Source organism: Sphingosinicella sp. CPCC 101087 (assembly GCF_004151485.1).
Classification (GTDB): Bacteria; Pseudomonadota; Alphaproteobacteria; order Sphingomonadales; family Sphingomonadaceae; genus Allosphingosinicella.
Map to the genome: position 1 here is coordinate 402 of NZ_SBFF01000013.1, position 113,020 is coordinate 113,421.

Here is a 113,020-nt window from a genome sequence, read left to right on the forward strand (position 1 = left end):
GTTGGCCGAGATGATGCCGACCTGGGCGATCTCGTTCGAATCGGCGACTTCCTTGGAGCGGGTCTTGAGGTCCTCGACGACCTTGCTGACGGCGATGTCGATGCCGCGCTTGAGGTCCATCGGGTTCATGCCGGCCGCGACCGACTTCATGCCTTCACGGACGATCGACTGAGCCAGCACCGTGGCGGTGGTGGTGCCGTCGCCGGCCAGGTCGTTGGTCTTGGAGGCGACCTCGCGCAGCATCTGCGCGCCCATATTCTCGAACTTGTCCTTCAGCTCGATCTCCTTGGCGACGGTGACGCCGTCCTTGGTGATGCGAGGCGCGCCGAAGCTCTTGTCGAGGACGACGTTGCGGCCCTTGGGGCCCAGCGTCACCTTGACCGCGTCGGCGAGGATGTCGACGCCGCGCAGAATGCGTTCGCGGGCGTCACGGGCAAAGCGTACGTCTTTCGCTGCCATGTTCAGTTTCCCTTTCTCTTTCCGTCACTCCCGCGAAAGCGGGAGTCCATGCTCGGTCCGTCCGGATCCCCGCCCTTCGACTTGGCTCGGGACGGGAATGACGGCGATTTGATTGATTGAGCCTCAGGCCGCCTTGCGGGCCTCGGCGGTGCCTTCGACGATTCCGAGGATGTCGCTCTCCTTCATGATCAGGAGATCCTCGCCGTTGAGCCGCACTTCGGTGCCCGACCACTTGCCGAACAGGATGCGGTCGCCTTCCTTGACGTCGAGCGGCACCAGCTTGCCGGCCTCGTCGCGCGTGCCGGCGCCGACGGCGAGCACCTCGCCCTCCTGCGGCTTTTCCTTGGCGGTGTCGGGGATGATGATGCCGCCGGCCGTCTTCTCTTCGGCCTCTACGCGGCGAACAAGCACGCGGTCGTGCAACGGACGAAAGTTCATGCGTTCACCTTTCCTCATTTGCGCGGCAGCCCCCCTTCTGCCCGGGAAGTCCGCGTCTGGTTGAGCCTTGTTAGCACTCGAGCGGGCCGAGTGCCAATGGCCGCGATTTAGGTGTTGTTCATGCTGCGTCAAGGGGCGGGATCGCCAACGGCCGATGAAGGGCGACGAAAGTGCGGCAACCCGGCGCCTCAGGCCCCGTTTACACTCCGCCGGGGCTCGTCTAGCCCGAATCGACGCAAGGAGACGCAGCTGAGATGAAGTTCGCAGGCAAGGTCTGGAAGCTGCTCGTCGGAGTCAAGGACGCCCTCGTCCTCATTTTCATGCTGCTCTTTTTCGGCGCCCTCTACGGCGCCCTCTCGATCAGCCCGTACCGGGACAGCGCGCGGGAAGGCGCGCTCAAGCTCAATCTAGCCGGCGCGATCGTCGAGCAGCCGGCGCCGCAGGACCCCCTCGACTTGCTCGGAGGGGGCTCGGCCACCCGTGAATTCCGACTGAGCGAAGTGATTCACGCGATCGACACCGCCGCCGGCGACGATCGGATCAAGGCGGTCGCGCTCGATCTGGACATCTTCACCGGCGGGGGTCAGTCGGCGATCGCCAATGTCGGCGAAGCGCTCGACCGGCTGCGGCGCTCGGGCAAGCGCGTCGTGGCTTACGCCAACGGTTATGGCGACGACGGCTATCAGCTCGCCGCCCATGCCGACGAAATCTGGCTGGACCCGCTCGGTGCCGTCGTCATCGCCGGACCGGGCGGCACGAACCTCTATTACGCCGGACTGATGGAGCGGCTCGGCATCACGGCCAACGTCTATCGCGTGGGCACGTTCAAGTCCGCAGTGGAGCCCTATACGCGCAACGACATGTCGCCCGAAGCAAGGGCGGCCAACCAGGCGGTCGCCAATGCCCTGTGGGAGACCTGGCAGCAGGATGTCGCGCGCGCACGGCCGCGGGCGCAGCTTGCCGCTTATGTGCAGGACCCGGCCCGCTTCATCCAGGCCGCCAATGGCGACATGGCGCGCGCCGCCCTCCAGGCCGGATTGGTCGACCGTATCGGCGACCGTACCGATTTCGGGCGCCGGATGGCGGAGCTCGCCGGTGCGGGCAACGAGAAGATCCCGGGAAGCTATCAGGCTGTCCATCTCGACGCTTGGATCGACGAGCATCCGGCAAGCAATGCCAATGGCGAGATCGGAATTCTCACCGTCGCGGGTTTGATCGTCGACGGCGAGGCCGCGCTGGGTACGGCCGGGGCTGAGACCATCGTCAAGAATATCGAGCGCGCGCTCACGGGAAACCGCCTTCGCGCGCTGGTGGTGCGCGTCGACTCCCCGGGCGGTTCGGTGATGGCGTCCGAGCGGATCCGGCGCGCCCTGTTGGAGGTGCGACAGCGCGACATTCCGGTGGTCGTCTCCTTCGGCTCGGTGGCGGCGAGCGGCGGCTACTGGATCGCGACCGCCGGCGACACGATCTTCGCCGAGCCGTCGACCATGACCGGTTCGATCGGCGTGTTCGGCGTGCTGCCCAGCTTCGAAGGAACGCTGGAACGGCTCGGTGTCGGCGCGGACGGAGTCCGTACGACGCCGCTGTCCGGCGAGCCCGATCTGCTGCGCGGCCCCTCCCCCGCCGCCGACCAGCTCCTGCAGCTCGGCGTGGAGAGCACCTATCGGCGCTTCATCGGCCTGGTGGCCCGCGCCCGCAAACTGCCCCCGACGCGCGTGAACGAGATCGCGCAGGGGCGTGTGTGGGACGGCGGGACCGCCCGCCAGCTCGGCCTGGTCGACCGCTTCGGCTCGCTCGACGACGCGGTCGCCGAGGCGGCACGGCGCGCGGGCATCGATCCGGCACAGGCGCGTCCGGTATTTCTGGAGCCGGAGCCCGGCTTCCTCGCCTGGATGCTGAGCGGCGCCAGTTCGAGCGAGTCGACGGCGGCACGCGATCCGTTCGCCGGGCTCGCCGAACAGCCCGAAGCGCTGATCGCCCGTGCGCTCCACGACGTACGGACGCTGCTGCGCGGCCCCGCAATCCAGGCGCGCTGCCTTGAATGCCCGATGCCGGCGCCGGTCCCGCCGGTGCGGGGGCATGAATCATGGCTGGCCCGGCTGTTCGCGATGGTGTCGGGACGGTGAAGATCAGGCTTGCCGCCGCCGGGGACGCGGCGGCGATTGCCTCGATCTACGCACCCTACGTCACCGGCAGCACCGTCTCCTTTGAAAGCGACCCGCCGACGCAGGGAGACGTGAGAGGTCGCATCGAGGGCGGGGGCGAGCTCTACCCGTGGCTGGTGGCCGTCGACGACGGTGAGCGCATCTTGGGCTATGCTTACGCCTGTGCGTTCCGTACCCGCCCGGCCTATCGCTTCGCGGTCGAGACCAGCGTCTATGTCGACGCCGCGGCGCAGCGGCGCGGCGTCGGCAATCGTCTCTATGCGGCGCTGCTGCCGCTGCTGGAAGCGCAGGGCTTCACCCAGGCAATCGCCGCCATCACCTTACCGAACGCGCCGAGCGTCCGGCTCCACGAGGCGCACGGATTCGGGCGGGCCGGCGAGTATCGGGACGTGGGCTACAAGCTCGGCCAGTGGCTGAGCGTGGGCCTGTGGCAGCGCCCGCTCGCCCGGCCGACACCCCGGCCCCAAGAGCCGAGGCCGGTCGCCGCGGTCTGGGACGGTCCCTGATCAGGCCATCAGGCCGAGGATCGTCCCGAACAGGGTGAATTGCAGGACGTGATAGCCGCCGTTGATCAGCCACAAACTCAGCGGCCGCCGTTCGAACAGATAATTGATCCCGAAAGCCGCCGCGACCCAGAACAGCCCGGCCGCCACGCCGGCGGCGATCGACGGTCCGAGCCCCATTTCGGTGCCCAGGAAGAGAGCGAAGACATAAGCGGCGGCGAGGCTGAGCAGGAAGGCGCCGCCCATGATCATCGCGATATTGCTGCCGGCGATCGCCTCGTCGCTGAGGCCGGCATGACGCTGCCAGGCCCGGCCGAGAAGCGGCGGGGCATACCAGAGGGCGCCGAGGAGCATCGAGCTCACGCCGCACAGGAAGACCGCGATCAGGTTGACTTCGGGCATCGTCATTCTCCCTCTTCAGCTTGTTCACGCGACATCCGGCTCCAGTCGACCGGACCTTCGTCGAAGCGCTGGCGCAGCCGCTCCAGGCTGATCCGATTGCCTTCGCGGAAGAAGCCGAGCAGCTCGCGCCCCGCCTCGTCGTCGGGATAGCCGGCGCCGGTGAGCCGCACGCGGGTGCGGCCCTGGCCGTCCGGCCCCAGTTCGAACAGGCCGGTGGTCCGCCGGAACGTCTCGAAATGCGGGAAGCCGTCCGGCGCCTTGATCGTCCGGAAGGCGATCAGTCGCTCGGGAATGCTGACGAGAATCTGCTGGCGTATCGTCTCCGGCCCGCCCGCCCGCGCCGCCGGCGCATAGCTGGTCTCGATAATGTCGGGTTCCGGCGCCCAGGCGACCGGGACGGCCCAGGTCCGCCAACCCTCGGCGGTAGCGATGGCGGACCAGACCTCGGCCGGCGGCGCTCCGATCACCGTCTCATGGATGAGAATGTGACTGCCGTCGGGCGCGCGCGTCTCCGAAATGGCGATATCGGGAGCCAACCGACGGTAGCGCACGGTTCGGTTCATCGACGGCGCGTCGCTCGAGACGGTGACCGCCTCATAGGCATCGTCGCCGAGGCGGCGCCAGTGGGTCGAAAAGGTGATGCGCCGGCCGTCCGGGCCGACATAGGCTTCGTCGCCGAACTCGAGCCGGTCGCCGGACGGGCGCATGTTTCCGCGGCTCACCCCGCCTTGCGAATTCCAGTAGGTGAAGGCGACCCGGCCGCTGCTGTCCGCACTGTAGAGCGTCTCGCCACGATAGGCTTGGCTGCCGCCCAGCACCTCGTGCCGGTCGCGGACGTGCTGGCCCTCATAGACCGGCTCGAAGCAATGCGTGTCCCTTTCACCCGTGTCCGGGAACTCGCCTTGCCAGCAATGTCCCACCAGGAAGGCCAAGGGCTCGAGGCCCGGGCGCAGCGCAGGCGCTTGCGCGGCCAGCGCGACGGCGATCGCCAACGACATCATGGTCATCCATCCCTCCCTGCCAGCAGTCGTTCGAAATATCGGCGAAGCTCGGAAACGGCCCGGTCGAAATAAGCGACGTCGCGATGGGTGCGCGCCTGCATCACCGCTCCCTCCATCACCGTCAGGACGAATTCGGCGATGGATCGGACGTCGCTGTCCGGAGGCAGCCGCGCCTGGGCCTGCTCGAGGCAGTTGCGGATCGCGCCGGTCCAGCGGTCGAAATTCTCCGCCATCCGCTCGCGCACGACCGGGTCCGGCTCGTGCAGTTCCAGCGCGAGGCTGCCGATCGGGCAACCATAGCTGCAGTCGGTCTCGACGATCAGCTGCCGATATCGGGCGAGCAAGGCGAAGATTCGGTCGATAGGATCCTCGATGCCGTCCCAGGCCGGCTCGAGCAGCATCGGCCCGATCCCGTCGCGATAGGTTTCGAGCACCGCGACGAGCAGGTCCTGCTTGCCCGGAAAGAAGTGGTAGAGGCTTCCGCTGTTGATCCCGGCGCGGTGGAGAATGTCCGCGATCGAGGTCGAGCCGTAGCCCTTGGCCCAGAACAGCTCCATCGCCGCCTCGACGATCCGTCGGCGCGTGTCGCGACTCGCTGCTGGTGCCGGCGCGGACATCCCATTGTTGTTGATTGAACGCTCAACCAAGTCAAGCGCCCGGCAGAACGGGCTTCAACAGGTCAGCGGCGGTAGACGGGGAGGGACCAGCCGCGGGCAATGGCGCCGCCGCGAAGGACGAACCCGGCGCAGGCGGCGACAAGGCCGGCGACGCCGCCGGGTGTGCCGGCGATGACGAGGCCGACGAGCAGCGCGGACGACAGAGCGACGGCGGTGACGTAAAGCTCCGGCCGCATCAGGATCGATGGCTCGCCGGCGAGAACGTCGCGGATGATGCCGCCGGCACAGCCGGTGAGGACTCCCATCACGAAGGCAGGGAGCGGGGCGAGGCCGAAGGCGAGGCTCTTGGCCGCCCCGAACGACCCGTAGGCGGCGAGCCCGGCGGCGTCGCACCATAAGAGGGCGTTGCTCTTGATCAGCCTGGCCGGGAGCAGCCAGGCGGCGACCGCCGCCCCCAGGCAGATCAGGATGATCGCATTCTCATGCACCCAGAAGACGGGTGCGCCGATCAGCAGGTCGCGGATCGTCCCGCCGCCCACGCCCGTTATCGTGGCGAAGAAGGCGAAGGTGACGAGCGTCTGCTTGCGCTCGGCCGCCGCCAGCGCGCCCGACAGGGCGAAGACGGCTATTCCGGCAAGGTCGAGCCATTCCAGGACGGGGCCGAGAGCAGGCGGAATCGAAGGATCGGTCATGGCATCTGAGTAGCACAGCTCCCGCGCCGTGCCCTGCGCCAATCGACGAGCCCGTCATGCGGGGGCGCCCGCGGCCCGGTTCGAGGGACGATGCAGATCGCGCGAAGCCGGGGGAGGACCTCCCGGCATCGGGCCGGCTGCCGACCGTTGAGACTCGAGGCGGGGGCCCCGTCGCCTGGAGCTGCGATCTCCGGCCGGGGCGCGACTATCCCTCTCGCGGGTTCGGCGGGCGAGACGTTCAGATGTGGATCGGCTTGCCCGACACGGCCATCGCCGCTTCCTTGATGGCTTCGCTGTGGGTCGGGTGGGCGTGGCAGGTATAAGCGATATCCTCGGATGTCGCACCGAACTCCATCGCCTGCGCCGCCTGCGCAATCATCGTCCCCGCGACCGACGCGATGATATGGACGCCCAGGACTCGGTCGGTGCGGGCGTCGGCAACGACCTTGACGAAGCCGTCGGTATCTCGGTTGGTCTTGGCGCGGCTGTTCGCGAGCATCGGGAACTTGCCGACCTTCACCTCGAAGCCGTCGGCCTTCGCTTCCTCCTCGCTGCGGCCGACCGCGGCGATCTCGGGATAGGTGTAGACGACGCTCGGTATCACCTCGTGATTGACGATGCCGATCTGCCCGGCGAGGATCTCGGCGACCGCAATCCCCTCGTCCTCCGCCTTGTGCGCGAGCATCGGCCCCGGAGTCACGTCGCCGATCGCATAGACGCCCTCGACCCCGGTGCGGAATTCGTGATCGACCTCGATCTGGCCGCGCTTGTTGATCGCGACTCCGGCCTTGTCGAGATCGAGGCCCTCGGTGTTCGGGCGGCGCCCGATCGACACGAGGACGACATCCGCCTCGATCGTCTCGGCCGCGCCGCCGGCCGCCGGCTCGACGGTGAGGATCACGCCATCGCCCTTGCGCTCGGCCCCCGTGACCTTGGTCGAGGTGCGGATCTCGAAACCCTGCTTCCTGAAGATCTTGTTGGCTTCCTTGCGGATCTCGCCGTCCATGCCCGGCAGGATCTGGTCGAGAAACTCGACGACGACCACCTCGGCGCCGAGCCGGCGCCAGACCGAGCCCAGTTCGAGGCCGATCACGCCCCCGCCGATGACGACGAGCCGCTTTGGAACCTGCGGGAGCTCCAGAGCGCCGGTCGAATCGACGATCCGCTCCTGATCAATCTCGACCCCCGGCAATGGCGTGACCGAGGAGCCGGTGGCGATGACGAAATTCTTCGCGCGGTAGGCCGTCCCGGCCACGTCGATCGAATCCTTGGCGGTGAAGCGGGCATGGCCCTTGAGCCAGGTCACCTTGTTCTTCTTGAACAGGAACTCGACCCCGCCGGTCAGCCCCTTCACCGCCTCGCGGCGGCCGCCATGCATCGCCTCGAGGTCGAGCTCGACATGGCCGACCTTCACGCCCCACTTGGCGAGCGTGCCATGATTGGCCTCCTCGAACAGTTCGGAGGCGTGGAGCAGCGCCTTGGAGGGAATGCAGCCGACGTTGAGGCAAGTCCCGCCGAGCGTCTCGCGGCTCTCGACGCAGGCCGTCTTCAGCCCGAGCTGGGCCGCGCGGATCGCCGCCACATAGCCGCCGGGCCCGGCGCCGATCACGATCACGTCGAAGTCAGTGTCAGCCATTCGTCTTTCCCTCGATCGTCAGGCCAGCGGAGGCTGGCATCCACGCCGGTCTCGGCATGGGCCCCAGCCTTGGCCGGGGTGACGGTTTGTTTCTACAAGTCGATCAGCAGCCGCACCGGGTCCTCGAGCGCTTCCTTCATGCGCACGAGGAAGGTGACCGCCTCGCGGCCGTCGATGAGGCGGTGGTCGTAGGACAGAGCCAGGTACATCATCGGCTTGGCGACGATCTGGCCATCCTTCACCACCGGCCGCTCCTCGATCCGATGCATGCCGAGCACCGCCGACTGGGGCGGGTTGATGATCGGCGTCGACAGCAAGGATCCGAAGACGCCGCCATTGGAGATGGTGAAGGTGCCGCCCTGCATCTCCTCGATCTTGAGCGTGCCGTCCTTCGCGCGCTTGCCGAAATCGGCGATGGCGAGTTCGATGTCGGCGAAGCTCAAGGCGTGGGCGTTGCGGATCACCGGCACGACCAGGCCCTGCGGCGCCGACACGGCGACCGAGACGTCGACATAGTCGCGATAGACGATCTCATCGAGATCGATCGACGCGTTGACCGACGGAATGTCCTTGAGCGCCAGCACGGCCGCCTTCACGAAGAAGCTCATGAAGCCGAGGCGGATGCCGTGCTTCTTCTCGAACAGGTCCTTGTAGCGGCTTCGGGCCGCCATCACGGCCGTCATGTCCACATCGTTGAAGGTGGTGAGGATCGCCGCTGTATCCTGCGCCTCCTTGAGGCGGCGGGCGACGGTCTGGCGCAGGCGCGTCATCCGCACCCTTTCCTCGCGCCGCTCGCCCGCGGGCGCCGACGGCCGGGCCGCCGCGGGTGCGGCCCCGGAGGCGGGCGCAGTGGAGGGCGCGGAGGCGGCGGGTGCGGGCGCGGGCGCCTCGGCGCTCTGGATCCTCGCAGCGGCGAGCACGTCGTCCTTGGTGAGCCGGCCGTCCTTGCCGGTGCCCTTGATCTTCGACGGATCGAGATGATGTTCGAGCACGACCCGCCGCACCGCCGGCGACAGGGTCAGATGCGGCGCCTCGTCCTCGCCTTCCTCCCGGGACGGCTCGCGCGCCTCGATATTCTCGCCCGCGCCTGCCGGATTCACCGGCGTTTCGACGGAAGCCGGAGCCGGAGCCGGAGCCGCGGCCGCGCCGCTACCGGCGTCGATCCGGGCGATCACCGCGCCGACTTCGACATTGTCGCCCTCGGCGACGAGCTGCTCGCCCATCACCCCCTCGACCGGCGAGGGCACCTCGACGGCAACCTTGTCGGTTTCGAGGCTGGCGATCGGCTCGTCCGCCTTCACCGGTTCGCCGGGCTTCTTGAGCCACTGGCCCAAAGTGGCTTCGGTGATCGACTCACCCAGCGTGGGGACTTTGACCTCGGTCGCCATTCTCGTTTCCAAACCTCCGTCTGACACGCATTCGTCGGGGGGCGGCGCACGTCGCCGCCAAGCATATTAGCTGGCCTTGCGATGAACCTCGGGCGCCGCGCCATGGCCGAGCGCGTCGGCGATGAGAGCCGCCTGCTCCGTCGCATGCCGCTTGGCAAGGCCGGTCGCCGGCGAAGCCGAAGCGGCACGGCCGGCATAGCGGGGACGGCGCGGGCCGACCCCGGCTTCCTCCAGGCACTTTTCGAGGCGCCACTCGAGGAAGTTCCAATAGCCCTGATTCTTCGGCTCTTCCTGGGCCCAGATCACCTCCTGGAGGTTGGTCATCCGCCCGAGGCGGGCGACGAGCGGCTCGGCGGGGAAAGGATAGAGCTGCTCGATCCGGACCACCGACGTGTTCCGGTCCCCGGCCTTGTCGCGCGCCTCCATCAGCTCGTAGGCGAGCTTGCCGGTGCACAGGACGAGCCGCTTCACCTCCTCGTCCTTCGGAGGGTTGAGGTCCGAGAGGATCCGGCGGAAGTGGCTGTCGCCCACGAAATCGTCGAGGCTGGAAACCGCCAGCTTGTGGCGCAGCAGCGACTTGGGCGTCATGATCACCAGCGGCTTGCGGAAGTCGCGATGCATCTGGCGCCGGAGGATGTGGAAATAATTGGCCGGACTGGTGCAGTTGGCCACCTGCATGTTGTCCTCGGCGCACAGCTGCAGGAAGCGCTCCGGACGCGCCGAGCTATGCTCGGGGCCCTGGCCTTCATAGCCGTGCGGCAGGAGCATGACGAGGCCGCTGGCGCGCAGCCACTTGGCCTCGCCCGCGGCGATGAACTGGTCGATGATCACCTGCGCGCCGTTGACGAAGTCGCCGAACTGGGCCTCCCAGAGCACCAGGGTGCGCGGATCGGCCAGCGAATAGCCATATTCGAAACCGAGCACGCCGAATTCCGAAAGCGGGCTGTCGCGCACCTCGAAGCGGCCGGGGCCGATCTGGGTGAGCGGGATATATTTCCGGCCCTGCTCCTGGCAGGTCCAGACCGCGTGACGCTGGCTGAAGGTGCCGCGGCCCGAATCCTGGCCCGACAGCCGAACCTGCGAGCCTTCGCGCAGCAGGGTGGCGAAGGCGAGCGCCTCGGCGGTCGACCAGTCGAAGCCCTGGCCGCTCTCGAACATCTGCCGACGCGCGTCGATCACCCGCTGCAGGGTCTTGTGAAGGGCGATGTCGCCGGGAACGGTGGTGAGAATGCCGCCGATCTCGCGCACCGTCGCCTCGTCGACGCTGGTGCCGACGTTGCGCCGCTCGTCCTCGGGCGTGGAGGGCTTGTTGAGGCCGCTCCAGCGGCCCTCGAACCAGTCCGCCTTGTTGGGCAGGTAGGATTTGGCCGCTTCGAACTCGTCCTCGAACAGGCTGTTGAACGACTCGGCCTGCCGGGCGGCCCATTCCCCGTCGATCACGCCCTCCTCGATCAGGCGGGCGCCGTACACCTCCGAGATGTGCTTATGCTTGCGGATCGCCGCATACATGAGCGGCTGGGTGAAGCTCGGCTCGTCGCCCTCATTGTGGCCGAAGCGGCGATAGCACCACATGTCGATGACGATGTCGCGGTTGAAGCGCTGGCGATATTCGATCGCCAGCTTGCAGGCGAAGGTTACCGCCTCGGGATCGTCGCCATTGACGTGCAGGATCGGCGCCTGGACCGCCTTGGCGATGTCCGACGGGTAAGGCGAGGAGCGGGCGAACTGGGGCGAGGTGGTGAAGCCCACCTGGTTGTTGATGACGAAATGGATCGCGCCGCCGGTCGCGTAGCCGGGAATCCCCGAGAATCCGAAACATTCCGCGACGATCCCCTGCCCGGCGAAGGCGGCGTCGCCGTGGAGCAGGACGGGAAGCACCAGATCCCCTTCCGCGTCGTCGCGGGCGACCTGCTGGGCCTTGCACTTGCCGAGCACGACCGGATCGACCGCCTCGAGATGGCTGGGATTGGGAACCAGCGAGAGATGCACCCTGACGCCGTCAAACTCGCGGTCGGAGGAGGTGCCGAGATGATATTTGACGTCGCCCGATCCGCCCACATCCTCCGGATTGGCGGCGCCCCCGGCGAATTCGGAGAAGATCGCGCGATAGGGCTTGCCCATGACGTTGGCGAGGACGTTGAGGCGGCCGCGGTGGGCCATGCCGATGACGATGTCCTCGACGCCGTAGGCGCCGCCATATTTGATCACCGCCTCGAGCGCGGGGATCATCGATTCGCCGCCGTCCAGCCCGAAGCGCTTGGTCCCGACATATTTGCGGGCCAGGAACTTCTCCCACTGCTCGGCCTGAATGACCTTGGCGAGGATCGCCTGCTTGCCCTCGGGCGTGAAGCGGATCTCCGCCTCGCGGCCCTCCATCCGCTCCTGGAGGAAGCGCCGCTCCTCCAGGTCGTTGATGTGCATATATTCGAGGCCGACCGTGCCGCAATAATTGCTGCGGAGGACCTCGACGATCTCCCGCACCGTCGCCCGCTCGAAGCCGAGCGTCCCGCCGAGGAAGATCGGCCGATCGAGGTCGGCGCCGCTGAAGCCGTGGAACTCGGGGGTGAGGTCGGCGGGGATCTCGCTCTTGTGCAGCCGCAGCGGATCGAGATCGGCGGCAAGGTGGCCGCGGACCCGATAGGTCCGGATCAGCATCATGGCGCGGATCGAATCCTGCGCCGCCTGCTCCACTTCCGCGTCCGATCGCCCGGCCGACGCCGCGTCCTTGCGAGCCGCCGCGGCGACCCGTTCAATGGTCATCCTCGTCGGATCGAGACCGGCATTGACCTCATCGAGCTCGACCAGCGGCCAATTGTCACGCGCCCAACTCGGGCCCGGCTCGCGTTCGCCGAAATTCTCCACCTGTCCTTCGCCTTCCATCTGCCCGCTCGAACCCTCGTGACCTGGCCGAGTCACGATTGCTCTACGCTCCCTTCGTTCGGAGCGATCTCCAACTCGCCGGACCTCGCGGTCCGGCTCGAAATCGCCCCAGGACAAGCGCGCCGGCCCCTTAGACCAACTCGGGCCCGCCTGGAAACTACGCAGGAGCCGCTAATTCGGCTCCGTGAATATTTTCCTGCGATCAGCCCTTGAGGAGCTCGGCGAGCGTGCGCCCAAGCTCAGATGGGCTCGGGGACACCCGAATTCCAGCCGCCTCCATCGCGGCGATCTTGTCTTCGGCGCCGCCCTGCCCGCCCGAGACGATCGCGCCGGCATGGCCCATGCGCCGTCCCGGCGGCGCGGTGCGGCCGGCGATGAAGCCGACGGTGGGCTTGGAACGGCCCTTCTTTGCCTCGTCGGCGAGAAACTGGGCCGCCTCCTCCTCCGCGCTGCCGCCGATCTCCCCGATCATGATGATCGACGTGGTCTCGTCGTCGGCGAGGAACATCTCCAGCATGTCGATGAACTCGGTGCCCTTGACCGGATCGCCGCCGATTCCGACCGCCGTGGTCTGGCCGAGGCCCTCGTTGGTCGTCTGGAACACCGCCTCGTAGGTGAGCGTGCCCGAGCGGCTGACGATCCCGACCGAGCCCTTGCGGAAGATGTTGCCGGGCATGATTCCGATCTTGCATTCGCCCGGAGTGAGCACGCCCGGGCAGTTCGGCCCGATCAGGCGCGACTTCGACCCGTCGAGCGCGCGCTTCACCCGGACCATGTCGAGCACCGGAATGCCCTCGGTGATGCAGACGATCAGCGGCACCTCGGCGTCGATCGCCTCGAGGATCGAGTCGGCGGCGAAGGGCGGCGGCACGTAGATCACGCTGGCGTCGGCGCCGGTCTCCCGCTTCGCCTGCTCGACCGTGTCGTAGACGGGAAGGCCGAGATGGGTCTGGCCGCCTTTGCCGGGCGTCACGCCGGCGACCATCTTCGTGCCGTAGGCGAGCGCCTGCTCGGTGTGGAAGGTGCCGGTCTCACCCGTCATGCCCTGGGTGATGACCTTGGTCGACGCGTTGACGAGTATGCTCATTGGGATTCCGTTTTCGGAGCGGTGAAGGTGAGGACGAGGTGCCTTGGCCCGTTGAATTGTGCGATGGCGAGGATTGCGACGAAGGAGCTCATGCTTGTTCCTGTTTCGTCATGCCAGCGAAGGCTGGCATCCATGCCGAGTCAGCATGGACCCCAGCCTTCGCTGGGGTGACGATTTGGTTTTTCACGCCAGACTCGAGTCGATGCCCTTGCAGGCGTCGAGCAGCTCCTTCACCGCGTCGACCGAGACCTGGAAATTGGCCTTGGCCTCGTCCGACAGCTGGATCTCGACGATCTTCTCGACGCCGCCGGCGCCGATCACGACGGGGACGCCGACATAGAGGTTGTCGACGCCATATTGGCCGGAGAGATGAGCGGCGCAGGGCAGGACGCGCTTCTTGTCCTTGAGATAGGCCTCGGCCATCTCGATGCCGCTGGTCGCCGGGGCGTAATAAGCCGAGCCGGTCTTGAGCAAGGCGACGATCTCGCCGCCGCCCGAGCGGGTGCGCTGGACGATCGAATCGATCCGCTCCTTGGTCGACCAGCCCATCGCAATGAGGTCGGGGATCGGGATGCCGGCGACGGTGGAATATTCGACCACCGGCACCATCGTGTCGCCATGGCCGCCGAGCACGAAGGCGGTGACGTCCTGGACCGAGACCTTGAACTCGTCGGCGAGGAAGTGGCGGAAGCGGGCGCTGTCGAGGACTCCGGCCATGCCGACGACCATGTGGTGCGGAAGTCCGGAAAATTCGCGAAGCGCCCAGACCATCGCGTCGAGCGGGTTGGTGATGCAGATGACGAAGGCGTCGGGCGCATTGTCGCGAATGCCCTCGCCGACCGCCTTCATGACCTTGAGGTTGATGCCGAGCAGGTCGTCGCGGCTCATTCCCGGCTTGCGGGCGACTCCGGCGGTGACGATGATGACGTCGGCGCCCTTGATGTCGGCATAATCGTTCGAGCCCTTGAGGGCGGCGTCGAAGCCCTCGACCGGGCCGCACTGGGCGAGGTCGAGCGCCTTGCCCTGGGGCACGCCTTCGACGACGTCGAACAGGACGACGTCGCCCAGCTCCTTCGAGGCCGCCAGATGGGCGAGCGTTCCGCCGATATTGCCGGCACCGATAAGCGCGATTTTCTTACGAGCCATAGGGCCCTCCCACTCTTTGCGGTTCAAAGCGAGGAGGCTGCGGGGAGGCAGCCGAGACGTGGCGACCGCTTAGACGCGTGCCGGGCGACGGGCAACAGGGAGATTGTGGGGTGGGGCGAGTCCTTTGATACGGGCCTTCGACAAGCTCAGTCCCTACTCAGGATGAGCGGAACTTCGATACGGGCCTTCGCCAAGCTCAGTCCCTACTCAGGATGAGCGGACCTTCGATACGGGCCTTCGCCAAGCTCAGTCCCTACTCAGGATGAGCGGATGAAGGTGGAACGCCCTCTCTCCCGTCGCCTCTCTTCCCCTCTCGATTTGGGGAGAGGCGCTTTCATTCCTCGCCGTGGCCCGCGGCGAGATAGGCCTGGCTTTGAATTTCCATGAGGCGCGAGGCGGTGCGCTGGAATTCGAAGGCGCCGTCGCCGGCCGGGTAGAGGCGGTCGGGCGGGGCGTCGGCGGCGGCGAGGAGCTTGACCTTGTGCTCGTAGAGGGCGTCGATCAGGGTGACGAAGCGGGCCGCCTCGTTGCGGTTCTCCGGGCCCATGACGGGCACGCCGACGACGATGACGGTGTGGAAGTGGCGAGCGATCGTGAGATAGTCGGCGGCGCCGCGCGGCTGACCGCACAGGCGCTTGAACGAGAAGACGGCGACGCCCTTGAGGCTCTTGGGCACGTGCAGCGTGCGCCCGCCGGGGATGGAGAGCTCCTCGCTCGGCACATGGGCGCTGTCCTCGACCGGATAATCGGTGAGGCGGAAGAAGGCGTCGCGAAGCGCGGCGGTCGCGGACGGGCCGTTGGGGACGTACCAGGTCGGCATGCCGCCGAGGCGCTCGAGCCGATAATCGACCGGGCCGTTCAGCGGCACGACCTTCAGCCGGCGTTCGACCAGGTCGATGAAGGGCAGGAAGAGTTCGCGGTTGAGGCCGCCGAGATAGAGATCGCGGGGCGGCCGGTTCGAGGTGGTGATGACGGTGACGCCTGCCTCCAGCAGCCGGGAGAAGAGGCGCGACAGGATCATCGCATCGGCGCTGTTGTTGATCACCATCTCGTCGAAGGCGAGCAGGCGCGCCTCCGCCGCGATCGCCTCGGCGACGGCGGGGATGGGATCGCCTTCCTCCTTCGCGCGCTCGGCGCGCAGCCGATCATGCACCTCGAGCATGAATTCGTGGAAATGGACCCGGCGCTTGGGGTGATGATCGATGCAGGAAAAAGCGAGATCCATGAGCATCGACTTGCCGCGGCCGACCCCGCCCCAGAGATAGACACCGGCCGGCGGATCGGTGCGGCGCCCGGCCAGGCGCCAGATCAGGCTGCCCTTGCGCGGCAGGTCGCGAAGCTCGGCTGCCAGCGTATCGAGCACCGCCACGGCGCGCGACTGGTCGGCGTCGGGCTTGAGCTCGCCCGCGGCCAGGAGCGTCCGGTAGCGCTCGGCGATGGTGGGCCCCGAGCTCATGCCGGGTCCGGATCCGTGGCGCCCCTGCGGGTCCGCTCCGCGGATCGGGGGGCGTGGGTCGCCTTGCGCAGCGCGCCGGAGAAAGCGGCGACGATCCCGTCCCCCTGCTTCACCTTGCCAGCGAAGAAAGCGAGCCGCTTCGTTTCGCGCAGCAGCTCGACCTCGGCGTCGAGCGGGACGCCGAGCCGCCCGGCGGAAAGGAAGCGAACGCTGCAATCCAACGTCACCGCGCGCATGACATCGGCGCCGGCGAGGCGGCCGCCGGCGAAGAAGGCCATGTCGACGAAGGTGAGGATGGCGCCGCCATGGACCATGTCGCCGAGGTTGGAATGACGCCGATCCGGGAACATCCGGCAGGTGGCGCGTCCGGGGCCGTCGGCGCGGACCAGCAGCTTGCCGATGGTGACGTTGAAGCGATCGTCCTCGACCACGTCCCACGTCATCCAGCCGGGATGATCGGGATCGGGTTCGTGGCGGATGAAGGGATGGACGTCCATGCGCCGAGGAGTGGCGGCAAAGGCGGGGGCTGGCAAGGGAGCGCGGCCGCCCCGCGGGCCGGAGAGAGTCTGGCGGCGGAGGACGGACATTCGGGCCCGATCCATCGTCACCCGGCCGGCGCGAGGGAGCGGCGCTTCGGGGCGAAAGCCGACAGGGGCTAGGACTCGTCGCGATGAACGTAGACGAAGGCCTCGCGTCCCGAGGCCAGAGTGACCGCGATCCGGACATAGTCCGACACTTCGTAGCCGTCGGCCCTGGCGAGATCGTCGTCGGACATGGCGAGCGCGGAACCGCTCACCGCCTCCCCTGCGCCGGCGCGCCGCAGGACCGGATGGCTGTCCGACCCGCTGAGGGCGATCACCGCCTCGTCGGTGATTCGAAGCCTTTCGACCCGGAAGCCGGGCAGGACATCCTCCACGCGCTCCAGCTCGCGCCCGAACAGCTCGCGCTGGACCTCGCCCTGACGCAAGGTCCCGTAGGAAAACAGCCAGTGCTTCGCGATCATCCGCCGACCCCTTCCACAAACCGGAGCCTAAAGCCAGGCGACGAGGCAGGCGCCGAGGATCGCCGCGCCCATGACCCGATTGAACAGCCTTTCCGCGGAGGCCGACATGGCCAGCCTGCCGAACGTCATGCCCAGACATAGCCAGGCGAGATCGACGACCAGGATGACGGCGATGCACAATCCCCATTTCAGCGCACCGTCCGCGAAGGCGGACCCGGCGGGCAGCAGGGTGAACGAGCCGAACAGAGAGGCGAAGGCGAGATAGGCCTTGGGATTGGCGATGCCGAGGAAGAAGGCGCCCTTGCCGGTCATCGGGCCGCCAGCGCTTCCGTCGATGGACGCGGCGCCCACCGGCGCGAAGGCGATCTTCCATGCCAGCCAGAGGAGATAGAGCGTCGCCGCAAGCATCAGGACGGTCCGGAGCGCGGCGAAGGTCTGGATCAGGCCGACCAGCCCCAGGACGCTGAGGGCCGCCGCGATCGCCAGGCCGAGCTGAAGCGCGGCGTAGAAGCGAAAGGCCGAAACCCGGTCCAGGCTCCGGCCGACGGCGACCAGGGCAGCGATTCCCGGCCCCGGCGTGCCCAGCATCGCCGTGGCCGCGAGAAGAAAAGGGATCACCTGGTCCGGCATGGTTGCGACTCACATATAAAGATATGTTTATGTCTTTATATTTGGTGTTCCGCGCTGGCAAGTGGCGGCCGGCGCAGCGCCGCGACCGGGCCGGATTGGTCCGGGCGGGGAGGAGCGAGCGAAGCGGGCGCGACGAGGGTAGCGGGGCCCATCCCTCCCCTTTCCCGGCGCGCGCATTGGAGGCATGATCGGCCGGACCCCTGTTCCGGAGGCCGCCATGCGCGTGATGCTTCTTCGGCACCTCGTCCTCATCCTGTGGCTGACGGCCGCTGCTCCGGGCCTGGCGATGCCGGCCGCTTCCGCCGGGGCCGAGGCCGAGGCGCTGAAGCAGGCGGCGATCGCGCTGGCCGATGCGGTCGCCCGATCGGACGAAGCGGCGATCCAGACCGTGCTGGCGCCGGACTTCGTCGCGATCGGCACGCGCGGCGGGATTGCGGCGCGGGCGGCCTTCCTGTCGGACGTGCGCGCCAGCCGGCAGTTCGCCAATCTCGAGGGCCTGCGCCGCGAGTGGCGCGACGTGCGCGCGCAGGCGAACGGAACGAGCGGGCTGTTCGTCGGGCGCGCCACCTGGGTGGCGGAGGATCCCGCCTCGCCGCGGCGGCCGACCTATTCGATGCTCTACGTCCAGCACTGGCGCCTGGCGGACGGGCGCTGGCAGATCGCCAGCCAGCAGGCGAGCCGGATGGGCCCACCGCCCGAAATACTTAGCTTCCGCCGGGGCGAGGTGACGCTGAAGGGCATGCTGTTCCGCCCGCCCGGCGAGGGGCCGTTCCCGGTGATCGTCTATGCCCATGGCAACGAGCCCGATCCATCCGACCTGTTCGAGACGGTGGCGCCGCCGCTGGTCGCGCGCGGCTATGTCGTCTGGGGCCCGCACCGGCACGGCAGCGGGCTTTCGGCCGAGGCGGCGCCGAACCTGCTCCGGACGCTGACCGAGATCGAGCGGCGCGAAGGCACCGCCGCCCGATCGCGCGCGGCGATCGCGGCGCTGGAGGGGCCGCATCTCGACGACATGGCCGCCGCGGTCGAGTTCGCCAAGGCGCTGCCCTTCGCCGATCCGGACCGGGTGTACATGATCGGCAATTCGTTCGGCGGCGTGCTCGTTCTGCTCGCCGCCGAGCGGGGGCTGGGGCTTCGGGCGGCGGCCGACTTCGCCGGATCGGCGCTCAACTGGGAGCGATCGGAGGAATTCCGAACCCGGCTGACCGAGGCGGCGCGCAATGCCCGGATCCCGCTCTTCCTCGGCCAGGCGGAGAATGATTTCAGCACGGCGCCGACGCGCGAGCTGGGCCGAGTGCTCGCCGCCGCCGGAAAGCCGCACCGAGCGATCGTCTTCCCGCCGTTCGGAGTCACCACCCGCGAAGGCCACGGGCTCGGCGTGGACGGGGTGGAAGTGTGGGCGGACGAGCTGTTCGGATTCTTCGAGGAAGCGGGGCGCCTGGAGGAACGGTGATCCGGCCGGACCGGACGGCGCGCACCGGCCCTTCCCGCTTGGGCGGAGGCGGTGAAATTGACGAAATTGACACTTGCCACGCGTGCGCGGGCACGTGCGCGAGGCGGCGTCCGCGACCGAGCGGGGGCGCGGGGACATGATCAGAGACCCGCGGGCGCTTCGGGGGCGGCGGGATAGAGCGGCCTTGCCGGCCCCTGCCCTTCCTCCTGCGCCTCCTCGCGGCCTTCGATCGCCATGAGGAAGCCGGAGCGAAGGGCGCGATCGGCCTGCTCGTCGGTCCAGTGGGCCATGTCGGCGGGATCGAGATCGGAGATGTCGATCTCCTCGGGCAGGCCGACGCCATATTTGCGGTAGGTTTCGGCGCGGCCGAGGACGCGCGGCTCCTGATGCCCTTCCGGGCCGAGATCGAGGCGGGTTTCGACGAATTCGGCCGCGCCTGCGCCGCCGGCGCAGACGATGTCGAGGAAGCGATCGAATTCCTCGGCGGCGTAGCGGACCGGGCCGCCGAGGGGATCACTGGCGGCGGCCAGGTGATCGAGCCGGGCGAGCACGGCCATGGAGAGGCGGTTGTCGTAGCGGTGCCGCTCCGTCACCACGCCTTCGCGGATATAGACCTCGACGCAGCCGTGGACGGCGCGCGACAGGACGTCGTCCGACAGGCGCTGACGCGCGAGCAGCTCGGCGGCGCGCCAGGCGAGATCGAAGGCGCGGCCGCGGGCGCTGTTGCGGAAGGCGTAGGCGCCCTGCCGAGTCTTGCCGGCGGCGCGGGCGGCCTCCGCGACGACGCCGCATCCGGCGAGCCGGGTGAGGAAGAGGCGCATGGATTCGGCGTTCCAGCCGTCCCGCCGCCCGGCGCGGTCGGGCGGCGGATCGTCCGCCACCGCGGCGGCGGCCGCCGCCTGGGCGAGCAATTGATCCAGATGGTCGCCGAGCCGGCTTTCGCGGCAGCGCGGCCGATCGGTTGCGGGAGGGGCCGGCTCATCGGTCGCGGCCCGGGGCAGAGCGTTCGTGGTTTGTTTCATCTGCCCGGCGTGACAGGTGAAACCCTACTTTACAAGATTATTGTTACAGTGTTGTAGAGCGTGGCCAAACGCCATCAAGGCGCCCCGAATGTCCGCGATGGTGGAAGACGGACGTTGAACACAGTGCTGCCGAGAGTATGTTGAAGGCATGCCCCCGCGAGGAATTGCCTTGTCAACTTTGGTGGCGACAGCAGTTGTTGCTTGCTCGGCAGAGAGCGCCGCACCTGACTGCAGTACACCGCGCGCGGATTGGATTAGATACAAGGGACATCTATCTTCGCCTGAGCGCGCTGGCGCCAACATCCTCACCATGGATGAACGGGGCCTTCTGAGCTGGAACGGAAGGCCCATCGCGCAGGAGACTCTCCGTAGCTTTCTGAGACAAGTCAGTGGGCTCCACCCACCGCCCGTTACCATCTTTCGACCTGCCGTGTCTGCGCCATGCACCTCCAAACAGGCCGTTCGCTCCATGATGTCGGAATTGTTGCCGTGCACCGAAGGCAGCTGCGGCGAAGGCGCGGCATGGGCTGACATTACTAAGCCTAGAAGCCCTCATTGGTAGCAACAGCTTGCATCGCCCTCAGACTGCTAGCAGCCCGAAATGTACGCTGTGGGTGGAAAGCGGACACGCGCCTGATACGTTGGGGCATGCCACCAAAGAACTCGTTCCGAGCGTTCCGCTCCCCGAAGCCGCCAATCGAGGGCATCTCGCTTCACGTTGTTGAGCGGCCGAGCCTCCGACTCTTCCCCGCACCGGGACCCGAAATCGAGAAGTTGGAGATAGGCGCGACTGGACCCGGCGAGCTACAATTCGTCCTCATTTCAGCCCGCCGCAGGCGACTGTGAACCTCAGCGCCGACCAAGCCCGCTGGCTCGCGGGCGCTTTAAACCACTGGGCCGACAGCAGCGACACCATTCCACTGCACTGACCGGCGCACGGTCCGCAATGGGTCGAATTCTGCCGTCCAGCCGCACCGCCTCTCGTGGTTTGCTCCCCGACTATTCGGCCGGACTCGGCGAAGTGCGCGGCCTGAACCAAGGCTCGGCCGTGCGCTCGATCGCCATGAGTTCGTCAGGAAAGCAGCGAACCTGGAAGGCGCGCACGTCGTCGAGTGAGCCGTGCAGCCATGAGTCGTAGTCCTCCTCGTGGAGCAACACAGGCATGCGATTGTGCACCGGTCGGACGAAATCGTTGCAGTCGGTCATCAGGCGGAATAGACCGCACCCCACTCGTCCGACTGCTTCCACAAGCCCGCCCAGGCGAAGACCTCCGTATCCTTGAAGTTGAACCAGGTGCGCGTCTTCGAGCCCTTCTCGCCCTCGGCCTCACAGAAGCCGGTCAGCGGAATGAGCCAGCGATGTTCGGGCTTCGCGGCGATGAACTTCCACGGAAATTTGCCGACGTCAGCGATGTTGTTGACCGGCTTCGGCTTCGAAGCCGGCTTCATGAACTTGAGCCGCATCGGAAAGCCCTAGGTCATGGCCTCGACAATGCGCTCGCCGCCGTCGTCGCGCACGACGATGCCGCGGCCGCCTGGGTAGACTTCCCCTGGGCCGGCGTTGAAATTGGCAGGGAGCTGCGCGCGGAATAGGTCGGCGATCACCGCCGGCGACTTCTTCTGGGTATAAAGATTGCACATGACGGTTATGTCATGTGCCAGAGGCGCCGAAGTCAACGCCGGCGCCGCAACTCGCGTTTCCACTCGATGTCTGGCGGCATGGGGAGGCCCGTTTCGGTCGGCTCGTCATGCACCAGCTCGAGCTGCGGACCTCGCACGGTTTGCCCGCGGTCGCGCCAGCACGGCAGGCAGATGCACTTCCGTCGGACTTCATCGAAGCGGTCGCGCCAGCCCCGGCGCCGGAAGTACCACCACAAAGCGGCCGATTCGAACACGGCGACATGGCCGCAGGTGGGGCAAGTCAGCTTGACCCGCCGCTGGCGAACTGCGGCGTCGAACATGTCCCGCAGCGGATAGGCCGAGGGGAGCTCGGTCACGTCAACGCTCTTCTGGGGAGTCGTTGATTCGATCCGCGAAGATGTTGCCCGGGTCCGGGCGCGTCACCGTCCAACCGAGGGTCGCGAAACGATCCGCCAGATAGGCCGCGAGGTCGCGCTGCGGATCGGGCGCCTTCTCCGGATCGTGGCGCTTCTCCGCCCTGGCGCGCTCATATTCGGCATCGCGCTGCCAGATCCAGCGCGGCGAGCCGCGGATCCAGAGGCGGAGGGCCATGCACAATTCGTCGGGCTCGACAGGAAAATGCGACTCGGACATGCGGAACATATAAGGAACATTGTGCGGCGGACAAATCCGCGTTGGCACCGCTTCGTCGCCAAGTGGGATCCCGCCTGGTATAAGCCTTGTCTATCAGGGGGTGAGCCCAATGAGAAAGCTGTTTGTCGTTCCGCTGCTCGGCATGGCATTCGCGCCAATCGCAGCAGCCGAGGCGCAGTGTCGATGGGTGTGGGATTGTAGCTCGGGCCAATGCCGACAGGTTTCTGTGTGCTCGTCGACACACGATATTCCACCACCACGACCACCAGAGATTCGGCCTATCGCGCCTCCATCCATTCGGCCGATCCAGACTCCCGCGCTTCCACCAATAGGTGCTCGACAGTGCCAGCAGCGTTATCTCTGCAGCAGCGCCGGGCAATGCGCTTGGCAGCAAGTCTGCCAGTGAATTCATTTGTGTTGCAGTCAGCTCGCCTGGATGAGTCGGCGCCGTATGGAAGACGCTCGTTGCGACGAGAGTCACGATCTTTGCGCTCTCAAAGACGCCCCGCGCGGCACAAAGATTATCGCGTTAACCACCTGATATAATGAAAGCGGCTAGAACATCTGCATGATCGACAGGGGGTTCCAATGTCAATTTGCAAGGTCATTGTTCCGTTCGCCATAGCCATAGCACCTGCCGTTGCACCGGCAGCGACCCTTAATCTCGTCTGCTTTGGGGAAGGCGCGGCCAATCGGGTTAATGCTACGCAGGGTTATGCCACCAACTCGTACGGAGAGAGTGCGACCGCGACGATATACTCTCGCAGCAGCGAGGGTTTCGCTGACCAAATTAATGTTGAACTCCGTGAAGGTGAGGGGCGTATACGCATTCCAAGGACCATGCTGCCGTTGCTTCATGGAGGTGAAGATGGATGGATGCGTCTGACTAACATTGAGGAGACGCCTAATGAGATTACGGCGAAGGCCTACCTGAATTTCATGAATCGCCCCAACATTCGGATTGATCGCCTGACAGGGACGATATCAATTTCAGGAAAGGCAGGCCGATTTGCTGGGCAATGTGAGGCGTACGACCCGGAGACTGTGCAGCGGCGGTTCTAAGCTTGATTGCGAGGCCAGGCGCTCGGCTAACGCCGCCCATGACCTTCATGCCCCCGCATCGGTGCCAGCGCTTGCCGCATCCCAAAGCTAGTTTCGGTTTGTCGGAGGCGGCGGAGATTGGCAATTCTCCAATAAGTCTTGGCTACGCTCCTACGGCTGAGCACCTGGCCCGATACGCGTCGGCGCATCGCGAATCTGGCAGTCTGCGGCTGGACAAAGGATAACCTGTCGATAAGTTTCCATCGCGCTTGCCTCCGCCCGCTCCGACGGCGCGAACCTTCCCAAAAATCTCAACAACCGAGTTCACGGTCGAGTGATCGCAGGTTGCGGCGTGAGAGACGCGGAAACAAGCGTAGTCCCGTCCGACTTTCCACGTCCTCGAGTGAAACTCGCGACCAGCAATATGGCGCTGATCTGGTCGTGGTCTGATTCATGATGAAGGCCGAGGCACGATAATTTTCCATGACAAGGACCTTCCAGTAGCCCGACGGCACACGGTGCGGCTCATCAGCACGCGGCATCGCACGCATGTCCTGCTCAAATAGCGGGCCAGTTAGCACGTAGAGCGTGGCGCCGCTCTCGATAACTAGGTCCCGCTCGGCATCTTCAAGCCGCAGCCAAGGTCCTTGGTTGAGGTCGGTAGATTGGGGGGTGATGTTCGACAGGATATTTGTGTCTCTCCAAAACACCGTTCCCGTAAAGGCCGCGAGCGGCGCCTGGTGACCACGATCGATGCCAAGAGCCGAGGGCGCTCCATTATAGTCACTGGGTTCGAGGGTTTCGTCAGGGTCAAGCCACGGATCTGCCCTCCACGACCGATTGCGAGTGGGACCGATAGTTTCAGGCGTGACCCGGTAGGCCACCCAATCGGCGAAGCGCGTGAGATCGTTGGAGGAAAGAGTATAAATCTCACGAACGACGAGATCGTTGGTTTCAGGCGAGCCTACCGGGCAGCCATGGAGACAATGAAAAGTATGAATCTCCGCATCTTGCGCCGAAGAATGGGAAAAGGACCACGTCGCGAAAACCAAGCCTGCCAATAGGCGACCCCAATGCCTAACATCCATTCTCGCCCCCCACATCGGCAAAGTCGGCTAAAATTCGAGCATGCCAAGGAAGGCAATCACATCGTCTACCTCCTGATCAGAGAGGCTTGCTGGAAGCGGCTCGACTGCGGAGACGCCAAGCCTTCGGTACTCCTCCAGCCGCTCCGGTCCGGTCATTTGAGATGGGTCCATGTAGCGTAGTGGATCAAAATGGTAGACAATTGCGCGACGCAGGTCAGCCACCGAGCCGGAGTGCGAATAAGGTGCCGTTCGCGTGACGTTGTACAGCGGGGGAGTCCTAAACCGGTAGCGGTCCTCCGGCGCGAAGGTCACGTTGTAGCGGCCCTGGTCGACACCAAACCCGTTCTTGCCGAATCCAGCTTGCGGGAAAGGGACCGCATGGAAATCGAAGTCGGTGAAGTAGGGACCGGCATGGCAGGATGAACAGCGGCCTTTGCCGTAGAAGATGATCCCGCCCCGAAGCTCGGCCTGCCTGATCGGGCCATCGTCAAAGACGAAACGGTGCAACTTGGTGGGCTGCACGCGGAAGCGGTGGCGAATAAATTCGGCGATTGCCACCGCCACATGTCGAAAATGGATCTCAGAAACCCGGATCCTGAACGCGCCTGCGACGGCCGGCCCGAGCTCGACGTCGTTGCGGACGCGCCGAGCCAATTCTTCAAAGACACGCTCCGCAGCGTCCACTTCTTCAGTCGCGAGCGTTTGTCGAATCTCATCAGTGTCGAGGATCATCTCTCGAAGCTCGACGAACGGCAGATGGGCGGCGAGAGTGAGCGGATCGCTCGATGGCGGGCGATCGCCGAACTGGCTGACGATGCCCGTCTCGGTCAGCTGCACCTTGCCGTCCCAGAATAATGTGTCGAACCCGCGGCTTCCCCTGCCCCACAACGGAAGTACGTTGCGTGGCACGATGAGCCCACCGCTTCGAAGACGCTCATGCCCTTCGCCAACACCCCCTACGCCGATGCCGTTTGGAAGGCCGTCCGCCGAGCCGAATCGATCTAGGTGACAGGATTGACAGGAGATCTCGCCGTTAAGGCTGAGCAGCTCGGAAGCAAACAGCTTCTCGCCCACCGCCTGCCGTGTTGGCTGGCCCGCAATCTCCAGTTCAGATGGTCGCACTAAGCCGTAGCGCAATGCAGCACTGCGCAGGACCTGATGGCGGAGCGTATCGCTGGACAATGCGTCGGCGGCAGCCGGCGCGCCTCCTTCGCTCGAATCGCAGGCTGATAGCCCGAAAAGCGCGAGAAATAGTAGCGCAGAGCGTAACGGCTCAGTAGCGGATTTCATGCGTCTCCACCACTTCGAATAAGTCGCTCGCCTTCGCCTCAATTGCCTCGAGACGCATACGCTGAAGTTCCGGCTCGCGAAGTCCCCATTGCATCAGCCACTTTTGGTAGATGTCGTAATCTTGACAGTCGAGGAGCGCGATCTCGGCAGAATGGAGAGCCAGGCCCGCCTGAAGCGAAGGACGCGCCGATGCCTCCTGTCGGGCCGTAAAATGCTCCCGCATCGCGAAATCGCACTGGTAAACGAGTGCGCCATAGCGGTCTTGGTGCCATGCCATGATAGCCTCGCGCCATAGCGGCATGGCCGGCCAGGCGACGGCTAGTCCGAGCGCAAATGCGCCGAGGTGAGAGGCTTTATTGCGCCAAGATCCGAAGCGCATTGAGGACCTCTGGAGTGATGGTGCCGGTAACTTTGAGGCTATAATCGGTCTGATAGCGCACTATCGCGGCGCGGGTTTGTGGCCCCGATATTCCGTCGATTGTACCCGTATAGTAGCCGAGCGCTTGGAGGGCGAGTTGCACCTGCCGAACGATGCTCTGGACCGAAGTGGCCTCGCGCGAGGGCGCTATGGCTGGCGAGGACGGAAGTACACTGGAAGGGGGTGTGCTGCGCTGGTTGCGCGACGGCGCGGGTGTCGAAGGCCGCGGCGCGCGCGGCGTCGTCCTGGGCGCCGAGGGCGTGCGCACCCGCCCGGAAGCGCCCGAGCGGTGGCTACCATGGGAGGCATGACTCGAATGTGAGCGGTGCTGGGCAAGCGAGATAGCGTGATCCAGCCGGAACCGATGAAAGAGACCGTCTCGGTTCAACCCGTCTCCGCCCGAACCACTCGTAGCCTGCACGAACGCGGCTTCGGCGGGGATCGATTGGGTAAAGCCCGCTACCGCGAGGCTCGGTATGATGAAGGTCCTTTTGCTCATATCGGCACTACCTTCTCCAACAACTCTTGCGGATGCCATTCGAAGAAGCCTGAGCAGTCGGATCGCTCAGCGCATGAGCAGCAGTCGGGTGCAAACTTCTGCTTCCAGTCCGAGATCGAGGCGATGGCGAACTTCCGGTAAGGTTGGGGTACACTGCATCGTGGAAAGTTGAACAGGGCCGGTCGGACACCGAACAGGAGCGCCCGATCGATAGCTTGCGCAAGCGGGCCGAACTCAGCTGACGGGTCGACATAAAGCGCGCTCCATCGTCCTCGTGCAAAGCCGATGTTCTCGAGCTGCATGATCGACCATTGTTCGACGAAGCGCAGGTAAGTGGTGACGTGACATGCAAGCGCATCAAGGGCAGTCCAGTTAGGTTGCAGCACAACCGTGCGCAGTTCCACCCGTGCCCCGGCCATGATGAGGTGCCGCAGGCTGCGCTCGAGCCGGAGGAAGGCGCCCGATTTGGCAACGATCTGATCGTGAAGCGAAGGCTCGGCGGCATAAAGGGGTATGCCCCAGACGACGTTGCGAAATCGCCGGTCAGCGAGGCGGTCGATCTCGGCTTCCTCAAAATGCTGGCCGTTGGTGAGAACATGGAAGGAAAGATCGGGCCGACGTTCGATCACGTACTCGAGAAAAGCCAAGAGCCGCTCCTTGTAGAGAGTCGGCTCGCCGCCTGAGAGCCCAATCGTTTCCCCATGGGCCGCCAGCAGACAGGCTCGTTCGAAATATGCGAAGCGGTCTTGATGTGTCTTTTTCGGCGGCTGTGAGCACATGATGCACAGTTGATCGCAGCGCTCGGTGACCATGAGCGTGTTATGACGGGAGCCTGCACGTAGCAGGCGGTGGGCGCTCTCGGCACCTGGATCTACCAGAACGACGTCGCCATCGAGAGCCGCACTCGGTTGTCCGACAATTTCGATGAGGCCCTGATCGCCGGCAAAAAGGAGGGTGTCGTTTGCTTCGGCCTGCAGTCGGCTTACGTCGACGCCACCCGCTTGCGAACAGGAAAGGCGCGTCACAAATGGTGCCGGGGCATCAGAGCGAGCCTGAAGTGTAAGCGGGATCATCGCGACACTGCCAAGTCTGGAAGGTCGCCGCCGAGGTCCAACCAGCGAGCGAGCGAGTAGCGCGTGGCAGGATCATCAGAATAGATTAGCCGGAACGCGAAATCGAACACATGGAGGTGCCGCCGGCAGAATTCAGTCTCCCGGCGTGGCACGTCAATTCGGCCGTAGCGAGCCAGATCGTCAACAAGGTCGCGCCCGCAAAAGGGTTGATAGGTGCACCGCTGACAGTCCGGATCGAATTGGTTGGTTGACGCGCAGTCCAGGACAGCTCGCTGCTCAGTATCCCAGCCGGATGCGACATGGCCAATGGCCAGATCGACGACACCCGAACGGGCAAGCATTCGGGCCTCGTCCGTAGGATAGACGACCCCGTCATGGTCGATCACGATATAGTCACGCCCGACCGGATTAGGATTGCGCAGGTCGACATGACGGTCGTGTCCTGGTTGGAAAATTCGGCGGAGGCACAAGGAGAGGTAGGTCTCCTCAAGGACGATCGAAGGATCGCTCCAGTTGCGCGCGATGATGGCCTGAACGAAGCTTTCGTAATATTCGCGCCAACGATCATCTTGCGCTCGGCTGTCGGGGTGGCGCTTTCGCGCAAATCCCTGGTAGTTGATCGGCCGCAAGTAGATGCTGGGAAGCCGGCGGGAAGCAAAGGCCTCTACCAGCGTTTCGACTTGTGGCGGATTGAGAGGATCGAGCGTGGGGAGCGCCGAAACCTTGTCTGGTCCGTATCTGTCCAGAACGAACTCCAAGTTGGCAAAGAAAGTCCGCGTCTTTTCTGCTGTGGCGGTGCGGTTCTGTTGGTGGGTGAATTCACTCCCGTCCAGGGACGTGCTGATGAGGACGTCTGGTCGGTCAAAGATCCTCATCACATCTTCGTCGAGGCACGAGAGGTTGGTGCAGATGACGAAGGACTTATCTGCAAAGCGCTCGCACCGTTCGATCACGGAGGCGATGAGGTCGGGCCGAAGCGTGGGCTCTCCGCCTTGAAACTCCAACTTCACCGCCCCCGCATCGAGCCGATCGATTAAAGTGAGGACCGCGGCAAGCGTCTCGTCGCTCCAATCATATCCTCGACTCTCAAGGCTGGCACGCGACACCTGGCAGTAGGAGCAAGCGAGATTGCAGCGCAGGGTCGGGACCAGAATCAGGTAATCGAGGGTAGTGGGCGAGGTGATGCGGCGAGCACAGCCATGAAGGTGTGAAGCAAATCCGAGCGAATCGATATCATCGAACGCCTGCCCTCGCTCGCTGAGGAATGAGATGTCCTCCGCCGTCAGTTCATCGAAAGCATAGCGGCGAAGGAAGGCTCTGTCGCCCTGGAAGAATTGTCCGGCATCGTTCGCAAAGAGGAGACTCTCCTTGCCCGACGGACGGACCCGTAGCGGCAACACTATCATCGACCGAACAACTGTTCGTGCACGAGCGTCCGGAAGCCGCGAGATCGCTCGAAAATATGCTCACCTAAGAGAAGAGCATCCCAAGCTAATAAGAGACGACAAGAATCGTAGCCAGCAGAATCGAGGAGGACCGAATCCTCATCAATTTGCCAATCAATTCCCGGAAACGTGTCAGCAAGACGCACGAGCGCATCTTCGATGCGCGCACACCCTGGCGAAACAAGCGCAAGCCTAAGCTCGGACGCCTGCTCCCTTGGCCTCTTCCCCCTGCTGAGCAAAGCACTCCCCCATGCCACTACTATAACCGAAAGTCTTTGGGTATGGCAACAGAAGCATGGCCTCCCAACATTGTCGCAGAAGCGCACGCCGCAATCGACGGTCGCGAGAAGCTGAAGAAATAGCGGAGGTGTTCGGCTGGACACTCGGGGGAAGGATCATGATCCCTCGAGCTACTCTTATTCCGTCGCAGCCGGCCAGCCATCCCGCCACCGAGCTTATAATCGGCGTCTCCTCGCGTAGAAAGGAATGCGGCGACAATGCACCCACTGGAATGTTGCGTGGCGCCAATAACGCTCAAGCTCACGCGCAAGTACCAACGGTTAGGACACCGTGCGCAAGTGCTGAGATATTGCCCGAACGGCTCCAGGCGTCGAGCTCGTGAAAGACGAGCACGGCCGGCAACCAGCGTAGGCATGCATGTTGCTCACCACGATGAAGACGCTAGAGTCCTCCAAAGGGAGATTGGAGGACTATCATGCCGCAATGGCCGTTCATTCCAGGCCGACTTTACAGCCGCCGGAATGACATTCACGCAAGGTATGGTGGGCAGGAGCAGGGAGGGATTTCGACACCCCAGAGTGTGGGAGCGGTTTTCGCGTTTACGGGCGAAAGTGGCTTGAAGCACGGCTATGCTGACGGCTGGCAACCGGATGGCTCGTTCAGCTACTGCGGGGAGGGACGCACCGGCGACATGGTATTGAAAAGAGGCAACCGAGCAATCGCCTCTCATGCGTCTCTCAGCCGCGATATCCTTCTTTTCGAGACCACAGGAAAAGGCAGGCCAGTCCGCTTCACTGGCCAGTTCATGTGCGCCGGTTGGACGGACCAACAGCTCCCGGACACCAATGGGTTCCTGCGGAAGGCAATAGTCTTTCGTTTGGTGCCTTTGAACCTCGCGGCAGACCCGATTGTCGAAGCACTGCCGGAAGTTCCTAGGACCACTGAGGAATTCAACCAGTTGCGCGCGCGAGCCTACGCTGCGGCAAAGGCGCCAGAGGGTGTCCAGGCCAAAGATGCTGTGGTTGCATCATACGTGCGCAGCAAGACGGTCCGCGACTACGCTCTGGCGCGAGCCAATGGTCGCTGCGAGTCTTGCAATGAAGGTGCGCCATTCGAAACACCGGCAGGGCTTCCATTCCTGGAGGTCCACCACATTAAGCGACTCACAGATGGCGGGCCAGATTCACCTGGGTCCGTGGCCGCGATTTGCCCTAACTGTCATCGTGAAGCACACTACGGCGCTTCGGCCGTCGCCATTAACGACCGGCTTCTGGCCCTAGTCCAAGCCGTGGAACGGGTGACGATCGCCGACTTGCCCCTCATCGCTAAGAGATCGATTCACTAACAGAAGAAGCCGGCCCCTTCCGTAATAGCTCCGACGGATACCGTAGTTGGGCGTGGATTTGAATGGCCGTCCTGATTGGTGCGTCCTTCTGACCCCACTCTTCAACGTGCTCGGCACTTTGCTGGGATGGCGATGAGTGTTCGACACGCCGAGAACAGCGACCTTTACAGGTCATCGAGGCTAAGCGTGGGCCGCAGAGCGACTTTCGCAATCATCGGGGGCGGCCCCGCGCGAAGAGCCGCCCCCCAAGTACATAGACCAGTGGTTAGTTGTTTCGGTTCTTCTGGTTCAGCACCTGTCGCGAGACAGCCTGGCCCAGCGCCGTCGAGGCGCTCTGCGCGGTGCACTCGTTATTCTGCTCGCGGATCGCGAGCACGCTGATCCCGCACACATTGGCGGCGACGCCGATCGGAACCTGCACGTTCACCGGCACCGCAATTGCGACATTGTTGTCGTTGAGCGAGTTCTTGATGATCTCGAGATCCGTGATGTTGACGTTCACGAGACCCTGCTGCGTCTGGGCGGCGGCCGGGGCGGCGGCCAGTGTTGCGGCAGCGGCCGCAGCCATCATGATCCTGTACATAACTGATACTCCTCGGAAAGTTACTCGATCCGCATCCAACGCCTCGCCCCGCGGGAAGTGGATGAACGGCCATTCAGTTACGCCGGCCTGCCTTTCAGACGCGACGAAGCCCCTGCTTCGAGCGGGCGGATTGGTCATGGCGGACCCGTGCCGGGCGGCAGCCCTGAGGCGCTTCGGCCGGTGATCGCCCCGGTCGTGGTGCGCGGCAGCGGGCCTTGCGCCACGGGACAGCCGCTCGGGTCGGCGATCATGGCGATCGCTTCAGGGTGACCGCCGCGCTTCCATGCTGCTAGGAGAAAGCATGGCCCCGAACGCATACCCGTCGCTCGACGCGCTGGACAGCATGCTGCCGCATCCGCTGGGAGAGCGGCTGAGGCCGCATGCGCGGATCGTGCAGCGGCCGGCCGGCCATATCGTCATGGGCCATGGCGAGCGCAGCAGCGACCTCTACCTGATCATCGAGGGCCAGGCGCGGGCCGAGCTGCACTCCCCGAGCGGTCGCGAGGTCATCTTGGGCGACCTCGGCCCGGGCGAGCTGATCGGCGAGTTCGCCGCTTTGGACGACCAGCCGCGCACGGCGACGGTCGAGGTGGTTTCGCCCTGCACGCTCGCCGCCTTTCCCGGCCCGATCTTCCGCGCGGCGGTGTTCGCCGATCCGGCAAGCGCCGAATGGATCGCGCGGCGGTTCGTCGGCCATATCAGGCTGCTGACGGAGAAGCTGTTCGAGCTGAACGCGCTCGCCGTGCGCAACCGGCTGCATTGCGAGCTGCTGCGGCTCGGGATCACGGCGGGGATCGCCGACAACCAGGCGGTGATCGCGCCGGCGCCGACCCACGTCCATCTCGCCGGCCGGATCGGCAGCCATCGCGAGGCGGTAACCCGCGAGCTCCAATATCTCCAGCGCGAAGGGATCGTGGCGCAGCAGGGACGCAGGCTGGCGATCCTGGACGTCGCCCGGCTGGCCGAGATCGTCCGGGCGGCGGCCGGCGACGTCGAGATGGTCGAGCGCGCCGCGCCGGCCGCCGTGGGGCCGGCGGCGGTTGGACAGTTATCGGCTTAGACCGAAGCCACGTCAGTCCGAATGCCCTCCCTTTCGAGGGTGGAACGCGCATGCCGGCGCCAGTGCGAGCCCCTAGTCTTCACACACCTGATAGAGAGTGTAGTTAATTAGATCTCAACGGAGTTTGGTTTATATGCCATAGCTGATCGGGAGGGGAGGTCACACCTATGATTGAGCTGAAGTTCCACGTAAATTATATGGATGGCAGGCGGCGGTTCGACGGCTTGGACCATTACTATGGCGCACAGTCCCTACTTGGCTTGTCTCAGATGCTTCTCATATCATTGCACGCGTTTTTTAACCGTGACATCATCACACAAGCACCGTCAGCCAAGGGATTTCGAATTGTGATGGGCACAAGCCGGCGGGGAGGCTGGGATCAGGTCCTTCATCTATTAATCACCAATCCCGAGATTATCGCCACGTTCAACGACATCGGTAAAAATGCGCTGTACGATCTCTTGAAATGGGCGCTTGTCAGCGGCGCCGGCGTCCCATTTGCCTTGAAATACCGGAAGTCCACACGAATAGCCCGTGATCTAGAGCAAAAAAATGATGATCTCCAAGAGCGGTTGGACGAAGCACTCAAGAGAGTACATGCACCCGTAAAACACCAAGGTCTAACCGTGCATGTAATGACTGGCAGGACGAACCTGGCTACGTTTAATGAATCCACGCTTCGGTACATCGAAACGGAGCTAGTAGAGGATAAGAAGATACAAATCTCCTCGGCTGTGAGCAGATTCAATGCCCGCACTGGGACAGGTAGATTAATTGGTAATATGGATGCGGTATCAGTACCATTCTATCCTGAAGCCTCACTTTCCAAACCCGCAATCATGTGCCTGGCAGACAGCTTGGCCGCCCTCGCCCGTGACCGATTTGAACCCGTGAATTTGAGCGTGTCCCGCGTCACGTCGGCAGACGGACATTTAAAGTCCTACAGAGTCCACACAGCATGGCGATAGAGCTGATCAATTAAGAGTGAGCGCCTCGTTACCGAGACGCCCATTCCCACTAAGCAGCCCTACAAGGCTGAGCGCCAACCGAACGAAGCCCACCGGCGAGATCCCTAAAAGCCGGGCGGAAGGTGGCTCCGCACGACTGGCTGGCTTCGATGGCGACGATGAGCTTCGTCAGCATCCTTTCCAATCGTGTGCCGGCCTCTTGATGAGCCGAACACCGCACATAATCAGGTCCAGGTCGTCGCCAATGTCGACCACATCCATCCTGCGGTCGCCGAGCCGAGTGCGGCCGCGGCCGTGCATGTCGGCGGGATCACTTGGCCGCTCCGGCCGGATCGGCAGCCATTGCGAGGCGGTGACCCGCGAGCTCCAATATCTCCAGCTCGAGGGAATCGTGGCGCAGCAGGGACGCAGGCTGGCGATCCTGGACGTCGCGCGGCTGGCCGAGATCGTCCGGGCGGCGGCCGTCGACGTCGAGATGGTCGAGCGCGCCGCGCCGGCCGCCATGGGGGCGACCGCAGCGGCCTAGGCCGTGCCGCGCCGGGCTTCGAGCCTCTCGTCGTAGCGGCGGCGGCCGGTTTCCAGGCCGGGCCCCGGAGTCCTTCGCGAGGACTGGACCCAGGCCTTCAGCCGCAGGCTGAAGTTTATCCTGAGCGCCTGCCTTGCAGGCAGCCGAAGGGCCGGGGTGACGATTTCCGGGGAGCGGGAGCGCCGGGCCCTCGCTTGGGGGGAGTACGCGAACAAGCCTTGAGTTTCGGTCCGAGCGCCGCGGCGACGTGGTAAAAATCACATTCAGCCTGTGGCCTGTGCCACCGACGACCCGCCGCCCATCGGCGACAAAGGCGGCGTCACGCAAGGTGAGGTGAAAGGCAATGCCGTCATGATCAGGAGACGCTCGACCGCTTCTTCCGCCGCTTTGATGCAGGTCCTGGTCGCCCTGTTGGCGCTGGGATCGGTCGCGGCGGGCTCGACGGCGGCGATCGCCTCGGGCTGGAACGAAGCCGGCATCCGGGCGGACTGATCGGGCAGCCGCGGTCGTGGCCCCGGCCGCGGCGCGAGGAGGAGACGGGGGCGAGAGGTCTCCTCCTCGCTTGCCGCGGAGCCGTAGCCGGATCGGGTCGGGCCGACGTCGTCCCGCCCTTTTCCGCGCCGAACGTCACTCGGGCATCGGCTCGGCAAGCCAGCAGACGTAGACGTCGACCTCCTCGACCAGAGCTTCCCCGTCGCAGGGCGGCTTCCCCGACGCGATCGTCCGAAAATATTCGAGCGTGCGAGGCTGGCAGGCCGGCGACAGGAGATTTGCCGCCTTGGTCAGATAACCGGCCGACGACTCGCTCCGCCCCGGAATCCGGCTGCCGACGCGCGCCAGATGGAAGTTGAGCCAGGCGAGGGACAGCCGCTCCCGATCTCCCGGACGTTCCCGGGATTGTCGTTCGCCTGCCCCACGCGAAAGGCGCGCCGCGCTCGCCTCGGCCGACCGGCCCAGGCGATCGAAGGCGGTTTCCAGTCCTTCCCCACCCTCGAACAGCTGCGCATAGAGACCGGCGAGGCCAGGCAGCTCGGCAACGGGCGCCAGGAACGGTTCGGTCTCCCGCAAAGGCCCGCCAACGGCGATTTCCCGCATGGCATCGGAATCGCGTTCCCGAAGCGCCTGGTGGAACCTCAGGACCGGATCGAGCGGCGAACGACGGCCGAGCACTGCCTGATATTCACCGCGTGACGAGCCCAGCGCCCGCCAATTCCCGGTGAGAACGTAGAATTTCGGCAGCTCGAAAGACGACAAGGTGTGGAAGGTGTTCAGCGGAAACATCAGCGGATCGGACGAGAGCGTCGAGTCATACGCGCCCTCGATATTGCGACGGAGGTCCGTGACCCGCGGAAGATCGTAAAACGGGCATGTATAGGTAATCCGCTCAGGAGGCGGGTGCCGAGGCGGGGCGCTGTCCTGAGCCGGAAGTTGCGGACTCGAAACGAAGGTCGCGATCAGACCCAGAGCCGAGACTGCAGGACGAGTCTTCATAGGCGCCAACGCAAAGCTGCCTCATCACCGAGCCGCCTTGTCGTCGCACCGGAATTGCGTCCCGGCAAGGGCCATCCAGGAAACGGTCCCCGAACAAGGAATCGAGGCCGCGAGCGGGGCCATTCGTGGACGCTCGATCAGATCCGCCGTAAACGTTCGCCCGCCCGAGCCGAGAGGAGACGCAGCATGGATCGTGTCACCGGCGGTTGCCTGTGCGGCAACGTCCGGATCGTGGCGTCGGGGCGCCCGTACCGGGTCGGCCTTTGCCACTGCCTCGACTGCCGCAAGCATCACGGCGCGCTGTTCCACGCTTCGGCGATATTCCCCGAGGATGCGGTGACGATCGAGGGCGAGACGCGCGACTATGAAGGGCGGTTCTTCTGTCCCCGCTGCGGATCGTCCGTCTTCGGGCGCAGCGCGGACGAGATCGAAGTGAATCTGGGCGCGCTGGATGCCCCCGATCTGCTGACGCCGACCTACGAAAGCTGGATCGTCCGCCGCGAATCCTGGCTGCCGCCTTTCCCGCTCACGAGACGCCATGAGCGCGATCGGGACCCAGCGAGCCGCTTCGAGCCGTAGGTCGCGGGAAGGCTGCGGCCGGCCTCAGGATCGCCTCCGGAAGCCAGCAGACATAGACATCGACCTCTTCGGCCAGATCTCCGCCTTCGCAAGGCGACTGCCCCCGCGCGATCGAGCGGAAATATTCGAGCATGCGAGGCTGGCATGGCGCCGACAGGAGGCTTGCGCCCTGAGCCAGGTAGCCGGCCGACGAGCCGCCCCGTCCCGGCACCTGGGCGGCGATGCGGGCGAGATGGAAATAGAGCCAGGCCAGCGAGATCCGCTCGCGGTCGCCGCGCCTCTGCTCGCGCTGGCGGTCGTCCGGCGCCCGGGCAAGAGCCGCCGCCCTTGCCGCGGCCGTCCGGCTCAAGCGGTCCAGGGCCGCTTCCAACCCGTCGCCTTGGTCGAACAGCGCCGCGTAGAGCGCGGCCAGCTCGGGCAACTCGGCGATCGGCGCCAGGATCGGCTGGCTCTCGCGCTGCGGCCCGCCCGCCGCGATTTCCCGCATGGCGTCCGCATCGCGGCCACGAAGCGCCCGGTGGAAGCTGAAGACCCCATGATCGGGCGGAAGACGGCGAAGCAGCTTCTGGTCCACCAGCGACCCGTCGAAGGCCTTCCAATTGCCGGTGAGGAGATGAAGTTGCGGCAGGTGGAAGGACAGCAACGCGTGAAAGCTACTCAGTGCAAAGGGCAACGGATCGGAGGAGATCGTCCCATCATACGTATGCTGGATCGCTTCACGAAGATCCACGACGCGTGGAAGATCGTAGAACGGACATTGGCTGATGATCATAACAGGGTCCGTTTCCGACGGGACGATGCCTTCCCGGGCCTGCAGCTGCGAAGGCGCGACGGAGGAGAGGATCAGGCCCAGGGCCGCCGCTGAAGCGCGAATGTTCATAAGCCCGTATAACGCGTCAGGTCATCGAACGGCGGTGTCGTTTCGCGGAAAGCGGGCCATGTGAGCGGGCCCTCACGCGAACGCCCGAGGATGATGGCGAGGCCGTCCGGACCGCGGCTTTTCCCGGCCCGGCGAACCGGAGATCAACCGGCCGGCTTTCTTCGGCTCGCCCGGCCGGAGCCGTCATCCAGAATCGCCTCGGGAAGCCAGCAGAGATAGACGTCGACCCGTTCGTCCAGATCGTTCCCGTCGCAAGGGGACTGCCGCGACGCCAGCGTACGGAAGTACAGGCGCGTCCGAGGCTGGCACCGCGGCGACACGAGGTCGGCGGCCCGTGCCAGATGGCCGGCCGCCGACGCGCTTCGCCCCGGCCTTCGGCTGGCGATACGGGCGAGATGGAAATCGAGCCAGGCGAGGGACAGCCGCTCGCGGTCGCCGGACCTTTCCTCCGTCTGTCGATCGTCCGCCTCGGCCGCGAGGCTCGCCGCCCGAGCTGCCGCCGTGCGGTCCAGGCGATCGAAGGCCGCATCCAGCCCGTCCCCACCCTCGAACAGCTCCGCATAGAGCGCCGCAAGCTCGGGCAGCTCGGCAACGGGCGCCAGGAACGGTTCGGCCCCGGATGGCGAAGCGAGCGCCGCGACTTCCCGCATCGCACCGGAGTCGCGCTCAAACAGCGCCGCGTGGAACCTGAGTGTGACGTCGAATTGGGGGCTGCGACCAAGCACCACCCGATATTCCTGCCGCAGCGAGTGCAAATCGTACCAGTTCCCCGTCAGTATGTAGAGTTTCGGCAGTTCATGGGACGCCAACCGCATCAGGTCGGTGAGCGGGAATGGCCGCGGGTCCGACGAAATCGTCCCTTCATACACCTCCCGGATCTCGCGCCGGAGATCCGGGACGGACCGGATGTCGAAGAACGGGCACATGAAAGTCACCTGGTTCGCCGGCGACAAGTCCGAAGGAAGGCTCTCCTGTGCGCGCAGCTTCGAATCCGGAACAAGAGCGGCAGAGATCATGGCGAAAGCCGAGATGATCGCTCCGCTCTTCATCGCTCGAACCACGCTGCCACTCGCCGCATGATCCTGTGATTCCATGCGGATCCTGCCGGCGCAAGGATCCGGTCCAGCCGCAGGGCCGGACGGGCGCGTTCGGGGGAGATTCAACGCCGGTGCGAGTGATCAGCCAGTCTGGACCCAGGCCTGCGCCGGGGTGACGATCGGGGCAGCGCCGGCCGGCACGGTTCCAGCCGGGCAGCCGGCGCGGAACAGGCAAAGAACCGCCGCGCCGGGGGGGCGGCGCGGCGGAGGGTCCGGGGGGAGCCGGGATCAGTGGCCGCCGGTCTGCGCGTCGACCTGCGCGGCCCAGTTCGGGGCTTCGCTCGTGCCGTCCAGGAAGGGCAGCACGGTGCGCGCCATTTCGGGCGCGAGGCCGACTTCGTAATGGGTGAGGCCGGGGAGGATGGCGAGGCGGTTGCGGGACATGTGCTCGCGCTGCCAGCCGGCGTCCCTGAGGCCGCCGCCCAGGCGCTGGTAGATGTCGACGATATGTTCGGGGCGGATCATGTCGCTGTCGCCGTAGACGAGCATGACGGGCATGCCGAGCCGCCCGACATCCTCGCGCCAGTCGTAGGGGGCGCGCATGAGATCGCCCATATTGTCGAGCAGCCGGGGGAATTCGCCGGGGTCCGGCGCGACCGCGGCATAGGATTTGTACATCGGCGTGTCCCGCATCGCCGGCGCCATCGCGGCGTTCACCTGCGCCTGCTGCGGAAGCATTTCGGGGAAGAAGCCGTCGCGCGCCAGGTTGGACGCGACGAGCACCAGTCGGCGGACCGTATCCGGGTGCTGGACGGCCAGCCGGAAGGCGGACCAGCCGCCGAAGGAATAGCCGAGCACGTCGACCTCGTCGTAGCCGAGCGCCTTCACGACGATGTCGAGATCGTCGCCGATGTCCGACACGTCGATCCGGCGCTCGCCGAGCGAAGTGCGGCCATGGCCGTGCAGGTCGACGGCGATCACCTGGCGATGCCGCGACAGGATCGGCAGGATCGGCGCGAACATGTCGATCGAGCCAAGGCCGCCGTGGAGCAGAAGCAGCGGCTCGCCCTCGCCATGGATCTCGTAATAATAGTTCACGCCATTGGCCTCGACATGGCCGCTCCGGGCTGGGGCCTGGCTGGCCGTGCGGGTCGTGTTCGTCTCCCCGGCATGAGCGGCCGAAGGAGTCGCGATCGCTGCAGCGGTGGCGGCGAGCATGGCGACGATCGTGGATCTCAGCATCATTCACTCCCTTGGCTTCGGCGCTCGGGCCGGGTTGGACAGCCCAAGGACGGGCGGGCCCGGCGCAAACCGACAAAGGGGGCCGATTATTTTTTTCCTTGCAGGCAGCCGAAGGGCCGGGGCGACGGAAAGGCCTGGTTTGCCGGGTGGCGACAAGGTCCGGACCGCCGGCCGATCGGCCCCTCCGGCTCAGGCCTCGGGCGCCGCCCGGGATAGGCGCTCGGCGAGCTCGAGCACGGCGCTGCGGGACTCGCCGACGCGCAGGCAGACATGATGCGCCGCCGGATTGGGCTCGGCGCGGGCGGCGACGGGGACGAGGCGGCCGTCCGCGAGCCAGGATGCGGCAAAAGGGAGCCTGAGCAGGGCGATGCCGAGGCCGCTGGCGGCGGCGGCGAGGACGGTGTCGTAATCCTCGAACCGGCGGTCGTTCCAGCGGGGCCGGTAGGCAATGCCGGCGCGGTCCAGCCAGGCACGCCATTGCGAGACGTCGGAATCGTGGAGGAGGGGGAAATGGAGCAGGTCGGCGGCGGTACGTGTGTCGGGGGTCCGACCGAGCCTTGCGGCGATTTCCGGGGCGGCCGCGGGGACGAGGGTTTCGCGGAAGAGCAAGCGGGCGTCGACGCCGTCCCAGGCGCCGCGGCCGTAGCGGATGGCGATGTCGGCCTCGCGGGCGTCGAGATGGGTCGCGCGGTGCTCGAGGAGGAGATTGACGTGGAGGTCGTCGCGCTCGAGCCCGGCCAGGCGGGGGAGCAGCCAGAGCCGGGCGAAAGCGGGGACGACACTGAGGCTTACGGTCTGGCGGCCGCGCCAGGGGCGCCAATGTTCGGCGCTGCGGGCCAACGCGCCCAAGGCGCGGCGCGCCTCGGCGGCGAAGCGCTGGCCGGCGGGGGTGAGGCGCACGCCGCGGCCGTGCCGTTCGAACAAGGACGTGCCGAGCCAGGATTCGAGCGCGGCGACGCGGCGGCTGACCGAGCCGTGGGTGATTCCGAGCGCCTCGGCGGCCGCGGTGAAGGATCCGGCGTCGGCGGCAGCCAGCAAAGCGTTGAGGCCTTCGAGCGGGGGGAGCGAGTTCGAGCTGTGCATATCTTGCACAGGTGAGCTTCGTTCAGTGCGCTATGTCAAGGGGCGGGCGCGGTGGCATCCGGCCGGCATGACAGAGACGAGATCTTGCCGGAGCGGCGGCGGCGTCCTTCCGGTGCGCCGGTTCCTCGATACCCAAAGCGGGCTTCGGCCGGGATCCGGTGGCGCGGGCGCTGCGACCGGGTCCCCGCCCCTTCGGCGCCATTCGCGCGAGGCCTCGCCGGAACAGGAAAAGCGTTCGAACGCACCGGCTTCGGCGGCGAGAAGGCTCCTGCTCGCCGGGGCGGCGCTGGTTGGCGCCCTGCCCTTCCCGGTCGCCGCGCAGCGGGTGGACGAGAATGTCGTGGCGGAGGCGCAGGACGCCTTCGGGTCCAATGTCGGGGGCGAGGATCTGGGGGTCTACGGGCCGTTCGACGTGCGGGGATTTTCGCCGACCGATGCGGGCAATGTTCGGATCGAGGGGCTCTATATCGACCGGCAGGCGGAGCTCACCAGCCGGCTGGTCGCCGGAAACCGGATCCGGATCGGGCCTTCGGCGCTGGGCTATGCCTTTCCGGCGCCGTCGGGAATCGCCGATTACCGGCTGCGCGCGCCGCAGGAGGCGGCGGTGCTGAGCGTCACCGCGAAAGCGGATCATTTCGGCGGGGGCCTTGCCGAGGCGGATGCGCTGCTGCCGATCGACGGAGCGAGGCTCGGCCTGGCCGGCGGGATCGGCGTCTATCGCAACGTCTATGCCTATGGGAACGACGCCGAGGTGCTCTCGCTCGCTTTGTCGGGCGTGTGGCGGCCGAACGCGGCGACCCAGGTCCAGCCCTATTGGAGCCGGATCCGGATCCGCGACGAGGAAGCGCATCCAATCATCCAAAGCGAGGGGAACGCGCTGCCGCCGCGGATGAAGCGGCGGCGCTTCCTGGGGCAGGAATGGGCGGATTTCGAGGTCGAGCGGCTGAATTACGGCGCGGTCGCGCGAACCGCCTTGGCCGGATTCACGCTTCGCGCCGGCCTGTTCCGATCGGCCAACATCACGGCCGAGGGGCATACCCTGCTGATCGAGGCGGCGCCGCCGGGCGTGGCGGGGGCGCGCACCGCGATAGCGGCGCCGCCATCGTCCAACGCCTCGACCAGCGGGGAGATCAATGCGGCGCGCGCCTTCGCGACCGGGCCGGTGCGGCACGAGCTGATGCTGGCGCTGCGCGGGCGGGCGCAGGACCGGCTCTATGGCGGATCGGACCGGAGGGCGCTGACTCCGGCACCGTTCGACGAGGCGGCGCCCGTGCCGCGCCCCGACTTCGCCTTTTCCGAGCGGACCGACGACCGGGTGCGGCAATGGACCGGCGGGATCGCCTGGCGGGCGCGGGGCGCGGGACTGGGGGAGATCAATGCCGGGCTGCAGCGAAGCGATTATCGCAAGCGGGTGGTCCGTCCCGACGGGGCGCTTCCGGATTCGCGGGCGACGCCCTGGCTGTTCAACCTGGCGGCGATGGTGGAGGCGACGGCGCGGCTCGCTTTCTACGGCGGCTATACGAAGGGGCTGGAGGAAAGCGACGTCGCCCCGGAAATCGCGGTCAATCGCGACGAGGCGCCGCCGGCGATACGGACGCGGCAGATCGACGGCGGGGTGCAATGGCGGCTTGGGCCGATGCTGCTCATCGCCGGCGCGTTCGAGATCGAGAAGCCTTATTACGGGCTCGACACTTCGAACCTGTTCCGGCGGCTCGGCACCGTTCGCCATCGCGGCATCGAGGGATCGATCAGCGGATCGCCGGCGCCGGGGCTGACCCTGGTCGCCGGCGGCGTGCTGCTCGATGCGCGGATCTCGGGCGAGGAGGTCAGCGCCGGGTCGATCGGCCGGCGCCCGATCGGCACGCCGTCGCGCACCCTGATCGCCAATCTGGACTGGCGGGTGCCGGCTCATGACGCGCTGTCGTTCGACCTGGCGGTCGAGCATCGGGGGCGGGTCCTTGCCGACGCCGCCAACATGTTGCGGGTGCCGGCGCGAACGATCGTCGACCTGGGCGCGCGCTACCGGTTCCGGCTGGGCGACGCGCCGGCGGTGCTGCGGCTGCAGGCGACCAACCTGTTCGATGCCTATGGCTGGGAGGTGGAGGGGAACAAGGCGTTCAGCTATGTCGAGGGGCGGCAGCTAACGGCCCGGGTGACGGTGGATTTCTAGCCCCGCCGGGCTGCCCCCGCGAGCGTCCCGCGACTTGCGGGGAGCGCCCAGGCCGAAGCCGACAGGCGACATCCGGGCGCCGCCTCATCCGTCGCGGGACCGTTGCCCTGGCGGCCGGCGGCCCTATCCCGGAGCCATGACCGAATCGGTCCCCGCCATTCTCGCCGATCCCGACTGGCTGCCGCACACGTTCGACCGAAGCGGCGCGCTGCTCGACTTCGTCCGGCTGAGCGCCGCCGACCGCGACTCGCTCGCCTTCCTGGCCGAGGAATATGTCGGCAAGGACTTCGCGCACCAGGTGCTCGGCTACGACAAGGTGCGGGCCGCGACGCCGGCGGCGGACGCCGCGCCGGTCCATTTCATCTTCCACACCAGCTTCTGCTGCTCGACCCTGCTCGCCCGCGCGCTGGCGGCCGGCGGCGGCGCCCGCGTGCTTCGCGAGCCGGACATATTGATGAACCTGGCTCAGCGCCTGCTGCGTCAGCCGGGCCCCGCCAATATCGAGCGGCTGGAGGTGGTGCTGCGGCTGCTTTCGCGGCCGGTGCCGGCGGGCGGCACGGCGGTGATCGTCAAGCCGTCCAACTTCGCCAACAACCTGATCGGGCCGATGCTGAAGGCGCGGCCGGCGGCGCGCGCCGTGCTGATCCATTCCGACCTCGACGCCTTCCTGCGGGCGATCGCCAAGAAGGGAATGTGGGGGCGGATCTGGGTGCGCAAGCTCTTCCTGCAGCTCGGCGCCTGGACCGACCTGGACTTCGGCTTCGGCGAGACCGAGCGGTTCGTGCTGAGCGACCTGCAGGCGGCGGGCCTGTGCTGGCTGATGCAGGCCCGCCATTTCCGGCGGCTGGCCGAGCATCACGGACCGGAGCGGCTGGTCCTCGTCCATAGCGACGACCTGATCGCCCGGCCCGAGGCGGTGCTCGAGCGGGCCTCGGCGCTGTTCGCCCTGGGCTGGACCGAGGCGCAGGTGCGCCGCGCCGCGGGGGAGGACATCTTCAACCGCCACAGCAAGTCGGCCGAGCGGTTCGGCGCGGACCGGCGCGCGCAGGAGCATGAGCGCACGCTCGCCGCTCATGGCGAGGAGATGGCGATGGTGCGGCAGTGGGTGGAGGCGGTGGCGGCGCGGTTCGACACGCCGCTCGCGCTGACCGACCTGGACGCCGCGGTCTGAAGCGCTTCCGCCCGCGGGCGGATGCGGTCAGACCGCGCGTTCGACCAGCAGCTTCTTGGTTTCGGCGATCGCCTTGGCGGGATTGAGACCCTTGGGGCAGACGTTGGCGCAGTTCATGATCGTGTGGCAGCGATAGAGGCGGAACGGGTCCTCGAGCTGGTCGAGGCGCTCGCCGGTCATCTCGTCGCGGCTGTCGACCAGCCAGCGATAGGCCTGGAGCAGGATGGCGGGGCCCAGGAACTTGTCCGAATTCCACCAATAGCTCGGGCACGAGCTGGAGCAGCAGGCGCACAATATGCATTCGTAGAGGCCGTCCAGCTTGGCGCGATCCTCCGGCGACTGGAGACGCTCCTTGCCCGACGGATCGGGCGTGGCCGTCTTCAGCCAGGGTTCGATCGAGGCATATTGGGCGTAGAAATGGGTAAAATCGGGGACGAGGTCCTTGATCACGTCCATGTGCGGCAGCGGCGTGATCCGGATCTCGCCCGACAGGTCCTCGATCGCGGTGGTGCAGGCGAGGCCGTTGCGGCCGCCCATGTTCATCGAGCAGGAGCCGCAAATGCCCTCGCGGCAGGAGCGGCGGAAGGTGAGGGTCGGATCCTGCTCGCTCTTGATCTTGATGAGCGCGTCGAGGACCATCGGGCCGCAATCGTCCAGGTCCAGCTCGAACGTGTCGTAGCGGGGATTTTCGCCGCTTTCCGGATCGTAGCGGTAGATCCTGAACCTGCGGACCCGCGCCGCCCCGGCCGGCGCCTTGTGGCTGCGGCCCTTGCCGGTGATCCTGCTGTTCTTCGGGAGGGTGAATTCGGCCATCTGGAAATCCTCTTCGCGGATGCGGGATAGCGGGTCGGCCGGGTGGGAACAATATGGTGGGTCAATGCCGAGGCCGGCCGCGGCCGAACGTCACGGCGCGGGCGGGCGATCAGGGATGGGGCGGCGGTGAGGGAGGCGTCCTCGTCCTGCCAGGGCCGAGGCGGGCGACGTTCGGCACCGGCGCGTCGACGGGCTCAGGACAGGCTGGCGCGGCGTTCGAGGAGCAAGGCGGCGATGGCGTAGGTGCGCGGATTGTCGACGTCGATCGCATGGGCGCCGTCCTCCAGCACGACGGCCGAGGCGCGAGCGCCGAAGCGGCGGCCGACGCGGGCCATCGCCCGGTCGAGCGAGATCAGGCCGTAGCGCAGCAGGATCAGGTTTAAGAGGCCGAAGGCCGCGGCGATGCGCATCGGGTTCTTGGCGAACTGGCCGCCGGTCCGGAAGGTCTCGGCCATGGAGAGGCCGCGCCGCGACAGGCCGTAGAGATTGCAGTTGGAATAGCTGCCGTCGGTGAAGCGGTAGAAGCGGCGCTGCCCCTGCGGGTGGGCCGAGAGAACGTCCTCCTTGCGCGACAAAGCGAGCACGGCATCGTCGCCCGCGGCGAGCCGGTCGGCCACCCGGCGCACCGCCGCGGGGGTGAGCAGGACATTGTCGGCGGTGGTGACGATGAAGGGGCCTTCCGCCCCCTGCGCGGCCGCATAGACGCTGTCGGTGATGCTGGCGGCCGAGGGGATGAAGGCGACCGGAACGCCGAGCTCCCCGGACGCGCCGTCGACGACGCGCAGCCGATCGGCCGCGCCTTCCTCGACCGAGATGCGGATCGATTCCACCCCGCCATGGGCGGCGAGCGCCTCGAGCACATGGGCGAGCAGCGGACGGCCGCCGATCGGCACGAGGCATTTGTGGCTGACCCCGGCCTCCGCCGCGAGCGGATCGAGGCGGCCGTCGCGCTGGGCGGCGAGGACGATCGCGGTGAAGCGGGGTTCTTGGGTCATCAGGATCGAGCCTCGCTTGCCTGGGCCGCTGCGCTTGCGCCGTCGGTTGCGCGTCTCCCGCCCGCGTCCGACCCCAGCAGGCCGTTGCGGCGCAGGCCTTCGTAGAGGATGGTCTCGATGAGCTGGGCCTGGGTGAGCCCGGCGAGGACGGCGGAGCGGCCGAACACCTTTTCCGACCAGAGATTGGCCTGCAGGTTCACCTCGAGGAAGCGAAGCTCGCCGCGCTCGCGGTCGAGGCGGAACTCGAACCGGCCATAATCGAACGGGCGATAATCCTCGGCGATCCGGCGGGTATAATCCGCGATGATCGGCATCCATTCGGGATCGTCGAACGGGACGAGCTGATATTTGTGGGCGCGGTCGACCAGATCGCGCTTCTCGTAATAGGTGCGCAAATGGGTCGGGTCGGCCTGCTCGAACAGCATCATCGGCATGACCACCGGCTCGCCGTCGACGGTGATCACCGGCACCTCGACGTCGCTGCCGTCGAGGAAGGGCTCGACGATCGCGTCATGGCCCTGGGCGTGGATGTCGGCGATGGCCGCTTCGACGCCGGCCCAGTCGAAAGCGTCCTGGACCGCCCAGCTGGCCGAGGAGGCGTTGGGCTTGATGACCAGGCGCGGGCCCCTGGGCGTCGGCTGGCCCTCCGGGCAGCGGGACGGATCGACCGGGGCGCCCCGGCGGTAGACCGCCCAGGGGGCGGTGGGGATGTCGCGTTCGGCGGCGCAGAGCTTGGCGAGATGCTTGTCGTCGGCGAGGCCGCGCAGGATCGGCGAGGCGCCGAGAAAGGGAATGCCGGCGCGGGTGCAGAGCAAGGGGCCCAGCATCTCGCTGTTGAGGAAGCCGCCGCGATTGAGGAGCGGGAAGACGAAATCGGCCTCCGGCCGGTCGAACAGGGCCTCGTAGCGGTCGGCGAGGAGGAGATCGAGGCCGAGCGCCTTCAAAATCTCGCGAGTCTCGACATGATAGAGAGCGTGGTTGCCGTCGTCCGGATGGAGGCCGCCCTCCCATTTCGCATGCTTGGCGATGAACAGGATGCGCAGGCGCGCCTTGGCGTCCTGCGGGATGATGCGGGGCGTTATGGTCGGGTGGGTCATTTTCCGTCTTCAGAACATGCGGCAGGTGCGCGGCCCTGCCGCGCCTTGGCCCGAACGGGCCGGCACCTCCCACCCGGCCCTTCCCCCCAAGGGGCAAGGCAGGACAGGGTGCGGATGTGGGCCTGATGAGTCCGCGCGGTGGGCTTCACGTGAGACGTCTGCCTTTCGCGGCAAGATGATCCGGCGCAGCTATCCTGCCACCCCCGCAGGAGATAGAGCGCCCTAATCCTCTCATCGAGTCGGCGCAAGATTTCATGACCGTGAGCGTAGACAAGTCGATCCTTTCCGACCTTCCGCTTATCGTGCGGGTGCTGAGCAGCGGCGGCGACGCGCGAATCCGGCTCGATGCGGCGACCGGGCTCAACCGCTATCACAGCGCGCCCCGGCCGGGCGACCTGCTCGCCTTCGCCTCTTCGACCGCCAACGATATTTCGGCCGCGGCATTCGCGCAGGTCGAGCGGCGGCTGGAAGCGATCGGCGAGGCGCCTTCGGGCGCGGTCTATGGCGAGGCGCTCGAGGCGCTGCGGGGACGGATCCGCGCCGCCTACGGCCTGCCGGGCGACGTCGCGGTGGTGTTCGCACCGTCGGGCACCGACCTCGAATATGTCGCTTTGGCCTGCCTCGCCGGCCGGGCGCCGGGCGGCACGCACAACATATTGCTCGGCGCCGACGAGGTGGGGAGCGGCTGCATCCACAGCGCGCACGGGCGCTATTTCGCCGAGCAGACGGCGCTGGGCGTGCCGACGCGGGCGGGCGAGCCGGTGCCGGGACTGGAGGGCGTGCTCGTCGACCTGATCGATATCCCGGTGCGCGACTCGGACGGGCGGGTGCGTCCCTCGCGCGAGATCGCCGACGGCATGGCGCGCGGCATCGAAACGGCGCGCGCGCAGGGGCGGCATACGCTGGTCCATGTCGTGCACGGATCGAAGACGGGGCTGATCCTGCCCGCGCTCGACGATATCGACCGGCTGCAGGCCGCCCATCCGGAGGACGCGACTTTCGCCATCGACGCCTGCCAGGCGCGGATCACCGGCGCCGCGGTGCGGGACTATCTGGAGCGGGGCGCGATCGTCTTCGCGACCGGATCCAAGTTCATGGGGGGACCGCCGTTCAGCGGCTTCGCGCTGGTGCCGGCCGGGGCGGCGGCGGCCGCGCCGGCCCTGCCGCCGGGGCTGGAGACGATCTTCCGCCGCGCCGAATGGCCGGCGCTCTGGCCGGGCGCCGAGCGCCTGGAGGACAGCGCCAATGCCGGGCTGCTGCTCCGGCTGGAAGCCTCGATCTTCGAGCTGGAGCGGTTCCAGCGGCTGGCACCGGCCGAGGTCGAGCGGGTGATCCTCGCCTTCCACGCCGCCGTTCGCGCGGAGATCGTCGACAGGACTCCCGCCCGGCGCGTGGCGCCCTACCCGCCCGGCGAACGCGAGGAAGCCGACACGCATCCGATCGAGATGCGGACCTTGTCGACCCTCGACCTTTCCGGGATGGGCTCCGGAGCGTCGACGTTCGAGGATGCGCAAAAGTGGCACAAGGCGCTGCTGGCCTACGGCGTGCGGCTCGGGCAGCCGGTCAAGTGCGTTCGGCTCGCCAGCGGCGACTGGGGGGCGACGCTGCGGATCGGACTGGCGATGTGGCAGATCGTCGAGCGCGCGGAAATGGCCGACCAAGCGCTGGCGGAATCGTTCGCGGACGACATGGCGCGGGTGCGCGAGGCGCTGGAGGCCGTGACGGCCTAGCTTTCCCCGCCCGCGCGGGGCCGCCGCGATCAGGCCGGCGGCACCTGCGCCGCCGGACGGGCGGCCCAGTTGAGGTTGCGGGTGACGTACATCACCGCCGCCAACGCCACGAACAGCATCAGCGAGCCGATCAGCAGCGAATATTCCTCGAGGCTCAAGAGGATGTAGAGCAAGGCATAGAGGCCGACGAGCAAGCCGCCGATATAGAAAGCGCGGCGCCAGCTCTTCAGGACGGCGGCGGAATAGGCCGTGTTGAGCCCGGCGATCGCCGCCGCGGCAAGGACGTAAGCCGGCGCGAAGCCGATCACCTCGGCAAAGGCGAGCAGCAGGACGAAGAACAGCACCAGACCCGCGCCGACGAGGAGATATTCGACCGCCGATACCCGCACGCCGCCGATCACGTCGAACAGGAGGAAGGCGAGAAAGGTGAAGCCGATGAACAGGAAACCATATTTGGCCGAGCGGTTGACCCGCGAATAGAGATCGACCGGCTGCATCAGGCTGACCTGAGCGAGGTGGTGCCCGCCCGGGGCAATCTCCGGCCGAGCCGCGAAGCGATCCGCAATCTGGGGCGGCGGTGGCGCGTCGGCGCCTGCCTCTCCGGTGGTCACCAGCGCCTGGCCCAGCGCGAGATTGCCGACGCGATAGACGGCGGTGAAGCCTTCGCCGCTCACCTGGCGCTGAGCGGGAAGGAAGCTGCCCTGGAAGGAAGGATGCGGCCAGGCGGAGCGCAGCTGCCAGCGCGTATCACCGGCCCGGGGGGCGAGGCCGAGCGCGCGATTGCCACGGAAAGCGAACTGATAATCGACGACGAGGGCGCCGCCGGCGAGCGGCGCGGCGTCGATCCAGGCGAAGAAACCCGGACCGCCACCTCCACCCGGCTGGAGCCGGAGCGGCCGGCCGCCGGCCGTGACCTGCGGATTGGCGCCGAGACCGCGCGGATCGGAAAGGCCGAAGCGAAGCTCCGCGCGGGCGAGGTCCATGTCGGCGAGGGCGACTCCGAAGCGGCTGAGATCCTCCGGTATGGCGAAGCGGGCGCGGCCGCGCGCCGAGGCCTCGTAGACGACCACCTCGTAGATCGAGCGGGTGCGGCGCTCCGGCCTGATCTCGGTCTCGAGATCGGACAGTTCGGGCGACAAGGTGAGCTCGCGCCAGACGGTGCGGGTGCGGGTGACCTGGCGCCCGCCTTCGGTCACGCTCTCCTCGGCCAGGGCGCGATACGGGATGACCAGCAACGGGCCGGAGATGGTCTGCGGGCCGCCCCAGCCTTCGGCGATCGAGGCCTGGGCGAATTCGGACTGCTGCTGGCGGTCGTAGACGAGCAGCCAGACGGTGAAGAGCGGGACGGAAAGGAGCAGCCCGACCAGCAGAGCGAAAGCGAGCTTGGCGCCCGGGGAGCGCTCCGTGGAAAGGACGGGCATGGGTGACTCCGGCCGAGTTTATGCGATTCGTCGCACGTCGTGCCGGCTTGTCATCAACGCTCCTGCGGCGGACCGCAATAGCGCGCCCGCTCCTGCGGCGCGGCGCGCAGCCGCGTGTCGATATAATGGCCGGTCATCCGGTCGATCATCGCCTCGCGGCCGGGCCGCTGGAAACGGGCGGCATCGCTGCGCCAGCCTGCGATGCAGATATCGCGGGAGGAATCGGAGGCGGCGCAGTCGAGCAGATTGCCGAAGGCGGCACGCCAGGCGAGGAAGGCGGCGCGGTCCATCGGCTCGCCATGGCCGGGGACCAAGGTCGTGAACGGCGTCGCAGCGATCTCGTCCAGGGCGCGGCGCCACCCCTCCGGGCAGGCGGTGTCCATGAACGGGACTTCGGCGACGACCAGATCGCCGGCGATCAGCAGCCCGGCGGCCGGGTCGAAGATCCAGAGATCGCCCTCGGTGACCGCGAAGGACGCGACGTTCAGCCGGAGGCGGCGGCCGGCAATGGCGAGCTCGGCGGATCCGCGCACCGGCCGGGTCGGGCGCAGCGTGTCGGGTGCGGCCATGACGGCGAGGAAGCGGCGGATCTCGGCCTCGCGCTCCGGCGGGACGCCGCCGGCAGCGAGCGCCGCCTCGGCCTGGCGGCGGCCGTCGGCGAGGAAGCCGGCGAGGGCGCTTTCGATGGCACGGGTGGCGTAGAGCGGCGCGTCGGGAAAGGCGGCGCGGATCTCGCCATTGCCCGTGCTGTGGTCGAGATGCCAGTGGGTGTTGACGATCGCGGCGATCGGCCGGCCCCGCTCGCGCGCAAAGCCCAGCAGTTGGTCGCGATGCTCGGGATGGCGGCCGGTATCGACGAGGATCAGGCCTTCCGGCGCTTCGAGGAAGATGCTGTTGCCGTCGGGGCCCCGGTTCGGCTCGACGCTGCCGGGGACGAGGTGCCAACCATGCGCCGGGGCGGGTGGCGGCGACGCAGCCGCACCGGATGCGGCGGCGGTGAGCAGGCCCATGACGGCAGCGGCCCACCTGCGCATGGCATGTCCTTTCCTTCGCGTTCCCGCCACCGGGATGCGCGCGTGGAGGCTCGGGCGCCGCCCGCTTTCGGCGGAGAGCGGGATTGCTTCGACGAGGGAGGCGGCGCAGGTTCGGGGACCGCAAAGGCACGGAGGTTCCTTCTCCGATCGCCCTGCCAGCCGCGAGGTGCCGCGATGACGCTGCGACCGATCCTGCTGTCCCTCGCGCTCGCCGCATGCGGCGGCGCAGGGGCCGTTCGCATGCCCGATGGCGCGGTGATCCTGCCGGGGAGCGAGACGACCGAGATGCTCCGGCAATGCTCACGTGCCGCGCCGGCGGCGGGCGAGGCGACCTGGACGCCTTCGGCCGCGGACATCTCGGCGCTCGAGGCGGCGCTGCCGCGAGCGCTGGCGAGGCAGAGGCGCGGCGACGGACAGGATTGGAGCGGAGCGCCGCGGGGCTGGCGGCGGCAATATACGGGCCTGGTCCGGGACGGACGGCGCTACATCTACGGCAACTTCTTTCCGGCCCACACTTCCAGCCGCGCCCCCGAGCCCGAGCGATGGCGACAGGAGGCGATGATGGTCTGCGACGGGGGCCCGAGCTTCTTCGGCGTGGAATATGACGTCGAGGCGGGACGGTTCACCCATTTTGGGTTCAACGGGCCCTTTTGAGGACGCAGCCGTCCGGACTCCCTCCACCGCGCAAACATGCCGCGAGGCTCCCCTTCCCCTCCCGGCCCACCCGGGGAGGAAGGTCAGGTCAGTAAACCCTTGCCTTGGGCTTGATGTACGAGATATCGTCGCTGAGGGTGTAATCGTGAACCGGGCGGCTATCGAGGGTGACGCCGCCACCCTGTCCGCCCCAGCCGTCGAACCAGACGATGCTGTGCTTCAGCCAGTTGACGTCGTCGCGATTCGGATAGTCTTCGTGCATGTGGGCGCCGCGACTTTCCTTGCGGTTGGCGGCCGAGTGCATCGTCACCACCGCCTGCGCGATGAGGTTGTCGAGCTCGAGCGTCTCGATGAGGTCGGTGTTCCAGATCAGGCTGCGATCGGTGACCTGGATGTCCTCCATCCTCTTGTAGACGACGTCGATCTTGCCCTTGCCTTCGTCCAGCGTCTTCTCGGTGCGGAAGACGGCGCAGTCCGCCTGCATGGTGCGCTGCATCTGGAGCCGCACCTCCGCGGTCGGGCTGCCGCCCGAGGCGTGGCGGAAGCGGTCGAGACGCGACAGAGCCAGCTCGTCGGCACCCCTGGGCAGCGGCGCCGGCGGGGAGCCCGGCTTGATCAGCTCGCCGACGCGGTGGCCGACCGCGCGGCCGAACACGACCAGGTCGATCAGGCTGTTCGAGCCCAGGCGGTTGGCGCCGTGGACGGAGACGCAGGCCGCCTCCCCCACCGCGAACAGGCCCGGCACGATGCTGTCGGGATTGCCGTCCTTCAGCGTGACGACCTCGCCGTGATAATTGGTCGGGATTCCGCCCATATTGTAGTGGACGGTCGGCACCACCGGGAGCGGCTGGCGGGTCAGGTCGACGCCGGCGAAGATCTTTCCGGTCTCGGTGATTCCGGGCAGGCGCTCGGCGAGGATCTTCGCATCGATATGGTCGAGGTGAAGATGGATATGGTCCTTCTCCTTGCCGACCCCGCGGCCTTCGCGGATCTCCATCGCCATTGAGCGCGAGACGACGTCGCGGCTGGCGAGGTCCTTGGCGGAGGGGGCGTAGCGCTCCATGAAGCGCTCGCCTTCCGAATTGGTGAGATAGCCGCCTTCGCCGCGCGCGCCCTCGGTGATCAGGACGCCGGCGCCGTAGATGCCGGTCGGGTGGAACTGGACGAACTCCATGTCCTGGAGTGGCAGTCCGGCGCGAAGCACCATCGCATTGCCGTCGCCGGTGCAGGTATGGGCCGAGGTGGCGGAGAAATAGGCGCGGCCATAGCCGCCGGTCGCCAGCACGACGGCGTGGGCGCGAAGGCGATGGATCGAACCGTCATCCAGGCACAAGGCGATGACGCCGCGGCACTCGCCATTCTCCATGATGAGGTCGAGCGCGAAATATTCGATGAAGAAGTCGGCGTCATACTTCAGGCTCTGCTGGTAGAGCGCGTGGAGCATGGCGTGGCCGGTGCGGTCGGCGGCGGCGCAGGTGCGCTGGGCCGGGGGCCCCTCGCCCATATTCTGCATCATGCCGCCGAAGGCGCGCTGGTAGATCTTGCCCTCGGTGGTGCGGCTGAACGGCACGCCGGCATGTTCGAGCTCGTAGACGGCGGCGGGCGCCTCGCGGCAGAGATATTCGATCGCGTCCTGGTCGCCGAGCCAGTCGGAGCCCTTGACCGTGTCGTACATGTGCCAGGTCCAGTGGTCCGGACCCATATTGCCGAGGCTGGCGGCGATTCCGCCCTGGGCGGCGACGGTGTGGCTGCGGGTCGGGAAGACCTTGGTGACGCAGGCGGTCTTCAGCCCCTTCTCGGCCGCGCCCATCGTGGCGCGAAGGCCCGAGCCGCCGGCGCCGACGACGACGACGTCATAGATATGGTCGACGATCTGGTAGGCCCCGGCCATCAGTCGGCGCTCCCGGTGAAGGCGATCTTCAGCACGGCGAACAGCGCCAGCGCGGCGGCGAGGATGGCGGCGAAGTTCAGGACCATGATCCAGAACAGCTTGGCGCCGTCGTCATGGACATAATCCTCGATGACGACCTGGAGCCCGAGCTTCAGGTGCCAGAAGGTGGAGACGATCAGCAGCAGCATCGGCACGGCGCCCAGCGGCCCCGCCAGCCATTCGACGATGGTGGGATGGTCCAGCGCCGGCAGCCGCAGCAGGGAGACGGCGAGCCAGACCAGCAGCAGGAGCGTCGACACCGAGGTCAGCCGCTCGATCCACCAATGATGGGCGCCTTCCCCGGACGAACCGAGGCCGCGAACGCGCCCGAGCGGCGTTTCCATGCTCATGCGCCTTTTTCCAGAATGATCCACGCCCAGAGCAGGGCGGTGAGCAGGAGCGAGCCGACGATCGTCATGTTCGCCCAGAATTTATTGACCGGCAGCTCGAAGCCCGCGCCCATATCCATGACGAAGTGCCTGAGACCCGAAAGCGTGTGCTGGAACAGGGCCCAGCTCAGCGGGATCCAGATGATCAGCGCCCATTTCCAGGTCGCCCACTCGACGAAGGTCGCATAGGCTTCCCGTCCGTCGGCGGCGGCGAGCAGCCACCAGACCAGAGCGGCACCGCCGGCCACGGAAAGGCCCGCCCCGGTCACCCGGTGCAGGATCGAGACCAGCATGTGCGGCCCCCACTTCCAGACGGTGAGGTGAGGCGACAAGGGCCGGGACGGATTGCGATGCATCGAGACGAGGCTCCCCTTGAGACGCGACCGCTTTTAGGCCGAACGCGCCATGTTGCAAGCCGGCCTCCCCTGCCTTTTCGCGGCGGGACTCGAGCCCGATAGCTAAGATGATCTTAACCGTTTCAGCCTTAACAGGAGCGAGAAAGCCTAGCCAAGGGAAGCTTCGCAAATGACCGGGATCTCTGGACGTCAGGACGAGCTGGATCTTCGTGCACGACTGAGAATGTTCGATCCCGACGGCACGCTCGCCGAGGATTGCCGCGAGATCTGGGCGCTGATCGCGCCTGAAAAGGAAAGGATCGCCCGGGAATTCTGGCTCGGCTACGGCCGTTCGCCCAGGCTCGCCGAGCCGATCGGCGAGGACAAGATCGACGGGCTGGTCCGGCGCATCCTGCCCTATATCGAGCTCAAGCATGTCAACCTGGAGTCCCAGGAGTGGGTCGAGAAGGCCGGCGAGCATGTCGCCTCGGCGACCGCCGCGAACGTCCCGCTGACCAGCATCTTCGCCGGAAGCGCGCAGCTTGCGGCGGCGGTCCAGCAGATCATCCTCGACCGAACCGCCGACGATCCGGCGCGGTGCACTCGACTGATCGCCGCCTATGCGCGGATGACGATGGTCCAGGTCGACATCTACGCGTCCCATTTCGACCGGCTGTGCGAGGCCGCCGAGCATCAGCGCCGCAGCGCCCAGGGCGCCGAGTTCAACAAGGAGATCGTGACGGTCGTCGAGAGCACGGCCAGCGGCAGCCGCAAGGTCCGGGCCCAGGCGGCCGATGCCAGCCAGGCCGCACGCGGCATGCTCGGCAAGACCAGCGAGGTCGCCGCCGCGGCCGAACAATCGGCGGTGGCGATGCGCGAGGCGGCGCAGACCGCGGCCGGACTCATCATGGCGATCGAGGAGGCCCGCAACGAGGTCGAAGTCGCCGCCGGAGTCGCGATCCGCGCCGGCGAGCAGGCCGGCAAGGCGGTCGAGGTCAGCCAGGCGCTGTCGGCCCATGTCGAGGCGATCGAATCGATCCTCGGCCTCATCCGCGACATTGCCGGACAGACGAATCTGCTCGCGCTCAATGCGACGATCGAGGCGGCGCGCGCCGGCGACGCCGGACGGGGATTCGCCGTGGTCGCGCAGGAAGTGAAGAGTCTCGCCAACCAGACCGCCCGGGCCACTGACGACATTGCCGCCAAGATCGCTGCGATCCAGACCGCGACCAAGCAGACGGTCGAGGCGAACGATTCGATCCAGTCGACCGTGGACGAGGTCCAGTCGAGCGCCGACCGCATCCGCAAGGCGATGGAGATGCAGGCGCAGACGGTGACGATGATCACCGCCGCCGTCGACGAGACCGCGCTGGCGGCCGATTCCATGTCGTCGACCATCGCCGCGATCCGCGCCGACACCGAGAGCGTCGCCGCCGAAATCGACGAGGTGGAGAAGAGCTTCTCGGCCGTCGACGAGCAGATGGCCCGCTTCAAGACGACCACGGGAAAGTTCGTTCAGACCTTCGCAGCCTAGGATTCGTTTTCGGGCCGTTTTCGGCCGGAACGTGCACGCGAAGAAGGCGACGGGTGCAAGCGAGCCGGCGGCACTTGGTTGAGCGCCGCGGCCGGTGCCACGGCTGCAATGGGTTCGCGGAAAGACACCAAGCCGCAAGCCGTTGCGTCGTCCTGGCGAAGCCGGGACACAGTTCGGACTCCGCTTGGATCCCGGCCTTCGCTGGGATGACGTTGTTGGCCGAGCCGAAGTCGCGTCCTTCGAATGAACGATCAGGCGCGGGCTTCCGCTCCGCGGCTTGCGGCTCTATCCGGCAAGACATGACCCAGTCGCTCAACATCCTCGTCACCGGCGCGAGCCGGGGAATCGGCGCCTCGATCCTGGAGGCGCTTTCCGGCCACAATGTCGTCGGCCACTCCTCCAGAGGCGGGGATGGCCTGATCGCCGCCGATCTCGCTTCGCCCGCAGTCGCCGAAGGGCTGTGGTCCGAGGCGCTGGACCGGCTCGGCGGGCGGATCGACGTACTGATCAACAATGCCGGCGTCTTCGAGGCGGCGCCGATCGACGCGCCGCATGAAGAATGGGTCGCCCTGTGGGAGCGGACGATGCGGGTGAACCTCTATGCTTCCGCCGAGCTGTGCCGGCTTGCCGTCCGGCACTTCCGCGAGCGCGGGTCGGGCGGGCGCATCGTCAACGTCTCGAGCCGCGCCGCCTATCGCGGCGACAGTCCCGACCATTGGCATTATGCCGCCTCCAAGGCAGGCATGGCGGCAATGACCAAGACGATCGCCCGTGCCTATGCGGGCGAAGGGATCTACGCCTTCGCCATCTGCCCCGGTTTCACCGTGACCGGAATGGTCGAGGAATATGTCGCCAGCCGCGGCGGCGCGGCCTTCCTCTCGGACATTCCGCTGGGCCGACCGGCGACCACCGCCGAAGTGGCGGAGACGGCGCGCTGGCTCGCCGTCGACGCGCCGGCCTCGGCCACCGGCGCGGTCATCGACGTCAACGGGGCCAGCTTTGTCCGCTGATCGCCGCGAGCGCCCGACCTCCAGGATCATTGCAAGGCATCGCGCCCGATGACCAGCTGGCGGGTGACGCTGCCCTGCACCAGGTCGGAGGCGGAGGCGCTCGGGGAAGATATTTCCGTCTTTGCCGCACTCGATTCGCCGCCGGTGCTGGTGACGAGCGAGGCGGAGCCCGACCGCCCGGACCAATGGCGGCTCGACGCCTATTTCGACGAGAAGCCGAGCCGTTCCGAGCTGGCCCTGGTCGTGTCGCTGGTGCCGAGCGCCGCAGGCGCCAGGCCCACTGCCGAGCGGATCGCCGATCAGGACTGGGTGACGTTGAGCCAGCAGGGGCTCGAGCCGATCAGGGCCGGTCGCTTCTTCGTTCACACACCCGCGCATCGCGATGCCGTCCCGCCCGGCACCGTCGCCTTCGAGATCGATGCCGGCCGCGCCTTCGGCACCGGCCAGCACGAGACGACGACCGGCTGCCTGATCGCGCTCGACGCGCTCAAGCGGCAGGGAGCGATCTTCACCGACGTGGCCGACATCGGCACCGGCACGGGCCTGCTCGCCTTCGCCGCCCTCAGGCTTTGGCCGGCGGCGCGGGCGATCGCGTCGGACATCGACCCCGTCGCGATAGAAGTGGCGGCGGAGAATGCCGCGATCAACGCCGTCGCCGTCGGCCGGGCGCGAGGCCGGGTCGAGCTCGCGGTCGCCGCGGGCATGGATCATCTCCGGCTCAGGGCTCGAGCGCCCTATGACCTCGTCGTCGCGAACATCCTCGCCGGGCCGCTGATCGATCTTGCGCCCGGCCTTGCCGGCGCGCTGGCGCCCGGCGGACGGCTGATCCTGGCCGGTCTGCTCGAACATCAGGCGGCGAGGGTGACGGCAGCCTATCGCCGCCAGGGGATGATGCCTTCGTTCCGGATAGTCCGCGGCGACTGGCCCACCCTGGTGCTGCGCAAGCGGCGACGGGTAGGGGCGCGCCGCTGATCGACGGACGCTAGCCTTCCCCTGTAACGTCGGCCCATCTTCACCCCGAACTGCCCACTCGGACGATGCGGGAATCGGGACGGATGAACATGGTTCTGCATGACCAGGCCCTCCACGCTCGTGGACCGCGGCGCTCGTCGGGCCGAGGAGCGGCAGCGGCAGCGGACGAGGAAATCCGGTTCCGCACAACCGGGGAGCCGGCTATCCTCCGCCGCAATCACGGAAGGAATGGCGCATGCGGGCACTCAGGACGGCAGCCCTCGCGACGGCGCTCACGGCGACATCGCTCGGGGCTCAGGGGGCGGAAGACGCGGCGCGACGGACGCCGGACATTCCGGCCCAATCCTGTCTTTCGGCGGGCGCGGCACCGGGCGACGCTGAGCCGATGGAGGCGCAGCCGGTGCTGGTCGAGGGGCTCGGCCATGCGGGGCTCGACGCCGACAGCGAGGATCCCGAGGCGCGGGCCTGGTTCGCACAGGGCGTGCGGCTGATCTGGGCGTTCGACGAGGCGGAGGCGGTCCGCGCCTTTGCCGAGGCGCAGCGACGCGACGGCGACTGCGCCTTGTGCTTTCTCGGCGAGGCCTGGGCGCGCTCACCCACGATCAATCTGCGCGGGCGCGTGGAGGAGCTTCCCGCCGCCCGCGCCGCGGCCCGGCGCGCCTTGGCCTTGTCGGACGGACTGAGCGAACGCGACCGGCTACTGGTCCAGGCGATGGCGATCCGGACCGGCGACGGCGAGGCCTTCGGCCAGACGGCTTATGCGCGATTCCTCGAATCGGCCGCCGACCGGCTCCCGGATGATTCGACCCTCGCCATCCTCGCGGCGGACGCGCAGATGCAGGTCAACGAGGAGATGGAGCCGGGATCGCCGAGCCAGCGGCGACTCGAGAGCGTATTGGCGCGCGAGCCCGATCATGGGGGCGCAATCCATTTCTACATCCACCTGACGGACTGGATGGACCGGCAGCATCTTGCGGTGCCCCATGCCGAACGGCTGGGACGGATCGCGCCGGCGGCGAGCCACCTCGTCCACATGCCGTCGCATAGCTTCTACGACGTCGGCCGCTACGAGGACGCCGCCGCCGTGAACGTAGCGGCGATCGCCGCCGACCGGACCTTTGCGCGCGTCGCCCGCCCGACGCGGTCGACTTATCGATGGAACCTCCTGGCCCACAACATGCACTTCGCGATGAACAGCGCGCTCGCCCGCGGCGACGGCGCCACGGCGCTCGACGTCGCACGGCAATTCCGCGCCGAATATCTGAGCGGCGAGCCCGATCCCTGGATAAGGCTGATGGGATCGTCGGTCCATTATTCCGCCGGACTTCACGGCGAGCCGGCCGAAGCCCTGGCCGCGCCCGAGCCCGAAGACGCGGTCGACAAGGTCTTCCATCATTACGCCCGCGGCGAGGCGCTGGCGCGCCAAGGCGACGGTGCCGCCGTCGCCGCGGAAGCGCGGGCGATTCGGCGCGTCCGCACGGGCGTCCGGGCGCCGTCGCTCGGTGCGGAAGGCGATGCGCTGGCCGAGATCGTCCAGCGCGTCCTCGAGGGGCGCTCGGCGATGCTCGCCGGCGATCATCGGCGGGCCGCTTCGGCCTATCGGCGGGCGATGCAGCGCCAGCGCGCCGCCGACTTCGGCAACGATCCGCCGCTCTTCTGGTATTCGGTGCGGCGCAGCCTGGCGGCCGCCCTGCTCGCCGGCGGCGACGCCGCTGGCGCCCGTCGCCAGCTGGCCGCCTCGCTGCGGCTCTGGCCGAACGATCCGCTCGCCTTATACGCTCTGTCGCTTGCGGAGCGACGGGCCGGGAATGCGGCTTCGGCCGACCTCAATCTGGCCCGGGCGCAGGCGGTGTGGGAAGGCGATGTGACCGAGGTGCCGCTCAGCCGGATCTAGTCCGGCCGGCCAAGTTGCAGCGGGTCGTTCGTTGGCGCAGGCGGGAGCCCAGTTCAGCGGCCCGACCGGTTCCGGACCTTCGCCGCGGCGCCTAACCCGCACCTCGATGTCCATGGATTCCGACGTGCGGGATGACGGCCGAAGAGCGAGGAGGGCCGGACGGCATGAGCAGGGACCTCGTCGGTAGAGGCGCCCGCCGACTCCTCCCCTTCGCCGTTTTCGCCTGACAGGGCCCTTCCCCTCGGTTAGCCTTGGCCGAGAATGGAGCTGCTTGCCCTCATCCTGCTGATCGGCCTGTTCGCCCTGTTCGTCGCGCATACGAACCTGAAGCGGCGGGTTGGCTATCTGGAGGCGCGGCTCGAGGCCGGGGCGTGGCAGCAGGCGCCATCGGCGGCCGAGACGCCGCCGCGCGATGTGCCCGAAGCTCCGGCAGAGCCCGAGACTGCGGCGCCGACGGCGCAGCCGGCGCCGGAGCCAGCCATGGCCGAGGCTGCGACGGTGTACGGGCTCGACGAAGATCCGCAGGAAGAGCGGGAGACCATCGGGGGGCTGTTCGAGCGGCTGGTCGGCGGCCGGCTGCTGATCTGGCTCGGCGGCGCCGCCTTGTTCGTCGCCGCCATCTTCCTGATCCGCTACTCGATCGACATCGGGCTGGTGACGCCGGCGCTTCGAATGATCGCCGCGGCGATCTTCGGCTTCGTCCTCCTCGGCCTCGGCGAATATGCGCGGGCCGGACGGCTGCTGTCCGGGGACCCGCGCATCGCCCAGGTGCTGGTGGGCGTCGGCCTGGCCGTCCTCTACGCGACGACTTATGGCAGCCATGTCCTGCACGCCCTGATCGGCCCGGCTACGACTTCGGCGCTGATGCTGGCCGTGACCGGGGCGGCGCTCGCTCTGTCGATCCGACACGGTGCCTCCACGGCCGTCGTCGGCTTGACCGGCGGGTTCCTGACGCCGCTGCTGGTCGGCGATCCCGATGCGGGCGCGGTGCCCTTGCTCGCTTATCTCGCCCTTCTCGACCTGGCGCTGTTCCTCATCGCCTGGCGACGCGGCTGGACCTGGCTCGCCGCCGCCGCGGTGGCCCTAAGCTTCGTGTGGAGCGCCTATCTGCTCGCCAGGCCGCCCGAGGATGCCCTGGCCGCGGGCGCGTTCGTCTTGCTGCTGGCGCTCGCCGCCACCCTCGTCCGCCCGGGACCCGGCCGCGAGCTCGGCCTGATCCAGCCCCTGGCGATCGGAATCGTCCAGCTCGCCCTCCTCGTGGCGCGAACCGATCTCGGCCTTTCCGCCTGGGCGCTGTTCGGCGCGCTTGCCGCCGCCAGCCTGACCCTCGCGGCGTGGCGGGAGGAATATCGGCTGGCGCCGCCGCTCGCCGTTGCCTTGGCGCTGGCCCTGCTGCTCGCCAAGGCGGCGACCGGGCAGGACCCGCTCGTGCCGATCGCCGCCACGGGGATCATCGCCATCTTCGGTCTCGGTGGCATGGCGATGACCTTGTGGAAGCCTCGCCTGCTGTGGACCGCGGTGTCCTGCGCGGGCCTCGCCGGCCCGGCCCTGATCCTTCGGGCCGCCCGGCCGGACCTGCTCGACCGGCCCGCCTGGGGCGCCCTGTTGCTCGTCCTGGCGGCGGGGCCGGCCATTCTCGCCTGGCTCGTTCGGAACCGAGCCTCACCCAACGCGCCGGCCGACCTTGCCTTGCTCCTCTCGGGCGCGACGGCGGCCGCTCTGGCCGGCGCCGCGGCATGGGACCTGCTTGCCGCCGAGCTGGTGGCCGCAGGCTGGCTGCTCGTCGCGCTCGCCGCCGCTCTGGCGGCGCGTCGGCTCGGCGACCTGGCCCTTGCCACCGTCGCGACGGCGGTGGCCGCGCTCGCGGTGGCTCGATCGGCATGGATGATGCCGGAGCTATCGACTGCGGCAGTGACCGCCCTGGTCGGAATCCCGGTCACCGCGCCGGACTTGCCGACGGCCCTGGACGCGCTCTACGCGCTCGCGATTCCCGCGTTGCTGCTCGCCGGCCTGCGCATTGTCCTTCCGCCGCTCCCGCTCGGGGCGAGGCGCGCCTTACCCGCCGTGTGCGGCCTGTTCGCCGCGGCCGCTGCCTATGTCTGGTTCAAGCAGGCATTCGGCCTTGCCGACCAAGGGGATTTCGTCGCACGCGGCCTGATCGAGCGGACGATCGTCACCCAGGCCTTGTTCCTCGGCGGCTGGCTGCTCGGCGCCGACATCGTCCGGCCGCGCGGCCTCGATCCCGATCTCGCCAGGCTCGGCGGCACCGTGCTGACCACCGTCGCGGCGGCGCGACTGATCTGGTTCGACATGATCGTCCTCAACCCGGCCTGGGCGACGCAATGGGTCGGCACGGTCCCGCTGCTCAACCTCATCGTGCCGCAATATCTGCTCGGCGCGCTGTGGCTCTATCTGGCGCGGCGCCGGGCCGGAGTCCCTTTTCGGTCGCGCTCCCGAACCGCAGAACCGGCACCCACTTCTGCTGGAAGCGCTCCGGTCACGCGCTCGGGCTTCTGGCTGGTCGCCTTTCTCGCCGCGCTGGTGACAGGCACCGCCTTGCTGGTGCGCCAGGCGTTCCAGGGGCCGATCCTCACCGGGCCGGAAATGCCGATCGGCGAATTCTACGCTTACTCTCTGGCCGGGCTGGTCGTGTCGATCGGCCTGCTGCTCGCCGGCATAAGGCTGCCGGACAAGGCGCTGCGGCTGGCCGGGCTGATCCTTCTCGCCGCCACCCTGCTGAAAGTGTTCCTGTGGGACGCCTCCAACCTGGAAGGGCTGTACCGGATCCTCTCCTTCCTCGGCGCGGGCATCGTCGCGATCGCGATCGGCTGGCTCTACGGGCCGGTGCTGAGGGCCGAGCGGGCGCCAAGATAGCGACTTCCCGCATCATCGGGCTCCGGCGCGGGCCGGTGGGCGGAACGCTTGGGTACCCTTCCGCCACCCTGGCGATTGCCGCGATCACCGCCTCGGCGGGAGCGACAGGGCGCGGACCCGTGATTGGAACATGATCGACATCGCCGTTCATCGGGGGCACTCCTGTTGAAGCCAAGACAGAAGGACGCAGGTCGAGTCATGAACGATCGGGAAGCGATTTCCGCAGTGGTCGACGAAATGTATGCGATGATCTCCGGGCCGAAGGGACCGCGCGACTGGTCGCGCCAGGCGAACTGCTTCCACCCCGAGTCCCGGCAGATCCGCACCTGGATCGACGATGACGGCCGGCCGGCGATGAAGATGATGAGCCCGGACGATTATGCCCGCGACACCGCGCCCTTCTTCGCCGAGCACGACTTCCACGAGATCGAGATCGGCCGGCGGATCGACCTGTTCGGCAACGTCGCCCATGTGTGGAGCGCCTATGAGGCGCGGACCGATCCGGCCGACGCGAAGCCGGAGCGACGCGGGATCAACTCGATCCAGCTGTTTCGCGATCCGGATCGCGGGTGGCGGATCGTCGCGATGATCTGGGACAATGAGCGCGAGGGCTTGGTGCTGCCGGAACTCCGGGGGAACGCGTAAGCGCGCCGCCGCGGATCGAATCAGAAAGGGCGGCGCCGCGGCTGCCCTTGATCCGATGGTCGGGGCGACTGGATTCGAACCAGCGACCCCCACACCCCCAGTGTGATGCGCTACCAGGCTGCGCTACGCCCCGACCGGAGGCGGCGATGTAGGCGCGAGCGCGCTCCATGGCAAGCTGGCTGGGGCCTCGGCGGTTCCCCTTCGGCCCATGAGTCCCGCCGGCGGCGCAGGCGCGGACAACGTCGCGTAGCGCCGGGCCAGCCGAAGTGCAGCGCTCCGGCGACCAGGATCATTTCGAGACGCTCCTCCCTCGGCTCGCCTTGCCTTGGCAACGGTCCATACCCATGATAGTCGCCACGCGCTCCGCGGCCGAGGCTTTTTTGCGCCGCCGCCCAATCCAGAGGGATGAATGTTCGAGACTCCAGCCTTTGCCGCGACCTCCGGGGCCGCCTCCGCCGGCGGGGGGACTGCGGCCTTCATGGTGCAGATCTTCCCGCTCGTCCTGATCTTCATCATCTTCTATTTCCTGCTGATCCGCCCGCAGCAGCGGCGGATGAAGCAGCACCAGGCGATGGTCGCGGCGGTGAAGCCGCGCGACGTTGTCGTCACCAATGGCGGCCTGATCGGCAAGGTCACCAAGGTCGAGGAGCAGGAGATCGAGGTGGAGGTGGCGCAGGGCGTCCGGATCCGCGTCGTCAAATCGATGCTGAGCGACATACGGCCGCACGGCTCCAAGCCGGCCAACGACTGAACGGTCGGCCGCACAGATGCTCGATTTCCCCCGCTGGAAGGTGTGGCTGGTCACGCTGACGCTCGTAGTCGGCGTCTATTATGCCATTCCCAGCTTCCTTCCCGAACGCGTCGCCCAGCAGATGCCGTCCTTCCTCGCGCCGCAGGTCAATCTCGGCCTCGACCTGGCCGGCGGAAGCCACCTGCTGCTCGAAGCCGATACGAGCGGCGTAGCCCGCCAGCGGCTCGAGAATATGGAGGACGTGCTGCGCCGCGAGCTGCGCAGCGGCGGCATCCAATTTGCCGACATGTCGACCAACGAAGGCCGGTTGAGCTTCCAGCTCCGGCAGCCCGGCCAGGCCGACGAAGCGGTGCGGATCGCGCGAACCGCAACCCAGCCCGCCGCCTTCGGCGCCACGACCGAATGGACGGTGAGCGCGGAAGGCAACCGGGTCACGCTGGCGCCTACCGACGCGGGCCTGGACACGGCGGTCAACGACGCGATGGAAACGGCCCGCGACGTCATCGACCGGCGCATCAACGCGCTCGGCACGCTCGAGCCCACCATCATTCGCCAGGGCAGCAACCGTATCGTCGTCCAGGTTCCCGGCCTCGAGGATCCGGAAGCGCTGAAGCAGCTGATCGGGCGTACGGCGCGCCTGGAATTCAAGCTGGTCGACCTCACCGCGACGCCGGAACAGCTGCAGTCGGGACGCGGGCCGATCGGCAGCCAAGTCCTGCCCTATCCCGAGGGCGGCGAGGGCATGCGCATCGCCGTCCAGCGGCGCGCGATCATCACCGGCGACCAGATCGCCGACGCGCGGCAGGGCTTCGACCAGCAGGACGGCCGACCGGTCGTCAACATCACCTTCGACGGGACCGGCAGCCGGCGCTTCGCCCGGGTGACCCAGGAGAATGTCGGGCGGCCGTTCGCCATTATCCTCGACAATGTCGTCATCTCGGCGCCGAACATCAACGAGCCGATCATAGGCGGCCAGGCGCAGATTTCGGGCAACTTCACGGTCGAGAGCGCCAACGCCCTCGCCATCTCGCTGCGCTCCGGGCGGCTCCCGGTCGACCTGACCGTGGTCGAGGAGCGCACCGTGGGTCCCGATCTCGGCGCCGATTCGATCCGCAGCGGCGCGATCGCCATGGCGATCGGAAGCGTCCTCGTGCTCATCTTCATGTTCATGACCTATGGCCGGTTCGGCCTCTATGCCGACACCGCCATCCTGCTCAACGTGGCGCTGATCCTCGGGATCATGGCGATCATGAACGCGACGCTCACCTTGCCGGGCATTGCCGGCTTCGTGCTCACCGTCGGCGCCGCGGTCGACGCCAACGTGATCATCAACGAGCGGATCCGCGAGGAGCAGAGACGCGGCCGCAACGTGATCCAGGCGATCGAGCATGGCTACAAGGAAGCCCAGTCGGCGATCTTCGACGCCAACATCACCAACGTCATCGCCGGGATCCTGCTCTTCTATTTCGGGTCGGGTCCCGTGCGCGGCTTCGCCATCGTCATGATGATCGGCATCGTCACCTCGGTGTTCACCGCCGTCACCGTCACGCGCATGTTCGTCTCCCTGTGGCTGCGCAAGCGGCCCAAGGAACTCGTGATTTGAGGAGCGCCCGATGCGGCTGCTGAAGCTGGTCCCAGACAACACCAATATCGACTTCCTGCGCTGGCGGGGCGTCGCCTTCACCATTTCGGCACTGCTCATCGCCGCCTCTATCGCGCTGATCGCGGTCAAGGGGCTCAATTTCGGCGTCGATTTCGCCGGCGGACAGATGATCCGCGTGACGTTCCAGCAGCCGCCCCAGCTCGACGACCTTCGCGAGCGGATCGGCGGGCTCGGCCACGGCGAGGCATCGGTCCAGGAGTTCGGCAGCCCGACGGAGATCGCCATCCGCATGCCGCTGCCCGAGGGCGGGGCGGAAGGCGCCAACCAGGCCGCCAGCGACGTGCGCGGCGCCCTCACGCAGGCCTATCCCGGCGTGCGGATCGACGCGGTCGAGACGGTGTCGGGCCAGGTTTCCGAGGAGCTGGTCGAGGCGGGGGCGCTCGCTTTGCTGCTCTCGATGATCGGAGTCTCGATCTACATCTGGATCAGGTTCGAATGGCAGTTCGGCGTCGGCGCCCTCTTCTCCCTGTTCCACGACGTCACGATCACCCTGGGCTTCTTCGCCCTGACGCAGATGGAGTTCGACCTCAACGTCGTCGCCGCCCTGCTGACGCTGATCGGCTATTCGCTGAACGACACGATCGTCATCTACGACCGGATCCGCGAGAATCTGCGCAAGTTCCGCAAGATGGAGATGGGGGCGCTGATCAACCTCTCCGTCAACGAGACGCTGTCGCGCACCATCGCCACCAACCTGTCGATGCTGCTGGCGCTCGGCGCGCTCTTCTTCCTCGGGCCCGACGTCATTTTCAGCTTCACCGCAGCCCTGCTGATCAGCGTCGTGATCGGCACCTATTCGACCGCCTATATCGCCGCGCCCTGGCTGATCTGGCTCAAGGTCACGTCGGACAGCTTCCTGCCGAGGGACCCTGTCAGCCGCTCCGAGCGCACCCCGCGGGAAGGCCATGACGGCGCCCGGGTCTAGGCGGAGACGGTGAGCTCCAACTTCCAGCGCGTCCGGCCGGCCTCCGGTCCGGTCGTCCAGGGGCTTTCACCGGCCGGCTTCATCGTCGACGGCACCGCCTATCGCGCCGTCCTGCTGACGCCCGAGCGCGCCATTGCGTGGGAGCCGCCGACGCTCGGGGAGCTCGGCGCCGAGCATCTCGGGGCGATCCTCGATCTCGCGCCGCCGCCCGAATTCCTGATCGTGGGCACCGGCGCGACCATGGCCTTCGCACCGCGGGCGCTGGTTCGGGACCTAGAGGCGCGCGGGATCGGCGTCGAGGCGATGGACAGCCGCGCGGCGGCCCGCACCTGGAGCATATTGCGCGCCGAGGAACGCTGGATCGTCGCGGCGATCATGGGGGTTTAGGCCCCGGACGGCGGCGGGCTTCCCGGTCGATCGACCATCTACCAGTCGAATATTTCACAGCGGTCGCGCCGCTGGGGCGGGCATATCAGGACTTTCCCGCCACCTGCCGCAAATGGACTTCGAGCTCCTCGGCGTTGCGGCTCCAGCTGAACTTCTCCGCCGCCTTGCGCACGCCGACAGGATCTGGCGGGGCGGCGAGCAGGTCACGTATGGCGGCGGCAATCGCGCCGGCGTCGCGCGCGACGAGGCGGCCGGCCGCGGGCCGGTCGATCGCCTCGCGGGCGCCGCCGACATCGCAGGTGACGACCGGCGTGCCGCAGGCGAGCGCTTCCACCCAGACGTTGGCCAGGCCTTCGGTAGCACTGGGCTGCACCGCGACGTCGGCCGCGCCAAGCAATGCGGGGAGATCGTCGTGCGGCCGCACACCGAGAAAGTGAACCCGCCGGGCAACACCCAGACGCCGTGCCAGCCGCTCCAGCACCGGGCGGTGCGGCCCCTCCCCCACGAGCAGCAGCTCGGCGTCGGGCAGCTCGCCCAGCGCCTCTATGGCGAATGCCTGGCCCTTCATTTCGATGAGCGCTCCGGCGCTGACCAGCAATGGACCGGACAGCCCGAGCGCGGCCTTGGCGGCGGCGCGGTCGATGGGCCGGAAGCGGTCGAGGTCGATGCCCGTATGGTGGACGCGGATCCTCTCCTCGGGCAGGCCTCGCGCCGTCATGTCCGCCTTGAGCGCGGCGCTGACGGCGAGCAGGCCTCCGGCACGATTCCCCGCCGCGGCGATCTGGCCGGATATTCCGGGCCGGTCGCCCCAATGATGGATGTCGCTGCCGCGCGCCTTGATCGAGAAGGGGAGGCCGAGCGCCTCGCCGAGGCGCATCGCCGCTGGCCCGTCTGGCCAGAAGAATTCGGCGTCGATCACGTCGAACGGAAATCGATCGCGGATCCGGCGCAGCGAAGGCAGCAGCGCGCGCGCCATCGACCGCGCCGTGCCCCGCGCGCCGATCAGCGGCCAGACCCGATAGCGAGGCCGGTGGACGACGAGGCCTTTCCACGTCTCGCGTAGCGGAAGGCGCCTGAGGGGAGCGTAATGGGGATGGAGCGAAAGCGGCCATACCGGCAGGCCGACCGGCGCCACCAGCTCGAGCGCCACGCCGGGGCGCGCGGCGAGCGCCAGCGCCTGCCGCTCGACGAAGACGCCGAGCTGGGGCCGTGCCGCGTTCGGAAAGAGAGTCGCCAGGGTCAACACGCGCAGCATGGCCGACGCCTAGCAGAAACGGGCTTTCGGCAGGTTAACGGCCGAGGCGACGCCAGCGTCCAATCCCATGTCGCTTCCCCTCCCCGCCATCCCGCCCTGGCCAGCCGGTGCGTCGGTCAGGCGGCGGTCAGGCCGGGGGGGCGATGTGGTCTTCGCGACCATGACCGGATCTTGCGAGCTCGACGGCCCGTTTCACCTGAGGTTCAGGCGGGTCCTGTTCTGCTCGCGAGCCGCTTGGCCTTGCGCGAACCCTCAGCTAAGAAGCCCTCCATGCAAAGAGTTAACCGCCCGCTCGTCCTCCTCGCCGTCGCCGCCGCGATCGTTCCCCTCGCCGGCTGCGGCACGCTCGGCGGCGGCCGGACCCAGGCCGACACGCGCTACGTCGCGCGCGACGTCAACACGCTCTACAACGCCGCCTGGGAGCGGCTGCAGCGCGGCAATTATCCCGTCGCCGCGGCCTTGTTCGACGAGGTCGAGCGCCAGCATCCTTATTCGGTCTGGGCGCGCCGGGCGCAGCTGATGAGCGCCTTTTCCTATTATGCGGCCGGCGATCATACCAAGTCGACCGAGGCGGCACGCCGTTTCCTGTCGATCCATCCGGGCAACCGCGACGCACCGTACGCCTTGTACCTGATCGCGCTCAATTATTACGAGCAGATCAGCGACGTGACCCGCGACCAGGCGGTGACCCGGCAGGCGCTGGACGCGCTCGGCGAGCTGGTCCGCCGCTATCCGGCCACGCGCTACGCCGCGGACGCGCGGCTGAAGATCGACTTGGTGCGCGACCATCTCGCCGGCAAGGAGATGGAGATCGGCCGCTTCTATCAGCGCCGCAACCAATGGCTGGCGTCGGTGATCCGGTTCCGCAGCGTGGTCGAGGAGTATCAGACGACCAGCCATGCGCCGGAAGCGCTGATGCGCCTTACCGAATCCTATCTCGCGCTCGGCATGCCGCAGGAGGCGGCTCGGTCGGCGGCCGTGCTCGGCGCCAATTATCCGGGGACGCGCTGGTATCAGCGCGCCTACGAGCTGGTCCAGCGCAACGCGCCGCAGCAGACCGCGGCGGCGACTCCGGCAGGTGGAACGCACTGAAGTTCCTTCCCGGATTCCCGCGTTCGCGGGAATGACGTAGAGGGGGGAGGATGAGCCTCCCGATCCGTCCATGCTGACCAGCCTTTCGATCCGCGATGTCGTGCTGATCGAGACGCTCGACCTCGAGTTCGGGCCGGGGCTCGGCGTGCTTACCGGCGAGACCGGGGCGGGCAAGTCGATCCTGCTCGATGCGCTCGGGCTGGCGCTCGGCGCGCGCGCCGACAGCGCGCTCGTGCGCGACGGCCAGGCGCAGGCGTCCGTCAGCGTCAGCTTCGACCTGCCGGCGGGCCATCCGGCCCTCGCCCTAATCGAGGAGAACGGCCTTGCGGCGGAAGCGGGCGAGCCGCTCGTGATCCGCCGCCTGGTCAAGGCCGACGGCGGAAGCCGCGGCTTCGTCAACGACCAGTCGGTCTCGGTCGGCCTGCTGCGCGAGCTCGGCGCCCTGCTGGTCGAGATACATGGCCAGCATGACGATCGCGGCCTGCTCAACCCCCGCGGCCACCGCGCCCTGTTGGACCTCTACGGCCGGATCGACGTCGGCCCTGCCGCGCGCGCCTGGCAGCGACGGCGCGCGGCGGAGGAGGCTCTCGCCGAGGCGAGCGCCGCGCGCGAGACGGCGGAGCGTGACCGCGACTGGCTGGCACACGCCGCCGACGAGCTGGCCCGGCTGGATCCCACGCCTGGCGAGGAGGAGATGCTGGCCGGCCTGCGGGCGTCGATGCAGGCGGGCGTTCGCCTGGGCGAGGAGCTGAGCGCCGTCGAGGCCCTCGTCGAGGGATCGGAGGGAGGGCTCTCGCTCCTGCGGCAGGCCGCGCGGCGGCTCGATCGGATTGCCGGCGAGCATGAGCTGCTGGCGCAGACCCTGGCCGCGCTCGATCGCGCGGTGATCGAAGCGTCCGAGGCCGAGGACCTGCTCGAGCGGGCCCGCGAGGCCTTCGCTTTCGACCCGGCGCGGCTCGAGGAGGCCGAGACACGACTGTTCGACATACGCGCGCTCGCCCGCAAGCATCGGGTGGAGCCGGAAGCGCTGCCGGCGCTGAAGACGCAGTTGGCGGAACGGCTGGCCGCGATCGATGCGGGCGAGGAGCGGGTGGCGGAGCTGGAAGCGGAGGCGCAGGAGGCGGCTCGCGATTATGACCGAGCGGCCGCCGCGCTCGGCGAGGCCCGGCGCGCCGCCGCGGCGCGGCTCGATGCCGCCGTCGCCGCCGAGCTGGCGCCGCTCAAGCTCGACATGGCGCGGTTTCGCACCGTGGTCGCCGAAGGCGAGCCGGGCGCGGCGGGCCGCGACCGGGTCGAGTTCGAAGTGTCGACCAACCCCGGCGCCCCGTTCGGGCCGCTGGTCAGAATCGCGTCGGGCGGCGAGCTGTCGCGCTTCATCCTGGCGCTGAAGGTGGCGCTGGCGGAGGAGAGCGAGGCCCGCACGATGATCTTCGACGAGATCGACCGGGGCGTCGGCGGGGCGGTGGCCAGCGCGATCGGCGAGCGGCTCCATCGCCTCGCCGGAACGGCGCAGCTGCTCGTCGTCACCCATTCGCCGCAAGTGGCGGCGCGAGGCGCGCGCCACCTCCTGATCGAGAAGAGCCATGACGGGCTGGTCACGCGCACCAGCGTCCACGCGCTCGATGCCGCCCGCCGGCGCGAGGAGATTGCCCGGATGCTGTCCGGCGCCCAGATCACCGAGGAAGCCCGCGCCCAGGCGGAGCGGCTGCTGGAGGCGGCATGATCACCGAACCGCGGCCTGTCGAGCATGAGGAAGCGGGGACGCGCTTCGAGAGCCTGATCGTCGCGCCACAAGGCGCGGAGGCGCGGCCGGCGGTGCTGATCTTTCCAACCATCATGGGCCGATCCGACCTGGAGCTCGGCTTCGCCCGCCGGCTCGCCGCGGCGGGTCATGCCGCCATGGTCGCCGACCTTTACGGCAGGGAGAATATCGGCCGCAGCCGGGAGGAATGCCGGACGCTGATGGATGCGCTGCGGGCGGACCGGCCGGCTCTGCAGGCCAGGCTGCTGCACGCGCTGGACGTGCTGCGCGACCAGCGCGAGGTCGATCCGGACCGGGTCGCGGCGATCGGCTATTGCTTCGGCGGGCTGTGCGCGCTCGACCTCGCCCGCACCGGCGCCGACCTCAACGGCGTCGCGAGCTTTCACGGCATTCTCACGCCGCCCGGTAATCTAGACGGCGTGCGGATCGCCGCGCGGGTGATCGCCTTCCATGGCTGGGACGATCCGCTCGCGCCGCCCGCGGACGTGACCGCGCTCGGGGAGGAACTCACGCGCGCGGGCGCCGACTGGCAGCTTCACGCTTATGGGCATACGGCGCACGGCTTCACCAACCCCGGCGCGAACGATCCGGATCGCGGGCTGCTCTACAATCCGGCTGCCGAGGCGCGTTCCTGGAAATCGCTCATGCTCTTCCTCGACGAGATATTCGGATGAACGAACAAGAGGCCGCGATCGAACTCGAGCGGTTGGCGAAGGAAATCGCCCGGCACAACCGGCTCTATCATGGCGAGGACGCGCCGGAGATCAGCGACGCCGAATATGATTCGCTCGTCCGCCGCAACGCCGAGCTGGAGGCGGACTTCCCGCACCTGGTGCGCGAGGACAGCCCTTCGCGCCAGGTCGGTGCGGCCCCGGCGGCGCATCTTTCGAAGGTCCGCCATGCCGTGCCGATGCTCAGCCTCGACAATGCCTTTGCCGACGAGGAGGTGGCCGATTTCGTCGGGCGGGTGCGCCGCTACCTCAACCTCGCCGAGGAAGCCGAGGTGGCGCTCACCGCCGAGCCCAAGATCGACGGCCTGTCCTGCTCGCTGCGCTACGAAAAGGGCGTGCTCGTGCTCGCCGCGACCCGCGGCGACGGGACGACCGGCGAGGTGGTCACCGACAATGTCCGGACCATCTCCGACATCCCCGAGCGCCTGGCCGGCGAGGTGCCGGACGTGTTCGAGATACGCGGCGAGGTCTATATGTCGAAGGCGGACTTCGCGGCCCTGAATGCGCGCCTGCTCGAGCAGGCGGAGGATCCGGCCAAGGCCCGCCAGTTCGCCAACCCCCGCAACGCCGCCGCCGGCTCGCTGCGCCAGAAGGATGCATCGGTCACCGCGTCGCGGCCCCTGCGCTTCTACGCTCATGGCTGGGGCCAGGCGTCGGCATTGCCGGCGGACACCCAGCTCGGCGTGATGAAGGCCATCGCCCGCTGGGGCGTGCCGATCGCCGAGGATCTCGAGCGCTTCACCGACCAGGTCGGGATGCTCGCCCATTATCGCGCGATCGAGGCCAAGCGGGCCGATCTGCCCTTCGACATCGACGGCGTCGTCTACAAGGTCGACCGGCTCGACTGGCAGGAGCGGCTGGGCTTCGTCTCCAGGGCGCCGCGCTGGGCCGTCGCCCACAAATTCCCCGCGGAGAAGGCCGAGACATTGCTCGAGTCGATCGACATACAGGTCGGCCGAACCGGCAAGCTGACGCCGGTGGCGCGGCTGAAGCCGGTCAGCGTCGGCGGAGTCACCGTCACAAACGCAACCCTGCACAACAAGGACGAGATCGAGCGGCTCGGCGTCAGGGTGGGCGACCGGGTGCTGATCCAGCGCGCCGGGGACGTGATCCCGCAGGTTCTGGAGAACCTCACCCCGGGCGACGACCGGCCGGCCTACCTGTTCCCGACCCACTGCCCCGAATGCGGATCCGACGCGATTCGCGAGGAAGGCGAGGTCGACGTGCGCTGCACCGGCGGACTGATCTGCCCGGCGCAAAGGGTCGAGCGGCTTCGCCATTTCGTCTCGCGCCATGCGCTCGACATAGAGGGGCTCGGGATCACCCATATCGAGAGCTTCTTCCGCGACGGCCTGCTGCAGTCGCCCGCGGACATCTTCAAGCTGACCAAGGAGCAACTCCTCGCCCGCGAGCGATGGGCCGAGATTTCGGCGGCGAACCTGATTGCGGCGATCGACGCGCGGCGGCGGCCGCCGCTCGACCGTTTCCTGTATGCGCTGGGTATCCGCCACGTCGGCGAAGTCACGGCCCGCGACCTCGCCCGCCGCTACCGCAGCTGGGAAGCCTTCCAGGCGATGATCGATTCGGCGCTCGCCTTGCGGCAGGACATGCAGCCGGCGATCGGCGAGGAGGAGCGCAAGTTCCTGCAACGCCGCAACAAGGCCGTCGTCGAGGCGGTGGGAACGCCGAATATCGGGCCCGAGGTGGCCAACGCGCTGCTCGACTTCTTCGAGGAGCCGCACAACCGGGAGGTCATCGACGAGATCCTCGCCGCCGGGGTCGAAGTCGAGGACGTCGTCCACAAGGTCAGGGAATCGCCGGTCACCGGCAAGACGATCGTCTTCACGGGCTCGCTCGAGGCGCTGTCTCGCGACGAGGCCAAGGCCCAGGCGGAGGCGCTCGGAGCCCGGACCGCCGATTCGGTTTCCGCGAAGACGGGGCTGGTCGTCGCCGGCCCGGGCGCCGGCTCCAAGCTCAGGAAGGCGCAGGAGCTCGGCATCGAGGTGCTGGACGAAGCGGGCTGGCTGGCCCTGGTCGCCGCCTCTCAATGATCTGGCAGACGTGTTTGCCGCATAAACCGGCTTGCGCTATCATGAGGGCGTGACGGATCCGGAGACCGTGTCGAAACCGGCCGCCGACGAAGCGGAGGCCTCTCCCTTCGCGGCGATCGCCGCGCTCGACCGGCTGATCCACGATCCATCGCGGTTGGCCATATTGACGGCGCTCATCGAGTGGGCGGAGGCCGACTTTCCCTATCTCCTCGGTGCGACCGGACTCACCAAGGGGAACCTTTCAAGCCATCTGGGCAAGCTCGAGGCGGGCGGCCTGGTCCAGGTATCGAAGGGGTTCAAGGACAAGAAGCCCTGGACCCGAGTCATGCTCACGCGTGACGGCCGCGGCCGGATCCAGGCCCATTGGGAGGAGCTGGAGCGGATCCGGCGCGAGACGATGGGCCTCGCCTGAACGCCCGCCGTGCGCGACGGCGGCGGCATCTCCGCGCCTCCGTGCGAACCGGTTACCGGCTTTTGCCTGGATCATCGCCGCCATTGCACGAGCCCGGCGGCTCACCCACATGCCCGGCAACGAAAAGCGCGGGAGCGAAAGACGGATGGAAAGCTGGCACGGCACGACGATCATCGGCGTGCGCAAGAACAACAAGGCGGTTATCGCCGGGGACGGGCAGGTGTCGCTGCAATCGACGGTGATCAAGCCCAACGCCCGCAAGGTGCGGCGCCTGGGCGACGGCAAGGTGATCGGCGGATTCGCCGGCGCGACCGCCGACGCCTTCACCTTGTTCGAGCGGCTGGAACGCAAGCTCGAACAATATCATGGCGCGCTGATGCGTTCGGCGGTCGAGCTCGCCAAGGATTGGCGCACCGACAAATATCTCAGGAATCTGGAGGCGATGATGATCGTCGCGGACAAGGACATCACGCTGATCCTGACCGGCAATGGCGACGTGCTCGAGCCGGCGGGCGGCGTCGCCGCGATCGGCTCCGGCGGGAATTTCGCGCTCGCCGCCGCGACCGCCCTCTTCGACTATGAGGATGATGCGGAAACCGTCGCCCGCAAGGCGATGAAGATCGCGGCGGACATCTGCGTCTATACGAACGACCAGCTGACGGTGGAGACGATCGAGGACGCGGCCTAGGCCGGTACCGAGCCGACGAGCCCGCTGCAGAGTGCCGGGACCGCCACCTACCGGCTTCGCGGGAGTGGCGGCCAACGCTATGGCGGCGGAATGAATCGCCGCGACTTCATCGGAACCAGCGCGCTCGGCCTAGCCGGGGTCGCCCTCCCCGGCTGCACGACCACGGGCGTGCGCTCGGCCGCTTCGCCCGGCTGCCTGCCGCCGGTGCTGGCCGACGAGAGCCGGATCATCCACACCATGGCCGGCCTGCGGCCCTATCGCGCCGCCGGCTTCGTCGTCCGGCGCGAGGCGCTCGGCGACAAGGCGCTCGTCCACAATTACGGCCATGGCGGCGCCGGAATCACCCTGAGCTGGGGCAGCGCCCGCCTCGCCGTCGATCTCGGCCTGCCGGGGCACCAGGGGCCCGTGGCGGTGATCGGCGCCGGGGTGATGGGATTGTCCACCGCCCGCCTGGTCCAGGAAGCGGGCCTTCCCGTTACCGTCTATTCCGCCGCGCTTCCGCCGAACACGACCTCGAACGTCGCGGGGGGCCAGTGGCATCCTTTCGGCCATTTCCGGGAAGACAGCGTGACACCCGAATGGCGCCGGCAGTTCCTCGCCGCCGCCGATTATAGCTGGCGGCGGTTCCAGATCATGGTCGGCGCCGATTACGGCGTGGAATGGCTGCCGACCTACACGCAGAATGGCGGGCGACCGGAAGCGGCGCTGCTGCCGACCTTTCCGCCGATCAACCGGGTGCTCACGCCGCAGGAGCATCCGTTTCCGGTCGAGCATGTCAGCCGCTACGACACGCTCTATGTCGAGACCGGCCGCTATCTGCGCCAGATGATGCGGGACATCCAGATCGCCGGCGGAAGCTTCGCCGTGCACCAATTCGCGACGCCCGCCGACCTCGCCGCCTTGTCCGAGCGCCTCGTCTTCAACTGCACCGGCCTCGGCGCCCGTGCCTTGTTCGGGGACGACACCCTGCGCCCGGCGCGCGGGCAGCTCGCCATCCTGCTGCCGCAACCGGAGGTGCGCTACGCCTTCACCGGGCGAGCGGGCTACATGTTCCCGCGCGCCGACGGGATCATCCTGGGCGGCACCTTCGAGCTCGACCAATGGTCGACCGAGCCCGAGCCCGCGACGATCGAGCGCATCATCCGGTCGCACCGGCAGCTCTTCTCGAGCTTCCGCTGCACCCCGGCGGGCACTGCCGCTTGAACTGGGTCGCTCCGCCTCACATCTAGCCGGAGACATGAACTATCAGACCGCCATTCCGGACCAGGACCGGACCCCCGATTCCCCGCCCCACCCCGCCAGAGCCGCAGGAAGCATGAACAACAGCCTCACGCCCAAGGCGGTGGTCGCCGCACTCGACGCCCACATCATCGGCCAGGACGAGGCCAAGAAGGCCGTCGCGGTGGCGCTTCGCAACCGCTGGCGACGCCAGCAGCTGCCCGAGGCCCTGCGCGACGAGGTGACACCGAAGAACATCCTGATGATCGGGCCGACCGGCTGCGGCAAGACCGAGATCTCGCGGCGGCTGGCCAAGCTCGCCGACGCGCCGTTCGTCAAGGTCGAGGCCACCAAGTTCACCGAAGTCGGCTATGTCGGGCGCGACGTCGAGCAGATCGCCCGCGACCTGGTCGAGGAGGCGGTGCGGCTGGAGCGCGAGCGGCGCCGCGAGTCCGTGAAGAGCGCCGCCGAGGCCGCGGCGATCGAGCGCCTGCTCGACGCCCTCACCGGCAAGGATGCGAGCGCAGCGACTCGCGAGAGCTTCCGGCGGATGCTCGGCGAGGGCCATCTCAACGACCGCGAAGTCGAGATAGACGTCACCGAGCAGCCGTCAACACCGTTCGAGATCCCCGGAATGGGCGGCCAGGTCGGCATGATCAACTTGTCCGACCTGATGGGCAAGGCCATGGGCCAGCAGCCGCGCAAGCGCCGCAAGATGGCGGTGCGCGAGGCGCTGGAGAAACTGGTCGAGGAGGAATCGGACAAGAGGCTGGATCCCGACGACGTCAACCGGACCGCCCTCAAGGATGCGGAAGCGAACGGAATCGTCTTCCTCGACGAGATCGACAAGATCGCGGTGAGCGACGTGCGCGGCGGATCGGTGAGCCGCGAAGGCGTCCAGCGCGACCTGCTGCCGCTGATCGAAGGCACGACGGTCGCGACCAAATATGGGCCGATGAAGACCGACCATGTGCTGTTCATCGCCTCGGGCGCCTTTCACCTCGCCAAGCCGTCCGACCTGCTGCCCGAGCTTCAGGGCCGGCTTCCGATCCGGGTCGAGCTGAAGGCGCTGACCGAGGCGGATTTCGTCCGCATCCTGTCCGATACCCAGGCGAGCCTGACCGAGCAGTATCGCGCCCTCCTCGCCACCGAAGGCGTCGAGATCGGTTTCACCCAGGACGGAATCCACGCCCTTGCGAGGATCGCCGCCGAGGTGAATGCCGAGGTGGAGAATATCGGCGCGCGGCGGCTGCAGACGGTGATGGAGAAGCTGCTCGAGGATGTCAGCTTCGAAGCGGAAGACCGCCAGGGCGAGACGGTGACGGTCGACGCCGCCTATGTCGACCGACAGCTTTCGGACATCGCGCGGAACACCGACCTCAGCAAATATGTTCTGTAGCCGTCCGATCCGTTGAGGGCGCCGGCACTGGATCAGCCGCGAACAGCGTTCCGCGGCCCCTGCCGGTTGTCCCGCCTATCCACCGGCCCGTCGATCCGCTTGGACCCTTTACCGGGTTTTCCTTCGTTTCTGCTCCAGACCAATCTGGAGACACGGATAATGGCTATCAAATTCAATCTGTTGACCGCAGCTTCCCTGCTCGCGCTGCCGGCCGTGGCGGCCGCGCAGGCCTCCGGCGGAGCGGCCGGCGCCATGGACGCGAGCGTCCAGGCGCAGACGCCGGCGCCGCCGACGCAGCCGGTCGTGGACAGCGCGCAGCAGGCCCAGGACACGGTGAACCAGACGGCCGACGAGACCATGCAGCCGGTCGAGGACGCCGTTGATGCCGAGGCGCAGGCCGAGGCCGAGACCGGTACGCAGCCCGATGCCGCGGCCGAACCCCAGGCTCAGCCCACCCCGACGCCCGAGCAGCCCGACGCTGATCCGAATGCCGGCGCACAGCCCGACACGAGCAGCCAGCCTCCGGCGAGCACCCCCGATGCCAGCGCAGGCGCGCAGGCCGGCCAGACCGGAAGCGCCGCGCCGGTGACGGCCGCAACCGCCGCCGACGTTCAGGCCGGCGCGACCGTCCTGGATCCGCAGGGCGGCACGGTCGGCACCATCGAATCGGTCGAGGCCGACGGCGCCGTCGTCGCCACCGGCAACGTTCGGGCCAAGCTGCCGATTACCAGCTTCGGCAAGAACGAGCAGGGTCTCGTCATCTCGCTTACCCGGGCGGAACTCGAAGCCGCGGCTTCGGCGCGAACCCCCTCCTGACCTTCTGCGGCCCCGCAGAAAAGCCGCGCCGGCTACCCCCCTGTCCGGCGCGGCTCTTTTTTCGGCCGCGAAAGCACGCTGCGCTCGTCGATCGACGATCGAGGCGCCCGGCCGGAATGATCGAGCACGAACGGCTGGCCATTTCCGGAAGGCCGCCCCGGCCCTCCGCGCGAATTTCGACATCACCGAGCGACCACGCCGATCCCGACGATTCCGGCCGCTCCTGAAGCCTGGCCGTAGCCGCCCGGATCCAAAATGGTCTATGCGCGCGGCGTGACGCGTTCGCTGGCCGCTTTCCTCCTCATCGGACTCGCCTCCCCCGCATCGGGCCAGACCGCTCCGGGAGAGACGATCATCGTCACCGGTCGCGGGCTCGAGCCCGGCCGCGGCGAGACGCTGTTCAACGTCACGACGATCGGCCGGGAGCGGCTGGCGCACTCACCGTCGAACCGGCTCGAGGACGTGCTTCGCGATGTTCCCGGATTCCAGCAGTTCCGCCGGTCCGACGCCCGCTCCGCCAATCCGACCAGCCAGGGTGCGACCTTGCGCGCGCTTGGCGGCAACGCCTCCAGCCGGGCCCTCCTGATCCTGGACGGCGTCCCCCAGACCGATCCGTTCGGCGGATGGATCAGCTGGCCGGCCTATGATCCGCGGCGCCTCGGCGAGGTCAGGGTGGTCCGCGGCGGCGGCACTGGCGCCAACGGTCCCGGTGCGCTGGCCGGGACGATCGAGCTTTCCAGCGCGCCGCCGGAAGCCTTGGAGGGCCATTCGGGCCGGATCGCTTATGGAAGCCGCGACAGCGTCGACGGCTTTGCCTCGGCCGGCCTGCCGCTCGGCTCCGGATTCCTGTCCCTCTCGGGAAACTGGGCACAAGGCGACGGCTTCGTTCCCGTGATCGCGGCGCAGCGCGGCGCGGCAGATCGGCCCGCCCCCTATCGCCAGGGGAGCGTCGCGGCGCGCATGGTGACGCCGGTCTCCGGCGCGCTCGAACTTCAAGCCAACCTTTCCGCTTTTACCGATTCGCGCGAGCGCGGGACGGCGAACAGCGATATCGAGACGCGGGGCGCCGACGCATCGCTGCGGCTGGTGGGCCGCGGAAGCCTGCCTTTCTCGGCGGTCGCTTATGTGCAGGTGCGCGACTTTTCGAACCTGTTCGCGTCGGTCGAGGACGATCGCAGCGCCGCCAATCTCGTGCTCGATCAATATTCGGTACCGTCGACCGGGCTGGGGGCCCGCTTCGAGCTTCGCCCGATCACCGGCACGACCGAGCTGCGGATCGGCGCCGACTGGCGCGAGACGGTCGGGCGCACGCAGGAGCTCTATCTATTCGAGAATGGCGCGCCGCAGCGCGGGCGGGTCGCCGGCGGACGGACCCGGACGATCGGCACGTTCGCCGAACTCGGCGTAGAGCGCGGCGACCTCACTTTCAGCGCCGGCGCCAGGATCGACCGCTGGCGGATCGAGGAAGGCCGCCTTCGGGAACGCGTGCTCGCGACAGGGGCGCCGATCACGGAGACGGACTTTGCCGATCGGGGCGGCTGGGAGGCGACCGGCCGGGCCGGGATCGGCTGGCAGTTGGCCGAGCCGCTGACCGTGCGCGCAGCGGCCTATCGCGGCTGGCGGCTGCCGACGCTGAACGAGCTGTTCCGGCCGTTCCGCGTCGGCGCCGACGCGACCGCGGCCAATGCCGACCTGTCGCCGGAGCGGGTGGACGGAGTCGAGGCCGGGGTCGAGCTTCGCCCGGCCGCAGGCGCGCGGATCGGGCTCACCTTGTTCGCCAATCGACTCGACGAGGCGATCTCCAACGTGACGCTGGGCGAAGGCCCGGGCGTCTTCCCCGGCGTCGGCTTCGTCGGTGCCGGCGGGCAATATCGCCAGCGCCGCAATGTCGATGCGGTGACCAGCCGCGGCGTGGAGCTGGATGCGAGCGTCGCGAGCGGGCCCTGGCGGCTTTCGGCCGGCTACAGCCTCGCCGATGCCGAGATCCGCGCGGACGGGGCGGCGGCGCCGCTCGACGGCCTGCGACCGGCCCAGGCGCCGCGGCACAGCGCCGCCGCGTCGATCGCCTGGGAGGGCCGGAGCGGCGCCTATGGATCGGTGAGCGCGCGCTACACGTCGAGCCAATATGAGGACGACCTCAACAGCCAGCGCCTTCCCGACGCGTTGACCTTCGACGCGATCGCGGTGCTGCCGCTGACCCCGCAGATTGCCATCGAGGCGCGAGCGGAGAATCTCACCGGCGAGCGTGTGGTCGCCGGAATATCCGGGGCCGGGATCGTCGAGCGCGGGACCCCGCGCACGCTGTGGCTCGGGCTGCGTCTCCAGAACTGAGCGGATGCGCCCCAATGGGATGCCTGATCCCGCCGCGGCGGGATAGGCCAGCCTCCCCGGACTAGAGGTTCGCCTCCATCCAGGCCGTGCCGAAGCGGACGATGTCGGCGGCTTCGATAAGCTCGCTCGGCGCGTGGCCGACGCATCCGCGGCGGGCACGGCCGGCGTCGAGATAGGCGTTCAGGATCAAGGCGAAATAGTCGTCCCCGTCCCACACGGCGATGCCTTCCGAATCGTCGAGGCATTCGACCCAGGCGTGGCGCGGGCCGTTTTCGGTGCGCAGCAGATAATCCCAACGCGTGCGGCGCTTGTGCGGCAGCCGCGCCAGATATTCGGCATAATGAAGCGCGGTGACGGTATCGTCATTGGCGCCGAGCCTGAGGATACGGCCGCCTGCATCGCAGAGCTTCTGCAGCGGCGAGCCCGGTCCGTAATAATCGTGCCAGGGCTGGCGGCGCAGGAGCGCCTCGGCCGCCGGCCCGCGTGCGCCGAAACGTCCGCTCGGATTGCCGCTGACGATCGTACCCGGGCGGCGGCGAAACGCCTCGGCCAGCCAGCCGACCTCTCCAATCGCCGGCGCGGTCGAGAGATCGAGCGGCTCGCTGCCGGCGAGCAGGTCCGCCCGCCGGGCCGGCGCGCGCTGGTTCACCCAATCCTGGCCGTAAGCGGTCCCAAGCACCATCAGCAGCGTTCCGTCCGGACCGACCAGCCGATCGAGCACGTCCAGAATCAGGTCGGCCCCGCCCGGGCCGTGCAGACCGCGAGCGAGGCCGATCTTTCTGAGTGAGGCGTGCACCATCAGGATGCCGCCCGGCACGACGCCCAACGCCGTCAGGTCGTCAAGCAGCCGCTCTTCTGAAAGGCCGGCGGCCTTCTTCGAGGCCGTCGCCAAATGATTTCAGCTGACGTGCCGCGAAATGTGCTTGTTCATCTCGAACATCGAGACGCGATCCTTGCCGAAAACGGCGCGCAGCTTGTCGTCGGCGACGATCTCGCGCTTGTTCTTCGGATCCTGCAGATTGTTCTTCTTGATGTGGTCCCAGATCTTGCTGACGACCTGGCTGCGCGGCAGCGGGTCGGATCCGGTAATGGCAGCGAGCTCCTTCGACGGGGTCACCGGCCTCTGCAAGCCGCTCTGCCTTCCTTGTGCCATATCTTTCCTCCCTGTGGATTCCTGACTTGGGATAGGCGCAAAATTATCGGCTTTGCAACCGCCATGACACTCTGACGGGCGCGATTGCCCCCTGTGCCGGTCGATTTCTGTGGATCGCCATGGTTAATGGACGCCGAACGGCACCACTTTGTTGGCGCAGTCGTGACCGATGTCGGCGCGACCGAGAAAAGGGATTCCCGCACGGGCGCACCAGAAGCGGACCAGAGTCTCCTCATCCTCGCCGAAGTCCGGATCGTTGGCGGGAATGTCGGTGCAGCGTCCGAGGCGGATACCGGCCAATCCTCGGGCGACCGGATTGGCGCTGATGTGGAACATCGCCCGGTCGATCCGGTACATATGCTCGGCCACGTCCTCGATCAGCAATATGTGCCCCGACAGGTTCGGCTCGAGCGGCGTGCCGAGGAGCAGGGAAAAGACGGTGATGTTGAATGCCGCATGGGGCATTCCGGTGGCGAGACCGGGCTCGAGCGCCACGGCGGAGCGCGCGTCCAGCCACGCCAGCGCACGCGATACCGCCGCCTCGCCGCCGTCGCGCATCACATCCTGGGGCATCGGGCCGTGGGCGAGGTGGGGAAAGCCGGCGCGATAAAGACCGGCGAGCAGATAGCCGCCATCGCTATAGCCGAGATAGAGCTTGTCGCGGGCGGCGGCCCCGAGCCGGCCGATCGCCGCTTCGGCGAAGCGGCAGGCGCCATAGCCGCCGCGCGCGAACCAGATCGCATCGAAGGCCGGATCATTGGCATATTGGACGAAGGCGTCGCCCCGTTCATCGTCCGTACCCGCGAAATGGTTGTAGGAGAGGAAGCATTGCGGGTGGAAGACCAGGTCCAGGCCCGGAAACTGCGCGGCCGCCAGCGTCCGGACCCGGTCGGCCGCGGCCTCGCTGAAGCGTGAACTCGGCGCGACGATTCCGATCCGCATGTCAGTCCTTCCCTTCCCTCGCTCCGTCGGTCCTCACGATGAGCGAGGTGGAACATTCGCGGAGGATCTGCCGGTTGAACCCCCACGCCCGGCCCCTCTTATGCCGGGAGGGGCAGGGAGGCGATTCCCCCGCTCGAAATTGAACTCCGCCGCGCTTGCCAATAGGGCGAGCCGATGAACGCGGCCAAATCCTATTTCTTCTGCGGCATCGGCGGCAGCGGCATGCTTCCGCTTGCCCTGATCGTTAAGGGGCGCGGCGCCGAAGTCGCCGGGTCCGATCGCACGCTCGACCAGGGACGGCTCGCCCCGAAGTTCGAGTATCTCGAGCGGCACGGAATCGCCTTGTTCCCGCAGGACGGGAGCGGGGTAACCAGGCCGGACCAGATTCTCGTCGCTTCGGCCGCAGTCGAGGAAAGCGTGCCCGACGTGGTCAAGGCCAAGGCGATCGGCGCCCCTCGGATAAGCCGTCCCGAGCTGCTCGCCGAATTGTTCAACGCCGCCGGGACCGGAATCGCCGTCGGCGGCACCAGCGGCAAGTCGACGGTCACAGGGATGATCGGCTGGATCCTTCACGCGGTCGGCCGCGATCCGACGGTGATGAACGGCGCCGTGATGAAGAATTTCGCCGGGCCCGATTCGCCTTTCGCAAGCGCCCTCGTTGGCGGCGGCGGAGAGTTCGTCAGCGAAGTGGACGAGAGCGACGGATCGATCGCTTTCTATCGCCCTGCCGTCGCCCTGCTCAACAATATCAGCCTCGACCACAAGTCGCTCGACGAGCTGCGCGGGCTGTTCGCCGATTTCGCGTCCAAGGCGGAGGCGATCGTCCTCAACCTCGACGACGACGAGACCCGACTGCTCGCGGCCGCGCTTCCGGCCGACCGGCTCGTCACCTACGGCTTCGCCGATCGCGAGGCCGACCTGTTCGGATCCGGGCTGGTCGAGGCGCCCTTCGCCGTCACCTTCGAGGCGAACGACCGGCGGACCGGCGCGACCGCGCCGGTGGCGCTGCAGGTTCCCGGGCGTCACAACGCCCAGAACGCGCTTGCGGCCCTCGCCGCGGCCACGGAGGTCGGAGTCCCGCTCGCGGAGGCGGCGCGCGTCCTCGGCGGATTCAAGGGGCTCCGCCGCCGCCTGGAACGGGTGGGAACGGCCGGCGGCGTCACGGTGATCGACGATTTCGCGCATAATCCCGATAAGATCGCGGCGACCTTGCGCACCCTGCACGCCTTTCCCGGCCGGCTGCTCATCTTCTTCCAGCCGCACGGCTACGGGCCGCTGAAGACGATGAAGGACGCGCTGATCGCCGGCCTTTCGGGCGAGATGGCCGCGGACGACGTCCTGATCATGCCCGATCCGGTCTATTTCGGCGGCACCACCAGCCGCGACATCGGCAGCGGCGACATCGTCGAGGGCGTGCGCGGGGCCGGCCGGAACGCCGAGCATGTTCCGGACCGCACCGATTGCGCCGAACGGCTGGCGGCGATCGCCCGGCCCGGCGACCGGATCGTCGTCATGGGCGCGCGCGACGACACGCTGACGACGTTCGCGGAGGATCTGCTGACCCGATTAGAGGCGAAGTAGATCCTCGGGCGAGGCAGCGCGCGTCTGATCGTTGGGCGTGCCGGGCCGATAGCCGAGATCGTGGAAGGCCGGTCCGTTCGCGCCATCCATCGCCAGATCGTGGCAGGTCAGCGCGTACAGGATGGCCGAGCCCGACTGGTAGCCGGCGAGGTTGAACAGATCGAGGCGGTGGACGAGGAGCGCGCTGTCGCCGCCCGCCGACGGGTCCGGAAAGGCGAAGGCCGGGCGAGCCGTGGAGCAAAAGGCATAGTCCTGCCGGTCGGACGCTTCCCAGTCGATTCCGGATCCGCCGTCGGCGGCGGGATCGGACCCGTCGTCCATCGAGGATCCCGGCCGATAGGTGAGGCGCCGCAACTCGCCATCCTCCGCGGCCGCCAACGGGGTGACCGAGACGACCCGCGCCCACTGACACGTGCCCTGACGGCATTCGACGCGGACGATGCGGACCGCCTGCGCGGGGTCCGGCGCGGCCGGAGCTCCGGCCGGTGGCTGGATTACCTGGACCGGCGCCTCGGCACCGGGCGAAAAGGGCCGATAGAGCGCCCACAGGGCAGCGCCGCCCGCGACGAGGAGGACGGCGGCGACGGCAATGGCGATGCGTGAATTCATCGATGCCGCCCTAGGACCCTCGCCGACGCCCTGTCCAGAAGCGGATAGAAGAACGGCGGACCCGAAGGCCCGCCGTCAGTTGCGGAAAAGCGAGGCGGATTCAGCCGGCGACGGTCATGTCGACCTTCTCGACCCACTCCGGATAGAAGACGGGCTCGCGGTTCGACCAGCCCGGGGCGGTGGCCGCCGCTTCGCTGATCGACTGCAGCAGGGTGCGGCGGCGCTCCGGATGTAGATGCGGAAGCGCGGCGGCGGCGCAGAAGGCCGCGGGGAGCCACGGCCGGATATTCGCGCCGACCAGCCGCTCGTAGAGAAACCGGTAGGAAGCGAAGCAGGTCAACCGCTCCTGGCCGAGGTCGAAGGCGGTCATGGTGATGAGCGGCGCCATCAGCGGCTCCATCGCGTCGAGGCCGCTATCGTCGGGTACATAAGTGCGGATATGGTCGAGGCGGCGATAGACGCGCTCCTGCGCGCGGATGCTCGCGGCTTCGGCCGGGTCGCGTGACCAGCGCTTCACCGCATCGCGGCGATCGAGCCCGATGTCGAGCGACCGGCGGATGTAGCGTTGCGTCCCCTTCGCGAAGCCCGCAAATTCCTTCATCTCAGCCAGTGCCACCGCTCCATCAGCGGGCCGAGTCCTCGTACTCATAATCCCACACTCCTTTTGCCCTGCGGGATTCATGCACCAGGACGGCTTACGATGCCGTTAACCAAAATCCCGCTCCCTGTTCATAATTGAATCACGCTTCGACTCGGCGAGCAATGCCCAAAGCCGGCCGTTCGTCGCAGCCGCAGCCGACTGTCGCTCCATGGCAACAGGCCGAGGAAAGAGAATCGCGCCGTCACAGCGGTTTCTTGCGTATCCGAAACGAAAATGGGCGGCGATAATTTCCTGTGGATAAGCCACGGGCGGGCCCCGTCGGCCTGCGGGTCGCGCCGAAAAGGACGAGCATTCCCGAATCTCGCAAGGTCGCTGACGCGAGCCCGCAGCCCATGCTATGCCATGAACGTGGGCGGGAATCGGGTCGAAGGCGCAGCCGGCGGGGAAGAGGCGGAACCGATTCTCGGTGAAGCCGACGCGCACGGCTATCGGCGTGCGCTGCCCGGTTTTTCGACCAACGAGCGCAGCCATTCTGCCAACGACGCGGCCGCGCAAGGCTTTTCAACGCCCGCTGCGCTAACAGACGGCATGGACAGGACGCTCGCCGAGGCCGACACGCGACGGCTGCCGGATCTCGGCATAGCCCTTAAATCGATCTCGGCCTTCTGGCTGCTCTACGCCACCCTGATCACTCTCAGAGCGCTCGTCGTCCAGTTTCCGGATTTCTGGGAGATGCTGGCCCGGCGCGGCGTCGCGGCCCTGGCCGGCGCGTCGATCACCTTCGTCGTCTATCTCGCGCTTCGTCCGACGCAGGGGTCGAGCCTCAGCGTCAAGGCGTTCGTCGCTGCCTTGCTCTGCCTGCCGGCATCGATGCTGTTCTCCGCGTTCAACTATTACATCTTCTACGTCTATGCCCCGCTCGACGCGGCCAAGAACGATCCCTCGATGAAGGGCATGTCGGGGTGGGAGATGCTCTGGCGCAGCGTCGCCGAGGGAACGCTCAGCTGGTACTTCATCTTCGCGGCCTGGGCCGCCTTCTTCGTGGCGATGAGCTATGCACGCCAACTCCGCCTCGCCGACCGACGCGCCGGAATGCTGGCGCGGGAGGCCCAGGAGGCGCAGCTCCGCGCCCTGCGCTACCAGATCAATCCGCATTTCCTGTTCAACACGCTCAACTCGCTCTCCTCGCTGATCCTGTCGCAGAAGACCGACGTCGCCGAGCGGATGCTGATGAACCTCTCGACATTCTTCCGCGCCACCTTGTCGGCCGATCCGACCGCCGACGTTCCGCTGCAGGAGGAGATCAAGCTGCAACGGCTCTATCTCGACATCGAGCAGATCCGCTTTCCCAAGCGGCTGTCGGTCGAGGTCGACGTGCCCGACTCCCTGCTCGGCGCACGGGTGCCGGTGCTGATCCTCCAGCCGGTCGTCGAGAATGCGGTCAAATATGGAGTCGCCAAGTCGCGCAAGCCGGTCACGATCAAAATCTCCGCTTATGAGGAAGCGGGGCGGCTCCACATCAAGGTCAAGGACGACGGCGAGACGGCGGCGGAAGCCTGCGACGCCGGCACCGGTGTCGGCCTGCGCAACGTTTGCGACCGGCTCACGGCGCGCTACGCTTCGCGCGCCGGCTGCCTGTACGGCCCCGATCCGGACGGCGGGTTCACCGTCCACATCTTCCTGCCGGTGACGAGGAATGGCTGAGAACCCACCGCTTCGCATCATGGTAGTCGACGACGAGCCGCTCGCCGTCGAACGGCTACAGCTCCTGCTCGCGCGCTGCCCGGGAGCCACCGTCGTCGGTACCGCCAATGACGGCGAGGCGGCGCTTCGCATCGCCGAGGCGGTCGCCCCCGATCTGGTCCTGCTCGACATCGCCATGCCCGGCATGGACGGGATCGATGTCGCCCGAGCCTTGTCCGATTCGGCGGTGGATCCGGTGGTGGTGTTCGTCACCGCGTTCGACAATTTCGCCGTCGCCGCGTTCGACGTGGCGGCGATCGATTATCTGATGAAGCCGGTGCAGCTCGACCGCCTCGAACGGGCGCTGGAGCGCGTCAGGGCCCACCTGGCCGGAGGCGACCGCGCCGGCCGACGCCGGATGCCGGCGCATGTCGAGGAATTCTGGGTGCCGGACCATAGCGGACTGGTCCGGATCGCCGCCTCCGACATCGAAAGGGTCACTGCGGAGCGCGATTACATGCGCCTTCACGTGGGTCCGCGCAGCTGGCTGATCCACCGGACGATCGCCAAGCTGGAAGAGGATCTGGATCCGGAGATGTTCATCCGCGTCCACCGCTCGGTGATCCTGCGCCGCGACACGATCACCAGCCTCTATCGCGACGATTCGGGCCATTGGACCGCTCGGCTGGCGGACGGCGGCGAGCAGAGGATCGGCCGGTCCTATGTCGACCAGGTGAAGAGGCTGGCCGGACGCTGAGGCCTTCGGTGCTTTCATACGGCTTTTCGCCAAGCTCAATGCCTACTCTGCATGGGCGGATTAGGATCGAATGATAACCGCTCATCCTGAGTAGCGGCTGAGCCTGTCGAAGCCGCGTATCGAAGGACGGACAAAGGAAAAGGGAGGCGACGGCTTTTGCCGTCGCCTCCCGGAGGAGCCGGACTGCCCGGTGGGCTCAGTTGGCAGCCCGGCTCACACGCACAGCGGCATAGCGCTGGCCGCCGACGAGGGCGTTGCGCTGCGACGCCGCGGAAGCGATCACCTCCTGCCGGCACAGGCGCGACATCTCGTTCCACTTCAGCTCGACGAGCAGATACTCGCCGCATACCCGGCGCGCGGCGGCCGCGATGCGGCGATCGAGCGCAGCCTGTCCGGCGGAATTGGCGAGGTTGAGGTCCTGATGCTGGACCATGACGGCATCGAGCTGACCGGCCACCGCGGGGGCGGCTCCGAGGCTGATGGTGGCGAAGCCGGCCGCAACGGCGGCCACGGCGAGGATGGACGAACGAACGGACATTTCTCATTCCTTTCAAAGGCCGGATTGGCCGTTGCGAGTTGCGGCGTTCGGGCAGGAAGCGGGGGCAGATGCCCTGCCCGCTCGCCGCCTTTTGCTTCTCGCCGATGGCGCGATCTTCCGCCTGTCCGTTTCGACCATGGCGCCGGCCGCTTCGGCCAATCCCGCGACGTTTCGACCAAATGCAGGCCCCGCTCGACGAGAAGGCAGACGGCGGCGGCAACCGCCCGGCAGCGCGAGTCGTTGATCACGCGAATCCAGCGAGACGGAGCGGCGAAGCCGCAAGCGGCGACAAGCTCAACAAGGCGACTCCGAGCCGCAAGTCGACGGCAAAAGCCGGCTGAGCAGGGGGCTCGGCGCGCAAGCAATGTCTTTTGGCCTGTCCCTCACCGGGACGGCTCGAAATCAGGGGGCGCCAAGATTAAGGTTTTGACGCTATCTGCCCGTTCCGGGAGCCACATTCCGGACGAAAGCGGGCATGGCCTTGAGCGAATCGACACGAGGAATTGGGCGGGACGGCAAGCCGGAGCGGGTCTGGCGCTGGGCGCTGCTCGCCTTGGTGCCGACGAGCATTTCCTGCGTCCCGGTGGAAAACGGGCGAGCGCCGACGGCTCCGTCCGCTGTCTCCCCGGCCACCGCTCCAGAGACCGAAGCCCCGGATCCTGCCGCGGCTCTCCTCATGGGCCGGACCCGGTCGATTCTCGCGGCGCTGGCGCGCGGCGGCGATGCCTCGGCTTTCCGCGGCCGCTCCCCCGTCGACCAGCTCCGCTCGCTCGACTGCCTCGCCCAGGCCATCTATTATGAAGCGGCCTCCGAGAGCGAAGACGGCCAGCGCGCGGTCGCCCAGGTCGTCCTCAACCGGGTCCGCCACCCGGCCTGGCCGAACAGCGTCTGCGGCGTCGTCTATCAGGGGCCGATGCGGGCCGGCGGTGGGTGCCAGTTCACCTTCACCTGCGACGGCTCGCTGACGCGTCCCGCGGGAGGCATCGCCTGGGCGAGGGCCCGGGCGCTGGCCGCAGAAGCGCTCGCCGGCCGAGTCTATGCGCCGGCCGGATCGTCGACGCACTACCATACCCATGCGGTCTCGCCCTCCTGGGCGCCGCGGCTCCAGCCGACCCTGTCGATCGGCGCCCACGCCTTCTACCGCCTGCCGGGCGCCGCTGGAGAGGGATCCGCCTTCACCGCGAACTATGCAGGCCGCGAGCCCCTGCCCCAGCCGTCGATGATCCTGGTCCGTCCGGCGGCAACGGCGAGCGCACCGGCCTTTGCGGCCTTGCCGGAGGTCCCGCCTCCCGCTGCTGCCGCGCCGGCTCCGATCTCCCTCCCCTCCGACCTCGCTTTGGCGAGCAGCCCGCCCGAATCGACGGTGCGGGAGGAATATCGATCCTCCGGCCAATGGCGGGACGACGCGCCTGCGGCGATCACCGGCCGGTAGCGTAGCCCTCCCGGTTTCCGGGGCGTTCGGCCGCCTGCAGGGCAGGCGCTGAGGATCGACCCCAGGCGGCTTTCCCGTCCCGACGTCCGCCGGATCGCGGTTTCCCTTCCGACCGGACCTATCCTAGCCCACGCGCGTCAGGCGGGCGGCCAGCCTGGCGGCGCCGGGCAGGCGCCCGACCAGTGCCATCATCGCCCGGCGGGTCGCCGCGCGCTCCGCCGACCGACGGATCAATTCGGCGAGCCGCACCGGCCGCGCGGAGCGCCCGGCGAAGGCGTTCTGAAAGCCGCCCGCGGCCCCGGCGCCGCCCGCGAGATAGGCTCGTGCCGCCAGCTCGCCGCTCGCCAACGCGATGGCGATTCCGTCGCCGGCCAACGAGGCGATGACGGCCGACTGGTCGCCGAGCCGGAACAGGCCCCGGCGGCGGCCCTGCGCACGCCAGCCATAAGGCACGCCCGCCACCGCTTCCCACGCCAGCGGAAGGACGTCCCCAAGCCGCGATCGCAGGACGGGGGATTCCTCCGCCAGCGCGCGAACCAGCGCCTCCGGGCTACCTTCCCGCGCCAGCCTCGCCCGCGAGACGGACAGGCAAAAATTGGCGGACCCGTCCTCCTGCAGGAGCAGGCCGGCATAGCCCTCGTCGAACAGGTGCAACTCGATCGTGCCGGCCAGAGCCCGCTCGAGGTCGGGGCGAGGCGAGAGCGCCGCCCGCAACCCGGTGGCGGGCCGCTCGCGCCGGCCGTCGAGGTCGCGCGCCGCGCCGCGCAGCTCATGCTTGCCGGTCGCGAGGAACAGGGCGTCGGCGCAGACGACCTCTCCGTCGTCGAACCGCACGCCTTCGACCTCCAATGCACGAGCGGTGCGGCCGCGATGGACGCGTGCGCCGGCCTGTTCGGCCGCGGCGAGCAAGGCGGCGTCGAGGCTTCGTCGCGACAATCCGGCGGCCATTCCGGGCAAGGCTGCCTCGACCATCTTGCCGTCCGCCAGCAGCCGCAGATTCCGGATGGGTCGCGCGCCGAGCGCGTGCGGATCGACACCCAGCCCCCGCAGCCGCGCGAGTGCGTCCCAGCCGAGGAATCCGCCGCAGACGACGTCGCGCTCGCCGCGGCTGCGATCGAACAGCTCCGGCCCCGCGCCCCCGCGCGCGAGGACCAGGGCGGCGGCGGCTCCGGCCGGACCGCCGCCGACGATCAGCGCGTCCGTTCGACGCATAGCCGTAGCGGGAAATGCCGCACCACGCGGGCGGCGCCCTCCGGAACGCCGGCGGCGGCGAGGATGGCCCGCCATTCCCGAGGTCGGAAGGAACGGGCGATCGACAGGCGGCCGTCCTCGCGGACGATCGGGTGCGCACCGATCAGCCGAGCGAGCACCGGAAAGCCGTGATAGGCCAGAAGATGGCGGTGCAGGTCGTTGATCAGCCAGCCGCGCTCCGCCCTCGCCTCCATGAAGCGAATGAAGGCGTCGAGTTCGGCGTCGGTCATGTGATGGGCGACGAGACTGCTGACGACGAAGTCGAAGCGGCCCGGCACGTCGCGATAGTCGCCGGTGACGAACGCAATCGGCAGGTCCGGCGAAGTCGCGGCGCGGGCCGCGGCTTCGCTGCGCGGATTGAGATCGACCCCGACCAGATCGGCCGCCACGCCCCGGCGCCCGGACCATCGCGCGATTCGGCGCAGCATGTCGCCATCTCCGAAGCCGACGTCGAGCAGCCGGAAGGCCTTCATGCCGCGCGCCGAGCGATCGAGAAAGGCAAGAGTCGGCCGGGCGGCGAAGGTCCAGGCGTTCACCCGCGAAAGGTCGCGCAACACCTGGTCATAGACGCCGGGATCGAGCGCCGGATCGTCCATCTGCTCGTCATCGCGAGCGCGCTCCACGAGACCACGGGCCGGACTCATGACTGGAGGCGGTCGTGACGGGCCGGAACGAACAGGTCGGCGGATCCCCCGGACCCGACTACGCCGTCGGGAGGACTGCGTCCCTGCTCAGGTCGTCCGCCAAGGGGCAAGGAGGGAGCGATGCTGACGCATCGTGACTGCCGCAGCGGCGCTGCCCGGGCGGCAAGAACCGGCCTGGCGGTTCGCGGTCGGACCGATCCCGACCACCTCCAGCTCTGAATCCGGACCCAAGTCACGCCACGGCGGGCAGCGGCCCGGCGCCGGCCCGCGAGAAATGGAAACCTTCGGCGGCGAGCCCCGGGCCGAAGGCGAGCGCCACGCCCTTGCGCACATCGGAGCGTCCGAGCAACTCCGCCAGCACGAACATCAGAGTGGAGGAGGACATGTTGCCGAAGCGGGCCAGGATGTCGCGCGAGGCAAACAGCGAGCCTTGCGGCAGCTCCAGCCCCTTCTCGACCGCATCGAGGATCGAGCGCCCGCCGGCGTGCACGGCCCAGCTGTCCACCTCGTCGGGCGCCCAGCCGTTGTACAAGGTGGCGCGCAGATCCTCGTCCTGCAGCGCCGCGTTGATGCGGTTGGGCACCTCGCCCGACAGGGTCATCTCGAAACCGGTATCGACGATCTTCCACTGGATAAGCTCGGCCGACTCCTCGAGCTGGGCCGAAAAGAGATGGCTCATCTCGAACCCACCGGGCTCCGAGGTCACGAGTGCCGCCGCCGCCCCGTCGCTGAACTGAAGCATGGCGAGAAGCTGCTCGAGCTGCTGAGTATGCTGGAGGTGGAGCGAGCAGAGCTCGACCGTGACCGCCAGCACGCGCGCCTTCGGCTCCGATCGGACGATGTGATGCGCGACCCGCAGGGCCGAAACCGCGGCATAGCAGCCCATGAAGCCGACCAGCGTCCGCTCCACCCCTTCCAGCCCCAGGCGGCGGGCGATGATCTGGTCGATTCCCGGCGCGACGAAGCCGGTGCAGCTCGCGACCACCAGATGAGTGACACCGTCCAGATCGACCTGGCCGGCAAGCTTGCCGATCGCCTCGAGCGCCAGCTCCGGCGCCGCCTCGGCATAGCATTCCATGCGCATGGACGTGGCCGGAGAGTCGCCGTGATAGAAGCCGCCCGGCCGGTCGTGGGGCAGGCCGCCCGGTGCTGGCGGGAGGACGGACCAGCGATGCTCGATCCCGGATCGGTCGGCCATGCGCATGAACAGCTTGCGCAGGCGCGGATCCTCGATCTGGCTTTCGGCCCAGTCAATGAACAGCCGGTGGACGTCATGCGGCGGAACGGTGCCGGCGATGGCGTTGATGAAAGCGCTCGGTTCGGCCATTCGTGGCTCCTTCAGGATATCGTTAGACCTGAACGGCCGGCCGGACGAATAGGTTCTTCTCCGGAAGCGGAGATAATCTCCTTCACCGACGCCGATACCGCCCGCCGTCTTGGATCCCGTCAAGTCCCGCCCGGGAGTCGCGCCGCCGCATCAGGCGAGGCAGGACGCCGTCCGCGGCCATGGAAAGGATCTGCGACCCGACCAAGAAGAATGGCGGACGTTGCCGCCCGCCATTCCCTCCCTAGTCCCTGCATGCGGGACCTCTAAGCCTGCGCGGCGGCGCCGCGCCGGGTGAACGAATCAGTTGTGCCGCTCGCGCATCTCGCGAGCCGCCTCTCGCATTTCCTGCGCGCCCTCGCGCATGCCCTGGGCACCATCGCGCAGCCCCTCGGCCGCCTCGCGCAGATCCTCGTGTGTCACCGTCTCGCCCCGCGCCCGGGCTCGGGCGATCGCGCGCTCGCGATAGTGCGGATCCTCGAGGCGGGAGGCTTCCTCCTCCATCGAGCGGGCGCTCGATTCCATGCTTTCGGCGCCGCTCATCATTCCGACCGCGCCATGGGCCATCGAGGCGCTGACGATCCGGGGCACGGTGCGGATGGCGCGCTTCGCCTCTCGCATCGCGAGCCGCATCTGGCGGTGCGAGTCGGCCCTGGCCCGGGCCTGCTGCCTGCGCGCCTCCCGCATGGCCCGCGACATCTCGGCCCGGCTGAGAGATGCGCGCCGCATCTCGGTCCGGGCCTCGCGCAGCGCCTCCTCGATCGTCTCGCTGTCGATCGTGGCCGCGGCGAGCGCCGCTTCGACCTGCGGACCGACATCGGGGATCTCGGGCACGGTGACGTGGATCTCGCCGGCGTCATGCACCTGCGGCGGTTCCGGCGCTTCCGCTGCGGCCGGCGGCGCCGAAGTCTCGGACACGGACGGCGGCAGCGGGACGGCTCGCACGCCTTCCGCCGGTGCCTCGGCTTCCTCGAGCGCCTCGGGCGGCGGCGCGGCCACGAGCCGCATCGCGGCCACGGGAGCGGCGATGCCGAAGCAGAGCAGGATCGCGGCCGCCGTCCAGGCGGAGCCCGAGGGCCGCTCGCGCACGCTGCGGTCGAGCACCGCCCTGACCCGCCGGCCGAGCGCATGGCCGGACGGCGCAATGCTGTTGGCGGGAAGAAGAGGGTTGCTCTGCGCCCAGTTCAGCAGGGTCTCGGCGTAGCGCGCCGGTTCGACCCGCCCGGCGGCTTCGCAATCGGCCGCCTCCTCGGCCTGCTGGACCGTTTCGCGCTCGAGCATCCAGACCAAAGGATTGAACCAGAAGAGCGTTGCCGCGATGCGCGACAGCATCAGCGCCGGCCAGTCGCGCCGCGCCACATGCGCCAGTTCGTGCGCAAGGATCGCCTCGGCATCGTCCGGCTGACCCAGCGTATCCGTATCGATCAGCACGACCGGCTGGCGCCAGCCCCAACTCAGCGGCGAGTTGACCTCGTTCGAGACGAGCAGGCGGACCGAATCGGAGTCGCTGACGCTCCAGCGGACGCGCTCGAAGGCGGCCAGCCATTCCGGACAGGTTACTTCGTCCGCCGTGCGGGTCCAGCGGTGGAGGGTCCAAAGGCCCGCCAGCAGCCGCGAGCCGACCATCGCCAGCCCGCCGAGATAAGCGAGGATGACGAGCGGGGTGGGATCGTCCCAGATGGTCGGCTCGGGCGCAGCGCCCATGGCGCCGGCGAGCTGGAGCTCGGGCGGAATATCGTAGGGAGCGGTCGCAAGCGGATCGGGCGCGGCGAAGGCGACGATCTCCAAGGCCGGAAGCCAGATCGCTATCAGCGGCAGGAGCAGGAGCATCCCGACGCCGATGCGCAGCACCAGGGCGCGGTCGGCGGCGGCGCGCGACCGCAACGCGTAAGCGAGCGCCAGCGTAGCACCGCTGATCAGCGCCGATTTCCAGGCCATCTCCGCAAAGAAGTCCAGGGTCATGGCGACCTCCTCTCCCCTCTTACAAGCGGCCGTCCGCGGCCGCATTGGCACGGCGGGCATCGTCCGGCGTCACGCCGTGAATCTTCATCGTGATCAATTCGTCGACGCTGAGCTGCCGGTAGCCGGCCTCGGCCATTCCTCGAATGAAGGAAGGCGACACGTCGTGGATCGCCAGCTGCACCAGCTGCTCGGCGCCGACACTCTCATAGCCCGACTCGGCGAGCGCCCGCACGAAATCGAGCTCGACGTCGTGGATCCGCATCTGGACGAGCTGATCCGGCGTGAGACGGGCGTAAGCGGGACCGAGCGCATGCAGGCCGGCGATATATTCGGGCGTCACGTCATGAATGCGCATGGCTACGAGCCGGTCGGCCTCCCCGGCCCGATAGCCCGCCGCATCGAGGGCGCGCAGGTAGCCGACATCGGCACCGTGGACGCCGAGCGCCACCAGGTCCGACACGTCCGGGCGCGCATAATCCTGTCGCTCGAGCTCCTCGATCAGCGGCGTGCCGACATTCTGAAGCGCGAGCTGATACTGGTCCCGAGTGTCGGGCCGGCCGATACCGCGCCGCTCCAGCATCGCCGCGAAGGCGGCGTCGGCGGTGAACCGGCATTGGCCGGAGCCGCGACGTTCCCGTACCGTGCCGCTGCAATCGAGCGTCCCCGCCTCGCGCGCCATTCGGAACCGGACCGGGCCGTCCTGGCCAAGCGCGAGACCCGGAAGCTCGGCAAGCGCATAATCGCGGGAGTTGTGGCTTTGGCCTCCGGCCGTGCGGTGGCGCAGGCCGAGTTCGACCTGATCGGCCGAATCGTCCGAAGGCTCGGCTACCCAGGTGACGGACAGCGTCCCCGCTTCGGGCGCCGGGGCCGCCGAGGCCTGCGTCAGCGCCAGCGCGGCCGCTGCGGCGAAAAGGAACTTGCCCACCATCATCGCGCGCGTCCTAGATTTCGCCGCGGATGGCCATCGCCACCAGTCGGTCCACCGAAGGCAGGCGGCCTTCCCTGGAGGCGGCGCGGCGCGCACCGCGAGCATCGACGCCATGGATCCGCATGGCCATGAGCTGGTCCGGGGTCAGGTTCGGATAGCCGGCGCGGATCATGTCGCGAACGAAGGCCGGAGTGACGTCGTGGACGCGCATCGCGACCAGATCGTCCGCGGCAAGCCGCGCATAAGCCGGACCGAGCGCGGCGAGCTCGCCGACATAGCCGGGATCGACGCCGTGGATCCGCATCGCCACCAGAGTCTCGACCGGCACCAGGGCACGCGGCGGGACCGGCGGCCTCGGCGTCCCGGGCGCAGCCGGAGCGAAGGCGGCCGGAGGCGCGGGCGGTGCAGCGGGAGCAAGCGGAGCCGGCGATCCGGGCGACGGCGGAGCGAGCGGCGCCTTGGGCGCGGCTTGCCCGACGACGGTGATCGCGGCGACGGGCGCAGGCGGTGCGCTCGGCGCCGGCGGTGCTGCGTGGGAAATCGGAGCGGCCGGCGCGGGCGGGGCCGCGGGCGCGGCGGGTGCGGAGGGCGGAGGCACGGGCGCCGCCTCGACCAGCTCCACCGCGGCGACCGGCGCGGCGAGGCCGACGCAGGCGACCATCGCGGCCGCGGTCCAGGCCGAGCCACGGGGCCGCTCCCGCCGGCCGGCGTCGAGCACGGCCCGGATGCGACGTGCGAGAGCGCCCGCGGAGGAAGCGATGCTGTTGGCCGGAAGTGCGCCGGCGACGGGCGCGCAGTTCAGAAGGGTCCGGGCGTAAAGCGACGGCTCGAGAGCGCCGATGGCGTGGGAATCGGCCGCCTCCTCGGTCTGCTGCTCGACCTCGCGCTCGAGCCACCGCACAAGCGGATTGAACCAGAAAACGGCCGAAACCAGGCGCGACAGCAAGAGGGCGGGCCAGTCGCGGCGGGCGACGTGGGCGACCTCATGGGCAAGGATCGCCTCGGCGTCCTCCGGCCGGTCCAGAGTTTCGCGGTCGATCAGGATGACCGGCCGGCGCCAGCCCCAGCTCAACGGCGAGGGGAGCTCGTCGGAGACCAGCAGCCGCAGCCTCTCGGCATCCGGTGCGGCCCAGCGAGCCCGATCGAGCGCCGCGCGCCATTCCGGACAGGTGACCTCCCGCGCCGCCGCGGTCCAGCGCCGAAGCGTGGCGAGACCGGCAATCAGCCGGCTGCCGACCATGAGCAGCCCGGCCAGATAGGCGATCAGGAGGAGCGGCGTCGGATCGTCCCAGATGCTGGTTCCGGCCGGCTGCATGGCTGCCGTCAAGGGCAGGACGGGACCGGATTCCGGTGCGGCGACGACGGCCGGAACCGCGCTTGCCGCGGGCGCCGCCCAGATCTCGATGCGGAGCGCCGGAAGCCAGAGCGAGACGAGCGGAAGCAGAAGCAGCGCCACGACGCCGGCCTGGAGCACCAGCACGCGATCGGCCGCGGCGCGCGACCTCAGCAACGCGGCCAGCGCGAGGGCGGCGGCGCTGATCAGCGCCGACTTCCAGGCCATCTCGATGAAGAAGTCGACGGTCATTCGCCGCGCTCCCCCGAGTCGGATTCCTTGGCCTGGTCGATCGCGCGCCTGAGCGCCGCGGCTTCCTCGGGGGTCAGGCTCTTGGTCAGGCCGAGCAGGGCCGTGGCGGCGCTCGCCGCCGAGCCGTCGAAAAAGGTCCGCACCATCTGCTTCAGCGCCGATTCGCGGACCTTCGCGGCCTGCGGCACGCTCTCATAGACATAGGCCTGGTCGACCGCCTGGTGCCTGACGAGCCCGCGCGCCTCGAGCCGGGCCAAGAGGGTGCGAACCGCCGAATAGCTCGGCGGATCGGCCATGGCGGCACGGATTTCGGCGGCGGTCGCCTTTCCGGCGCTGCACAGCAATTCGAAGATTTCGCGTTCGCGTCTGGGAAGGGAATCGATCATGGACCTCACCTGCTACCCCTGTAGCATGCCACAATTGTAGCAGGATGCAAGTCGCTTCGTCGTCCGCGTCCATCGTTTCGGCTCCGCAAGATGAAGCCCCGATGAACCGCGCGGCGCATGGCGCACGCCACTGCTGTCCTATTCCTATAACACGGTTGCGGCGAATGGCCAATGGACTTCGGTCATTCCGTCGGCGCGGCGGGGCTGGATCCAATCCGGGCGGGCGGCCATCGCGGGGAATCCATTTCGATCGTCGCCGTGGGGGGTGATTCCGCTTCGGCCCCAGCCTTCGCTGGGCGACGGGAAACATATTGGCCTGGGCTCCGGCCTTCGCTGGGCGACGTCGGGGACCTGATGCGGCCGAGGGCGTCAGGCGCCTTCGGGATATCGGCCGCGCATATGGTCGAGCGACTCGGCAACCAGCGCTTCGAGCACGCATTCGTCCACGTCGGCGAGTCGCTTGATATAGAGACAGGACTTGCCGGTCCGGTGCCGGCCGAGGCGGTCCATCAGCGCCTGATGGCGCGGCGCATCGCTGGAAAGATAGAGGACCAGCTCCTTCGCCCGCGGCGAAAAGCCGATCCGGCACATGTCGCCCTCGTGACCGCTCGCATAGCGATAGTGATAGGTGCCGAAGCCGACGATGGCCGGGCCCCACATCCGGGCCGGCTCGCCCGAGACTCGCTCCATCATGGCGCGGACTTTCCGAGCGTCCTCGCGGCGGACGGGGTCGGGAACCGCGTCGAGAAAGGCGTCGACGCTGATCTCGCTAGGCTTGGTCTTGAGCTCGGCCATCGCACCTTTCCTCGCAATCCGAAGCTTATGCGCCCATCGCCCGGGCCTTGGAAGCCGAGGGCGACGTCAGTCGCGGCGGCGGTAGGTCCAGCTCGAAGCCCTGGACCCGTCCGCGGCCGAGATCGTCGCCACCATCGTATCGCCCTCGCGGCGATAGGCGATACGCTGGGGAAAATCGTGCGAAGGATTGGCGAAGGTGGCGTTCGAGCCCCCGCTCTCCACCAATCGGAAGGAGACCACCGCCCGGCCTCCGGGCGCGGCGAGATAGACCGGCACGCCGTCCTCGCCGCGCTCGATCCGAAGATGTTCGAACTCGCTCGGCTCCTCGCCGCGGCCGGATCGGCTGTAGCCAATCATCGCGCCGCCGCGGGGGACCGACCAATGCTCCTCGCTCCAGCGTTCGCCGCTCACCATCTCCCAGGTACCCGCCATCCATCCGAGGTCGCTCGCCGCCGGCGCGGGCGAAGCCGCGGCCAGCGCCAATGCCAGCAATATCTTCATGGCCTGCCTCCCTCTCGCGCCGCGCGTGCGCGGCCAGCCCTTATTGCTCCGTGCGGGCCGCGCTCCGCAACAGCGGATCGCCCGGGAAGGTCCAGCGGTCGTCGCGCCGCCAGCTTCGGTCGAACACGCCCGAGGCGATCCAGCCGCGTTCGGGCAACAGGCCCGGCTCGAGAGCCGGGCTGACGGCGTCGCGCAGCGTCCAGTCGTAGGAATTGATCCGGATTCCGGCCACCGGATGCCAGTAGGAGGCAGGGTCCCAAAGCCTCAGGCCCGCCGCGGAGGTGCCGGCGACGAGCATCACATAGCGATCGTCCGCGACCGGGCTGGGATAGACGAGGTCGAGCAGGGCATCGCGCGCGGCGAAGGAGCGGCCGTCGATCGTGACCGAATCCGGGGAGACCCGCACCGGAAGCCGGTTCCACAGGCGCCGGCTCACCGCATTGGCGTCCGGCCCGCCGATCAGGACGAGGCTGAAGCTGCGCTCCATCTCGGGCGTGAGGTCGCGGTCGGCGACGATGCGGGGCACGACGTGTTGCCAGAGGCGCCATTGCTCGGCGAGCCGGTCCGCCATGTCGCGGGTCAGGCGCCTGATCTCGGGATCCCGGGCGGTCGTACCGGCGACGATGACGAAGGGGGTGGCGAAGACGTTGGACAGGCCGCCTTCCAGCCCCGCGCGCTTGACCTGCGGGCGTCGGCGCCGGTCGGGAAGAGAGAGCCGCGCCCGGCCCGACCCGTCGAGCGCCGCTTCGACCGGACGCCCGTTCCACACCACCTGCAGCGGGCCCGGTCCGGCGAGCGCCGGCGGCGGGGCGAGGACCAGCGACGCGACGTTGCGCGTGTCGAGGCGCAGCCGGCCGGGCTCCACCATCTCGGCCTCGGCCTCGATCATCTCGAGCGGCCGCTCGGCGCCCTCGATGCGCACCCACCAGGCACCGGCACCTTCCAGGTCGGTGGCGCGGATCCGAACCTGGCGCGGGGCCGCGGCGCGGCGGTGGCGAAGCATCCATTCGATCGCCTGGTCGCGCCAGTGCAGCTCCTCATGTCCCAGGCCGGGATATTCGCGGTAGCGGACGTCATAGCCCCAGCGCTGGAGTCGTTCGACGGCGTGACGCGAAAAGAGCACGTCGACCGTGGAGTCGGCGTCGCCATGATGGACGAAGACCGGGGTGGCGATCAGCTGCTCGGCGCCGGCGAAGGAACTGTGCGCCTCGGCCAGCCACCTCTCCATCGGCCGGTCGGCGGCGGGATTGGAGAAAGCGCCACGGCGCTGCAGGCGGAAGTCCCAGCCGCCGAACACCGGCACGATCGCCGCGAACAGATCGGGGTGTCGCGAACCGATCAGCCAGGTGCCCGAGCCGCCCATCGACTCTCCGGTCAGGTAGACGCGGTCCTCGTCCACGCGCAGGCGTCTCTTCGCCTCGTCGAGACAGCGCAGCACGTCGCGCTCGCCGATGCCGCCATATTGGGCGTTGGCGCGGCCATGGGCTTCGATCCAGATGATGTTCCACCGGTCCGCCATCTCGTCGTGGCGCTGATCGACCCGCCAGAAGCGGATGTAAGGCGGGTTGGGCGGGTTGAAGCCGTGCAGGTAGATCACCGTCGGTGACGGCCGCGCGGGATCGTAGTCGGGCGGCAGGTGAGCGCGGCAGAATTGGGTGGACCCGTCGACCGGGTCGATCCAGGCCAGGCGGACCATTCCCGACGGGCGTGCCGCCGCCTGCGGACCCAGGTCGAGCTCCGCCGCCTCCATCAGCACCGCATGCACCGTCTCGGGATGCCGGTCGAGCGCGACCAGGTCGGCGCCGGCGCGGTCGGCGAGCAGCGCGCCGAGCATCCGCCAGTGGCCGCTCGCCGAATCGTCGCCGCCGGCTGCAGCCGCGCGTTCGAGCAAGTTCCGGGCGGCCGGCGCCGGATCGCCCTTGTACCAGGGCAGCCAGGCGACGGCCGGCGCGCCGAACGCGTCCGCGCCTGTCACGCGCAGCTCGTAGGGTCCGTCGGGCCAGGCCGCTGCCTCGAAGACCGCCGAGCCTCGGCGATCCGCCGGCGCCTCCGCGACCGTCCGGCCGCCGGGCGCGAGGACGGCAATCCGGACGGAGGCGGCCGGTGTAGGCGCGCCTGCATGGACGACGAGACGGCCGGAATCGCTGTCGATCCAGGGCGCCAGCGCCGGCGCGGCGACCGGTTGGCCGGATTCGAGCAGCCGCGCGGTCAGTTGGGGCGGGCCGTCCGAATGTTCGGTGCGAAGCAGGATCCGGTTCTCGCCGGCGCGGAGGCGGACCGGAAGGCGCACGGAGTCGCGGACCAGCGCCTGCGCGCCGGGGACTTCGCCGGCCGGCACGCCATTGACCCAGGCCTGAACGGGCATGCGGCTGCCGATGGCCAGCTCGGCGGGACCGGCCTGTTCGCGCTCCAGCGTGGTGAAGGCGTAGACGAAGCGGGAATCCGGCGGCGACCCGTCCGGCGGCCTCATCTCCGTGACGTCCGACCAGGCGACGTGCGCGGACCAGCCGTCGTCGGGGCCGTCGGGCGCCAGCGCCGCCTCGCCGGGGAGCGGCGTCCCCGAGGCCTTGACCAGCCAGTTCCTGAGGGCGCGGGCGACGCCGGGGGTCCACAGATCGCGCTGGGCGTCGCGGACCGCCTGGCTGCGCGTGTCGGGGGGCGCGGGCTCGGGTGCCTGGGCCCGCGCCTGAAGGGCCAGCGCCGCCGCGGCGAGCGTGAAGGCAGGCAGATACGGCAAGCGACGCACGGCAGTCCCTCCCCCTTTTTGCGACTATGTTAGCGCAAACATTTCTGGACGCCAGCGGCGATTGCGAACGGCGCGGCAGTCTGCGCGGTTGGGAAGCTCTCGAGCGATTTCCTGAAGGCACGGCCGTGAATGGAGGCCGAAGGCCGACCGCCGTGCCGAGCGCCCGACGACGGCGAGCGCGTCTGGATGCGGGCCGGCGCCGGGATGACGTGGTCCGGAAGGGAGGTTCAGGCGCCGAAGACGGTTTTCACATGCTCGCGGAAGAGGCGCATCTGGCGGCCCATCAGGTGGCGGTCGCCCAGGGCCTTGGAAAGGATGATCGCGCCTTCGACGATGACGGTGACCTGGTCGGCCATGGCGTTCACGTCGATCACCTGGTCGGGCGGATGGCTTTCCGCGACTGCGGCGATCCAGTCGGCGAAGCGCTGGCGCAGCGCCAGCACGCTCTCGCGGTTCATTCGCCGCACCTCGGCGTCGAACATCTGGTCCTGATAGGTGATGGTGGCGACGAGGCAGCCCGGGTGGAGATCGGGCATCTCGTCCATCACCTCGGCATAGAGGTTGAGGAAGACGAGAAAGCTCTGCAGCGGATCGTCGCACAAGGCGCGGGCCCGCTCGGTGAGCGTGTCGAGTATCGCATTGTCCTCGGCGAGGAATCGCTCGAGCAGCTGGCGGGCGAGATCGTTCTTGTCCTTGAAATGGTAGAAGAAGCCGCTCTTCGTGATTCCGGCCGCCTCGACCAGTTCCTCGATCGAGGTGGCGGCGAAGCCCTTGTGAACGATCGAATCATAGGCGATGTCGAGGATCCGCGTACGGGTCCGCTCGCCCTTGGTGCGCGCCGCGCCTTCCAACTGTACCGACGGTGCGGTTTTCTCGAGGATCTTGTCGACCATCTCGGCAGCTCCTTTCCGGCGGAAACGGCAAGCTACCAGAACAACTGTCTTTTCTCCACCGCGGCGAAAAAGACCGCGGAGCCGGTAGAGAAAGGGACGGAATGGCGGCTAGTAAATGCCGGTGAAGAGGTCGGGTTCGAGCGGTCGAATCGTTCGCCAACCGCCCACCCCGAACGGCCGGTGATGTTGTCGACCGGCGAAGGACCGATCGGCCGGAGATCCTCGGACGAGGGCCTTCCAGGGCCGGCCCTGGTCGGGATGAGCGGAAGATGGAAGAGCGACGCCGCGGCCCGCACCTCGTTTCGAAGGTGGGATATGCCAGGTCGCTATCACTCTCTCGCGCGCCGCTCGTTCGAGGCGTTGGCGCGCTTCTTTCCGGCAAAGCGGGCGAAGCCTGCGAGCGCCGGCCAATGGCGGCTGAAGGCGAGCGCCCTTGCCTTGCCCTTCTTCGCTGCCGCGACCTTGACGCCGCTACACCCGGATAAGTGGGCGGCCGATCCGTCGGACCGCGCCGCCGGCAAAGCCGTCGCGCAAGCACGCGCCGGCGCAAACGCCGAACGCGCGAGCCGGCCCCTGGCGATCCACAGTCCGCGGCGGATCCAGGTGTACTGACGGTATGGTTTCCCCGCCGATCCGCTCGACCGGACCGGCCCGAGCTGCAGGCGGTACATGCCAAGTCACTGGAATCGGCGAGCTTTCTTTATAGAAGCGAAAACCGACCGTGAACCTGCTAGAGACGGAGGCGAAGCCGCCTGTATCTGACCCCGTCTCAGGGGGGGCTCTGAGGTCACAGGAGCCACCATGATTGGTCTGTATCATTATATCGCGCTCGGCCTGTTCGCCGCCTTCGCGGCGACCGACCTGCTGGCGCGGGCGCGCCGCTTTCCCGAGATCAGCCGCTGGCGGCTGAAGGGAAGCGCCTTCATGCTTCTCTATTTCGCCGTCGCCACCGTCGCCCCCTTGATGTGGGACGGCTGGCTGGGCGAGCACCGACTGCTCGCCGCCGACACGCTGCCGCTCTGGACCCAGGTGGCCGGCGGCTTCCTGGCGCTCCAGCTCGGGATCTACGCCTGGCACCGGACGATGCACAACGTGCCGTTCCTCTGGCGCTGGTTCCACCAGATGCACCACAGTGCCGAGCGGGTCGACATCTGGGGCGCCTTCTACTTCCACCCGCTCGACATGCTCGGCTGGACGCTGCTCGGGAGCCTCTGCCTGGTGCTCGGCTTCGGGATCAGCGCCGAGGCGGCGATCTTCGTCGCCGTCGCCGCGACCTTCTGCTCGATGTTCCAGCATGCCAATATCCGGACGCCGCGCTGGATCGGCTATTTCGTCACCCGCCCCGAAAGCCATTCGCTCCATCACGAGCGCGGCGTCCACGCCCGCAATTATGGCGACATTCCCCTGTTCGACATCCTGTTCGGCACGTTCGCCAATCCCGAGCGGTTCGAAGGCGAGGCCGGATTCTATGACGGCGGATCGAAGCGGATCGGAGCGATGCTGGCGGGGAGGCCGATCGCATGAGCGGCCTTCGCATCTTGCCGACGCCGCGGCCCTGCGTCGCCGTCGCCCTGGGCGGCCCGGACGCCGCCGCGCCGGTCGACCAAGCCGGCTGGGCCGAGCGGAAACGGACGGTCCGGCTGCCGAACGGGCTTCGCCTCGCTTATGTCGAGTTGGGCGATCCGGACGGTCCGCCGCTGCTCCTGCTGCACGGCTATACCGACAGCAGCCGGGTGTGGACGATCCTGGCGCCGCAGCTCGGACGCTACCGGATGCTCATCCCCGACCAGCGCGGCCATGGCGCGTCGGACGCGCCGGCCTGCTGCTACACGATGGAGCAGCTGGCCGAGGATGCGCGGCTGTTCCTGGACGCGATGGGCGTCGAGCGGGCGGCGGTCGCCGGCCATTCGATGGGAAGCATGGTCGCGCAGGTGCTCGCCGCAGAGCATCCGGACCAAGTGACCCGGCTCGTGCTGGTCGGATCGACCGCCCTTCCGGCGGTGCGCCGCGGCGACTGGCTGTGGACGCAGGTGATGGCGCTGCGCGAGCCGATCGCCTCCAATGCCGACTTCCTGCGCGCGTTCGGGCCGGACTCCAGCCCGACTCCGGTCGATCCGGACCTGCTCCGTTTCTACGCGCCGGAGATCGCCGCGACGCCGCCGCATGTCTGGCGGTCGATGATCCGGCAGCTGGTCGAGGTGCCGATCGGACGCTACGCGCCGGACGTCCGGGCGCCGGTGCTGATCCTGTCCGGCGGCCGCGACGAACTGTTTCCGGCCGAGCATCATGCGGCGCTGGTCGCGGCCTATCCGCGGGCGGAGGCGCATGTCTTTCCAGAGCTTGGCCACAATCTGATCATCGAGCGGCCGGAGGAGGTGGGGCCGGTGCTGGTGCGGTTCCTCGACGCGGGGCCGCCGGCGGAGGCGCTGGATCATTCCGCCGCGGCGGACTGATCCGCTGCACGCGGCCCTTCGCCGCTGCGTCAGCCCGCCTCGGGCGCCGCGACCGGTTCGGAACGCGGCGCCGCCGCCTCCGGAACCAGGCCCGCATCGACGGCGAGCACGTCGCCCCCGACGGTGAAGTCGCGCACCTGCCGGACCTGAACGCCGCCGTCGGTGCCGACGGCGAGACTGACGATGCCGCCGGCGAGGCCGATCGCGCCGACGCGATCCGGATGCCGCGGAACGTGGATCGGACGGCTGTGCACCACCTCCTCGCCGAACAGGGTCTCCTTCGTCACGACGACCCGCTCCGCCTCGACCGCCTGCAGCGTGAAGCGGTAGCGCAGCGGCCGACCGAAATCCCCGTCACGCTGGACGACCGGCACCGGTCCGTCGTTCGTGCTGGTGCCGGCCGCGTAGGAGAAGCTTCGCACTTCGAAGGCGGGCGTCTGGCCGCGAAGGAGGGTGTAGCGGTCCGGCTGGCTCGGAAGGCAGGTCGCCGTCCACCGGCCCTCATCCTCGACCGGAGCGCACCAGACAAGGCGGACATCGTCCGGCCCCGGCTCCCGCTGCGCACCGCCGCGGACCGGGACACCGTTGACGGTCGTGATCCGGCGCGAGCCCATCGGGATGCCGTAAAGCGCCGTGCCGGCAGGCAGCGACCGGCTGCTGAACAGGGTGCGGATCACCGTATCCTGGGTGAGGACGCCCATATAGCCGTGGCGGAGATCGGCCGTGAACAGGACGTCCCCGGCCGCGCGCGTCCCCTCGGAAACATCCGGCGCCGCCGCCAGCATCAGGACCGGCCGTTCGAAGCGCTGGGCGACGGCCAGGCTGTTCTGCCGGCTCGTCATCCCTTCGGAAAGCGGCGCGACCGCGATGCCGCTGAGCCGGTAGAGCCGCTTCGGGTTGCGCAAGCCCAGGAGCCGGACGGGGGCGCCGTCGTCGCGCGGTCCGACGGCGATGAGGAGCTCGTCGAGACGGGCCGCCACCGCGCCGCGCTCGAGATTGCCGGGATGGAGCGCATTGCCCTCCTCCAGGCTTTCCGCCCGCCGGCATTCCAATCCACCGGTCCGAATGCGGGCGGCCATTTCCATCATGCGACGGGCGAGTTCCGGATCGTTGCGCAGCGCGTCCGGCGTGACCGCGCGGATCTCCGCCGGTGTCAGGACGGGGGCGTCGCTCCGCGCTCCCAGGTTGAATCGCGGGCGGTCATGGTCGCGCGCGCAATTGCGATATTCGACATCGATGCCCGGAAGCTCGTCCTCGCTTGCGGCCCGATAGGGTATCGGCTCGGGCAATGGTGAAGACGGACCGACGAGGGACAGCTCGGCGACCCGCGGCGTCGTTTCGCCCAGCCCCTTCGCTTCGGCTTCGAAGCGCCCGTCCCCATCGTCATCGATCAAGCAGATGATCGACGCGATCCGCTTCGGGCCCGGCCCGTCGGCGCAGTAAAGGCGTTCGTCGGCGGCCTCGACGAGGCCGCCCTCCGACACGAACGACTCCAGGTCGCCGGTCACCGCCTTCCACAGGATCAGCGGGCCTTCCCCCTGCCCCAGATCCTGCTCGACGGCGACGGCGCCGATCGGCCGGAGGCGCATCGCCGCGATCAGGTTGGCGCTCGGCCGCTCGCCCCGCACCCAGATCGGGTCGCTCGCCTGCGTCAGATCCAGCGGCAGGGCGACCAGCGGCGCCGCGGCGGCGCGGATCTGGCCGATGTCCGGCGCCGCCTGCGAGTTCGCGTCCGGGTCCGCAACGGCCGCCGCTTCGGGCAGCGCCGGCGCCGGCCCGGCCGATTCCCCCGTCACGTCCGCCTGGGCCAGAGCGGCCGACGACAGGCAGGCGAGCAAAGGCGCCAGCCGAAAAGACTTCCTGTTCATGATATCATTCCCCCCGTAGCAGGGAGGGAATGCCCCAGGATCGGCGAGATTCCAAGCCGTTGGAGACTCAGCGGAGGATCATTCCTCCCGCGCCGGCCGATAGGTGTAATCGAAACCGGCATTCCAGGTGCGGCCGCCATCGGCGGACCATGTATCGACCTGGCGGACCGCGCCGCCGGGCTCGCGCGTGAAGCGCATCCGGTTCAGCCTCGCCGCGCCGTCGGGACCGGCGGTGGTGGCGGTGAGGACGATCGCGCCATCCTCCATGCCGCCGGCATAATCGCGCCAGCCGTTGCGGCCGTCGGTCCAGATCTGGCGCCAGCGGCCCTCGGCCGGGACCCAGCTGTTGAGGCTGCCGCCGCCGGCGCCGTCCAGCGGCATCCAATGCTCGCGGATGACGCAGCCGCCGTAGAGCCGCTCGATCAGGCTGCGGGCGACGAGCCTGTCCGTGCCGGTCGGGAAGACGTCCCAGCGGCCGACCCAGAAGTCGAGCTGGCGATGCTCGGGCGTGGTGCAGACGGGCGGCGCCGGTACCGGCGCCCGCGCCGGCGCGGCGGGCGGCTGGCCCGAAGCGGGGCCGGTGAGGCCGGCGGCGAGAAGGATGGCGGCTGAACCTTGGCGGGCGGACATTCGGCGTCTCTTCTCCTGTGCGTTCGGCCGCGACCTGCAGCGAAGGGCGCGCCGGCGCATCCCGGGTTCGGCCAAGGCAAGCGAGGGTTCGACGAAGGGACGAACGCTCGTGAAAATCCGACGAACGTGACGAACGCCTTCGCCGCCTGGCCCCACGTCTGCCCCACGGCCGGCGGCAGCCGCCACAACGCGGTCTGGAGGAAGGCGCGGCTCAGAAGCCGAAATAGTTCTCGCAGGCGGGAAGCGGTCGGTCGGGAGCATAGCGTCCGCTTCGGGCGTCGAAGGCGAAGGTGCGGCGAAAGGTGCAGGCGGGATCGTCGGCCCAGACCAGATCGCTGCTCGCGAGCGGAGGACCGGCCAGGGAATCCACGGTGCGCGAGCGGCGGCCGGGGAAGGTGCGGGCATGTGTGGCGAGGACGAAGCGCGGCCGCCCTTCGCGCACCTCGGGATCGAGCGCCAGCGCGCCGACGAGCTCATATTCGTCGCTGCAGGCGCCGGCCCGCTTGGCCATGTCGGCTTCGTCGAAGCAGGCGCGGATGGTCGCCGATCCGTGCAGGTCCGTTTCGAGGACGAGCGCCGACGATTCGGCGGGCGCCGCGGGGAAACGGTAAAGCTCCAGACGCGAGGTCGTCGCGCCGCCGCCCGAATAGCCGGCCGACCGGGCGCGCACGATGCCGGCGATCGCGGCGCCGTCGGCTTCGAGCAGGATGTGGGGCCAGATCGTCACGCTGCCTTCCTCTCCGTCGCCCGGCGAGGCGACAGGGACGAAAGCCGGATCGCTCCGGGCGCCTCCGGTCGAATCCTTTTCGATCAGGCGCAGCTCGGGGACCTCCGATGCCCAGGGCAAGGAGACGCACCAGCGGCCGTCGGCGGTGCAGGCGGTGGGATCCGGATCCGGATCGGAGGGCGGCGATTCCCTGACGCGGAGCGGCAGGAGGCGGTTGCCGGCCGCGTCGGAAGCGGGCGGAGCGTCCTGAGGCGATGATGCCGCGACCATTCCGGCCGCGAGGATGAGGAAGAGGTTCATGGATCGGGTGCCCCCTGTCGCCGGCGGAGCTTATTGCGGTACGCGCCTGTCGGGAACCGATATCCTGTTTCCCCAATGCTTCGGCCTTCGCCGCGTTGGCCTGGATCCCCGCCCCGGGGACGACGGGAGGGTGGCCTGGCGCCTCTTGCTTCCGCGTCTCTCCGCGATCAAAACGGGTGCCGACAACCCGCCACGCCTTGCGGCTCGTCTCTCCAAAGCACGGCCGCCGGGGCCGGGCCGTTCCCGCCGCTCCGCCGGGAAGCGGCGTGGCGAGCTTGCCTTCGCCGCCCCCCGCCCCCATCTCGCCCGAACCGCGTTGACGCCCGGCGCGACCTCATTTAACACTAGAACAAATCTGGAACAGCAGGCCGATGCTCACCCATCTTTCCGTCCGCGGCGCGCGCGAGCACAACCTCAAGAACGTCGATGTCGACATTCCGCGCGAGACGCTGACGGTCATCACCGGCCTGTCGGGTTCGGGCAAGTCCTCGCTCGCCTTCGACACCATCTATGCCGAGGGGCAGCGCCGCTACGTCGAGTCGCTTTCGGCTTATGCGCGCCAGTTCCTCGAGATGATGCAGAAGCCCGACGTCGACCATATCGAAGGCCTCTCCCCCGCCATCTCGATCGAGCAGAAGACGACGAGCCGGAACCCGCGCTCGACGGTCGCGACGGTGACCGAGATCTACGATTATATGCGCCTGCTCTGGGCGCGGGTCGGCGTGCCTTACTCGCCGGTCACGGGCCTGCCCATCTCCGCGCAGACGGTGAGCCAGATGGTCGACCGGGTGATGGCGCTGCCCGAGGGGACACGGCTCTATTTGCTCGCGCCGGTCGTTCGCGGCCGCAAGGGCGAGTATCGCAAGGAGCTGGCCGAATGGCAGAAGGCCGGCTTCACCCGCGTGCGGATCGACGGCCAGTTCCACGAGATCGAGGAAGCGCCGGCGCTCGACAAGAAATACAAGCATGACATCGAGGTGGTGGTCGACCGCCTCGTCGTGCGCGAGGGGATCGAGACGCGGCTCGCGGACAGCCTGGAGACGGCGCTGAAGCTGGCGGACGGGCTGGTCTATCTGGATCCGGCGGATGCCCCGGCCCAGGCGGCACCCTCGGCGGGGACAAGCGAAGAGGAATCGGCCTCGCGGGTTTCGGAGGCCCGTGCCACCTTCTCCACCGAGGACGTCGAGGGCGCCAACAGCTCGGCCATCGCCGCGGCGGATGCCGACACCTCCTCCGCCCGCACCGGCGTCGCCAAGGCGCTGACCGAAGCGGCGGAGCGGGCGGTGCTGTCCGACAATGCGCCGCCGGGCCGGATCGTCTTCTCCGAGAAGTTCGCCTGCCCCGTCTCCGGCTTCACCATCGCCGAGATCGAGCCGCGGCTCTTCTCGTTCAACGCTCCGCAGGGCGCCTGCCCGGCCTGCGACGGGCTAGGCGAGAAGCTGCTGTTCGATCCCGATCTGATCGTCCCCAATGCGGCGCTGTCGATCAAGAAGGGCGCGGTCGTGCCCTGGGCGCGGTCCAACCCGCCCAGCCCCTATTACATGCAGGTGCTGGGCAGCCTGGCGACCGAATTCGGATTCAGCCTCGACACGCCCTGGCAGGACCTGCCGGAGGAGGTGCACGACATCATCCTCAACGGCACCAAGGGGCGGCCGGTGACCCTGCGCTTCGTCGACGGGCGCAAGAGCTATGAGGTGAAGAAGGCGTTCGACGGCGTGATCGGAAACCTGCAGCGGCGGATGCTGCAGACCGAGAGCGCGTGGATGCGCGAGGAACTGAGCAAATATCAGTCCTCGGCGCCGTGCGAGACCTGCCTGGGGGCGCGGCTTCGGCCCGAGCCGCTGGCGGTGAAGATCGCCGGCGAGCATATCAGCCAGGCGACGGCGCGAAGCGTGCGTCACGCGCTGGACTGGTTCTCGACGCTCGAGGAGAAGCTCAACCCGACCCAGCGCGAGATCGCGCGGGCGATCCTCAAGGAGATCAACGAGCGGCTCGGCTTCCTCAACAATGTCGGGCTCGACTATCTCGACCTCAACCGCACGTCGGGCACCTTGTCGGGCGGCGAGAGCCAGCGCATCCGGCTCGCCAGCCAGATCGGATCGGGCCTGTCGGGCGTGCTCTACGTGCTCGACGAGCCGAGCATCGGCCTGCACCAGCGCGACAACGACCGGCTCTTGGTGACGCTGCGGCGGCTGCGCGACCTCGGCAATACGGTGATCGTCGTCGAGCATGACGAGGATGCGATCCGCCACGCCGATTATGTCATCGACATGGGGCCGGGCGCCGGCGCCCATGGCGGCGAGGTGGTGGCGCGCGGCACGCTCGACGAGGTGCTGGCGAACGAGAAGAGCCTCACCGCCGACTATCTCACCGGCCGGCGCGCGGTGCCGCTGCCGGACAAGAGGCGCAAGGGCAACGGCAAGAAGCTCACCGTCCACGGCGCGCGGGCGAACAATCTGAAGGGCGTCACCGCCTCGATCCCGCTCGGCACCTTCGCCTGCATCACCGGCGTGTCGGGATCGGGCAAGTCGAGCTTCACCGTCGACACGCTCTATGCGGCGGCGGCGCGGCACCTCAATGGCGCGCGCATCCAGGCGGGCCGGCACGACAAGCTCACCGGCCTCGAATATCTCGACAAGGTGATCGACATCGACCAGTCGCCGATCGGCCGCACGCCGCGGTCCAACCCGGCGACCTATACCGGCGCCTTCACCCAGATACGCGACTGGTTCGCCGGCCTGCCCGAGGCGCAGGCGCGCGGCTACAAGCCTGGGCGGTTCAGCTTCAACGTGAAGGGCGGCCGCTGCGAGGCCTGCGCCGGCGACGGGCTGATCAAGATCGAGATGCACTTCCTGCCCGATGTCTACGTCACCTGCGACGTGTGCCACGGCCAGCGCTACAATCGCGAGACGCTGGAGGTGAAGTTCAAGGGCAAGTCGATCGCCGACGTGCTCGACATGACGGTCGAGGATGCGGCGGAGTTCTTCAAGGCGGTGCCGTCGATCCGCGACAAGATGCGGATGCTGGAGGAGGTCGGCCTCGGATACATCAAGGTCGGCCAGCAGGCGACCACCCTGAGCGGCGGCGAGGCCCAGCGGGTGAAGCTCGCCAAGGAGCTGAGCCGGCGCGCGACCGGGCAGACGCTGTACATTCTCGACGAGCCGACGACGGGGCTGCATTTCGAGGATGTGAGGAAATTGCTCGAGGTGCTGCATGCTTTGGTCGACCAGGGCAACACCGTCGTCGTCATTGAGCACAACCTCGAGGTCATCAAGACGGCGGACTGGATCCTGGACCTTGGGCCCGAGGGGGGAGACAAGGGCGGGGAGATTGTGGCCGAGGGGACGCCTGAGCAGGTGGCGGAGGAGCCCCGGAGCTATACCGGGAGCTATCTCAAGCCGCTGCTGAAGGGCGGCGTAGCGCAGACGGCCTCGGAGCCGGCGCGGAAGAAGAAGGGTGGCGCCAAGGCGAAGGAGCGGGAGCGGGAGGCGGCGGAGTGAACCGGGCGCGGCGGCTCCTGTTCGTGTGCTCGCAGAACCGATTGCGCGGCCCGACGGCCGAGGCCCTCTGTTAGGGCATCGACGGCGGCATCGAGGCCCATCTCCACAGGCACCAACAAAGACGCCGAGCAGCCGCTCACCGTCGATCTCATCGAGTAGGTCGATGTCGTCATGGGCGGGAGCATCGTAACCGCATTATCCGGAAGTTTCGTGGCCAGCTGAAAGGAAAGCAGGTCCTCGTGGTCGGCATCCCCAACGATTATGAGTATATGCAGCCTGAGCTGATCAGCTTGCTGGGGGTACGGCTCCAGCGGTGGATAGGCGCTCAGTGAGCTAGCAAGAAGTGCAGTGTCGCCGTAACTCTGGCCAACGAACCAGCCGGAAAACAGGGTACTCAATGAACCTATCGCTCCCGACCTCGGCCGCGTATCGTTTGCCTTGTCCGCTCCATTCGCAGCGAATATGCAACATGGTTAGCGCGAAGCGCGTCGGAACCAAGTGTGGGCGGCACTCGCAACCCGAGGTCTAATGTGAATGGATAATACCACCGGTGAACGCATCTTCGGAGAAGACGATCAGCAAGGTCTTGAGCAGGAGACCTTGTTTCCTGAACTTAACCAAATTCCTGATAAGATCGACCATCCGTTCGATCCTAATCAAATAAAGATTAGCAGAAGAGTTGTTACTATTGGTCAGATTGCCAGCCGAATAGAGCACGGCGAAGTCGAGCTCGCACCGGATTTTCAACGCCGCGCGCGAATATGGGACATATCAAGGAAAAGCAAGCTTATTGAATCAATACTTCTCCGTATCCCGCTGCCAGTGTTCTATGTAGCAGCTGACGATAGAGAGAACTGGAGAGTTGTAGACGGCCTTCAGAGATTGACAACAATATACGATTTTATCCATACAGAAAGCGTTCATTCGTTTTCACTAAGAGGGT

General features: G+C 67.9%; 104 protein-coding genes and 1 tRNA gene (1 of these 105 running past the window's edge). 42 read left to right on the forward strand and 63 right to left on the reverse strand.

The features are described from left to right. A partial coding sequence (locus EKM57_RS22555) for a TCP-1/cpn60 chaperonin family protein (RefSeq protein WP_305849914.1) occupies positions 1-459 on the reverse strand: 459 nt, incomplete at its 3' end. 123 nt (positions 460-582) lie between these two features. Beyond that, positions 583-897: a co-chaperone GroES gene (groES, locus tag EKM57_RS18575; protein ID WP_129794028.1), complete on the reverse strand. Its 315-nt coding sequence runs from the start codon at positions 895-897 to the stop codon at positions 583-585. 254 nt (positions 898-1,151) lie between these two features. Here groES and sppA point away from each other — a divergent pair, with 254 nt between their 5' ends. Together sppA and EKM57_RS18585 are read left to right on the forward strand one after the other, a co-directional pair. Continuing rightward, on the forward strand, positions 1,152-3,023 hold the full coding sequence (gene sppA / locus EKM57_RS18580; protein WP_129794029.1) for a signal peptide peptidase SppA: 1,872 nt from the start codon (positions 1,152-1,154) through the stop codon (positions 3,021-3,023). After that, on the forward strand, positions 3,020-3,568 hold the full coding sequence (locus tag EKM57_RS18585) for a GNAT family N-acetyltransferase (RefSeq protein ID WP_243451138.1): 549 nt from the start codon (positions 3,020-3,022) through the stop codon (positions 3,566-3,568). Before sppA ends, EKM57_RS18585 begins: the two co-directional genes overlap by 4 nt. Here EKM57_RS18585 and EKM57_RS18590 read toward each other — a convergent pair whose 3' ends face one another. The 13 genes from EKM57_RS18590 to EKM57_RS18650 all read right to left on the reverse strand — a co-directional run bounded on the left by EKM57_RS18590 (position 3,569) and on the right by EKM57_RS18650 (position 17,491). Continuing rightward, positions 3,569-3,967, reverse strand: a complete 399-nt coding sequence (locus EKM57_RS18590) for a DUF1761 domain-containing protein (protein WP_165357547.1) — start codon at positions 3,965-3,967, stop codon at positions 3,569-3,571. It lies immediately after the preceding gene. A 2-nt stretch (positions 3,968-3,969) separates the two neighbouring features. Beyond that, on the reverse strand, positions 3,970-4,974 hold the full coding sequence (locus EKM57_RS18595) for an SRPBCC domain-containing protein (RefSeq protein ID WP_129794032.1): 1,005 nt from the start codon (positions 4,972-4,974) through the stop codon (positions 3,970-3,972). Further along, the gene (locus tag EKM57_RS18600; protein WP_243451139.1) at positions 4,971-5,615 is read right to left on the reverse strand and encodes a TetR/AcrR family transcriptional regulator; all 645 of its coding nucleotides are present in this window, start codon (positions 5,613-5,615) and stop codon (positions 4,971-4,973) included. The genes EKM57_RS18595 and EKM57_RS18600 overlap by 4 nt, the downstream gene beginning before the upstream one ends. 32 nt (positions 5,616-5,647) lie before the next feature. Further along, positions 5,648-6,277 (reverse strand): trimeric intracellular cation channel family protein, encoded by a 630-nt coding sequence (locus EKM57_RS18605; protein WP_129794033.1) that lies wholly within the window; start codon positions 6,275-6,277, stop codon positions 5,648-5,650. 238 nt (positions 6,278-6,515) lie between these two features. Then, a complete protein-coding gene (gene lpdA, locus EKM57_RS18610) occupies positions 6,516-7,913 on the reverse strand; it encodes a dihydrolipoyl dehydrogenase (RefSeq protein WP_129794034.1) in 1,398 nt (465 codons plus the stop codon). Positions 7,914-8,005: 92 nt separating this feature from the next. Continuing rightward, positions 8,006-9,301: a 2-oxoglutarate dehydrogenase complex dihydrolipoyllysine-residue succinyltransferase gene (gene odhB / locus EKM57_RS18615; RefSeq protein WP_129794035.1), complete on the reverse strand. Its 1,296-nt coding sequence runs from the start codon at positions 9,299-9,301 to the stop codon at positions 8,006-8,008. 66 nt (positions 9,302-9,367) lie between these two features. Continuing rightward, positions 9,368-12,181, reverse strand: a complete 2,814-nt coding sequence (locus tag EKM57_RS18620) for a 2-oxoglutarate dehydrogenase E1 component (RefSeq protein ID WP_129794172.1) — start codon at positions 12,179-12,181, stop codon at positions 9,368-9,370. A gap of 202 nt (positions 12,182-12,383) precedes the next feature. After that, complete coding sequence (gene sucD, locus EKM57_RS18625; protein ID WP_129794036.1) at positions 12,384-13,268, reverse strand: succinate--CoA ligase subunit alpha; 885 nt, start codon at positions 13,266-13,268, stop codon at positions 12,384-12,386. A 183-nt stretch (positions 13,269-13,451) separates the two neighbouring features. After that, positions 13,452-14,414 carry a malate dehydrogenase gene (mdh, locus tag EKM57_RS18630; RefSeq protein WP_129794037.1) on the reverse strand — a complete coding sequence of 321 codons (963 nt, stop codon included), beginning with the start codon at positions 14,412-14,414 and terminating at the stop codon, positions 13,452-13,454. A gap of 334 nt (positions 14,415-14,748) precedes the next feature. Then, the gene (zapE, locus tag EKM57_RS18635; protein WP_129794038.1) at positions 14,749-15,870 is read right to left on the reverse strand and encodes a cell division protein ZapE; all 1,122 of its coding nucleotides are present in this window, start codon (positions 15,868-15,870) and stop codon (positions 14,749-14,751) included. Then, the gene (locus EKM57_RS18640; protein ID WP_129794039.1) at positions 15,867-16,367 is read right to left on the reverse strand and encodes a PaaI family thioesterase; all 501 of its coding nucleotides are present in this window, start codon (positions 16,365-16,367) and stop codon (positions 15,867-15,869) included. Before EKM57_RS18640 ends, zapE begins: the two co-directional genes overlap by 4 nt. A 158-nt stretch (positions 16,368-16,525) precedes the next feature. Continuing rightward, positions 16,526-16,873 (reverse strand): gamma-glutamylcyclotransferase family protein, encoded by a 348-nt coding sequence (locus EKM57_RS18645; RefSeq protein ID WP_129794040.1) that lies wholly within the window; start codon positions 16,871-16,873, stop codon positions 16,526-16,528. Positions 16,874-16,900: 27 nt separating this feature from the next. Then, complete coding sequence (locus tag EKM57_RS18650) at positions 16,901-17,491, reverse strand: LysE family translocator (RefSeq protein ID WP_206185495.1); 591 nt, start codon at positions 17,489-17,491, stop codon at positions 16,901-16,903. A gap of 229 nt (positions 17,492-17,720) precedes the next feature. On the opposite strand from EKM57_RS18650, the gene EKM57_RS18655 reads away from it, so the two are divergent. Next, positions 17,721-18,956 (forward strand): DUF4440 domain-containing protein, encoded by a 1,236-nt coding sequence (locus EKM57_RS18655; protein ID WP_165357548.1) that lies wholly within the window; start codon positions 17,721-17,723, stop codon positions 18,954-18,956. Positions 18,957-19,096: 140 nt separating this feature from the next. Here the strand turns inward: EKM57_RS18655 and EKM57_RS18660 are convergent, their stop codons facing one another. From EKM57_RS18660 to hxsB, 12 genes are all read right to left on the reverse strand, one after another. After that, positions 19,097-19,978 (reverse strand): hypothetical protein, encoded by an 882-nt coding sequence (locus tag EKM57_RS18660; RefSeq protein WP_129794043.1) that lies wholly within the window; start codon positions 19,976-19,978, stop codon positions 19,097-19,099. A gap of 999 nt (positions 19,979-20,977) precedes the next feature. After that, entirely contained in the window at positions 20,978-21,184 is a 207-nt protein-coding gene (locus EKM57_RS22560; protein WP_243451140.1) for an SOS response-associated peptidase, read from the reverse strand. Then, complete coding sequence (locus EKM57_RS22565; RefSeq protein WP_243451141.1) at positions 21,184-21,441, reverse strand: hypothetical protein; 258 nt, start codon at positions 21,439-21,441, stop codon at positions 21,184-21,186. The genes EKM57_RS22560 and EKM57_RS22565 overlap by 1 nt, the downstream gene beginning before the upstream one ends. 9 nt (positions 21,442-21,450) lie before the next feature. Continuing rightward, positions 21,451-21,618 carry a hypothetical protein gene (locus tag EKM57_RS22570; protein WP_243451142.1) on the reverse strand — a complete coding sequence of 56 codons (168 nt, stop codon included), beginning with the start codon at positions 21,616-21,618 and terminating at the stop codon, positions 21,451-21,453. A 32-nt stretch (positions 21,619-21,650) separates the two neighbouring features. Beyond that, a complete protein-coding gene (locus tag EKM57_RS18670; RefSeq protein WP_129794044.1) occupies positions 21,651-21,974 on the reverse strand; it encodes a hypothetical protein in 324 nt (107 codons plus the stop codon). A gap of 1 nt (position 21,975) precedes the next feature. Beyond that, positions 21,976-22,251, reverse strand: a complete 276-nt coding sequence (locus EKM57_RS18675; protein ID WP_129794045.1) for a hypothetical protein — start codon at positions 22,249-22,251, stop codon at positions 21,976-21,978. Between the two features lie 1,352 nt (positions 22,252-23,603). Continuing rightward, complete coding sequence (locus tag EKM57_RS18680) at positions 23,604-24,344, reverse strand: DNA/RNA non-specific endonuclease (RefSeq protein ID WP_206185496.1); 741 nt, start codon at positions 24,342-24,344, stop codon at positions 23,604-23,606. Positions 24,345-24,407: 63 nt separating this feature from the next. Beyond that, positions 24,408-25,670, reverse strand: coding sequence for a His-Xaa-Ser system-associated MauG-like protein (locus EKM57_RS18685; protein WP_129794047.1), 1,263 nt, complete (start codon positions 25,668-25,670; stop codon positions 24,408-24,410). Beyond that, positions 25,654-26,049, reverse strand: a complete 396-nt coding sequence (locus EKM57_RS18690) for a TIGR03982 family His-Xaa-Ser system protein (RefSeq protein ID WP_129794048.1) — start codon at positions 26,047-26,049, stop codon at positions 25,654-25,656. The genes EKM57_RS18685 and EKM57_RS18690 overlap by 17 nt, the downstream gene beginning before the upstream one ends. Then, complete coding sequence (gene hxsA, locus EKM57_RS22810) at positions 26,024-26,626, reverse strand: His-Xaa-Ser repeat protein HxsA (RefSeq protein WP_129794049.1); 603 nt, start codon at positions 26,624-26,626, stop codon at positions 26,024-26,026. Before hxsA ends, EKM57_RS18690 begins: the two co-directional genes overlap by 26 nt. Further along, the gene (hxsC, locus tag EKM57_RS18700) at positions 26,584-27,660 is read right to left on the reverse strand and encodes a His-Xaa-Ser system radical SAM maturase HxsC (protein ID WP_129794050.1); all 1,077 of its coding nucleotides are present in this window, start codon (positions 27,658-27,660) and stop codon (positions 26,584-26,586) included. Before hxsC ends, hxsA begins: the two co-directional genes overlap by 43 nt. Beyond that, the gene (gene hxsB, locus EKM57_RS18705) at positions 27,657-29,066 is read right to left on the reverse strand and encodes a His-Xaa-Ser system radical SAM maturase HxsB (protein ID WP_129794051.1); all 1,410 of its coding nucleotides are present in this window, start codon (positions 29,064-29,066) and stop codon (positions 27,657-27,659) included. Before hxsB ends, hxsC begins: the two co-directional genes overlap by 4 nt. A gap of 1,084 nt (positions 29,067-30,150) precedes the next feature. On the opposite strand from hxsB, the gene EKM57_RS22815 reads away from it, so the two are divergent. After that, entirely contained in the window at positions 30,151-30,690 is a 540-nt protein-coding gene (locus EKM57_RS22815; protein WP_371414158.1) for an HNH endonuclease, read from the forward strand. 265 nt (positions 30,691-30,955) lie between these two features. Here the strand turns inward: EKM57_RS22815 and EKM57_RS18715 are convergent, their stop codons facing one another. Next, the gene (locus EKM57_RS18715; protein WP_129794053.1) at positions 30,956-31,273 is read right to left on the reverse strand and encodes a hypothetical protein; all 318 of its coding nucleotides are present in this window, start codon (positions 31,271-31,273) and stop codon (positions 30,956-30,958) included. Between the two features lie 301 nt (positions 31,274-31,574). Between EKM57_RS18715 and EKM57_RS18720 the strand changes: the two genes are divergently transcribed. From EKM57_RS18720 to EKM57_RS22320, 4 genes are all read left to right on the forward strand, one after another. Continuing rightward, on the forward strand, positions 31,575-32,333 hold the full coding sequence (locus tag EKM57_RS18720; RefSeq protein WP_129794054.1) for a Crp/Fnr family transcriptional regulator: 759 nt from the start codon (positions 31,575-31,577) through the stop codon (positions 32,331-32,333). Between the two features lie 167 nt (positions 32,334-32,500). Continuing rightward, on the forward strand, positions 32,501-33,301 hold the full coding sequence (locus tag EKM57_RS18725) for a hypothetical protein (protein WP_129794055.1): 801 nt from the start codon (positions 32,501-32,503) through the stop codon (positions 33,299-33,301). A gap of 298 nt (positions 33,302-33,599) precedes the next feature. Beyond that, positions 33,600-33,827 carry a helix-turn-helix domain-containing protein gene (locus tag EKM57_RS18730; RefSeq protein ID WP_129794056.1) on the forward strand — a complete coding sequence of 76 codons (228 nt, stop codon included), beginning with the start codon at positions 33,600-33,602 and terminating at the stop codon, positions 33,825-33,827. 270 nt (positions 33,828-34,097) lie between these two features. After that, positions 34,098-34,319: a hypothetical protein gene (locus tag EKM57_RS22320; protein WP_206185497.1), complete on the forward strand. Its 222-nt coding sequence runs from the start codon at positions 34,098-34,100 to the stop codon at positions 34,317-34,319. 135 nt (positions 34,320-34,454) lie between these two features. Here EKM57_RS22320 and EKM57_RS18735 read toward each other — a convergent pair whose 3' ends face one another. After that, positions 34,455-35,108, reverse strand: a complete 654-nt coding sequence (locus tag EKM57_RS18735) for a hypothetical protein (RefSeq protein ID WP_129794057.1) — start codon at positions 35,106-35,108, stop codon at positions 34,455-34,457. 396 nt (positions 35,109-35,504) lie between these two features. Here EKM57_RS18735 and EKM57_RS18740 point away from each other — a divergent pair, with 396 nt between their 5' ends. Further along, positions 35,505-35,897 (forward strand): GFA family protein, encoded by a 393-nt coding sequence (locus EKM57_RS18740; RefSeq protein ID WP_129794058.1) that lies wholly within the window; start codon positions 35,505-35,507, stop codon positions 35,895-35,897. Here the strand turns inward: EKM57_RS18740 and EKM57_RS18745 are convergent. The 4 genes from EKM57_RS18745 to EKM57_RS18760 all read right to left on the reverse strand — a co-directional run bounded on the left by EKM57_RS18745 (position 35,845) and on the right by EKM57_RS18760 (position 40,139). After that, the gene (locus EKM57_RS18745) at positions 35,845-36,777 is read right to left on the reverse strand and encodes a hypothetical protein (RefSeq protein ID WP_129794059.1); all 933 of its coding nucleotides are present in this window, start codon (positions 36,775-36,777) and stop codon (positions 35,845-35,847) included. The genes EKM57_RS18740 and EKM57_RS18745 overlap by 53 nt on opposite strands. A gap of 143 nt (positions 36,778-36,920) precedes the next feature. Then, the gene (locus tag EKM57_RS18750; RefSeq protein ID WP_129794060.1) at positions 36,921-37,871 is read right to left on the reverse strand and encodes a hypothetical protein; all 951 of its coding nucleotides are present in this window, start codon (positions 37,869-37,871) and stop codon (positions 36,921-36,923) included. 231 nt (positions 37,872-38,102) lie between these two features. Next, positions 38,103-39,056, reverse strand: coding sequence for an alpha/beta fold hydrolase (locus EKM57_RS18755; RefSeq protein ID WP_129794173.1), 954 nt, complete (start codon positions 39,054-39,056; stop codon positions 38,103-38,105). A 189-nt stretch (positions 39,057-39,245) separates the two neighbouring features. Next, a complete protein-coding gene (locus tag EKM57_RS18760; protein ID WP_129794061.1) occupies positions 39,246-40,139 on the reverse strand; it encodes a LysR substrate-binding domain-containing protein in 894 nt (297 codons plus the stop codon). 112 nt (positions 40,140-40,251) lie between these two features. Between EKM57_RS18760 and EKM57_RS18765 the strand changes: the two genes are divergently transcribed. Beyond that, positions 40,252-42,309 (forward strand): TonB-dependent siderophore receptor, encoded by a 2,058-nt coding sequence (locus EKM57_RS18765; protein WP_206185498.1) that lies wholly within the window; start codon positions 40,252-40,254, stop codon positions 42,307-42,309. Positions 42,310-42,445: 136 nt separating this feature from the next. After that, positions 42,446-43,480 (forward strand): hypothetical protein, encoded by a 1,035-nt coding sequence (locus EKM57_RS18770; protein WP_129794063.1) that lies wholly within the window; start codon positions 42,446-42,448, stop codon positions 43,478-43,480. 27 nt (positions 43,481-43,507) lie between these two features. On the opposite strand, the gene EKM57_RS18775 is transcribed toward EKM57_RS18770, so the two are convergent. From EKM57_RS18775 to EKM57_RS18785, 3 genes are all read right to left on the reverse strand, one after another. Beyond that, entirely contained in the window at positions 43,508-44,293 is a 786-nt protein-coding gene (locus tag EKM57_RS18775; protein WP_129794064.1) for a succinate dehydrogenase iron-sulfur subunit, read from the reverse strand. Between the two features lie 194 nt (positions 44,294-44,487). Then, positions 44,488-45,288, reverse strand: coding sequence for an NTP transferase domain-containing protein (locus EKM57_RS18780; RefSeq protein ID WP_129794065.1), 801 nt, complete (start codon positions 45,286-45,288; stop codon positions 44,488-44,490). After that, a complete protein-coding gene (locus EKM57_RS18785; protein WP_129794066.1) occupies positions 45,288-46,385 on the reverse strand; it encodes a phosphoribosylglycinamide synthetase in 1,098 nt (365 codons plus the stop codon). Before EKM57_RS18785 ends, EKM57_RS18780 begins: the two co-directional genes overlap by 1 nt. Before the next feature lie 254 nt (positions 46,386-46,639). On the opposite strand from EKM57_RS18785, the gene EKM57_RS18790 reads away from it, so the two are divergent. Next, complete coding sequence (locus EKM57_RS18790) at positions 46,640-48,115, forward strand: hypothetical protein (protein WP_129794067.1); 1,476 nt, start codon at positions 46,640-46,642, stop codon at positions 48,113-48,115. Positions 48,116-48,144: 29 nt separating this feature from the next. Here the strand turns inward: EKM57_RS18790 and creD are convergent, their stop codons facing one another. After that, positions 48,145-49,536: a cell envelope integrity protein CreD gene (creD, locus tag EKM57_RS18795; protein ID WP_129794068.1), complete on the reverse strand. Its 1,392-nt coding sequence runs from the start codon at positions 49,534-49,536 to the stop codon at positions 48,145-48,147. A 53-nt stretch (positions 49,537-49,589) separates the two neighbouring features. Continuing rightward, complete coding sequence (locus EKM57_RS18800; RefSeq protein ID WP_129794069.1) at positions 49,590-50,570, reverse strand: MBL fold metallo-hydrolase; 981 nt, start codon at positions 50,568-50,570, stop codon at positions 49,590-49,592. 174 nt (positions 50,571-50,744) lie between these two features. On the opposite strand from EKM57_RS18800, the gene EKM57_RS18805 reads away from it, so the two are divergent. After that, entirely contained in the window at positions 50,745-51,224 is a 480-nt protein-coding gene (locus EKM57_RS18805) for a hypothetical protein (RefSeq protein WP_129794070.1), read from the forward strand. Between the two features lie 88 nt (positions 51,225-51,312). Here the strand turns inward: EKM57_RS18805 and sdhA are convergent, their stop codons facing one another. From sdhA to sdhC, 3 genes are read right to left on the reverse strand one after another with little or no spacing between them, the layout of a single operon-like run. Next, the gene (gene sdhA / locus EKM57_RS18810; RefSeq protein WP_129794071.1) at positions 51,313-53,115 is read right to left on the reverse strand and encodes a succinate dehydrogenase flavoprotein subunit; all 1,803 of its coding nucleotides are present in this window, start codon (positions 53,113-53,115) and stop codon (positions 51,313-51,315) included. After that, entirely contained in the window at positions 53,115-53,504 is a 390-nt protein-coding gene (gene sdhD, locus EKM57_RS18815) for a succinate dehydrogenase, hydrophobic membrane anchor protein (RefSeq protein WP_129794072.1), read from the reverse strand. The genes sdhA and sdhD overlap by 1 nt, the downstream gene beginning before the upstream one ends. Further along, positions 53,501-53,899, reverse strand: a complete 399-nt coding sequence (sdhC, locus tag EKM57_RS18820; protein WP_129794073.1) for a succinate dehydrogenase, cytochrome b556 subunit — start codon at positions 53,897-53,899, stop codon at positions 53,501-53,503. Before sdhC ends, sdhD begins: the two co-directional genes overlap by 4 nt. A gap of 169 nt (positions 53,900-54,068) precedes the next feature. On the opposite strand from sdhC, the gene EKM57_RS18825 reads away from it, so the two are divergent. The 6 genes from EKM57_RS18825 to EKM57_RS18850 all read left to right on the forward strand — a co-directional run bounded on the left by EKM57_RS18825 (position 54,069) and on the right by EKM57_RS18850 (position 62,807). Next, entirely contained in the window at positions 54,069-55,412 is a 1,344-nt protein-coding gene (locus tag EKM57_RS18825; RefSeq protein WP_129794074.1) for a methyl-accepting chemotaxis protein, read from the forward strand. A gap of 299 nt (positions 55,413-55,711) precedes the next feature. Beyond that, on the forward strand, positions 55,712-56,422 hold the full coding sequence (locus EKM57_RS18830) for an SDR family NAD(P)-dependent oxidoreductase (RefSeq protein ID WP_129794075.1): 711 nt from the start codon (positions 55,712-55,714) through the stop codon (positions 56,420-56,422). A gap of 48 nt (positions 56,423-56,470) precedes the next feature. Beyond that, on the forward strand, positions 56,471-57,394 hold the full coding sequence (locus tag EKM57_RS18835) for a 50S ribosomal protein L11 methyltransferase (RefSeq protein ID WP_129794076.1): 924 nt from the start codon (positions 56,471-56,473) through the stop codon (positions 57,392-57,394). Positions 57,395-57,629: 235 nt separating this feature from the next. Next, on the forward strand, positions 57,630-59,288 hold the full coding sequence (locus tag EKM57_RS18840; RefSeq protein ID WP_129794077.1) for a hypothetical protein: 1,659 nt from the start codon (positions 57,630-57,632) through the stop codon (positions 59,286-59,288). Positions 59,289-59,549: 261 nt separating this feature from the next. Continuing rightward, complete coding sequence (locus EKM57_RS18845; protein WP_129794078.1) at positions 59,550-62,162, forward strand: DUF2339 domain-containing protein; 2,613 nt, start codon at positions 59,550-59,552, stop codon at positions 62,160-62,162. 198 nt (positions 62,163-62,360) lie between these two features. Then, positions 62,361-62,807, forward strand: coding sequence for a hypothetical protein (locus EKM57_RS18850; protein WP_129794079.1), 447 nt, complete (start codon positions 62,361-62,363; stop codon positions 62,805-62,807). 56 nt (positions 62,808-62,863) lie between these two features. Here the strand turns inward: EKM57_RS18850 and EKM57_RS18855 are convergent. Beyond that, positions 62,864-62,940: transfer RNA gene (locus tag EKM57_RS18855), tRNA-Pro, on the reverse strand. Between the two features lie 276 nt (positions 62,941-63,216). Here EKM57_RS18855 and yajC point away from each other — a divergent pair. Genes yajC through EKM57_RS18875 form a run of 4 tightly spaced genes read left to right on the forward strand, consistent with a single transcriptional unit; the run spans position 63,217 to position 66,533 of the window. Continuing rightward, positions 63,217-63,558 (forward strand): preprotein translocase subunit YajC, encoded by a 342-nt coding sequence (yajC, locus tag EKM57_RS18860; RefSeq protein WP_129794080.1) that lies wholly within the window; start codon positions 63,217-63,219, stop codon positions 63,556-63,558. A gap of 16 nt (positions 63,559-63,574) precedes the next feature. Continuing rightward, positions 63,575-65,161 (forward strand): protein translocase subunit SecD, encoded by a 1,587-nt coding sequence (gene secD / locus EKM57_RS18865; protein ID WP_129794081.1) that lies wholly within the window; start codon positions 63,575-63,577, stop codon positions 65,159-65,161. 10 nt (positions 65,162-65,171) lie between these two features. Beyond that, positions 65,172-66,146: a protein translocase subunit SecF gene (gene secF, locus EKM57_RS18870; protein ID WP_129794082.1), complete on the forward strand. Its 975-nt coding sequence runs from the start codon at positions 65,172-65,174 to the stop codon at positions 66,144-66,146. A 9-nt stretch (positions 66,147-66,155) separates the two neighbouring features. Continuing rightward, on the forward strand, positions 66,156-66,533 hold the full coding sequence (locus EKM57_RS18875; protein WP_129794083.1) for an Mth938-like domain-containing protein: 378 nt from the start codon (positions 66,156-66,158) through the stop codon (positions 66,531-66,533). Positions 66,534-66,618: 85 nt separating this feature from the next. Here the strand turns inward: EKM57_RS18875 and EKM57_RS18880 are convergent, their stop codons facing one another. Further along, positions 66,619-67,788: a glycosyltransferase gene (locus EKM57_RS18880; RefSeq protein WP_129794084.1), complete on the reverse strand. Its 1,170-nt coding sequence runs from the start codon at positions 67,786-67,788 to the stop codon at positions 66,619-66,621. Positions 67,789-68,058: 270 nt separating this feature from the next. On the opposite strand from EKM57_RS18880, the gene EKM57_RS18885 reads away from it, so the two are divergent. The 10 genes from EKM57_RS18885 (at position 68,059) to EKM57_RS18930 (ending at position 80,288) form a co-directional block, all read left to right on the forward strand. Continuing rightward, a complete protein-coding gene (locus EKM57_RS18885; RefSeq protein ID WP_129794085.1) occupies positions 68,059-68,880 on the forward strand; it encodes an outer membrane protein assembly factor BamD in 822 nt (273 codons plus the stop codon). A 70-nt stretch (positions 68,881-68,950) separates the two neighbouring features. Next, entirely contained in the window at positions 68,951-70,603 is a 1,653-nt protein-coding gene (recN, locus tag EKM57_RS18890; protein ID WP_129794086.1) for a DNA repair protein RecN, read from the forward strand. Then, positions 70,600-71,316 carry a dienelactone hydrolase family protein gene (locus EKM57_RS18895; RefSeq protein WP_129794087.1) on the forward strand — a complete coding sequence of 239 codons (717 nt, stop codon included), beginning with the start codon at positions 70,600-70,602 and terminating at the stop codon, positions 71,314-71,316. The genes recN and EKM57_RS18895 overlap by 4 nt, the downstream gene beginning before the upstream one ends. Continuing rightward, the gene (gene ligA / locus EKM57_RS18900) at positions 71,313-73,424 is read left to right on the forward strand and encodes an NAD-dependent DNA ligase LigA (RefSeq protein WP_129794088.1); all 2,112 of its coding nucleotides are present in this window, start codon (positions 71,313-71,315) and stop codon (positions 73,422-73,424) included. Before EKM57_RS18895 ends, ligA begins: the two co-directional genes overlap by 4 nt. 31 nt (positions 73,425-73,455) lie before the next feature. Then, entirely contained in the window at positions 73,456-73,836 is a 381-nt protein-coding gene (locus tag EKM57_RS18905; RefSeq protein WP_206185499.1) for a transcriptional regulator, read from the forward strand. Between the two features lie 145 nt (positions 73,837-73,981). After that, on the forward strand, positions 73,982-74,524 hold the full coding sequence (gene hslV, locus EKM57_RS18910; protein ID WP_129794175.1) for an ATP-dependent protease subunit HslV: 543 nt from the start codon (positions 73,982-73,984) through the stop codon (positions 74,522-74,524). A gap of 90 nt (positions 74,525-74,614) precedes the next feature. Then, positions 74,615-75,727, forward strand: a complete 1,113-nt coding sequence (locus EKM57_RS18915) for an FAD-dependent oxidoreductase (RefSeq protein WP_129794089.1) — start codon at positions 74,615-74,617, stop codon at positions 75,725-75,727. Between the two features lie 112 nt (positions 75,728-75,839). Then, positions 75,840-77,141 carry an ATP-dependent protease ATPase subunit HslU gene (gene hslU, locus EKM57_RS18920; protein ID WP_129794176.1) on the forward strand — a complete coding sequence of 434 codons (1,302 nt, stop codon included), beginning with the start codon at positions 75,840-75,842 and terminating at the stop codon, positions 77,139-77,141. Between the two features lie 159 nt (positions 77,142-77,300). Then, positions 77,301-77,957, forward strand: coding sequence for a hypothetical protein (locus EKM57_RS18925; protein ID WP_129794090.1), 657 nt, complete (start codon positions 77,301-77,303; stop codon positions 77,955-77,957). A gap of 255 nt (positions 77,958-78,212) precedes the next feature. Beyond that, positions 78,213-80,288: a TonB-dependent receptor gene (locus EKM57_RS18930; RefSeq protein WP_129794091.1), complete on the forward strand. Its 2,076-nt coding sequence runs from the start codon at positions 78,213-78,215 to the stop codon at positions 80,286-80,288. Between the two features lie 61 nt (positions 80,289-80,349). Here EKM57_RS18930 and EKM57_RS18935 read toward each other — a convergent pair whose 3' ends face one another. The 3 genes from EKM57_RS18935 to EKM57_RS18945 form a co-directional block, all read right to left on the reverse strand. After that, positions 80,350-81,180 (reverse strand): aminoglycoside N(3)-acetyltransferase, encoded by an 831-nt coding sequence (locus EKM57_RS18935; RefSeq protein ID WP_129794092.1) that lies wholly within the window; start codon positions 81,178-81,180, stop codon positions 80,350-80,352. 6 nt (positions 81,181-81,186) lie between these two features. Further along, on the reverse strand, positions 81,187-81,441 hold the full coding sequence (locus EKM57_RS18940) for an SWIB/MDM2 domain-containing protein (RefSeq protein ID WP_129794093.1): 255 nt from the start codon (positions 81,439-81,441) through the stop codon (positions 81,187-81,189). 123 nt (positions 81,442-81,564) lie between these two features. Beyond that, positions 81,565-82,383, reverse strand: a complete 819-nt coding sequence (locus EKM57_RS18945; protein ID WP_129794094.1) for an LD-carboxypeptidase — start codon at positions 82,381-82,383, stop codon at positions 81,565-81,567. A 174-nt stretch (positions 82,384-82,557) separates the two neighbouring features. Here EKM57_RS18945 and EKM57_RS18950 point away from each other — a divergent pair, with 174 nt between their 5' ends. Continuing rightward, positions 82,558-83,964: a glutamate ligase domain-containing protein gene (locus tag EKM57_RS18950; protein WP_129794095.1), complete on the forward strand. Its 1,407-nt coding sequence runs from the start codon at positions 82,558-82,560 to the stop codon at positions 83,962-83,964. On the opposite strand, the gene EKM57_RS18955 is transcribed toward EKM57_RS18950, so the two are convergent. Beyond that, positions 83,950-84,573: a hypothetical protein gene (locus tag EKM57_RS18955; protein WP_129794096.1), complete on the reverse strand. Its 624-nt coding sequence runs from the start codon at positions 84,571-84,573 to the stop codon at positions 83,950-83,952. The two genes, EKM57_RS18950 and EKM57_RS18955, sit on opposite strands and share 15 nt — an antisense overlap. Before the next feature lie 100 nt (positions 84,574-84,673). Further along, the gene (locus EKM57_RS18960; RefSeq protein ID WP_129794097.1) at positions 84,674-85,222 is read right to left on the reverse strand and encodes a hypothetical protein; all 549 of its coding nucleotides are present in this window, start codon (positions 85,220-85,222) and stop codon (positions 84,674-84,676) included. Positions 85,223-85,576: 354 nt separating this feature from the next. On the opposite strand from EKM57_RS18960, the gene EKM57_RS18965 reads away from it, so the two are divergent. Both EKM57_RS18965 and EKM57_RS18970 read left to right on the forward strand, forming a co-directional pair. Further along, positions 85,577-86,878 carry a sensor histidine kinase gene (locus EKM57_RS18965; protein ID WP_165357554.1) on the forward strand — a complete coding sequence of 434 codons (1,302 nt, stop codon included), beginning with the start codon at positions 85,577-85,579 and terminating at the stop codon, positions 86,876-86,878. Next, the gene (locus EKM57_RS18970; protein ID WP_129794099.1) at positions 86,871-87,614 is read left to right on the forward strand and encodes a LytTR family DNA-binding domain-containing protein; all 744 of its coding nucleotides are present in this window, start codon (positions 86,871-86,873) and stop codon (positions 87,612-87,614) included. Before EKM57_RS18965 ends, EKM57_RS18970 begins: the two co-directional genes overlap by 8 nt. Before the next feature lie 196 nt (positions 87,615-87,810). On the opposite strand, the gene EKM57_RS18975 is transcribed toward EKM57_RS18970, so the two are convergent. Further along, positions 87,811-88,152: a UrcA family protein gene (locus EKM57_RS18975; protein ID WP_129794100.1), complete on the reverse strand. Its 342-nt coding sequence runs from the start codon at positions 88,150-88,152 to the stop codon at positions 87,811-87,813. 475 nt (positions 88,153-88,627) lie between these two features. On the opposite strand from EKM57_RS18975, the gene EKM57_RS18980 reads away from it, so the two are divergent. Next, positions 88,628-89,584, forward strand: coding sequence for a cell wall hydrolase (locus EKM57_RS18980; RefSeq protein WP_129794101.1), 957 nt, complete (start codon positions 88,628-88,630; stop codon positions 89,582-89,584). Between the two features lie 123 nt (positions 89,585-89,707). Here EKM57_RS18980 and EKM57_RS18985 read toward each other — a convergent pair whose 3' ends face one another. The 11 genes from EKM57_RS18985 to EKM57_RS19035 all read right to left on the reverse strand — a co-directional run bounded on the left by EKM57_RS18985 (position 89,708) and on the right by EKM57_RS19035 (position 102,599). After that, positions 89,708-90,796, reverse strand: coding sequence for an NAD(P)/FAD-dependent oxidoreductase (locus tag EKM57_RS18985; RefSeq protein ID WP_129794102.1), 1,089 nt, complete (start codon positions 90,794-90,796; stop codon positions 89,708-89,710). After that, positions 90,775-91,479, reverse strand: a complete 705-nt coding sequence (locus EKM57_RS18990) for a methyltransferase domain-containing protein (protein ID WP_243451144.1) — start codon at positions 91,477-91,479, stop codon at positions 90,775-90,777. Before EKM57_RS18990 ends, EKM57_RS18985 begins: the two co-directional genes overlap by 22 nt. 232 nt (positions 91,480-91,711) lie before the next feature. Continuing rightward, a complete protein-coding gene (locus EKM57_RS18995) occupies positions 91,712-92,806 on the reverse strand; it encodes a type III polyketide synthase (protein WP_129794103.1) in 1,095 nt (364 codons plus the stop codon). Positions 92,807-93,106: 300 nt separating this feature from the next. Beyond that, a complete protein-coding gene (locus tag EKM57_RS19000; RefSeq protein ID WP_165357555.1) occupies positions 93,107-94,765 on the reverse strand; it encodes a M56 family metallopeptidase in 1,659 nt (552 codons plus the stop codon). A 19-nt stretch (positions 94,766-94,784) separates the two neighbouring features. Further along, positions 94,785-95,696 (reverse strand): hypothetical protein, encoded by a 912-nt coding sequence (locus EKM57_RS19005; RefSeq protein ID WP_129794105.1) that lies wholly within the window; start codon positions 95,694-95,696, stop codon positions 94,785-94,787. Between the two features lie 10 nt (positions 95,697-95,706). Continuing rightward, positions 95,707-97,278: a M56 family metallopeptidase gene (locus EKM57_RS19010; RefSeq protein WP_129794106.1), complete on the reverse strand. Its 1,572-nt coding sequence runs from the start codon at positions 97,276-97,278 to the stop codon at positions 95,707-95,709. After that, entirely contained in the window at positions 97,275-97,664 is a 390-nt protein-coding gene (locus EKM57_RS19015; RefSeq protein WP_129794107.1) for a BlaI/MecI/CopY family transcriptional regulator, read from the reverse strand. Before EKM57_RS19015 ends, EKM57_RS19010 begins: the two co-directional genes overlap by 4 nt. A 369-nt stretch (positions 97,665-98,033) precedes the next feature. Next, positions 98,034-98,459: a DUF1801 domain-containing protein gene (locus EKM57_RS19020; protein WP_129794108.1), complete on the reverse strand. Its 426-nt coding sequence runs from the start codon at positions 98,457-98,459 to the stop codon at positions 98,034-98,036. A gap of 66 nt (positions 98,460-98,525) precedes the next feature. Continuing rightward, positions 98,526-98,960: a DUF6265 family protein gene (locus EKM57_RS19025; protein WP_129794109.1), complete on the reverse strand. Its 435-nt coding sequence runs from the start codon at positions 98,958-98,960 to the stop codon at positions 98,526-98,528. A gap of 40 nt (positions 98,961-99,000) precedes the next feature. After that, a complete protein-coding gene (locus EKM57_RS19030) occupies positions 99,001-101,706 on the reverse strand; it encodes a prolyl oligopeptidase family serine peptidase (RefSeq protein WP_129794110.1) in 2,706 nt (901 codons plus the stop codon). 227 nt (positions 101,707-101,933) lie between these two features. Continuing rightward, positions 101,934-102,599, reverse strand: a complete 666-nt coding sequence (locus EKM57_RS19035) for a TetR/AcrR family transcriptional regulator (RefSeq protein ID WP_129794111.1) — start codon at positions 102,597-102,599, stop codon at positions 101,934-101,936. Between the two features lie 258 nt (positions 102,600-102,857). On the opposite strand from EKM57_RS19035, the gene EKM57_RS19040 reads away from it, so the two are divergent. From EKM57_RS19040 to EKM57_RS19050, 3 genes are all read left to right on the forward strand, one after another. Continuing rightward, complete coding sequence (locus tag EKM57_RS19040; RefSeq protein WP_129794112.1) at positions 102,858-103,211, forward strand: hypothetical protein; 354 nt, start codon at positions 102,858-102,860, stop codon at positions 103,209-103,211. 189 nt (positions 103,212-103,400) lie between these two features. Further along, positions 103,401-104,123: a sterol desaturase family protein gene (locus EKM57_RS19045; protein ID WP_129794113.1), complete on the forward strand. Its 723-nt coding sequence runs from the start codon at positions 103,401-103,403 to the stop codon at positions 104,121-104,123. Next, on the forward strand, positions 104,120-105,052 hold the full coding sequence (locus tag EKM57_RS19050) for an alpha/beta fold hydrolase (protein WP_129794114.1): 933 nt from the start codon (positions 104,120-104,122) through the stop codon (positions 105,050-105,052). The genes EKM57_RS19045 and EKM57_RS19050 overlap by 4 nt, the downstream gene beginning before the upstream one ends. A gap of 29 nt (positions 105,053-105,081) precedes the next feature. On the opposite strand, the gene EKM57_RS19055 is transcribed toward EKM57_RS19050, so the two are convergent. The 3 genes from EKM57_RS19055 to EKM57_RS19065 all read right to left on the reverse strand — a co-directional run bounded on the left by EKM57_RS19055 (position 105,082) and on the right by EKM57_RS19065 (position 108,577). Continuing rightward, positions 105,082-106,920 carry a hypothetical protein gene (locus EKM57_RS19055; protein ID WP_129794115.1) on the reverse strand — a complete coding sequence of 613 codons (1,839 nt, stop codon included), beginning with the start codon at positions 106,918-106,920 and terminating at the stop codon, positions 105,082-105,084. A gap of 78 nt (positions 106,921-106,998) precedes the next feature. Beyond that, complete coding sequence (locus tag EKM57_RS19060) at positions 106,999-107,550, reverse strand: hypothetical protein (RefSeq protein ID WP_129794116.1); 552 nt, start codon at positions 107,548-107,550, stop codon at positions 106,999-107,001. A gap of 211 nt (positions 107,551-107,761) precedes the next feature. Further along, entirely contained in the window at positions 107,762-108,577 is an 816-nt protein-coding gene (locus EKM57_RS19065) for a hypothetical protein (RefSeq protein ID WP_129794117.1), read from the reverse strand. 371 nt (positions 108,578-108,948) lie between these two features. Between EKM57_RS19065 and uvrA the strand changes: the two genes are divergently transcribed. Both uvrA and EKM57_RS19075 read left to right on the forward strand, forming a co-directional pair. After that, positions 108,949-112,077, forward strand: coding sequence for an excinuclease ABC subunit UvrA (gene uvrA / locus EKM57_RS19070; RefSeq protein ID WP_129794118.1), 3,129 nt, complete (start codon positions 108,949-108,951; stop codon positions 112,075-112,077). Between the two features lie 534 nt (positions 112,078-112,611). Next, positions 112,612-113,020, forward strand: partial view of a DUF262 domain-containing protein gene (locus tag EKM57_RS19075; RefSeq protein ID WP_129794119.1) — the 5' end (the start) only. 764 nt of this gene lie beyond the right edge of the window; only the first 409 of its 1,173 coding nucleotides appear in the window; its start codon is at positions 112,612-112,614; the stop codon falls past the right edge of the window.

Bases quoted from the DNA above. Each gene is read 5' to 3' on its own strand.
- groES (WP_129794028.1), bottom strand. From the start codon at position 897: ATGAACTTTCGTCCGTTGCACGACCGCGTGCTTGTTCGCCGCGTAGAG.
- sppA (WP_129794029.1), top strand. From the start codon at position 1,152: ATGAAGTTCGCAGGCAAGGTCTGGAAGCTGCTCGTCGGAGTCAAGGAC.
- EKM57_RS18590 (WP_165357547.1), bottom strand. From the start codon at position 3,967: ATGCCCGAAGTCAACCTGATCGCGGTCTTCCTGTGCGGCGTGAGCTCG.
- EKM57_RS18595 (WP_129794032.1), bottom strand. From the start codon at position 4,974: ATGACCATGATGTCGTTGGCGATCGCCGTCGCGCTGGCCGCGCAAGCG.
- EKM57_RS18605 (WP_129794033.1), bottom strand. From the start codon at position 6,277: ATGACCGATCCTTCGATTCCGCCTGCTCTCGGCCCCGTCCTGGAATGG.
- lpdA (WP_129794034.1), bottom strand. From the start codon at position 7,913: ATGGCTGACACTGACTTCGACGTGATCGTGATCGGCGCCGGGCCCGGC.
- odhB (WP_129794035.1), bottom strand. From the start codon at position 9,301: ATGGCGACCGAGGTCAAAGTCCCCACGCTGGGTGAGTCGATCACCGAA.
- EKM57_RS18620 (WP_129794172.1), bottom strand. From the start codon at position 12,181: ATGGAAGGCGAAGGACAGGTGGAGAATTTCGGCGAACGCGAGCCGGGC.
- sucD (WP_129794036.1), bottom strand. From the start codon at position 13,268: ATGAGCATACTCGTCAACGCGTCGACCAAGGTCATCACCCAGGGCATG.
- mdh (WP_129794037.1), bottom strand. From the start codon at position 14,414: ATGGCTCGTAAGAAAATCGCGCTTATCGGTGCCGGCAATATCGGCGGA.
- zapE (WP_129794038.1), bottom strand. From the start codon at position 15,870: ATGAGCTCGGGGCCCACCATCGCCGAGCGCTACCGGACGCTCCTGGCC.
- EKM57_RS18640 (WP_129794039.1), bottom strand. From the start codon at position 16,367: ATGGACGTCCATCCCTTCATCCGCCACGAACCCGATCCCGATCATCCC.
- EKM57_RS18645 (WP_129794040.1), bottom strand. From the start codon at position 16,873: ATGATCGCGAAGCACTGGCTGTTTTCCTACGGGACCTTGCGTCAGGGC.
- EKM57_RS18655 (WP_165357548.1), top strand. From the start codon at position 17,721: ATGCGCGTGATGCTTCTTCGGCACCTCGTCCTCATCCTGTGGCTGACG.
- EKM57_RS18660 (WP_129794043.1), bottom strand. From the start codon at position 19,978: ATGAAACAAACCACGAACGCTCTGCCCCGGGCCGCGACCGATGAGCCG.
- EKM57_RS22560 (WP_243451140.1), bottom strand. From the start codon at position 21,184: ATGACCGACTGCAACGATTTCGTCCGACCGGTGCACAATCGCATGCCT.
- EKM57_RS22565 (WP_243451141.1), bottom strand. From the start codon at position 21,441: ATGCGGCTCAAGTTCATGAAGCCGGCTTCGAAGCCGAAGCCGGTCAAC.
- EKM57_RS22570 (WP_243451142.1), bottom strand. From the start codon at position 21,618: ATGTGCAATCTTTATACCCAGAAGAAGTCGCCGGCGGTGATCGCCGAC.
- EKM57_RS18675 (WP_129794045.1), bottom strand. From the start codon at position 22,251: ATGTCCGAGTCGCATTTTCCTGTCGAGCCCGACGAATTGTGCATGGCC.
- EKM57_RS18685 (WP_129794047.1), bottom strand. From the start codon at position 25,670: ATGAAATCCGCTACTGAGCCGTTACGCTCTGCGCTACTATTTCTCGCG.
- EKM57_RS18690 (WP_129794048.1), bottom strand. From the start codon at position 26,049: ATGCGCTTCGGATCTTGGCGCAATAAAGCCTCTCACCTCGGCGCATTT.
- hxsA (WP_129794049.1), bottom strand. From the start codon at position 26,626: ATGGCATCCGCAAGAGTTGTTGGAGAAGGTAGTGCCGATATGAGCAAA.
- hxsC (WP_129794050.1), bottom strand. From the start codon at position 27,660: ATGATCCCGCTTACACTTCAGGCTCGCTCTGATGCCCCGGCACCATTT.
- hxsB (WP_129794051.1), bottom strand. From the start codon at position 29,066: ATGATAGTGTTGCCGCTACGGGTCCGTCCGTCGGGCAAGGAGAGTCTC.
- EKM57_RS22815 (WP_371414158.1), top strand. From the start codon at position 30,151: ATGTGCGCCGGTTGGACGGACCAACAGCTCCCGGACACCAATGGGTTC.
- EKM57_RS18715 (WP_129794053.1), bottom strand. From the start codon at position 31,273: ATGTACAGGATCATGATGGCTGCGGCCGCTGCCGCAACACTGGCCGCC.
- EKM57_RS18720 (WP_129794054.1), top strand. From the start codon at position 31,575: ATGGCCCCGAACGCATACCCGTCGCTCGACGCGCTGGACAGCATGCTG.
- EKM57_RS18725 (WP_129794055.1), top strand. From the start codon at position 32,501: ATGATTGAGCTGAAGTTCCACGTAAATTATATGGATGGCAGGCGGCGG.
- EKM57_RS18730 (WP_129794056.1), top strand. From the start codon at position 33,600: ATGTCGGCGGGATCACTTGGCCGCTCCGGCCGGATCGGCAGCCATTGC.
- EKM57_RS18735 (WP_129794057.1), bottom strand. From the start codon at position 35,108: ATGTTTCCGCTGAACACCTTCCACACCTTGTCGTCTTTCGAGCTGCCG.
- EKM57_RS18740 (WP_129794058.1), top strand. From the start codon at position 35,505: ATGGATCGTGTCACCGGCGGTTGCCTGTGCGGCAACGTCCGGATCGTG.
- EKM57_RS18745 (WP_129794059.1), bottom strand. From the start codon at position 36,777: ATGAACATTCGCGCTTCAGCGGCGGCCCTGGGCCTGATCCTCTCCTCC.
- EKM57_RS18750 (WP_129794060.1), bottom strand. From the start codon at position 37,871: ATGGAATCACAGGATCATGCGGCGAGTGGCAGCGTGGTTCGAGCGATG.
- EKM57_RS18755 (WP_129794173.1), bottom strand. From the start codon at position 39,056: ATGCTGAGATCCACGATCGTCGCCATGCTCGCCGCCACCGCTGCAGCG.
- EKM57_RS18760 (WP_129794061.1), bottom strand. From the start codon at position 40,139: ATGCACAGCTCGAACTCGCTCCCCCCGCTCGAAGGCCTCAACGCTTTG.
- EKM57_RS18770 (WP_129794063.1), top strand. From the start codon at position 42,446: ATGACCGAATCGGTCCCCGCCATTCTCGCCGATCCCGACTGGCTGCCG.
- EKM57_RS18775 (WP_129794064.1), bottom strand. From the start codon at position 44,293: ATGGCCGAATTCACCCTCCCGAAGAACAGCAGGATCACCGGCAAGGGC.
- EKM57_RS18780 (WP_129794065.1), bottom strand. From the start codon at position 45,288: ATGACCCAAGAACCCCGCTTCACCGCGATCGTCCTCGCCGCCCAGCGC.
- EKM57_RS18785 (WP_129794066.1), bottom strand. From the start codon at position 46,385: ATGACCCACCCGACCATAACGCCCCGCATCATCCCGCAGGACGCCAAG.
- EKM57_RS18790 (WP_129794067.1), top strand. From the start codon at position 46,640: ATGACCGTGAGCGTAGACAAGTCGATCCTTTCCGACCTTCCGCTTATC.
- creD (WP_129794068.1), bottom strand. From the start codon at position 49,536: ATGCCCGTCCTTTCCACGGAGCGCTCCCCGGGCGCCAAGCTCGCTTTC.
- EKM57_RS18800 (WP_129794069.1), bottom strand. From the start codon at position 50,570: ATGCGCAGGTGGGCCGCTGCCGTCATGGGCCTGCTCACCGCCGCCGCA.
- EKM57_RS18805 (WP_129794070.1), top strand. From the start codon at position 50,745: ATGACGCTGCGACCGATCCTGCTGTCCCTCGCGCTCGCCGCATGCGGC.
- sdhA (WP_129794071.1), bottom strand. From the start codon at position 53,115: ATGGCCGGGGCCTACCAGATCGTCGACCATATCTATGACGTCGTCGTC.
- sdhD (WP_129794072.1), bottom strand. From the start codon at position 53,504: ATGAGCATGGAAACGCCGCTCGGGCGCGTTCGCGGCCTCGGTTCGTCC.
- sdhC (WP_129794073.1), bottom strand. From the start codon at position 53,899: ATGCATCGCAATCCGTCCCGGCCCTTGTCGCCTCACCTCACCGTCTGG.
- EKM57_RS18825 (WP_129794074.1), top strand. From the start codon at position 54,069: ATGACCGGGATCTCTGGACGTCAGGACGAGCTGGATCTTCGTGCACGA.
- EKM57_RS18830 (WP_129794075.1), top strand. From the start codon at position 55,712: ATGACCCAGTCGCTCAACATCCTCGTCACCGGCGCGAGCCGGGGAATC.
- EKM57_RS18835 (WP_129794076.1), top strand. From the start codon at position 56,471: ATGACCAGCTGGCGGGTGACGCTGCCCTGCACCAGGTCGGAGGCGGAG.
- EKM57_RS18840 (WP_129794077.1), top strand. From the start codon at position 57,630: ATGCGGGCACTCAGGACGGCAGCCCTCGCGACGGCGCTCACGGCGACA.
- EKM57_RS18845 (WP_129794078.1), top strand. From the start codon at position 59,550: ATGGAGCTGCTTGCCCTCATCCTGCTGATCGGCCTGTTCGCCCTGTTC.
- EKM57_RS18850 (WP_129794079.1), top strand. From the start codon at position 62,361: ATGAACGATCGGGAAGCGATTTCCGCAGTGGTCGACGAAATGTATGCG.
- yajC (WP_129794080.1), top strand. From the start codon at position 63,217: ATGTTCGAGACTCCAGCCTTTGCCGCGACCTCCGGGGCCGCCTCCGCC.
- secD (WP_129794081.1), top strand. From the start codon at position 63,575: ATGCTCGATTTCCCCCGCTGGAAGGTGTGGCTGGTCACGCTGACGCTC.
- secF (WP_129794082.1), top strand. From the start codon at position 65,172: ATGCGGCTGCTGAAGCTGGTCCCAGACAACACCAATATCGACTTCCTG.
- EKM57_RS18880 (WP_129794084.1), bottom strand. From the start codon at position 67,788: ATGCTGCGCGTGTTGACCCTGGCGACTCTCTTTCCGAACGCGGCACGG.
- EKM57_RS18885 (WP_129794085.1), top strand. From the start codon at position 68,059: ATGCAAAGAGTTAACCGCCCGCTCGTCCTCCTCGCCGTCGCCGCCGCG.
- recN (WP_129794086.1), top strand. From the start codon at position 68,951: ATGCTGACCAGCCTTTCGATCCGCGATGTCGTGCTGATCGAGACGCTC.
- EKM57_RS18895 (WP_129794087.1), top strand. From the start codon at position 70,600: ATGATCACCGAACCGCGGCCTGTCGAGCATGAGGAAGCGGGGACGCGC.
- ligA (WP_129794088.1), top strand. From the start codon at position 71,313: ATGAACGAACAAGAGGCCGCGATCGAACTCGAGCGGTTGGCGAAGGAA.
- hslV (WP_129794175.1), top strand. From the start codon at position 73,982: ATGGAAAGCTGGCACGGCACGACGATCATCGGCGTGCGCAAGAACAAC.
- EKM57_RS18915 (WP_129794089.1), top strand. From the start codon at position 74,615: ATGAATCGCCGCGACTTCATCGGAACCAGCGCGCTCGGCCTAGCCGGG.
- hslU (WP_129794176.1), top strand. From the start codon at position 75,840: ATGAACAACAGCCTCACGCCCAAGGCGGTGGTCGCCGCACTCGACGCC.
- EKM57_RS18925 (WP_129794090.1), top strand. From the start codon at position 77,301: ATGGCTATCAAATTCAATCTGTTGACCGCAGCTTCCCTGCTCGCGCTG.
- EKM57_RS18930 (WP_129794091.1), top strand. From the start codon at position 78,213: ATGGTCTATGCGCGCGGCGTGACGCGTTCGCTGGCCGCTTTCCTCCTC.
- EKM57_RS18940 (WP_129794093.1), bottom strand. From the start codon at position 81,441: ATGGCACAAGGAAGGCAGAGCGGCTTGCAGAGGCCGGTGACCCCGTCG.
- EKM57_RS18945 (WP_129794094.1), bottom strand. From the start codon at position 82,383: ATGCGGATCGGAATCGTCGCGCCGAGTTCACGCTTCAGCGAGGCCGCG.
- EKM57_RS18950 (WP_129794095.1), top strand. From the start codon at position 82,558: ATGAACGCGGCCAAATCCTATTTCTTCTGCGGCATCGGCGGCAGCGGC.
- EKM57_RS18955 (WP_129794096.1), bottom strand. From the start codon at position 84,573: ATGAATTCACGCATCGCCATTGCCGTCGCCGCCGTCCTCCTCGTCGCG.
- EKM57_RS18960 (WP_129794097.1), bottom strand. From the start codon at position 85,222: ATGAGTACGAGGACTCGGCCCGCTGATGGAGCGGTGGCACTGGCTGAG.
- EKM57_RS18965 (WP_165357554.1), top strand. From the start codon at position 85,577: ATGAACGTGGGCGGGAATCGGGTCGAAGGCGCAGCCGGCGGGGAAGAG.
- EKM57_RS18970 (WP_129794099.1), top strand. From the start codon at position 86,871: ATGGCTGAGAACCCACCGCTTCGCATCATGGTAGTCGACGACGAGCCG.
- EKM57_RS18975 (WP_129794100.1), bottom strand. From the start codon at position 88,152: ATGTCCGTTCGTTCGTCCATCCTCGCCGTGGCCGCCGTTGCGGCCGGC.
- EKM57_RS18980 (WP_129794101.1), top strand. From the start codon at position 88,628: ATGGCCTTGAGCGAATCGACACGAGGAATTGGGCGGGACGGCAAGCCG.
- EKM57_RS18985 (WP_129794102.1), bottom strand. From the start codon at position 90,796: ATGCGTCGAACGGACGCGCTGATCGTCGGCGGCGGTCCGGCCGGAGCC.
- EKM57_RS18990 (WP_243451144.1), bottom strand. From the start codon at position 91,479: ATGAGTCCGGCCCGTGGTCTCGTGGAGCGCGCTCGCGATGACGAGCAG.
- EKM57_RS18995 (WP_129794103.1), bottom strand. From the start codon at position 92,806: ATGGCCGAACCGAGCGCTTTCATCAACGCCATCGCCGGCACCGTTCCG.
- EKM57_RS19000 (WP_165357555.1), bottom strand. From the start codon at position 94,765: ATGACCCTGGACTTCTTTGCGGAGATGGCCTGGAAATCGGCGCTGATC.
- EKM57_RS19005 (WP_129794105.1), bottom strand. From the start codon at position 95,696: ATGATGGTGGGCAAGTTCCTTTTCGCCGCAGCGGCCGCGCTGGCGCTG.
- EKM57_RS19010 (WP_129794106.1), bottom strand. From the start codon at position 97,278: ATGACCGTCGACTTCTTCATCGAGATGGCCTGGAAGTCGGCGCTGATC.
- EKM57_RS19015 (WP_129794107.1), bottom strand. From the start codon at position 97,664: ATGATCGATTCCCTTCCCAGACGCGAACGCGAAATCTTCGAATTGCTG.
- EKM57_RS19020 (WP_129794108.1), bottom strand. From the start codon at position 98,459: ATGGCCGAGCTCAAGACCAAGCCTAGCGAGATCAGCGTCGACGCCTTT.
- EKM57_RS19025 (WP_129794109.1), bottom strand. From the start codon at position 98,960: ATGAAGATATTGCTGGCATTGGCGCTGGCCGCGGCTTCGCCCGCGCCG.
- EKM57_RS19035 (WP_129794111.1), bottom strand. From the start codon at position 102,599: ATGGTCGACAAGATCCTCGAGAAAACCGCACCGTCGGTACAGTTGGAA.
- EKM57_RS19040 (WP_129794112.1), top strand. From the start codon at position 102,858: ATGAGCGGAAGATGGAAGAGCGACGCCGCGGCCCGCACCTCGTTTCGA.
- EKM57_RS19045 (WP_129794113.1), top strand. From the start codon at position 103,401: ATGATTGGTCTGTATCATTATATCGCGCTCGGCCTGTTCGCCGCCTTC.
- EKM57_RS19050 (WP_129794114.1), top strand. From the start codon at position 104,120: ATGAGCGGCCTTCGCATCTTGCCGACGCCGCGGCCCTGCGTCGCCGTC.
- EKM57_RS19055 (WP_129794115.1), bottom strand. From the start codon at position 106,920: ATGAACAGGAAGTCTTTTCGGCTGGCGCCTTTGCTCGCCTGCCTGTCG.
- EKM57_RS19060 (WP_129794116.1), bottom strand. From the start codon at position 107,550: ATGTCCGCCCGCCAAGGTTCAGCCGCCATCCTTCTCGCCGCCGGCCTC.
- EKM57_RS19065 (WP_129794117.1), bottom strand. From the start codon at position 108,577: ATGAACCTCTTCCTCATCCTCGCGGCCGGAATGGTCGCGGCATCATCG.
- uvrA (WP_129794118.1), top strand. From the start codon at position 108,949: ATGCTCACCCATCTTTCCGTCCGCGGCGCGCGCGAGCACAACCTCAAG.